Origin of the sequence: Novosphingobium sp., from assembly GCF_020852455.1 — a bacterium.
GTDB lineage: Bacteria > Pseudomonadota > Alphaproteobacteria > Sphingomonadales > Sphingomonadaceae > Novosphingobium.
Genome location: NZ_JADZAT010000015.1, coordinates 112,797 through 224,966, shown reverse-complemented (window position 1 = coordinate 224,966; position 112,170 = coordinate 112,797). Strand labels below are relative to the sequence as shown.

107 protein-coding genes and 2 tRNA genes (2 of these 109 running past the window's edge) are annotated in these 112,170 nt (G+C 64.7%); 51 read left to right on the top strand and 58 right to left on the bottom strand.

Translation table 11 applies throughout. From position 1 onward, the window contains the following. Positions 1–1,198 carry the 3' portion of a DNA primase gene (gene dnaG / locus IT549_RS08655; protein ID WP_292972024.1) on the top strand. The gene continues 668 nt to the left of window position 1, outside the view, so the window shows 1,198 of its 1,866 coding nt (coding positions 669–1,866); the start codon falls outside the window, past its left edge; it ends in the stop codon at positions 1,196–1,198. Continuing rightward, the gene (gene rpoD, locus IT549_RS08650) at positions 1,195–3,222 is read left to right on the top strand and encodes an RNA polymerase sigma factor RpoD (protein WP_292972021.1); all 2,028 of its coding nucleotides are present in this window, start codon (positions 1,195–1,197) and stop codon (positions 3,220–3,222) included. The genes dnaG and rpoD overlap by 4 nt, the downstream gene beginning before the upstream one ends. Positions 3,223–3,255: 33 nt before the next feature. Here rpoD and IT549_RS08645 read toward each other — a convergent pair whose 3' ends face one another. The 3 genes from IT549_RS08645 to IT549_RS08635 all read right to left on the bottom strand — a co-directional run bounded on the left by IT549_RS08645 (position 3,256) and on the right by IT549_RS08635 (position 6,363). Next, positions 3,256–4,572, bottom strand: coding sequence for a tetratricopeptide repeat protein (locus IT549_RS08645; RefSeq protein WP_292972019.1), 1,317 nt, complete (start codon positions 4,570–4,572; stop codon positions 3,256–3,258). A 93-nt stretch (positions 4,573–4,665) separates the two neighbouring features. Beyond that, positions 4,666–4,815 carry a hypothetical protein gene (locus tag IT549_RS08640; RefSeq protein WP_292972017.1) on the bottom strand — a complete coding sequence of 50 codons (150 nt, stop codon included), beginning with the start codon at positions 4,813–4,815 and terminating at the stop codon, positions 4,666–4,668. Between the two features lie 57 nt (positions 4,816–4,872). Next, a complete protein-coding gene (locus IT549_RS08635; protein WP_292972014.1) occupies positions 4,873–6,363 on the bottom strand; it encodes a M20/M25/M40 family metallo-hydrolase in 1,491 nt (496 codons plus the stop codon). Positions 6,364–6,552: 189 nt separating this feature from the next. On the opposite strand from IT549_RS08635, the gene rpiB reads away from it, so the two are divergent. From rpiB to IT549_RS08595, 8 genes are all read left to right on the top strand, one after another. Next, a complete protein-coding gene (rpiB, locus tag IT549_RS08630; RefSeq protein ID WP_292972012.1) occupies positions 6,553–6,990 on the top strand; it encodes a ribose 5-phosphate isomerase B in 438 nt (145 codons plus the stop codon). A 14-nt stretch (positions 6,991–7,004) separates the two neighbouring features. Continuing rightward, positions 7,005–8,300 (top strand): serine hydroxymethyltransferase, encoded by a 1,296-nt coding sequence (gene glyA / locus IT549_RS08625; RefSeq protein ID WP_292972009.1) that lies wholly within the window; start codon positions 7,005–7,007, stop codon positions 8,298–8,300. 1 nt (position 8,301) lies between these two features. Further along, on the top strand, positions 8,302–8,502 hold the full coding sequence (locus IT549_RS08620) for a hypothetical protein (RefSeq protein WP_292972007.1): 201 nt from the start codon (positions 8,302–8,304) through the stop codon (positions 8,500–8,502). Continuing rightward, positions 8,503–8,964, top strand: a complete 462-nt coding sequence (nrdR, locus tag IT549_RS08615; protein WP_292972005.1) for a transcriptional regulator NrdR — start codon at positions 8,503–8,505, stop codon at positions 8,962–8,964. Between the two features lie 105 nt (positions 8,965–9,069). Then, on the top strand, positions 9,070–10,167 hold the full coding sequence (locus IT549_RS08610) for a TrmJ/YjtD family RNA methyltransferase (RefSeq protein WP_292972118.1): 1,098 nt from the start codon (positions 9,070–9,072) through the stop codon (positions 10,165–10,167). Positions 10,168–10,321: 154 nt separating this feature from the next. Next, positions 10,322–10,936: a 30S ribosomal protein S4 gene (gene rpsD / locus IT549_RS08605; protein WP_292972002.1), complete on the top strand. Its 615-nt coding sequence runs from the start codon at positions 10,322–10,324 to the stop codon at positions 10,934–10,936. A gap of 123 nt (positions 10,937–11,059) precedes the next feature. Then, the gene (locus IT549_RS08600) at positions 11,060–11,218 is read left to right on the top strand and encodes a hypothetical protein (RefSeq protein ID WP_292972000.1); all 159 of its coding nucleotides are present in this window, start codon (positions 11,060–11,062) and stop codon (positions 11,216–11,218) included. Positions 11,219–11,289: 71 nt separating this feature from the next. Next, on the top strand, positions 11,290–11,961 hold the full coding sequence (locus IT549_RS08595; protein ID WP_292971996.1) for a nitroreductase: 672 nt from the start codon (positions 11,290–11,292) through the stop codon (positions 11,959–11,961). Here the strand turns inward: IT549_RS08595 and IT549_RS08590 are convergent. The 6 genes from IT549_RS08590 to IT549_RS08565 form a co-directional block, all read right to left on the bottom strand. After that, complete coding sequence (locus IT549_RS08590) at positions 11,958–13,823, bottom strand: ABC-F family ATP-binding cassette domain-containing protein (RefSeq protein ID WP_292971994.1); 1,866 nt, start codon at positions 13,821–13,823, stop codon at positions 11,958–11,960. The two genes, IT549_RS08595 and IT549_RS08590, sit on opposite strands and share 4 nt — an antisense overlap. A gap of 166 nt (positions 13,824–13,989) precedes the next feature. Continuing rightward, on the bottom strand, positions 13,990–15,987 hold the full coding sequence (locus IT549_RS08585) for a S9 family peptidase (protein ID WP_292971991.1): 1,998 nt from the start codon (positions 15,985–15,987) through the stop codon (positions 13,990–13,992). Between the two features lie 76 nt (positions 15,988–16,063). Next, a complete protein-coding gene (gene tgt, locus IT549_RS08580) occupies positions 16,064–17,194 on the bottom strand; it encodes a tRNA guanosine(34) transglycosylase Tgt (protein ID WP_292971989.1) in 1,131 nt (376 codons plus the stop codon). 10 nt (positions 17,195–17,204) lie between these two features. Further along, entirely contained in the window at positions 17,205–17,624 is a 420-nt protein-coding gene (locus tag IT549_RS08575) for a hypothetical protein (protein WP_292971986.1), read from the bottom strand. Between the two features lie 58 nt (positions 17,625–17,682). After that, positions 17,683–18,297 (bottom strand): NAD(P)H-dependent oxidoreductase, encoded by a 615-nt coding sequence (locus IT549_RS08570; protein ID WP_292971984.1) that lies wholly within the window; start codon positions 18,295–18,297, stop codon positions 17,683–17,685. A 4-nt stretch (positions 18,298–18,301) separates the two neighbouring features. Further along, entirely contained in the window at positions 18,302–19,735 is a 1,434-nt protein-coding gene (locus IT549_RS08565; protein WP_292971982.1) for a carotenoid oxygenase family protein, read from the bottom strand. 44 nt (positions 19,736–19,779) lie between these two features. On the opposite strand from IT549_RS08565, the gene IT549_RS08560 reads away from it, so the two are divergent. Both IT549_RS08560 and IT549_RS08555 read left to right on the top strand, forming a co-directional pair. Further along, positions 19,780–20,346 carry a TetR/AcrR family transcriptional regulator gene (locus IT549_RS08560; protein ID WP_292971979.1) on the top strand — a complete coding sequence of 189 codons (567 nt, stop codon included), beginning with the start codon at positions 19,780–19,782 and terminating at the stop codon, positions 20,344–20,346. Positions 20,347–20,349: 3 nt separating this feature from the next. Further along, positions 20,350–21,051 (top strand): endonuclease/exonuclease/phosphatase family protein, encoded by a 702-nt coding sequence (locus tag IT549_RS08555; RefSeq protein WP_292971976.1) that lies wholly within the window; start codon positions 20,350–20,352, stop codon positions 21,049–21,051. Here IT549_RS08555 and queA read toward each other — a convergent pair. The 5 genes from queA to IT549_RS08530 all read right to left on the bottom strand — a co-directional run bounded on the left by queA (position 21,048) and on the right by IT549_RS08530 (position 24,515). Beyond that, entirely contained in the window at positions 21,048–22,076 is a 1,029-nt protein-coding gene (gene queA / locus IT549_RS08550) for a tRNA preQ1(34) S-adenosylmethionine ribosyltransferase-isomerase QueA (RefSeq protein WP_292971974.1), read from the bottom strand. The two genes, IT549_RS08555 and queA, sit on opposite strands and share 4 nt — an antisense overlap. A 26-nt stretch (positions 22,077–22,102) precedes the next feature. Further along, positions 22,103–22,780, bottom strand: a complete 678-nt coding sequence (locus tag IT549_RS08545) for a peptidylprolyl isomerase (RefSeq protein WP_292971971.1) — start codon at positions 22,778–22,780, stop codon at positions 22,103–22,105. Positions 22,781–22,873: 93 nt separating this feature from the next. Continuing rightward, positions 22,874–23,368: a pantetheine-phosphate adenylyltransferase gene (gene coaD / locus IT549_RS08540; RefSeq protein ID WP_292971968.1), complete on the bottom strand. Its 495-nt coding sequence runs from the start codon at positions 23,366–23,368 to the stop codon at positions 22,874–22,876. Next, on the bottom strand, positions 23,368–24,267 hold the full coding sequence (locus IT549_RS08535) for a polyprenyl synthetase family protein (RefSeq protein WP_292971966.1): 900 nt from the start codon (positions 24,265–24,267) through the stop codon (positions 23,368–23,370). The genes coaD and IT549_RS08535 overlap by 1 nt, the downstream gene beginning before the upstream one ends. Before the next feature lie 2 nt (positions 24,268–24,269). Further along, positions 24,270–24,515, bottom strand: coding sequence for an exodeoxyribonuclease VII small subunit (locus IT549_RS08530; RefSeq protein WP_292971963.1), 246 nt, complete (start codon positions 24,513–24,515; stop codon positions 24,270–24,272). Between the two features lie 76 nt (positions 24,516–24,591). On the opposite strand from IT549_RS08530, the gene IT549_RS08525 reads away from it, so the two are divergent. The 4 genes from IT549_RS08525 to IT549_RS08510 all read left to right on the top strand — a co-directional run bounded on the left by IT549_RS08525 (position 24,592) and on the right by IT549_RS08510 (position 28,475). Beyond that, positions 24,592–25,035 (top strand): DUF2177 family protein, encoded by a 444-nt coding sequence (locus IT549_RS08525; RefSeq protein WP_292971961.1) that lies wholly within the window; start codon positions 24,592–24,594, stop codon positions 25,033–25,035. Then, positions 25,036–25,683 carry a hypothetical protein gene (locus IT549_RS08520; protein ID WP_292971959.1) on the top strand — a complete coding sequence of 216 codons (648 nt, stop codon included), beginning with the start codon at positions 25,036–25,038 and terminating at the stop codon, positions 25,681–25,683. A 41-nt stretch (positions 25,684–25,724) separates the two neighbouring features. Next, complete coding sequence (gene purL / locus IT549_RS08515) at positions 25,725–27,905, top strand: phosphoribosylformylglycinamidine synthase subunit PurL (protein ID WP_292971957.1); 2,181 nt, start codon at positions 25,725–25,727, stop codon at positions 27,903–27,905. Positions 27,906–28,067: 162 nt separating this feature from the next. After that, positions 28,068–28,475 (top strand): hypothetical protein, encoded by a 408-nt coding sequence (locus IT549_RS08510; protein ID WP_292971954.1) that lies wholly within the window; start codon positions 28,068–28,070, stop codon positions 28,473–28,475. A gap of 168 nt (positions 28,476–28,643) precedes the next feature. On the opposite strand, the gene IT549_RS08505 is transcribed toward IT549_RS08510, so the two are convergent. Further along, positions 28,644–29,492, bottom strand: coding sequence for a Coq4 family protein (locus IT549_RS08505; RefSeq protein ID WP_292971952.1), 849 nt, complete (start codon positions 29,490–29,492; stop codon positions 28,644–28,646). Positions 29,493–29,606: 114 nt separating this feature from the next. On the opposite strand from IT549_RS08505, the gene IT549_RS08500 reads away from it, so the two are divergent. Then, positions 29,607–30,185: a hypothetical protein gene (locus IT549_RS08500; RefSeq protein WP_292971950.1), complete on the top strand. Its 579-nt coding sequence runs from the start codon at positions 29,607–29,609 to the stop codon at positions 30,183–30,185. On the opposite strand, the gene serB is transcribed toward IT549_RS08500, so the two are convergent. Continuing rightward, a complete protein-coding gene (gene serB, locus IT549_RS08495) occupies positions 30,182–30,997 on the bottom strand; it encodes a phosphoserine phosphatase SerB (protein WP_292971947.1) in 816 nt (271 codons plus the stop codon). The genes IT549_RS08500 and serB overlap by 4 nt on opposite strands. A gap of 52 nt (positions 30,998–31,049) precedes the next feature. On the opposite strand from serB, the gene miaA reads away from it, so the two are divergent. The 4 genes from miaA (at position 31,050) to ilvC (ending at position 35,658) form a co-directional block, all read left to right on the top strand. Continuing rightward, positions 31,050–32,006, top strand: coding sequence for a tRNA (adenosine(37)-N6)-dimethylallyltransferase MiaA (gene miaA / locus IT549_RS08490; RefSeq protein ID WP_292971945.1), 957 nt, complete (start codon positions 31,050–31,052; stop codon positions 32,004–32,006). Between the two features lie 171 nt (positions 32,007–32,177). Further along, positions 32,178–33,920, top strand: coding sequence for a biosynthetic-type acetolactate synthase large subunit (gene ilvB, locus IT549_RS08485; RefSeq protein WP_292971942.1), 1,743 nt, complete (start codon positions 32,178–32,180; stop codon positions 33,918–33,920). A 9-nt stretch (positions 33,921–33,929) separates the two neighbouring features. Beyond that, positions 33,930–34,445, top strand: a complete 516-nt coding sequence (gene ilvN / locus IT549_RS08480; protein ID WP_292971940.1) for an acetolactate synthase small subunit — start codon at positions 33,930–33,932, stop codon at positions 34,443–34,445. A gap of 193 nt (positions 34,446–34,638) precedes the next feature. After that, positions 34,639–35,658, top strand: coding sequence for a ketol-acid reductoisomerase (gene ilvC / locus IT549_RS08475; RefSeq protein ID WP_292971938.1), 1,020 nt, complete (start codon positions 34,639–34,641; stop codon positions 35,656–35,658). A gap of 138 nt (positions 35,659–35,796) precedes the next feature. Here the strand turns inward: ilvC and IT549_RS08470 are convergent, their stop codons facing one another. Further along, entirely contained in the window at positions 35,797–37,179 is a 1,383-nt protein-coding gene (locus tag IT549_RS08470) for an amino acid permease (RefSeq protein ID WP_292971936.1), read from the bottom strand. A 129-nt stretch (positions 37,180–37,308) separates the two neighbouring features. Between IT549_RS08470 and IT549_RS08465 the strand changes: the two genes are divergently transcribed. Continuing rightward, positions 37,309–37,944 carry a YceI family protein gene (locus IT549_RS08465; protein ID WP_292971934.1) on the top strand — a complete coding sequence of 212 codons (636 nt, stop codon included), beginning with the start codon at positions 37,309–37,311 and terminating at the stop codon, positions 37,942–37,944. Between the two features lie 9 nt (positions 37,945–37,953). On the opposite strand, the gene IT549_RS08460 is transcribed toward IT549_RS08465, so the two are convergent. Next, positions 37,954–39,078, bottom strand: coding sequence for an epoxide hydrolase (locus IT549_RS08460; RefSeq protein ID WP_292971931.1), 1,125 nt, complete (start codon positions 39,076–39,078; stop codon positions 37,954–37,956). 86 nt (positions 39,079–39,164) lie between these two features. Between IT549_RS08460 and IT549_RS08455 the strand changes: the two genes are divergently transcribed. After that, positions 39,165–40,328, top strand: coding sequence for a CoA transferase (locus IT549_RS08455; RefSeq protein ID WP_292971928.1), 1,164 nt, complete (start codon positions 39,165–39,167; stop codon positions 40,326–40,328). Here IT549_RS08455 and IT549_RS08450 read toward each other — a convergent pair. From IT549_RS08450 to IT549_RS08440, 3 genes are all read right to left on the bottom strand, one after another. After that, complete coding sequence (locus tag IT549_RS08450; protein WP_292971926.1) at positions 40,315–40,737, bottom strand: PaaI family thioesterase; 423 nt, start codon at positions 40,735–40,737, stop codon at positions 40,315–40,317. The two genes, IT549_RS08455 and IT549_RS08450, sit on opposite strands and share 14 nt — an antisense overlap. Then, positions 40,737–41,948 (bottom strand): serine hydrolase domain-containing protein, encoded by a 1,212-nt coding sequence (locus IT549_RS08445; protein WP_292971924.1) that lies wholly within the window; start codon positions 41,946–41,948, stop codon positions 40,737–40,739. The genes IT549_RS08450 and IT549_RS08445 overlap by 1 nt, the downstream gene beginning before the upstream one ends. Positions 41,949–42,026: 78 nt before the next feature. Then, a complete protein-coding gene (locus IT549_RS08440; RefSeq protein ID WP_292971921.1) occupies positions 42,027–42,488 on the bottom strand; it encodes a hypothetical protein in 462 nt (153 codons plus the stop codon). A 97-nt stretch (positions 42,489–42,585) separates the two neighbouring features. Here IT549_RS08440 and IT549_RS08435 point away from each other — a divergent pair, with 97 nt between their 5' ends. From IT549_RS08435 to leuA, 4 genes are all read left to right on the top strand, one after another. After that, the gene (locus IT549_RS08435; protein WP_292971918.1) at positions 42,586–43,419 is read left to right on the top strand and encodes a TauD/TfdA family dioxygenase; all 834 of its coding nucleotides are present in this window, start codon (positions 42,586–42,588) and stop codon (positions 43,417–43,419) included. Between the two features lie 186 nt (positions 43,420–43,605). Next, positions 43,606–44,445, top strand: a complete 840-nt coding sequence (locus IT549_RS08430) for a rhodanese-related sulfurtransferase (protein ID WP_292971916.1) — start codon at positions 43,606–43,608, stop codon at positions 44,443–44,445. Further along, entirely contained in the window at positions 44,442–44,984 is a 543-nt protein-coding gene (locus IT549_RS08425) for a hypothetical protein (RefSeq protein WP_292971914.1), read from the top strand. The genes IT549_RS08430 and IT549_RS08425 overlap by 4 nt, the downstream gene beginning before the upstream one ends. A 366-nt stretch (positions 44,985–45,350) precedes the next feature. Beyond that, on the top strand, positions 45,351–47,027 hold the full coding sequence (leuA, locus tag IT549_RS08420; RefSeq protein ID WP_292971912.1) for a 2-isopropylmalate synthase: 1,677 nt from the start codon (positions 45,351–45,353) through the stop codon (positions 47,025–47,027). Here leuA and IT549_RS08415 read toward each other — a convergent pair. From IT549_RS08415 to IT549_RS08400, 4 genes are read right to left on the bottom strand one after another with little or no spacing between them, the layout of a single operon-like run. Next, positions 47,024–48,064, bottom strand: a complete 1,041-nt coding sequence (locus IT549_RS08415) for an alcohol dehydrogenase family protein (protein WP_292971910.1) — start codon at positions 48,062–48,064, stop codon at positions 47,024–47,026. The genes leuA and IT549_RS08415 overlap by 4 nt on opposite strands. A 13-nt stretch (positions 48,065–48,077) precedes the next feature. Then, the gene (locus tag IT549_RS08410) at positions 48,078–48,857 is read right to left on the bottom strand and encodes an SDR family oxidoreductase (protein WP_292971908.1); all 780 of its coding nucleotides are present in this window, start codon (positions 48,855–48,857) and stop codon (positions 48,078–48,080) included. A 4-nt stretch (positions 48,858–48,861) separates the two neighbouring features. Continuing rightward, positions 48,862–50,088: an acyl-CoA dehydrogenase family protein gene (locus IT549_RS08405; RefSeq protein ID WP_292971905.1), complete on the bottom strand. Its 1,227-nt coding sequence runs from the start codon at positions 50,086–50,088 to the stop codon at positions 48,862–48,864. Between the two features lie 15 nt (positions 50,089–50,103). Continuing rightward, the gene (locus IT549_RS08400) at positions 50,104–50,841 is read right to left on the bottom strand and encodes an SDR family oxidoreductase (protein WP_292971903.1); all 738 of its coding nucleotides are present in this window, start codon (positions 50,839–50,841) and stop codon (positions 50,104–50,106) included. Between the two features lie 101 nt (positions 50,842–50,942). On the opposite strand from IT549_RS08400, the gene IT549_RS08395 reads away from it, so the two are divergent. The 3 genes from IT549_RS08395 to IT549_RS08385 are packed head-to-tail and all read left to right on the top strand — an operon-like array spanning position 50,943 to position 55,043. Next, positions 50,943–51,983, top strand: coding sequence for an amidohydrolase family protein (locus tag IT549_RS08395; protein WP_292971900.1), 1,041 nt, complete (start codon positions 50,943–50,945; stop codon positions 51,981–51,983). Positions 51,984–51,995: 12 nt separating this feature from the next. Next, positions 51,996–53,888 (top strand): DUF3604 domain-containing protein, encoded by a 1,893-nt coding sequence (locus tag IT549_RS08390; RefSeq protein WP_292971897.1) that lies wholly within the window; start codon positions 51,996–51,998, stop codon positions 53,886–53,888. A 3-nt stretch (positions 53,889–53,891) separates the two neighbouring features. Beyond that, entirely contained in the window at positions 53,892–55,043 is a 1,152-nt protein-coding gene (locus tag IT549_RS08385; RefSeq protein WP_292971895.1) for an iron-containing alcohol dehydrogenase, read from the top strand. Here IT549_RS08385 and IT549_RS08380 read toward each other — a convergent pair. Next, positions 55,040–56,089 carry an AraC family transcriptional regulator gene (locus IT549_RS08380; protein ID WP_292972116.1) on the bottom strand — a complete coding sequence of 350 codons (1,050 nt, stop codon included), beginning with the start codon at positions 56,087–56,089 and terminating at the stop codon, positions 55,040–55,042. The genes IT549_RS08385 and IT549_RS08380 overlap by 4 nt on opposite strands. 83 nt (positions 56,090–56,172) lie before the next feature. Beyond that, complete coding sequence (locus IT549_RS08375) at positions 56,173–56,715, bottom strand: MOSC domain-containing protein (RefSeq protein WP_292971893.1); 543 nt, start codon at positions 56,713–56,715, stop codon at positions 56,173–56,175. Positions 56,716–56,821: 106 nt separating this feature from the next. Here IT549_RS08375 and IT549_RS08370 point away from each other — a divergent pair, with 106 nt between their 5' ends. Further along, on the top strand, positions 56,822–57,802 hold the full coding sequence (locus IT549_RS08370; RefSeq protein ID WP_292971891.1) for a nitronate monooxygenase family protein: 981 nt from the start codon (positions 56,822–56,824) through the stop codon (positions 57,800–57,802). A 9-nt stretch (positions 57,803–57,811) separates the two neighbouring features. Here the strand turns inward: IT549_RS08370 and IT549_RS08365 are convergent, their stop codons facing one another. The 4 genes from IT549_RS08365 to IT549_RS08350 form a co-directional block, all read right to left on the bottom strand. Continuing rightward, positions 57,812–58,363, bottom strand: coding sequence for an AHH domain-containing protein (locus tag IT549_RS08365; protein WP_292971889.1), 552 nt, complete (start codon positions 58,361–58,363; stop codon positions 57,812–57,814). Positions 58,364–58,407: 44 nt separating this feature from the next. Beyond that, positions 58,408–59,073, bottom strand: a complete 666-nt coding sequence (locus tag IT549_RS08360; protein ID WP_292971887.1) for a hypothetical protein — start codon at positions 59,071–59,073, stop codon at positions 58,408–58,410. Between the two features lie 211 nt (positions 59,074–59,284). Continuing rightward, positions 59,285–59,758, bottom strand: a complete 474-nt coding sequence (locus IT549_RS08355; RefSeq protein WP_365776537.1) for an NAD(P)H-dependent oxidoreductase — start codon at positions 59,756–59,758, stop codon at positions 59,285–59,287. 13 nt (positions 59,759–59,771) lie between these two features. Continuing rightward, a complete protein-coding gene (locus IT549_RS08350; RefSeq protein ID WP_292971885.1) occupies positions 59,772–60,971 on the bottom strand; it encodes a hypothetical protein in 1,200 nt (399 codons plus the stop codon). A 114-nt stretch (positions 60,972–61,085) separates the two neighbouring features. On the opposite strand from IT549_RS08350, the gene recJ reads away from it, so the two are divergent. From recJ to IT549_RS08335, 3 genes are all read left to right on the top strand, one after another. Next, positions 61,086–62,870 carry a single-stranded-DNA-specific exonuclease RecJ gene (gene recJ / locus IT549_RS08345; RefSeq protein WP_292971883.1) on the top strand — a complete coding sequence of 595 codons (1,785 nt, stop codon included), beginning with the start codon at positions 61,086–61,088 and terminating at the stop codon, positions 62,868–62,870. Between the two features lie 78 nt (positions 62,871–62,948). Beyond that, positions 62,949–63,023, top strand: a tRNA-Glu gene (locus IT549_RS08340). Positions 63,024–63,121: 98 nt separating this feature from the next. Continuing rightward, positions 63,122–64,303 carry an ATP-binding protein gene (locus tag IT549_RS08335; RefSeq protein ID WP_292971881.1) on the top strand — a complete coding sequence of 394 codons (1,182 nt, stop codon included), beginning with the start codon at positions 63,122–63,124 and terminating at the stop codon, positions 64,301–64,303. Here the strand turns inward: IT549_RS08335 and IT549_RS08330 are convergent, their stop codons facing one another. Continuing rightward, entirely contained in the window at positions 64,304–64,975 is a 672-nt protein-coding gene (locus IT549_RS08330; RefSeq protein WP_292971879.1) for a DUF2490 domain-containing protein, read from the bottom strand. A gap of 237 nt (positions 64,976–65,212) precedes the next feature. Between IT549_RS08330 and IT549_RS08325 the strand changes: the two genes are divergently transcribed. From IT549_RS08325 to phoB, 6 genes are all read left to right on the top strand, one after another. Further along, a complete protein-coding gene (locus IT549_RS08325) occupies positions 65,213–66,208 on the top strand; it encodes a substrate-binding domain-containing protein (protein WP_292972110.1) in 996 nt (331 codons plus the stop codon). A gap of 10 nt (positions 66,209–66,218) precedes the next feature. Continuing rightward, complete coding sequence (pstC, locus tag IT549_RS08320; protein ID WP_292971877.1) at positions 66,219–67,610, top strand: phosphate ABC transporter permease subunit PstC; 1,392 nt, start codon at positions 66,219–66,221, stop codon at positions 67,608–67,610. After that, entirely contained in the window at positions 67,603–68,853 is a 1,251-nt protein-coding gene (pstA, locus tag IT549_RS08315; protein ID WP_292971875.1) for a phosphate ABC transporter permease PstA, read from the top strand. The genes pstC and pstA overlap by 8 nt, the downstream gene beginning before the upstream one ends. Beyond that, the gene (gene pstB, locus IT549_RS08310; protein ID WP_292971873.1) at positions 68,853–69,638 is read left to right on the top strand and encodes a phosphate ABC transporter ATP-binding protein PstB; all 786 of its coding nucleotides are present in this window, start codon (positions 68,853–68,855) and stop codon (positions 69,636–69,638) included. The genes pstA and pstB overlap by 1 nt, the downstream gene beginning before the upstream one ends. 272 nt (positions 69,639–69,910) lie before the next feature. Continuing rightward, positions 69,911–70,588 carry a phosphate signaling complex protein PhoU gene (gene phoU / locus IT549_RS08305; RefSeq protein WP_292971871.1) on the top strand — a complete coding sequence of 226 codons (678 nt, stop codon included), beginning with the start codon at positions 69,911–69,913 and terminating at the stop codon, positions 70,586–70,588. Between the two features lie 2 nt (positions 70,589–70,590). Then, positions 70,591–71,280 carry a phosphate regulon transcriptional regulator PhoB gene (gene phoB / locus IT549_RS08300; protein WP_292971869.1) on the top strand — a complete coding sequence of 230 codons (690 nt, stop codon included), beginning with the start codon at positions 70,591–70,593 and terminating at the stop codon, positions 71,278–71,280. Here phoB and IT549_RS08295 read toward each other — a convergent pair. The 5 genes from IT549_RS08295 to IT549_RS08275 form a co-directional block, all read right to left on the bottom strand. Continuing rightward, positions 71,277–72,185 (bottom strand): alpha/beta fold hydrolase, encoded by a 909-nt coding sequence (locus IT549_RS08295; protein WP_292971867.1) that lies wholly within the window; start codon positions 72,183–72,185, stop codon positions 71,277–71,279. The genes phoB and IT549_RS08295 overlap by 4 nt on opposite strands. A gap of 38 nt (positions 72,186–72,223) precedes the next feature. Further along, positions 72,224–76,012 carry an error-prone DNA polymerase gene (locus IT549_RS08290; protein WP_292971865.1) on the bottom strand — a complete coding sequence of 1,263 codons (3,789 nt, stop codon included), beginning with the start codon at positions 76,010–76,012 and terminating at the stop codon, positions 72,224–72,226. Then, positions 76,005–77,558 (bottom strand): DUF6504 family protein, encoded by a 1,554-nt coding sequence (locus IT549_RS08285; RefSeq protein ID WP_292971863.1) that lies wholly within the window; start codon positions 77,556–77,558, stop codon positions 76,005–76,007. The genes IT549_RS08290 and IT549_RS08285 overlap by 8 nt, the downstream gene beginning before the upstream one ends. After that, the gene (locus IT549_RS08280) at positions 77,461–78,189 is read right to left on the bottom strand and encodes a hypothetical protein (protein ID WP_292971861.1); all 729 of its coding nucleotides are present in this window, start codon (positions 78,187–78,189) and stop codon (positions 77,461–77,463) included. Before IT549_RS08280 ends, IT549_RS08285 begins: the two co-directional genes overlap by 98 nt. Before the next feature lie 126 nt (positions 78,190–78,315). Then, complete coding sequence (locus IT549_RS08275; protein WP_292971860.1) at positions 78,316–79,857, bottom strand: amino acid permease; 1,542 nt, start codon at positions 79,855–79,857, stop codon at positions 78,316–78,318. 144 nt (positions 79,858–80,001) lie between these two features. Here IT549_RS08275 and panB point away from each other — a divergent pair, with 144 nt between their 5' ends. Continuing rightward, on the top strand, positions 80,002–80,871 hold the full coding sequence (panB, locus tag IT549_RS08270; protein WP_292971859.1) for a 3-methyl-2-oxobutanoate hydroxymethyltransferase: 870 nt from the start codon (positions 80,002–80,004) through the stop codon (positions 80,869–80,871). On the opposite strand, the gene IT549_RS08265 is transcribed toward panB, so the two are convergent. From IT549_RS08265 to IT549_RS08235, 7 genes are all read right to left on the bottom strand, one after another. After that, a complete protein-coding gene (locus tag IT549_RS08265; RefSeq protein ID WP_292971858.1) occupies positions 80,872–81,825 on the bottom strand; it encodes a bile acid:sodium symporter family protein in 954 nt (317 codons plus the stop codon). A gap of 118 nt (positions 81,826–81,943) precedes the next feature. Further along, the gene (locus IT549_RS08260; protein ID WP_292971856.1) at positions 81,944–83,005 is read right to left on the bottom strand and encodes a CaiB/BaiF CoA-transferase family protein; all 1,062 of its coding nucleotides are present in this window, start codon (positions 83,003–83,005) and stop codon (positions 81,944–81,946) included. A 69-nt stretch (positions 83,006–83,074) separates the two neighbouring features. Further along, positions 83,075–84,892, bottom strand: coding sequence for a tetratricopeptide repeat protein (locus IT549_RS08255; protein WP_292971854.1), 1,818 nt, complete (start codon positions 84,890–84,892; stop codon positions 83,075–83,077). Between the two features lie 7 nt (positions 84,893–84,899). Beyond that, positions 84,900–86,264: a PEP-CTERM-box response regulator transcription factor gene (gene prsR / locus IT549_RS08250; protein ID WP_292971852.1), complete on the bottom strand. Its 1,365-nt coding sequence runs from the start codon at positions 86,262–86,264 to the stop codon at positions 84,900–84,902. Further along, positions 86,264–88,381 carry an XrtA/PEP-CTERM system histidine kinase PrsK gene (gene prsK / locus IT549_RS08245; RefSeq protein WP_292971850.1) on the bottom strand — a complete coding sequence of 706 codons (2,118 nt, stop codon included), beginning with the start codon at positions 88,379–88,381 and terminating at the stop codon, positions 86,264–86,266. The genes prsR and prsK overlap by 1 nt, the downstream gene beginning before the upstream one ends. 1 nt (position 88,382) lies before the next feature. Beyond that, complete coding sequence (locus tag IT549_RS08240; protein ID WP_292971848.1) at positions 88,383–89,768, bottom strand: TIGR03013 family XrtA/PEP-CTERM system glycosyltransferase; 1,386 nt, start codon at positions 89,766–89,768, stop codon at positions 88,383–88,385. Between the two features lie 107 nt (positions 89,769–89,875). Beyond that, positions 89,876–91,273 carry a short-chain fatty acyl-CoA regulator family protein gene (locus tag IT549_RS08235; protein ID WP_292971846.1) on the bottom strand — a complete coding sequence of 466 codons (1,398 nt, stop codon included), beginning with the start codon at positions 91,271–91,273 and terminating at the stop codon, positions 89,876–89,878. Between the two features lie 145 nt (positions 91,274–91,418). On the opposite strand from IT549_RS08235, the gene IT549_RS08230 reads away from it, so the two are divergent. After that, on the top strand, positions 91,419–93,005 hold the full coding sequence (locus tag IT549_RS08230) for an isocitrate lyase (protein ID WP_292971844.1): 1,587 nt from the start codon (positions 91,419–91,421) through the stop codon (positions 93,003–93,005). Between the two features lie 165 nt (positions 93,006–93,170). Continuing rightward, the gene (locus tag IT549_RS08225) at positions 93,171–93,716 is read left to right on the top strand and encodes a hypothetical protein (protein WP_292971842.1); all 546 of its coding nucleotides are present in this window, start codon (positions 93,171–93,173) and stop codon (positions 93,714–93,716) included. Positions 93,717–93,719: 3 nt separating this feature from the next. On the opposite strand, the gene IT549_RS08220 is transcribed toward IT549_RS08225, so the two are convergent. The 7 genes from IT549_RS08220 to efp all read right to left on the bottom strand — a co-directional run bounded on the left by IT549_RS08220 (position 93,720) and on the right by efp (position 99,355). Next, complete coding sequence (locus IT549_RS08220; protein WP_292971840.1) at positions 93,720–94,316, bottom strand: DUF3501 family protein; 597 nt, start codon at positions 94,314–94,316, stop codon at positions 93,720–93,722. 5 nt (positions 94,317–94,321) lie between these two features. Next, a complete protein-coding gene (locus IT549_RS08215; RefSeq protein ID WP_292971838.1) occupies positions 94,322–95,647 on the bottom strand; it encodes a heterodisulfide reductase-related iron-sulfur binding cluster in 1,326 nt (441 codons plus the stop codon). Positions 95,648–95,762: 115 nt separating this feature from the next. Further along, positions 95,763–96,188: a rubrerythrin family protein gene (locus IT549_RS08210; RefSeq protein WP_292971836.1), complete on the bottom strand. Its 426-nt coding sequence runs from the start codon at positions 96,186–96,188 to the stop codon at positions 95,763–95,765. Positions 96,189–96,325: 137 nt separating this feature from the next. Beyond that, positions 96,326–97,645 carry an amidohydrolase gene (locus IT549_RS08205; RefSeq protein WP_292971834.1) on the bottom strand — a complete coding sequence of 440 codons (1,320 nt, stop codon included), beginning with the start codon at positions 97,643–97,645 and terminating at the stop codon, positions 96,326–96,328. A gap of 35 nt (positions 97,646–97,680) precedes the next feature. After that, a tRNA-Leu gene (locus tag IT549_RS08200) sits at positions 97,681–97,764 on the bottom strand. Positions 97,765–97,956: 192 nt separating this feature from the next. Then, positions 97,957–98,778: an inositol monophosphatase family protein gene (locus tag IT549_RS08195; protein ID WP_292971832.1), complete on the bottom strand. Its 822-nt coding sequence runs from the start codon at positions 98,776–98,778 to the stop codon at positions 97,957–97,959. A gap of 10 nt (positions 98,779–98,788) precedes the next feature. After that, on the bottom strand, positions 98,789–99,355 hold the full coding sequence (gene efp / locus IT549_RS08190; protein ID WP_292971830.1) for an elongation factor P: 567 nt from the start codon (positions 99,353–99,355) through the stop codon (positions 98,789–98,791). Between the two features lie 130 nt (positions 99,356–99,485). Here efp and IT549_RS08185 point away from each other — a divergent pair, with 130 nt between their 5' ends. Beyond that, a complete protein-coding gene (locus IT549_RS08185) occupies positions 99,486–99,845 on the top strand; it encodes an elongation factor P (RefSeq protein ID WP_292971828.1) in 360 nt (119 codons plus the stop codon). A 153-nt stretch (positions 99,846–99,998) separates the two neighbouring features. On the opposite strand, the gene IT549_RS08180 is transcribed toward IT549_RS08185, so the two are convergent. Both IT549_RS08180 and thiE read right to left on the bottom strand, forming a co-directional pair. Then, a complete protein-coding gene (locus tag IT549_RS08180; protein ID WP_292971826.1) occupies positions 99,999–101,954 on the bottom strand; it encodes an oligopeptide transporter, OPT family in 1,956 nt (651 codons plus the stop codon). A 145-nt stretch (positions 101,955–102,099) separates the two neighbouring features. Beyond that, positions 102,100–102,717 (bottom strand): thiamine phosphate synthase, encoded by a 618-nt coding sequence (gene thiE, locus IT549_RS08175; protein WP_292971824.1) that lies wholly within the window; start codon positions 102,715–102,717, stop codon positions 102,100–102,102. Positions 102,718–102,794: 77 nt separating this feature from the next. Here thiE and IT549_RS08170 point away from each other — a divergent pair, with 77 nt between their 5' ends. Beyond that, positions 102,795–103,178: a hypothetical protein gene (locus IT549_RS08170; protein WP_292971822.1), complete on the top strand. Its 384-nt coding sequence runs from the start codon at positions 102,795–102,797 to the stop codon at positions 103,176–103,178. Positions 103,179–103,876: 698 nt separating this feature from the next. Here the strand turns inward: IT549_RS08170 and IT549_RS08165 are convergent. Then, positions 103,877–104,773 carry a fructose bisphosphate aldolase gene (locus IT549_RS08165; RefSeq protein WP_292971820.1) on the bottom strand — a complete coding sequence of 299 codons (897 nt, stop codon included), beginning with the start codon at positions 104,771–104,773 and terminating at the stop codon, positions 103,877–103,879. Between the two features lie 145 nt (positions 104,774–104,918). Here IT549_RS08165 and IT549_RS08160 point away from each other — a divergent pair, with 145 nt between their 5' ends. Next, entirely contained in the window at positions 104,919–105,323 is a 405-nt protein-coding gene (locus IT549_RS08160) for a DoxX family protein (protein ID WP_292971818.1), read from the top strand. On the opposite strand, the gene IT549_RS08155 is transcribed toward IT549_RS08160, so the two are convergent. From IT549_RS08155 to tkt, 3 genes are all read right to left on the bottom strand, one after another. Then, entirely contained in the window at positions 105,320–106,519 is a 1,200-nt protein-coding gene (locus IT549_RS08155; protein WP_292971816.1) for a phosphoglycerate kinase, read from the bottom strand. The genes IT549_RS08160 and IT549_RS08155 overlap by 4 nt on opposite strands. A gap of 185 nt (positions 106,520–106,704) precedes the next feature. After that, entirely contained in the window at positions 106,705–107,712 is a 1,008-nt protein-coding gene (gap, locus tag IT549_RS08150) for a type I glyceraldehyde-3-phosphate dehydrogenase (protein ID WP_292971814.1), read from the bottom strand. Between the two features lie 18 nt (positions 107,713–107,730). After that, complete coding sequence (gene tkt, locus IT549_RS08145; RefSeq protein WP_292971812.1) at positions 107,731–109,701, bottom strand: transketolase; 1,971 nt, start codon at positions 109,699–109,701, stop codon at positions 107,731–107,733. A 169-nt stretch (positions 109,702–109,870) separates the two neighbouring features. Here tkt and IT549_RS08140 point away from each other — a divergent pair, with 169 nt between their 5' ends. From IT549_RS08140 to IT549_RS08125, 4 genes are all read left to right on the top strand, one after another. After that, a complete protein-coding gene (locus IT549_RS08140) occupies positions 109,871–110,071 on the top strand; it encodes a hypothetical protein (RefSeq protein WP_292971810.1) in 201 nt (66 codons plus the stop codon). After that, positions 110,068–110,358, top strand: a complete 291-nt coding sequence (locus tag IT549_RS08135; RefSeq protein WP_292971808.1) for a cell division protein ZapA — start codon at positions 110,068–110,070, stop codon at positions 110,356–110,358. Before IT549_RS08140 ends, IT549_RS08135 begins: the two co-directional genes overlap by 4 nt. Before the next feature lie 205 nt (positions 110,359–110,563). After that, a complete protein-coding gene (locus IT549_RS08130; RefSeq protein WP_292971806.1) occupies positions 110,564–111,139 on the top strand; it encodes a 5-formyltetrahydrofolate cyclo-ligase in 576 nt (191 codons plus the stop codon). After that, positions 111,136–111,351 carry a DUF2842 domain-containing protein gene (locus IT549_RS08125; protein ID WP_292971804.1) on the top strand — a complete coding sequence of 72 codons (216 nt, stop codon included), beginning with the start codon at positions 111,136–111,138 and terminating at the stop codon, positions 111,349–111,351. Before IT549_RS08130 ends, IT549_RS08125 begins: the two co-directional genes overlap by 4 nt. Here the strand turns inward: IT549_RS08125 and IT549_RS08120 are convergent. Then, positions 111,308–111,796: a hypothetical protein gene (locus IT549_RS08120; protein WP_292971802.1), complete on the bottom strand. Its 489-nt coding sequence runs from the start codon at positions 111,794–111,796 to the stop codon at positions 111,308–111,310. The two genes, IT549_RS08125 and IT549_RS08120, sit on opposite strands and share 44 nt — an antisense overlap. A 68-nt stretch (positions 111,797–111,864) precedes the next feature. Here IT549_RS08120 and IT549_RS08115 point away from each other — a divergent pair, with 68 nt between their 5' ends. Further along, on the top strand, positions 111,865–112,170 hold the start of the coding sequence (locus tag IT549_RS08115) for an MBL fold metallo-hydrolase (RefSeq protein WP_292971800.1). It continues 771 nt past the right edge of the window; 306 of the gene's 1,077 nt are visible here — the first part of the coding sequence; the start codon lies at positions 111,865–111,867; its stop codon lies beyond the right edge, outside the window.

The window sequence follows — 112,170 nt, the reverse complement described above, 5'->3', positions numbered from 1 at the left end:
CGCGCCCAAGTACCTCAATTCGCCCGATACGCCCTTGTTCGACAAGGGCCGCACGCTGTTCAACCTGCACCGCGCTGCCCCTGCGGCGCGGCACAGCGGGCGGATCGTGGTGGTCGAAGGGCAGATGGACGTGATCGCGCTGGCCGCCGCCGGGATCGCCGAAGCGGTCGCGCCGATGGGCACGGCCTTGACCGAACGCCAGCTCGAGATGCTGTGGCGGATGGTCGAAATGCCGATCCTGTGCTTCGATGGCGATGCCGCCGGGCAGCGCGCGGCAATGCGGGCGGCAGCGCGGGCCCTGCCGATGCTGCGCCCCGCGCACAGCCTGAAGATCGTGAAGCTGCCCGCCGGGATGGATCCCGACGACCTGATCAAGCGCGACGGGGTTGCGGCGCTGGAAGCCTTGCTGGCCCAGCCACTGTCGCTGCTCGACCTCTTGTGGGAGCACGAGCGTGACGCGCAGCCGCTGACCACGCCTGAGGACAAGGCCGGGCTCAAGGCGCGGCTGATGGCGCATGTCGAGGTGATTGCCGACCGCGACATCCAGGCGCTGTACCGCCGCGAGCTGTCGGAACGCTATTCTGCCTTCGCCTTTCCGCGCCGCGAAGAGCGCGAATGGCGCCCGGCCCAGCGCGGCCAGGGAGCGCCACCGATCCGGCGCAGCGATCCCATACAGGTTGCGCGGCTGCGCAAGCACGCCGGATCGCGCGACGCGCTGGCCGCCGCAGTGCTGGCCGGGCTGCTGCGCTTTCCGCGCGAACTGGCCCGGCATGCCGATGCCCTGGCCCAGGCCGATCTGGGCGATCCACGCTTTGCCGCGCTGGTCGATGCGGTTGATGAAGGCCAGGCGCTTGAAACTGCGCAACTTGCCACCATATTGGCGGCCCGGGGTCTGGCGGCTCCGGCTCCTGATGAATATGCCGCACTGCGTTTCGGCTTCCTGGTCGAAGACGCACCCACCGAACAGGCCCGGGCCGATCTGGCCCAAGCGGTGGCTCTGCTGGTCGAACGTCCCGCGCTGGAAACCGCGCTGGCCGAGGCGACCCGGCGGTTTGAGCGCGATCTTTCGGACGGAGCTTATGCCGAACAGCAGCGGCTGTTGAAGAGAAAGCTGGAATTCGATGCGCGCTTGCGGCAAATGGCCAGCGCGCGAGCGGGGGCGGCATTGGATGCTCCTGCCAAACCAATGGCGGAATGATGGACGAAGACGATATCTCGGGTGGCGAAAAGGAAGGCGGCGATGCGCCGCTGATCGACCTCAACGAAGCCTCGATCAAGAAGCTGATCGCGCGGGCCAAGCGGCGCGGCGTGATCACCATGGACGAGCTGAACGAGGCGCTGCCGCAGGATCAGATGACCACGGACCAGATCGAGGACATCATGTCCGCGATCTCGGAAATGGGCGTCAACATCGTGGAAAGCGATGAAGACGCGATCGACCCCGAGGAAAAGGACGTTGACGAGATCGACGAGCCGGATTCGATGGGCGGCGAACGCCCGGTGGTCGAAAAGAAGAAGGAAACGGTCGATCGCACCGATGATCCGGTGCGGATGTACCTGCGCGAAATGGGCGCGGTCGAACTGCTCAGCCGCGAAGGCGAAATCGCCATCGCCAAGCGGATCGAGGCCGGTCGCGACACCATGATTCTCGGGCTGTGCGAAAGCCCGATCACCTTCCACGCGATCATCCAGTGGTCCGAAGCGCTGAACGCCGGCGAAATGCAGCTGCGCGAAATCCTCGATCTCGACGCGATGCTGTCGAAGGAGCCCGCGCCCGAAAGCCTGTCCGAAGACGGCGAAGATGACGCCGACGGCGAAATCAGCGAAGCCACCGCCGGCCCTTCCTACAAGGAAGAGGAAGACGAGGAGGAAGAAGAATCCAAGGGCGACGAGGACGACGACGATCAGATCGAGCGCCGGATGCCGCGCCAGAGCGACGATGACGAGGAAGACAACACCCTCAGCCTCGCGCAGATGGAAGCCGCGCTGAAGCCGGAAGCGCTGGAAAAGTTCGCGACGATCACCGCGCTGTTCAAGAAGTTTGAGAAGATCCAGGCCGAACGGCTTGAAGTCATGGGTGCCGGCGGGGCTTTCACGCCGGCCAAGGAAAAGAACTATCAGCAGCTGCGCGAAGACCTGACCGCGCAGGTGGAATCGGTGCAGTTCCACGCGACCAAGATCGAATATCTGGTCGACAACCTCTATGCCTTCAACCGCCGCCTGACCGCGCTGGGCGGGCAGATGCTGCGTCTGGCCGAACGCCACAAGGTCAACCGCAAGGACTTTCTGGAAAGCTATGTCGGGCGCGAGCTCGACGATGGCTGGCTGCAGGCCCAGTCCTCGAAGGACAAGAAGTGGGCGGCCTTTGCCGAAAACGAAGTCGATGCGGTCGAACGGATCCGTTCGGAAGTGTCGGACATCGCCAGCCAGACCGGCATGGCGCTCACCGAATTCCGCCGGATCGTCAACATGGTCCAGAAGGGCGAACGCGAAGCGCGGATCGCCAAGAAGGAAATGGTCGAGGCGAACCTGCGCCTGGTGATCTCGATCGCCAAGAAGTACACCAACCGCGGCCTGCAGGTCCTTGACCTGATCCAGGAAGGCAACATTGGCCTGATGAAGGCGGTCGACAAGTTCGAATACCGCCGCGGCTACAAGTTCAGCACCTATGCCACCTGGTGGATCCGCCAGGCGATCACCCGCTCGATCGCCGATCAGGCACGCACGATCCGCATCCCGGTGCACATGATCGAAACGATCAACAAGCTGGTGCGCACCAGCCGCCAGTTCCTGCACGAACAGGGCCGCGAGCCGACGCCTGAGGAAATGGCCGAACGGCTTTCCATGCCGCTCGAAAAGGTTCGCAAGGTGATGAAGATCGCCAAGGAGCCGATCTCTCTCGAAACCCCGATCGGGGACGAGGAAGACAGCCACCTGGGCGATTTCATCGAGGACAAGAACGCCGTGATCCCGGTCGATGCCGCGATCCAGGCCAACCTCAAGGAAACCGTCACCCGCGTGCTGGCCAGCCTCACCCCGCGTGAAGAACGCGTGCTGCGCATGCGCTTTGGCATCGGGATGAACACCGATCACACGCTGGAAGAAGTCGGCCAGCAGTTCTCGGTCACCCGCGAACGCATCCGCCAGATCGAAGCCAAGGCGCTGAGGAAACTCAAGCACCCCAGCCGGTCACGCAAGATGCGCTCGTTCCTGGATCAGTAAATCCAAAGGCCCCGCTTCGGCGGGGCCTTTTCGTTAGCGCGTCGCTTTCAGCCCGGCCAGGTTGCGCCGGGCTTCGGCGTGCTTGGGGTCGATCGCCAGCGCCTTGGCGAACCAGCGGCGCGCCTCGGCCACATTGGCCGCCCCGCCCTGCCCCTTGGCCCGCATCACGCCCAGGTTGTTGCACCCCGAAGCTTCGCTCGCGTTGCACGCACGCTCAAAGAAACTGGCGGCCATCGGAAAATCACGGGTCACGCCGATCCCGTCGCGGTAGTAGATACCGACGTTGTAGCACGCCAGCGACAGGCCCTGATTGCAGGCTTGCAGATAAGAGCTGTACGACTTCGCCAGGTCCTTTGGATAACCGTGTGCGCCGCGATAGATCGTGCCCATGTTGAAACAGGCATCCGAAATCTTGCCCTCGCAGCCTTGCTGATAGAGCTGCATCGCCCGCACGATGTCGGCGTCGCGGCCTTTGCCCTCACGATAGGCACCCCCCAGATTGTAGCAGCTGAGCGCCAGGCCGCCTTCGCATGATTGTTCGAACAATGCGGCAGCGCGAACGAAATCTACCGTCACGCCTTTGCCGTCGCGGTACAGCACGCCAAGGTTGTTGCAGCCCGCGATGATGCCGCCCTTGCAGGAACGATCATAATAATCGAGCGCCTTGGCGAAATCCTGCTGCACTCCTGTGCCTTCGGCCGAGGCCAGGCCCAGTTCGTAACAGGATTCGGGCACGTCCTTGCCACAGGCCAGGGTAAACAGTTCGAGCGCACGCGGCACGGTCTTGGTCACCCCCTGGCCCTCAAAGAACTGCTCGCCAAGGTTGTGGCAACCCAGGGCCACCCCCTCGTCGCAGGCCAGGCCGAACAACTTGACCGCCAAGGCCTGATCCGCCGGTACGCCCCAACCTTCGCGATAGAGCAGGCCGATGTTGTTGCAGCCATTGTAGGCCTTGCCATCGCAGGCCAGGCGATAGAACTCCATCGCCTGGGCATAGTCCTTGGGCACGCCCACCCCGTCCATGTAGAGCAGGCCAAGGTTGTTGCAGGCATCGGCAACGCCGCCCGGACCGCCATTGGCACAGGCCCCGTCATAGAGCCGCGCGGCGCGCGCCGGATCGCGCGCGATGCCCCGTCCGTGGCGCAGGTTCGACGCCAGCGCATAGCAGCCTTCCTGAAAGCCGCTGTCGCAAACGATCTGGAACTTGCTGTTTGCCTCTTCGAACCGCCCGTCCTGGTGAGCTGCAGCCCCGGCATCATAGACTTCGCCCATTTCCTGAGCGCTGGGCGCTTTCTTGCCGCGGCCAGCTTCGGCTGGTGACACGACCAGTACGGCCGCAAGGACAAGCATGGCCATTGCTGGCAGGCGAGACATTTTCAACGGCATTCCCCGGGTGATTTACGCATCTGTCTGATTGGCTGAAACAGTCATGACTGCAAGGACTTATCGCGGCTTGAGACTGTAAACCGCGACCGTATCTGCGATCGGGTCCATGCGCACCCACATGGCCACGCCCAACGCCAAGACCAGCAAGGCAATCCCGAACTGGCGCGCCTGGCGATGGCTCACGCCCGGCCACAGCGGCACCAGCATGGCCGCGCCCAGCGCCAGCGGGAGCGCCGCAACCGATGGCAGGTCTGGCCCAACGCCCTACATCAACTGGTGCCCCAGCGCGATCAGATAGCCCAGCACCGGCGCAGCCAGTCCGATCGCCACGAGCATCCCGGCTAGTGGCGGCAGATAGGCCCGCGCGGCAATCGCCAGGGCTGCCAGCGTGACCGGCACCACCGCTACAAAGGCCGCGGTCGGCGCAAGCACCTGCATGGCGAGGCCAATCACCAGCAGCGGCAGCACTGCCCCGGCCTGCCGCGCCGGCCCGGCCAGGCCCTTGCCCAGCACCAGCAGGAAACTGGCGATCGCAACCAGCGCGGCCATCGCTTCAAGCATGGGAATGGCCGCCAGCCGATCATAGTAGTTGGCCCCCGCCCCGGCACCCGAAAGGCGGTTCAGCGCATAGAGCAGCAAGGCCCCCGCTGCCATCAGCGCCACTGTGCGCCCGGCCCCGCTGCCCAGCGCCCGCAAGTTCCGCTCGCGACTGACGGCGAGGCCCAGGGCAAGCGCGGCAATTGCCAGCATCGCCCAGCCCAGACTTGACGGATAGGTCACCAGCACCAGCCCGAACAGATCGAAGAAGGTCACGTCGGGTGCCTTTTGCGGCAGTTCGGGCGCGGCGATCAGTGCCTGGGTCAGTTCGGAAACCTGCCAGCCCATATCCATCAGCGCCCCCTGATCCAGATTGGCCGGAGTGGCCTTGGGCGAATGGTACAGTCCGGGCCGGCCAATGAAGGCAAAGTTGTAGCTGACCCAGGGGCCATGCAGCGCCTCGGACAGGTCGGTATCATTGGGCAGGACCGAATAGATGAAGGTCGCCAGCGAGCTTCCGGCTGGCCAGGTTGCTGCCTTGCGATAGAGCTCAACCGCCTGACCGTTGCCGGGTGAGGTTTCGAACAGGCTGGTCCGCCCGCCGCCGCCGCGCGCCTCCATATTGATCACCGCGCCGATCCGGGGAATCAGCGGATCATCGGAAAAGAACTCGGCCGCGCCCTGCAGCCCCAATTCCTCGCCATCGGTGATCAGCAGGATCAGGCTGCGCTGAGGCGTGCCGCGAGCGCCGATCTGACGCGCAACCTCAAGCGCGCTGGCCACCCCGGCGGTATCATCCGAGGCACCTGGCGAACCCCAGACGCTGTCATGATGCGCCATCAGCAGTACCGCCGGAGCAGCGGGATCCTTGCCGGGCAGCAGCCCAACCAGATTGACCAGCCGGGCTGGCGGATCATCACGCCCGCTCCATTTGTTGAGCCGCCGGGTCGCCTTCTCGTCAAGCCGGCCTTCGCGCGTGGCCACCTGCATTCCGATCGCCTTCATCTGGCTCAGGATATAGTCGCGCACCCTGGCATTCTCGGCCGATCCGGTCGGATGCGGGGCACTGGCGATCCGGTGCACATCGCCCATCGCCCGCGGCAGGTTGAACAGGCCTTCGCTGTGCTGCGGATCGCGGGGAGCTGGCGGGCTGGTGGCCGAAATCGCCAGTCCGATCGCCACCAGCACTGCCGTCAAGGTGCCCCACCATGCTCGCATCGCTTCCTCCCGCTTGTCCGGCGTGCAGGCTGCTTGCTCGCCTCGCCATTGTCAAATCGGCGCGGAAAGCGCGGTTGCACACAGGATTAGCAAAAATAACCCTGACCATTCCGGGCTTGGGCTGGTCTTGACCGGCCTGGCCCCTTAAAGGAGCGCATCGATTCACACCCTGGGGACAGGCCGCCAGCCATGCGCATCGCGATTGCTTCCGACCATGCCGCCGTCGATCTGAAGGCCGCACTGCGCGAATACCTGATCGAACTGGGGCACGAAGTGGCCGACCTTGGCCCGGAAACCGCCGACCGGGTGGACTATCCCGACTATGGCTACAAGCTGGCCGCAGTGGTCGCCGATGGTACGGCAGAGCGCGGCGTGGCGCTGTGCGGTTCCGGTATCGGCATTTCGATTGCGGTCAACCGCAACCCCGCCTGCCGCTGTGCGCTGGTGTCCGAACCGCTGTCGGCCGCACTGGCGCGTGAACACAACGATGCCAACGTGATCGCCATGGGCGCACGGCTGACCGGCGAGGACATGGCCAGAGCCTGCCTCGACGCCTTCCTTTCGACCGAATTCGGCGGCGGCCGCCATGGCCCCCGCGTCGACAAGCTTTCCCACCCTCCCTGCTGAAAGTATCGCCCCAGATGACCCAGGCCGTCCGTTCCGCCGGTTTCTTCACCGCGCACCTTCCCGAAGTCGATCCCGAGATCCACGCCGCGATCCGCAGCGAGTTGTCGCGCCAGCAGCGCAAGATCGAGCTGATCGCATCGGAAAACATCACCAGCCTGGCCGTGCTCGAAGCCACCGGCTCGGTCTTCACCAACAAGTACGCCGAAGGCTATCCGGGCAAGCGCTATTACGGCGGCTGCGAATATGCCGACGTGGTCGAAAACCTGGCGATCGAGCGTGCAAAGCAGCTGTTCGGCTGCCTGTTCGCCAACGTCCAGCCCAATTCGGGCAGCCAAATGAACCAGGCGGTGTTCCTGGCGCTGCTGCAGCCGGGTGACAGCTTCATGGGTCTCAACCTCAACGCCGGTGGGCACCTGACCCACGGCAGCCCCGTCAACATGAGCGGCAAGTGGTTCAATCCGATCCCCTATGGCGTGCGCCAGGACGACGAACTTCTCGACATGGACGAGGTTGCGCGCCTGGCCCATGAGCACAAGCCCAAGCTGATCATCGCCGGCGGCACCGCCTATTCGCGGGTCTGGGACTTCAAGCGGTTCCGCGAGATTGCCGATGAAGTGGGCGCCTGGCTGCTGGTCGATATGAGCCACTTCTCGGGCCTGGTTGCCGGCGGCGCGCACCCTTCGCCCTTCCCCCATGCCCATGTGGTCACCACCACCACCCACAAGAGCCTGCGCGGCCCCCGTTCTGGCGTGATCCTGACCAACGACGAGGATCTGGCCAAAAAGCTCAACATGGCGGTCTTTCCGGGCCTGCAGGGCGGCCCGCTGATGCACGTGGTTGCGGCCAAGGCGGTGGCCTTTGGTGAAGCGCTCAAGCCCGAATTCAAGGCCTATGCCGCGCAGGTCGTCGCCAATGCCCGCGCGCTGGCCGCGAGCCTGACCGAGAACGGCCTGCGGATTGTTTCGGGCGGAACCGACAACCACCTGATGCTGGTTGACCTGACCGCCAAGAACGTCACCGGCAAGGCCGCCGAAAAGGGCCTCGACCGGGCCTATCTCACCTGCAACAAGAACGGCATCCCCTATGATACCCGTTCGCCTTTCGTCACTTCGGGCGTGCGCCTGGGCACCCCGGCGGGCACCACCCGCGGCTTTGGCGAGGACGAGTTCCGCCAGGTTGGCGCTCTGATCGCGGAAGTGGTAGAAGGCCTGTCGCGCAATGGCGAAGAGGGCGATGGACAGGTTGAAGAACGCGTCCGCGCCCGTGTCGAGGAACTGTGCGCGCGGTTCCCGATCTATCCGGAGTTGTAAGATGAGCAATGACATCATGCAGGACGCCAAGGCCGAACTGAGCGGCATGGCCAAGCAGGGCATGCGCCACCCTTCGACCAAGCCGGTGCTGGTCGGGGCCGCAGCCGGGGCCGTGGCCGGAGTGCTGCTGCCGCTGCTTTCGCCGGTGGCCGGTTTGGTAATCGGGGCTGGTGCGATGTTCTACAAGAGGCTGCGCCCGTAAGTGCGTTGCCCCTTCTGTGCTCACGATGACAGCCAGGTAAAGGATTCGCGGCCGACCGAGGACAACACCGCGATCCGCCGCCGCCGCCAGTGCGACAGCTGCGGCGCGCGCTTCACCACCTTCGAACGCGTGCAATTGCGCGAGGTTACCGTGGTGAAAAGCGACGGCACCCGCGAGGCCTTCGACCGGACCAAGCTCGACCAGTCAGTCGCCCTCGCCTGCCGCAAGCGCGGGGTGGCGCAGGAACGGCTCGACCAGCTGGTTTCGGGCGTGCAGCGCCAGATCGAAACGCTGGGCGACAGCGAGGTGGCCGCGAAATCGATCGGAGAAATGGTGATGGAAGGCCTGCGCGGGCTGGATACCGTCGCCTATATCCGCTTCGCCAGCGTCTATCGCGATTTCACCGAGGCCCGGGACTTTGAGGAATTCGCCAGCACGGTGCGTGATGCGGGCAAGGGTTGATGCACTTGACCAGTCCATCCAATCCGGTTCGTCTGAGGAGCGAATTGGACTGAGCTTGTCGAAGGCCAATTCGCGTCTCGAAGGACCCCGCGCCACATCATGAGCTTGCCATTCTACACTTACATGCTGCGTTGCTCCGACGGGACCTATTATGTCGGCCATACCGACGATCTGGAAAACCGAATTCCGCAGCACCAATCCGGGTTGATCCCTGGCTACACGGCTACGCGCCTGCCGGTCGAGCTGGTATGGAGCGATACGTTTCCGTCGCGCTACGAAGCCTTGTCTGCTGAACGGCAGCTCAAAGGGTGGTCACGCAAGAAGAAAGAAGCGCTGATCGCCGGCGATTGGGATCGGGTCAGCGAGCTCGCGAGCCGCGCCAATGTCCTTCGAGACGGCGATGAGCCTTCGACAAGCTCAGTCTCATCGCCTCCTCAGGACGAACGGGGATTGATGGAAGACACGAAGCAACGGCTGATTGGATCCAGACGCAAACCCGTCATAGTCCTCGTTCGCCCGCAACTGGGCGAGAACATCGGCAAGGCGGCGCGGGCGATGCTCAATTTCGGGCTGACCGAATTGCGGCTGGTGACCCCGCGCGATGGCTGGCCCAATCCCAGCGCCGGGCCGGCGGCGGCCGGGGCTGACGTGGTGCTGGAGCACGCCCAGGTGTTCGAAACGCTGGCCGACGCGGTGGCCGATTGCGCGCATGTCTATGCCACCACGGTGCGCAAGCGCGGGGTGTCCAAGCCGGTGCTGACGCCCGAACAGGCCGCCCAGGCAGTGCACCGCGAAGTGGGCCGCTCAGCCTATGTCTTCGGGCCCGAACGATCCGGGCTGGAGACCGAGGATGTCGCCCTCGCCCGTGCGATCGTGACTGTGCCGATCAATCCGGAATTCGGCTCGCTGAACCTCGCCCAGGCGGTGATCCTGCTGGCCTATGAATGGTCCAAACATGCCGCGCTGGCGCAACCGACCGTCGAGGAACTGCTGCCCCCGGCCCCGCAGGAAGAACTGGAAGGGATGATCGCCCAGCTGGAAACCATGCTGGAGCCGACCGGCTATTACCGCCCCCAGGCCCGCGCCGCCGCGACCCGGCTGACGCTGCGCAACATGCTGACCAAGCCAGGCTGGAACCACCTGGAGGTACGGACCATGCGCGGGGTGCTCTCCGCGCTGCGCAAAGGACCGCGAAAGACTTGACATTTTGCCGCGCCGCAGCAATAGGCGCGCCTTCGCAATTGAGCGGGCACTCCGGTGAAGCCTGGCTCGCATTCCGTAACTGGCGGAATGGTGCGGTTCCGGACCAGAAGCTGCACACTGGGTGCGGCATGCAAATTGAAGGATCGAACGCGCCATGTCGAAGCGCAATTCGTCGAAGTACAAAATCGATCGCCGCATGGGCGAAAACATCTGGGGCCGTCCCAAGAGCTCGGTCAACCGCCGCTCGTATGGCCCCGGTCAGCACGGCCAGCGCCGCAAGGGCAAGCTGTCGGACTTCGGTATCCAGCTGCGCGCCAAGCAGAAGCTCAAGGGCTACTACGGCGACGTCACCGAAAAGCAGTTCAAGCGCACCTACCAGGAAGCGTCGAAGATGAAGGGCGATACCGGTCAGAACCTGATCGGCCTGCTCGAACAGCGTCTCGACATGGTGGTCTATCGCTGCAAGTTCGCGCCGACCATCTTCTCGGCCCGTCAGGTCGTATCGCACGGTCACATCTATGTGAACGGCGTGAAGTGCAACATCGCCAGCCGCCGCGTGCGTCCGGGCGACGTGATCAGCCTCGGCAAGAAGGCCAAGGAAATGGCCCTGATCGCCGAAGCGCAGAGCCTGCCTGAGCGTGAAATTCCCGACTACGTGTCGCCCGACGGCACCGACAAGGCGACCTTCGTCCGCGTGCCCACGCTGGATGAAGTGCCCTACCCGGTGAAGATGGAACCGAACCTGGTGGTCGAATTCTACTCGCGCTAAGCTTCGGCCAGGCGTTACACACGAATTAGGGCGGTTCCCGGATGGGGCCGCCCTTTTTCGTTGGTGCTGTTCCTTTGCCTTCGCTTCACCCGCGCCTGCGATCCTGCCGGCAGGAGGTGGCCGATGCCCCAGTTCCGGTTTGTAACCCCGCACCGCAGCGGCAAATGGTACCCCGAACTCAGCCAGGCCCAGCGCCAGGCCGCCGGGATCGGGGCCGGGTTCCTTGAACGGCGCACCGGCCTGTTCCAGGCCTATCTGGGCACCCGGCTGGAAACCCGCTGAGCGATCCAAGAAGGGGCTTTAATCGTCCGCTTAATTTGCTAGTCATTCTCGCAACCAAGCTGGGGGAATGCATGCAATTCGATGATGTGATCATGGGCCGCCGCTCAATCCGCGGCTACCTCGACAAGCCGGTGCCGCGCGAACTGATCGAGGATGTGCTGACCCTGGCGATGCGCGCGCCCAGCTCGATGAACACCCAGCCCTGGCATTTCCATGTCATCACCGGCGAGCCGCTCGACCGGATCCGCGCCGGCAACACCGAACGCAACCTGGCCGGCGTTCCCCACAGCCGCGAATTCCGCACCGGGCACGCCTTCGAAGGCGTCCACCGCGAGCGCCAGATCGGCGTTGCCAAGCAGCTGTTCTCTGCCATGGGCATCGCCCGCGACGACAAGGATGCCCGGCTCGACTGGGTGCTGCGCGGATTCCGCCAGTTCGACGCGCCGGTCTGCGTGATCATTACCTATGACAAGGAACTGGCCGACAGCGACGATACCGCCTTCGATTGCGGAGCGGTAACCACAGCCCTCGTCAACGCCGCATGGTCGCGCGGGCTTGGCTGTGTGATCAACAGCCAGGGGATCATGCAAAGCCCGGTGGTGCGCGAACACGCCGGGATTCCGGATGATCAGGTGATCATGAAGGCCGTGGCGCTTGGCTGGCCCGATGACAGCTTTCCCGCCAACGCCGTGGTCAGCGAGCGCAAGGGCGTGGATGAAGCGGCGCGGTTCGTCGGGTTCTAGGCCGCCTGGCTTTCCAGCCGCTCGCTCGCCTCCAGCCACTGCTGCTCGGCCGCTTCGAGCTCTTTCTCGATCGCGCCGCGACGGCGGGACAGTTCGCCCATCGTCAGGTCGCGCAGTTCCTTCGCGGCGCTGTCAGGCGCGAACATCGCCTGGTCGATCGCTGATATCTGCTTTTGCAGGCGAGCCATGACCGCCTCGGCATCGGCCACTTCCCTGGCGGTCTTGCGCGCCAGTTCACGGGCCTCGGCCGCAGCCTTGCGGTCCTGCTTTTCGGGCTTGGCCCTCGCATCGCCCTTCGGCTGGTTCCGTCCCAGCACGAAGTCGATGTAATCCTCCATCGACCCGGCATAGTCACTGGCAGTGCCGTTATCGACCAGCACCAGCCGGTCGGCAGTCAGTTCAACCATGTGGCGGTCATGGCTGATCAGGATCACCGCCCCGTCGAAGTCGTTGAGCGCCTGGACCAGCGCCTCACGCGCATCGACGTCGAGGTGGTTGGTCGGTTCGTCAAGGATCAGAAGGTTGGGCGCATCGCGGGTGATCAGCGCCAGTGCCAGCCGCGCGCGTTCACCGCCCGAAAGCGATCCGACCTTGGTGGTCGCCCGGTTCCCGGAAAAGCCGAACCGCCCCAGCTGCCCCCGCACCGCGCCCGGCGCGGCCCCTGGCATGGCCCGGGTCATGTGCTCAAGCGGAGTATCGCCGCCGGCCAGTTCCTCCACCTGGTACTGGGTGAAATAGCCAACCGTCATCTGGCCCGAGGCCCGCATCGAGCCATCCAGCGTCGGCAGCTGGGCCGCCAGCAGCCGGGCCAGCGTGGTCTTGCCATTGCCGTTGCGGCCCAGCAGCGCGATCCGGTCGTCCGGATCAATCCGCAGGTTGAGCCGCCGCAGGATCGGCGTTTCGTCATAGCCCACCGCGGCCAGATCCAGCGTGATCAGTGGCGGCCGCATTTCCTTCGGGCTGGGGAATTCGAAGCTGAGGCTGGGATCCTCCATCAGCGCGGCGATCGGCTGCATCTTGGCCAGCATCTTGGCGCGCGACTGGGCCTGTTTGGCGGTGGAGGCGCGGGCCGAATTGCGCGCGACATAGTCCTGCAGCCGGGCGCGCTGGGCATCCTGCGATGCCTTGGCCGCTGCCAGCTGGGCGGCGCGTTCGGCGCGCTGGGTTTCGAAGGAATCATAGTTGCCGGGATAGAGCGCCAGCTTGCCGCCCTGCAGGTGAAGGATCGAATCGACCACGTTGTTGAGCAGGTCGCGCTCGTGGCTGATCACCAGCAAGGTGCCGGGATAGGCCTTGAGGAAGTTCTCCAGCCACAGCGTCGATTCAAGATCGAGGTGGTTCGAAGGTTCGTCGAGCAGCAGCACGTCCGGCGCCGAGAACAGCAGCGCCGCCAGCGCCACCCGCATCTTCCACCCACCCGAGAAACTGTCGAGCGGGCGGGCCTGCATCTCCTCGTCAAAGCCCAGCCCGGTCAGGATGATCGCCGCGCGCGAGGGCGCGGAATAGGCATCGATCGCCAGCAGGCGTTCGTGCACATCGCCAAGCCGGTCGGGATCGACGCAATGCTCGGCCTCTTCAAGCAGCGCGGTCCGCTCTGCATCGGCAGCCAGCACGGCTTCGAACGGGGTAGTCTGTCCGCTTGGCGCTTCCTGCGCGATATAACCCAGCCGGGTGCGCCTGGGCATGTCAACCGATCCGTCATCGGGCTCAAGCTGGCCGACCAGCACTTTCATCAGTGTCGATTTTCCGGCGCCATTGCGCCCGATCAGCCCAACCCGGCCGCCGGGCGGGATGGTGGCCGAAGCGCCATCGATGATGGTCCGTCCGCCAAGCCGCACGGTGACTGAATTGATCGTAAACATCGCGCCGCGCCCCTAGCAGGGTTGCGGGACAAGACCAAATGTCGCTGTGGGGAATCCTGCCGAGCCTCATCCGGCCAGTAGCTTGAACAAACCTTTGCCTGATCGGGAAATCGGAAGGCAAAACGCCGCCTGGGTCACGCTGGCTGACTTGGGCCCTCACCACCTGTCAATCTGCAGGCAATCCAAAGGCCCGGCGCAGGAACTGGTCGGAGTCCGTCAGCAAGCGCTTGCGTGCAGCCGGACTGGGCAATTGGTGGTTGAGCTCGGGAAACTCGACATAGGTCACCGACTTGCCTTTGCCTTTGAGCTTTTCCACCATCAGGCGAGATTGCCCGACAGCGACGTTCTGGTCATAGTCACCATGGAAAATCAGCACCGGTGATTTGAAGCGTTCAACATTCTGAGCCGGCGAACCTTCACGAATATGCGGGCCGGTGCCGATAAACTTGCTCTCAAGGGTATAGTCAGCGAACTGAACAGCGTCCTGCCGCAGGCGTTCCAGATCGGTCACCGGAGCGATCGCGATCACCGCCTTAAACAATTCTGGATCAAGCACCTGGCTTTGCAACGCGGCATAACCACCATATGACCACCCTACGATACCCAGCTTTCCAGGCTGGGCGATGCCTTGCTGGACCAACCAGTGCCCGGCATCGTTGATGTCACCAATGGCTACCCGCCATGACTTGAAACCGTTGTCGCGATACCAGTCTGCGCCATAGCCTGCCGATCCGCGATAATTGGGTTGCAGCACCGCATAGCCGCGCGCGGCAAAATACTGCACGAGCCAGTCGAAGCCCCATTCGTCGCGGGCGCTGGGCCCTCCGTGCGGCATCACGATCGCCGGCAGATTCTTGCCCGAACTTCCCGGCGGGAGGGTCAGGTAGGCTGGAACCTGAGTCCCGTCGCCAGCGGTGAAGGTAACCGGTTTCATTGGCGCAAGCGCAACCCCGATCAATTCATTGCGCATCGGCAGGACCTCTTCAAGCGACTTGGTCGTCTTGTCATAGAGGTAGAACACCCCTGGATTGGTGTCGCTGGATGCCAGGATGAGCAGCTTGCTTTCACCTGCATTGGCATCAATGATATCGACCGCAGGCCGGCCTGGCAGCACCTTGCTTAACGCCGCGACAAGAGCTTTCAGCGTAGGATCGAAATACTCCGCCTGGCGTCTATCTGTCGCATAGCTCGCGCCGACGACGCGATTGTCGCGTCCGATCGTGATCAGGCTATCAATATCGACATCCGGTCGACCCAGCACGAGGCTGCGCTGGTTGGACCCATCCAGCGCAATCCCGAACAGTGCCTTGCGGCCATTGTTGTCGTCGAAACCGAACACGCGATTTGAAGCGAAATCGACTGCATAGGGGTCAAAGCCGCTTGCGGTCTGCGAATCCATTGTGACCGTGGAAAGTGGTAGCCACTCCCTCGAACCGGGCTTGCGATAGAAGTACTTTGCCTTGTCCCGCAGGTAGCCGTTTCCACTGGCCCCCTGGGTTCCGAACACCCGTACCGTACCGTGTCCATCCGAAATGTAAGCAACGGCGTCACGCCGCGGACTTTCCACCGGACTGCGGCGCATCGAGGCGGTATCGACCAGATCAACCCCAATGCCAAACTTGTCACTATGGATATTGGTTCCCATCGACTTGTCGGGGACATAGGCCTGAGTCATCAGGACGTGCCCCGGCTTTCCGGGAATGTCCCAATCGATCACACCGCCACCATAATAGATGCTGCCCATCGATTTGCTGGTGGTATCCTTGGTCAACTGGGCGATCTGCGTACCATCGGCGTTGATCGCCTGGAGCCGCGACCAGCTGGACAAGCCATCAGCATCCTTGCGAATGGCCCGCACGTTGCAAATCAGGCGGGTATCGCTGGCCCAGCCGCACCAGTTGAGATAGCCCTGCAGCCGGTCACCCTTCAGGATCGGCTTGGGCATCCCGCCCTTGGCCAGATCCGCGATCATCAGAACCTGCATTTCCGCAGCCGGCGCAATGAACGCCAGTTTCGTTCCGTCAGGTGAAAGGCTGATTTGCTGGATCGACTGCAATGCCCCAAACCGTTCGGCCAATTGGGTCGCCGGGATAGAAGGGCCCTGTGCCGAACCAGCAGAGGCACACAGCAGGGCAAGCAATGAAACAGCGGCAAGCATTCGCATCGGGCAACTCCTTGCGGCGATACTGGCTCATTGCCCAATGATTTCAAGAAATACTTGGCCCGAATTGAAGCTAAATCTAGCGCCCCAGATATTCGCGCCGGAATTCTGCCGCGAAGCTACTATACCGCTCATCGGCAATCGCCGCGCGAATAAAAGCCATCAACTGCTGATAAAAGGTCAGGTTATGCTCGGTCAGCAGCATCGCGCCCAGGATTTCGCCGCTCTTGATCAGGTGGTGAAGGTAGGCGCGGCTGTATTTGGTGCAGGCATCGCAGGGGCAGCGCGCGTCGAGCGGGGCCGGATCCTCGGCATGGCGGGCGTTGCGCAGGTTGACCGGGCCGTGCCAGGTGAAGCCCTGCCCGTTGCGGCCCGAGCGGCTGGGCAGCACGCAATCGAACATGTCGACCCCGCGCTCGACCGCGCCGACCAGGTCGTCGGGCTTGCCTACCCCCATCAGGTAGCGCGGACGGTCAGGCGGCAGCATGTCGGGCGCGAAGTCGAGCGTGGCGAACATCGCCTCCTGCCCCTCGCCCACCGCCAGGCCGCCGATCGCATAGCCATCGAAGCCGATCTCGCGCAGCGCCTCGGCGCTTTCGCGGCGCAGCGCTTCATCAAGCGCGCCCTGTTGTATCCCGAACAGCGCGGCGCGGCTGGCGTGCTCTTCGCCGCTATCGAACCCGGCGCGGCTGCGCGCGGCCCAGCGCATGCTCATCCGCATCGACTTCTCGATCACCTCGCGCGGGGCATCGGCGCGCGGGCATTCGTCAAACGCCATCACGATATCGCTGCCCAGCAGGCGCTGGATTTCCATCGAGCGTTCGGGGGTCAGCAAGTGGCGGCTGCCGTCGAGATGACTTTTGAAAGTCACCCCATCCTCGGTGATCTTGCGCAGATCAGACAGACTCATCACCTGATAACCGCCGCTGTCGGTCAGGATCGGGCGATCCCAGTTCATGAACCGGTGCAACCCGCCCAGCTTCGCCACCCGCTCTGCGCCGGGGCGCAGCATCAGGTGATAGGTGTTGCCCAGCAGGATATCGGCGCCGGTCGCGCGGACAGTTTCGGGCTTCATCGCCTTGACCGTGGCGGCGGTGCCGACCGGCATGAAGGCAGGCGTGCGAATCTCTCCGCGCTGCATGCGGATCAAGCCGGTGCGGGCCTTGCCATCGGTGGCGTGGACGGAAAATTCGAAGCGCGGGGCACTCATGCCCCTGCCGCTAGAGGAAACGGTTGCGTTCGACCAGCCCCACCAGCGCCTCGCGCAGTTCGGCCCAGGCCTGCGCCTCTTCACCGACCGGAGCGGCCGCCGGTTCGACCACGTCGAGGAACGTCTCGATAAAGCCGCGATACCAGTCTGGCGGCACGCCCAGCGCAACGCGGTGGTGCGGCACCGATGAGTCAAAGGCGATCCGCGCCTCGACTGGATTTTCGTACCAGCACATCACGTAGTAGAGCGCATTGCCGACCATTTCGGCTTCGAGGCTTTCGGGCTTGCCCGGCGAATGGTGGGCAAAGCTGGCCTTGGCATCGGGGAAGCGCTGATAGAACAGGTCGATCACCGGCTGGGTCACATCACCCAGTGCTTCCGCCGCACGTTCCAGCCCGGCCTCGATCGCCGCATGCTTCTGCCGGTCCATCGCATCCTCCGTGCTTATCTCAGCCTACATGACCGGGCGGGCGGAAGCGATCCTTGTTTCAGGTCAAAGGCGCGGGAAGCTTGGCGGCGCGATTAAGTGCGGCGGCGCTGCCGGCAGCTTTGTGCAGGCTGGCGGTCCAGCCCGGCAGGCCCTTCTCTGCCCCGCCCTTGCGGGTCGGGCCAAAGCGAAACACCCGCACCGGCTTGAAGCCGACGAAGCCCAGCACCTGGCGGGTCCAGCGTTTGATCACTGCATCGCCATAGGCCAGCCGCAGGTACCACGGCGGAGTATCCATGGTGACCACCAAGTCGGCCGAGCGTCCGGCCAGCAGCCGGTCCCACATCGGATCGTCGCGGTGGTACTGGAACGCCCAGCCGGGCAGCAGCACCCGGTCAATCAGGCCCTTGAGCATGCCCGGCTCTGCCCCCCACCACATCGGAAAGCCGATCACCAGATGGTCGCAGGCGTCAAGCGCAGTCATCAGGCGCTGGAGATCGGGCTCAAGCGGCTGGGCTTTGGCATAGCCGCGGCGCAGGTTGGGATCGAAGGCCAGGTCGCGTACCGCGATCCGCTCCACTTCGGTTCCGGCCGGCAGGGCCGCCGCATAGGCATCAAGCAGATGCGTCAGCAGGCGGCCCCCGTCCGGGTGCCCGTCCAGGATCAGGCAGCGCATCGCCTCAGGCGTCCGCCAGCCAGTTGCCGTGGAAGCCCGGCGGGATCCGGTGCGGAATATGTACGCTGGCGATCGGCGGCGCAGCCATGTCGCTGGCGTCAAGGATCACCAGATCGGTGGTATCGGCCTGGGTATCGATCACATAGCCCATCACCCAGCCATCGCCCTCAGGCGCATCCTTGCTGCGCGGCACGAAGACGAATTCGCCGGGGACCCGGCCCGGGCCAAAGTCGTGCGCCTGACGCTCACCAGTCTGCATGTCATAGCGATAGATCGGTGCATTGCCCACGAAGGCGCTGTCGGCACCGGGCAGTCCCAGCGACCAGGCATAGCGATAGGGCTGGCCGAAATAGCGTTCATCCGGGCGGTGGAATTCCTGCGGCGCGCTGTCCACGGTGATCCGCTTGACCTTGCGTGCGACCGGATCGACTTCCCAGCGCTCCATCCCCAGCGGCTTGCCATTGGGGCCGTCGGGCCCGCCGGCGAACATGGTTTCGTGGACCGAGCTGTCGATGATCACCACCCCGTCCTCGCGCTCAAAGCTGTTGGCGACGTGGAAGACATAGCAGGGATCGACATCGCACCAGATGATCTGCTCAGCCGTGCCGGTGCGCGGCATCAGCCCGATCCGGGCCTTGTGATCGGGGTTCCACGAATAGGGGAACTGCTGGCCCGAAATCAGCGCCTTCATCGAGAAGGTTACCGGCAGGTCGAACACTACGACATAGTTCTTCGTGATCGTGCATTCGTGGATCGACGGGCCATCCTGCACCGGAATCGGCTCTTCGCGGACAACCTTGCCATCCTTCGAAACGACCACGTGCCAGACGGTGTCCTGCGTCATCCCGTCATAGACGATCGCGTGAAGTTCCCCGGTCAGCGGGTCCTCGTGCGGGTGGGCGCTGAACGGTGCGGTCAGCGTGCCGCCGAAATCGGTGTAGGCGACAGTTTCCAGGTTCTCGTCCAGTTCGGCCGGGAAGGACCCCGCCTCGACGATCGCCAGGGTCTTGCCGTTGTGCTGGATGACATTGGTGTTGACCAGATCGCGGCGCCCACGGCGCGGGCCCGGCGCGGCCTTGGGCCCGCCCTTCTCTTCCAGGTCCATCGAACGGATATAGCGGTTGCGATACCACAGCGCCTTGCCGTCCTGCAGCCGCACGCCGTGGACCATGCCATCGCCGATGAACCAGTGGTGGCCGCGCGGATCGGGATTGAACGGGTTCGGCCCGTTGCGGACATAGCGGCCATTGAGTTCGGCCGGGATCGTGCCGGTCACCTTGAGGTCGGTGATCGTGCGTTCATCATGCAGCGGCGCGTGGATGCCGGTGAGGAACGGATGCGCGCGGTCCTGATCCTTGAGCGCGCGGTTGACCTTGGCAACGGTGGTCAGCCCCTTGGTGACCACGCCGCGGATCGCATTTTCGACTGCACTTGCCATCTTGCGAATCTCCCCTTAATGTTTCTGCTGTAAACATAAGCGCGATGGTAACAGTGTCAACATCGAAATCGTATCACCACGGCGATCTGCGCGCGGCCCTGCTGGCGGCGGGGCTCAAGGCGCTGGAGGAACAGGACATCGGCGAGCTTTCGCTGCGCCAGTTGGCGCGTGAGGTGGGTGTTTCGCCCACCGCCGTCTATCGCCACTTCCCCGACAAGGATGCCTTGCTGAGCGCGCTGGCCAATGCCGGGATCGAACAGATGGCCGCCTGGCAGCAGCAGGCCGCCCAGACCGCCGAATCGGGCGATGCCTTTGCCGCCACCGGGCGCGCCTATGTCCGCTGGGCGCTGGCCAACCCGGCGCTGTTCAAGCTGGTCTTCGGGCAATGCCGCGAAGTCGGCCAGACGGTGTTCGGCAACAACGACGCGGCCCGGCTGCTGCGCGGCTATGCCGAAGGCTTCGCCAGGGACGAAGCCGCGGTCCAGCGTTTCATGATCCAGGCCTGGGCCGTGGTTCACGGCCTTGCCATGCTGATGCTCGAAGGCCAGCTGCCGGCCGACGATGCCCTGATCGACCAGGTGATCGACGTCAGGACGCTGTTCAAGGGCTAGCTGGTGCGGATAGTCTCCTGGAACTGCAACGGCGGACTTCGGCGCAAGACCGAGCTTCTCGACGCGCTGAATGCAGACATCCTCGTCGTGCAAGAGTGCGAGGATCCATCCGCCTACGGGACGGAATATCGGGATTGGGCCGGCAACCACTTGTGGATCGGCGACTTGCGTTCAAAAGGGCTTGGAATCTTTGCCCGCAGCAACCTCAGTCTGGAGCCACTGGACTGGTGCGGCGAGGATTTCAGACTGTTCCTTCCGGCCCGAATCGGCGACAAGTTCGAATTGCTGGGCGTCTGGACCCAGTCAACCAGACCGGCCTCTGCAGCGTACATCGGCCAACTGTGGGGCTACCTGCTGGCCAATCACGCAAGGCTTGGCCCCAATGCTGTCATCTGCGGTGATTTCAACAGCAACCGGATCTGGGATAGGCCGCGCAGGACGGGAAACCACAGCCATGTCGTTGCCAAGTTGGCGCAGCTGGAACTGACCAGCCTCTATCATCAGGCTTTCGAGGAAGATCAGGGAGCAGAAAGCGTTCCGACTTTCTACCTCTATCGAAAGCCTGATCGTCCGTTTCACATTGACTACATTTTCGCGCACCAGAGCCTGGTTCAAGAGCCCGGTTTCGCATTTGCGGTCGGTCGATCCGAGCTTTGGTTGACAGCTAGCGACCATATGCCGCTGGTGGCTGACCTCAAATTTTAAGGCAGCAGCAGCGAAGAATCTCCGTAGCTGTAGAATCGATAGCCCTGCGCGATCGCATGGGCATAGGCCGCCTGCATTCGATCACGCCCCATCAGCGCGCTTACCAGCATGAACAGGGTCGATTTGGGCAAGTGAAAATTGGTCATCAGTCCGTCGATGCCCTTGAAGCGGTAACCGGGGGTGATGAAGATCGCGGTGTCGCCGCTGAATGGCTGAATCGTGCCGTCTTCGGCCGCCGCGCTTTCCAGCAGGCGCAGGCTGGTGGTGCCAACCGCGATCACCCTGCCCCCGGCCCGGCGCGCCTGATTGAGCCGCTCTGCCACCTCAGGCGCGATCGTGCCCCATTCGGCGTGCATCCGGTGATCGGCGGTATCGTCAACCTTGACCGGCAGGAAGGTGCCCGCACCGACATGCAGCGTCACCGCTTCGTGGCCGATCCCCGCCTCGGCCAATGCCGCAAGCAGTTCGGGCGTGAAGTGCAGCGCGGCGGTGGGCGCGGCAACCGCTCCGTCCTGCGCGGCAAACATCGTCTGGTAGTCGGACCGGTCGGCCTCATCGGTCGGGCGCTTGCCGGCGATGTAGGGTGGCAGCGGCATCTGCCCGGCGCGCTCCAGCAAGACCTCAACCGGCTCGTCACCGGCAAAGGCCAGCACCCAGCTGCCATCGTCGAGCCGCTGTTCGGCCAGGGCCGAAACCTGGTTCGCGAATTCGATCGTATCGCCTGCGTGCAGCCGCTTGGCGTTGCGGATGAAGGCCTGCCAGCGGCGCAGGTCGATCCGCTTGTGCAGGGTCGCCCCGATCCGCGCCGCGCCCCGGCGGCCTTCCAGCTGGGCGGGGATCACGCGGGTATCGTTGAACACCAGCACATCGCCCCGGCGCAGCAAGGTGGGCAGGTCGCGCACAGTCAGATCGGCAAAGTCACCGGCACCCGGCACCAGCAACAGCCGCGCTGCATCGCGCGGCCGCGCCGGGCGCAGGGCGATCAGGTCTGAAGGAAGCTCAAAATCGAACAGGTCAACGCGCATCGCGCCGCCCTAGCGGGGTTTGCCGATCAGTTCGACTTCGAATTGCTCAGCATGTCAGCCGTGATCGCCGGCTGGGTCGGAGCGACCGGAGCAGCCGGCGGGGCCTTGCCTTCGGACAGCAACGAAGCCTGCACGATCTTGGTCGGGTTGGCCGGCGGCTCACCACGGGTAATTGCATCGACCACGTCCATCCCGGCGATCACCCGTCCGAAATTGGTATAGCGGCGATCGAGCGCGAAGCGCGGATAGAAGACGATGAAGAACTGGCTGTTGGCGGTATCCGGCTGATCGGTGCGCGCCATCGAAACCGAGCCGCGGACATGCGGGATCGAATTGAATTCGGCCTTGAGATCGGGCAGCGACGAACCACTGGTGCCGGTCCCGGTCGGATCGCCACCCTGGGCCATGAAGCCTTCGATCACGCGGTGAAAAATCACGCCGTTATAGAAACCCTGCTTGGTCAGCGTCTTGATCCGCTCGACATGACCCGGCGCCCATTGCGGCATCAGCCGGATCAGCACCCGCCCGCCGTTCGACAGGTCCAGCGCCAGCACATTGTCGGGCTCGAACGCCGGATCGGGATTGACGTAGGTGTTCAATGCCACAGGTGCGGCGGTGACCGGCGCCGCAGGCTTGCCCCCGAACACACCGCACGCGGACAGCACCAGGGGAAGGATCAGGACGGCAAGGGTGCGGCGATTCATGGGCTGTGGGTACTCGCAGGTTACAATTGCAGCGCGGGATAGCGCCGCGCGCCTGTCATGGCAATGAACGGTTTCAGGCAATGAACAGCCGGATCAACCGCGCGCGGCGATCCGGGCCACTACATCGTCGCGCACCGCCGGGGTGACGAATTTGGAAATCTCGCCGCCATAGATCGCGATTTCCTTGACCAGCCGCGAGGCAATCGGCTGCAGCGAGACGTCGGCCATCAGGAACACCGTCTCAACCTCGTGGTTGAGCTGGCGGTTCATGCCGGTCAGCTGGTACTCGTATTCGAAGTCGGTCACGCCGCGGATCCCGCGGATTACCACCTGCGCGCCCATCGCATCGGCGAAATCCATCAGCAGCGAATTGAACCCGACCACCCGGATCTTGGCATTGCCGATCCCCGCCACTTCGCGTTCGACCATCGCGATCCGCTCGTCATCGCCGAACATCGGGTTCTTGGCGATATTGGTGGTGACGCCGATGATCAGCTCGTCCACCAGCTTGGCGCCGCGTTCGATGATATCCATGTGACCCAGCGTGATCGGGTCGAAGGTGCCGGGATAAACGCCGATACGCTTCATCAGTGATCCCTCTCGACAATATAGCGCGCCAGCGCGCGCAGAACATCGGCTTCCTGCCCGTGATGCCCCAGATGCGCAATGGCCTGATCGACCAGCATCTGCGCCTGTTCACGCGCGCGGTCTGCGCCCAGCACGGCCACGAAGGTCTGCTTGCCGGCCCCGGCATCCTTGCGCAGCGCCTTGCCGGCCTTGGCGGCATCGCCCTCGTGATCGAGCAGGTCGTCGGCAATCTGGAAGGCCAGCCCAAGGTCGCGGGCATAGCCGCGCAGGTGCGTGCGCCCTTCCGCCGGGACCTTGCCCAGCACCGCGCCCATTTCCACCGCCGCGCCCAGCAGCGCCCCGGTCTTGAGCTGTTGCAGCCGGGTAATCTCGGGCAGGCCCAGCGCCTGCCCTTCCCCTGCGATGTCGAGCATCTGCCCGCCGACCATGCCGCCCGCGCCCGCCGCCTGGGCCAGAACCTTGACCAGTTCGGCCCGCACGAACGGATCGCCGCTGGTGGCGGGATCGGCCAGCACTTCAAACGCGAAGGCCTGCAGCGCATCGCCGACCAGCACCGCCACCGCCTCGCCAAAGGCCTTGTGGACCGTGGGCTTGCCGTGGCGCAGCTCGTCATCATCCATGCACGGCAGGTCGTCGTGAACCAGCGAATAGGCATGGACCGCCTCGATCGCGATGCCGGCGCGCAGTGCCTGGGCGTGATCGACGCCGTACATCGCCGCAGTCGCGGTCAGCAGCAGCGGGCGCAGCCGCTTGCCGCCGCCGATCGCCGCATGGCGCATCGCCTGGTCCAGCACCGAACGGTTGTCGGTCGCGCTGGGCAGCAACGCATCGAACATCGAATCGACATCGCGCGCGATCCTGGCCAGCGATTCGGCCAGCAGCGGATCGGGAACACCCATGGTCAGGCGTCGAACGGCTGGGTGCCGGTGGCCGCGCCCCCGGCCCCGGTCACCACGCGTTCGATCCGCGCCTGGGCGGCATCAAGCCGGGCCTGGCAGTGCTTGCGCAGCTTTTCACCGCGTTCATAGAGGTCGATCGTCGCGTCGAGCGGCACTTCCCCGCTTTCCAGCTTGCGCACCACCTCTTCAAGCGCGCGCAGCGCCTCTTCAAACGACAGGGCGGCAATGTCTGGATCGGTCTCGCTCATGGCCAAGAGCATTGACCGCAGCCGCCGCACGGGTCAAGTTGCAAGGCACTGCGGCACCTGCCGCCTGGGGAGATTTATGCTCGTAAAGATTTTGATGGCCTATGCCGTAACCGCTCTGGCCTTTGCTGTTCTCGATGCAGTCTGGCTGCGCAATGCGGTGCCGATGCTCTATCGCCCTGCGCTGGGCGAACTGATGACCGACAAGTTCCGGATGGGCCCGGCGATCGCCTTCTATCTGCTGTTCACCGCCGCGCTGACCTATTTCGCGGTGCTGCCCGGCCTGCTCAGCGCCAACGCCACCGCCTCGACGATGTTCGCCGGGGTGCCGCTGTCGATCCTGCACGGCATGCTGATCGGGCTGGTCTGCTATGCCACCTATGATCTTACCAACCAGGCCACGCTGAAGGTCTGGCCGGTGCAGGTGACGCTGATCGACCTGGCCTGGGGCACCGTGGCCAGCGGGTTTGCCGCCGGTTTCGCCACTTTCGTGGTCTCGCGCCTCTCGCCCGGCCTCGGCTAAGTGTTCATCGGCCACTGGGCGCCCGCGCTGGCGGCATCGGCGGCCAGCCGCAAGGCACCGCCGATTGCCCTGCTGTTCGTGGGCGCACAGCTGATCGACTGGGCGTTTTTCGCGCTGCTGTTGACCGGGGCCGAACGCATGCGCGTCACCCCCGGGATCAGCGCGATGAACCCGATGGACCTCTATCACATGCCCTATACCCACAGCCTGCTGGGGGCGCTGGGCTTTGCCGGGGCGGTCTGGCTGGGCCGGTCACTGGTGCTGCGTGACGTCGCGGGCGGACTGATCGGCGGTGCGGTGGTGCTGAGCCACTGGTTCCTTGACTTGCTGGTCCACGTTCCTGACCTGACGCTGGCCGGATCGCCGCCCAAACTGGGCCTGGGCCTGTGGAACCATCCGGCCGCCGAAATGCCGCTGGAACTGGGGATCACCTTTGGTGCGCTGTGGTGGTACGCCCGGGTTCGCCGGCCTGCACTGGCGCGGGTCCTGATATTGGCCGGGGTGCTGCTGGCGCTGCAGGCGATCAACTGGTTCGGCCCGGTTGAGCCCCAGGTGACGCCCGGTACCAGCTATCTCGCCTTCTTCGCCTATGGCCTGGCCACGCTGGCGGCATGGTGGATGGGGAAAAGCGAGCGCCAACCCACCTGATCGGGCTAGCCCAATCGCGCGCGCGCGGCTAAGGGCCGCGCATGTCCGAAATCACTCCCGATGTCGTCGCCCAGCACGGGCTGTCCGAGGAAGAATACGCGCATGTGCTCCACGCACTGGGGCGCGAGCCGAACCTGGTCGAGCTGGGCATCTTCTCGGTCATGTGGTCCGAGCATTGCAGCTACAAGTCGAGCCGCCTGCACCTCAAGAAGCTGCCGACCGAGGCCCCCTGGGTGATCTGCGGCCCCGGCGAGAATGCCGGCGTGATCGACATCGGCGATGGCCAGGCGGCGATCTTCAAGATGGAGAGCCACAACCACCCCAGCTACATCGAGCCCTACCAGGGCGCGGCAACGGGTGTCGGCGGGATCCTGCGCGATGTCTTCACCATGGGCGCGCGCCCGGTCGCCAACATGAACGCGCTGCGCTTTGGCCGGCCCGACCATCCCAAGATGAAGTCGCTGGTCAAGGGCGTTGTCGCGGGCATCGGTGGCTACGGCAATTGCGTGGGCGTGCCGACCGTGGGCGGCGAAACCAACTTCCACCCGGCCTATGACGGCAACATCCTGGTCAACGCGATGACCGTGGGCGTCGCCGATACCGACAAGATCTTCTACTGCGCGGCCACCGGCCTGGGCAATCCGATCGTCTATGTCGGGTCCAAGACCGGCCGCGACGGGATCCACGGCGCAACCATGGCCAGCGCCGATTTTGGCGAGGATTCGGAGGAAAAACGCCCGACTGTGCAGGTTGGCGATCCCTTCACCGAAAAGCTGCTGATCGAGGCCTGCCTTGAACTGATGGCGACCGACGCGATCGTCGCGATCCAGGACATGGGCGCAGCCGGCCTCACCTCCAGCTCGGTCGAAATGGCCAGCAAGGGCGGCGCCGGCATCCGGCTCAACATGAACCAGGTGCCGTGCCGCGAAGAGGGCATGACGCCCTATGAAATGATGCTGAGCGAAAGCCAGGAGCGGATGCTGATGGTGCTGAAGCCCGGCAAGGAAGCCATGGCCGAAGCGATCTTCCGCAAGTGGGAGCTTGATTTCGCGGTGATCGGCGAAGTGACCGACACCGGGCACATGGTGCTCGAATGGAACGGCGAAGTGGTCTGCGACATTCCGCTGGGTCCGCTGGCGGATGAAGCCCCGCTCTATGACCGCCCGCACCTCAGCCTTGCGGAATACAAGGCCTGGGCCAAGGTTGCCCCGCTGGGCGATCTGCCCGAAAGCACCGATCTGGCCGCCGATCTGCTCAAGCTGATGGCCTGCCCCGATCTCGCCAGCCGGCGCTGGATCTGGGAACAGTACGACAGCCAGGTTGGCGCCGATACGCTGCAGAAAAGCGGCGGCGATGCGGCAGTGGTGCGCGTCCACGGGCACAAGAAGGCGCTGGCGATCAGCACCGATTGCACCCCGCGCTATTGCTATGCCGACCCCTACGAAGGCGGCAAGCAGGCGGTGGCCGAAACCTATCGCAATATCTCAGCTGTTGGTGCCAAGCCGCTGGCAATCACCAATTGCCTCAACTTCGCCAACCCGCAGCGGCCCGAAATCATGGCCCAGATCGTCGAGGCCCTGCGCGGCATGGGCGATGCCTGCCGCGCGCTCGACTATCCGATCGTTTCGGGCAATGTCAGCCTCTACAACGAAAGCAAGGCGACCGGCGGCGGCTCGGCGATCCTGCCCACCCCCGCGATCGGCGGCGTCGGGCTGATGGACGATCATGAGGCGATGGCGACGATCGCTTTCAAGGCGGCCGATCAGGACATCGTGGTCATCGGCTATAATTATGACCAGCTGGGCCAGTCGCTATATCTGCGCGAAATCCACGGGCGCGAGGATGGCGATCCGCCGGTGGTCGATCTTGAGCTGGAACGCACGCTGGGCGAGGCGATCCGCGGCCTGATCGATACCGGCACGGTCACCGCCGTCCATGACGTCAGCGATGGCGGCCTGCTGGTGGCGATCGCCGAAATGGCGTTGGCGGGGTCGATCGGGGCTGAGCTGGACGGGATGAACGCCGGACTGGCTTTTGGCGAAGCGCAATCGCGCTATGTCGTCACCCTGCCCGATGCCGGTGCGCTCGAAGGGCTTGACCTGCCGCTGATGCTGATCGGCCGGACCGGCGGTGATGCGCTGGAAGTCAACGGCAAGCCGATCGCGCTTTCCGCCCTGCGCGAGGCCAGCGAAAGCTTTTTCCGCGACTGGATGGAAGGCTGAGCCTTCCTTCCCTCACATCGTCACCCCGGGCTTGACCCGGGGTCCCGCTGCCTTCTCCAATCTTGCGTTTGGCAGATAGGTTTCAGAAGAAAAGCGGGCCCCCGGATCAAGTCCGGGGCGACGAATAAGGTTAGGTTCGGCTGATCTTGGGAGTTTGGTGAGATGACCACAGGCTATTCCGGCACCCCGCTCGCCAAGAAACTGTCGCTGCGCGACGGGCAGCGGGTATGGTTCGATGGCATGCCCGAGGACGTGTTCGATGAGATTGCCGAATATGCGCTGGAACTGACCTTTGTGGCCGACCCGGCCGAAGGGATCGATGCCGCGCATGTGTTCACCGCCGAACGCGCGGTGCTGGAGGCGCGGCTGAAGGCACTGCGCCAGCAGATTGCCGCGGATGGTCAGGTGTGGGTCAGCTGGCCCAAGCAGGCATCGAACGTGCCGACCGACATCACCGAGGCTACTATCCGCGAACTGTGTCTGCCGCTGGGCTTCGTCGATACCAAGGTCTGCGCGGTGGATGATGTCTGGTCAGGCCTGAAGCTGGTGATCAGGAAGGAGCTGCGCTGAGCAGTCCCTCTCCATTTTTGGTGAAAGCCACAAATGGGGAGGTGGCATTTGCGCCAGCAAATGACGGAGGGGTCTCTGCCCTCGCGTCTGTACCCCTCCGTCTCGGCCTGACGGCCGATCCACCTCCCCATTTGCCGCCTTCGCGGAAAATGGAGAGGAACTTGGGGGCTAGGCCGCCTGCTTGACCGGCGCCATCAGGTCGTACGGATCGATACCTGCGGCACGCCATGTGGCATGGGCTTCGTTGTAGAAGCGCGGCGGCTTGATGTTCAGCCTGGCGCGAACTTCCTCGATCGGCAGCGGCAACAGTTCGCTGATCGACATCTCGACCAGCCGCGGGCAGGCCTTGCCCATGTTCTGGGCTTCACGCACCGCGCGGAAGACCGGCACCTTGACCGGGTGCTTGCGAATTTCGAGCGCCCCGGCATAGCCCAGGAACAGGTGCGCCGGGCTGGGCTGCTGGCTGTAGGTGAAGGCCAGCACGCACTGTTCGCCCAGCGCATCGCGGCCGAACCCGCTGAGGATGTGGAGCAGGTCATGCGTGTCGCGCATGCGGTTGAAGTACCACGAAACCTGATCGTCCCAGTACATGTCGGCGGGGCGGTTCTTGTCGAGTTCATCGACCAGCCCCTGCGCCGAGAGCCCTTCACGCTCCATGAAGTCGCAATAGACCTGGGCCAGGCTGCCCTTGGGCAGCTTGCGCAGCGCATCATGATCGTCGAGCAGCGCCACCAGCGAAGGTTCCTTGCGGCGGATTTCCTGCGCACGCTCGGTCTTCAGGAAGCCAAGCGCCGCGTCATAGATCCCGCGCCAGGGCAGCGATTCAAAGATCGGCGCGACCTGCGAGGTATCTTCCTTGTCCTTCACCAGTTCCTTGAAGTGGTGCCAGGCCTTGGGCAGATTGTAGCGCGCAGGCGGACGGCCCGGCAGCATCATCGGCAGGTCGGGCGCAGCAAAATCCACATGGGCCTGCGGATGGGCCGGCTTGGCGTCGAGCGGGGCGGTCATCATGTTCATGGCGAGCCTGTTAATGCGACTTACTTACAGAAGTGTCAATACAGCCAATTGTGATGGCGATCAAGTTGCAATTGCGTTACCTAATCGGGAACAGACAGTTGGGAGAACGGGATGATGGCTCGGCGCTGGCCCCTGGCATTCGGATTGCTCGCCGGCCTTGCCGCGCTCTATCTTGGCCTGTCCGGCGGCGGCGATGCTGCCGCACAGTGGGGCCGCGCCGCACGCTGGACCGCACGGATTGGCCTGCCGATCTTCCTGCTGACCTATCTGGCCTCATCGCTCGGCAGGCTGTGGCCCGGCGCTTTCACGCGCAGCATCTGGCAGGCGCGGCGCTGGTGGGGCCTGGGTTTTGCCGCGTGCCACACGGTGCACCTTTATGCACTGGTCCAGGCGGTCCAGGCCAGCAGCGAGGTGCGGACGATCGGATCGCTGATCCCGGGCGGCACGGCCTATCTGGTCATGTACCTGATGGCACTTACGTCAAACGACGCGGCAATGCGGGCCATGGGCCGCAACTGGAAACGGCTCCACAGCTTCGGCATTCACTACATCTGGCTTATCTTCACGCTGGCTTATGCCAAACGCCTGGCCGATCCGTTGACCCGGCCAGAGGCGATCTATGGTGTAACGCTGTGCCTGCTGGCGCTGGGGCTGCGACTGGCCGCTTGGCGCAGCGGCAGGAAATCGGCCTAGGCCCAGTCCGCTTCGGCGATTCCCAGCAGGCGCAGCACGCTGGTCAGATCGCCCTGGTCGATCGCGCCATTGGCGGCCGCACGAGCCTTGGGCTTGGCGTGATAGGCCACGCCGTAACTGGCCGCGACCAGCATCGGAATGTCGTTGGCGCCATCGCCGGTCGCCAGGCTGTGCGCGCCATCGGCACCAGCGACGCATTCACGCAGCACCCGTTCCTTGACCGCGCTGTCAACGATATCGCCTAGCAGCCCGCCGGTCAGCTTGCCGTGGCTGACCGCCAGCCGGTTGCCCACCACACGTTCAAAGCCCAGCCGTTCAGCCACCGGATCGGCAAACTGGTGGAAGCCCCCGGTGACCAGCACCGTCTCGCAGCTATGGGCCCGCAGCGTTGCGACCAGCCGCCCGGCACCGGGCATGTCGCGGATCCGCTGGTCAAGGCATTGCTGGATCGCATCCTCGCCCAGCCCGCCCAGCAGCCGCACCCGCTCGGTCAATGCTTCGGCAAAGTCGAGCTCGCCCTGCATCGCGCGTTCGGTGATCGCGGCGATCTGGTCTTTCAGCCCGGCAAAATCGGCCAGCTCATCGATGCATTCCTGGCCGATCATGGTCGAATCCATGTCTGACACGAACACCCCCGGCAGATTGGGCAAGTGATCGGCAATCAGCAGGTCGCTGGGCTGGAAATGGCGATCGATCACCCCGCGCAGCACATCAGCATTGGCGCCATCGGTGATAAATTGCAGCACGCCTTCGTCATGCGGCAGCGGATCGGCGCCCAGCACTTTCGCGCCGGAGGCCTCGATTGCGTGCACAGCTCGCTCCAAGTGGGCGGACAGCGCCGTTCGATCTGCTATCACCCGCGCAATGAACACGTCGTCTTCCCCTGACTCGGCCAGTCGGCCGCCGCTCGCGCTCATTGCAGGGCCGACTGCCAGCGGCAAGAGCGATCTGGCGGTGCGCCTCGCTTTGGGACTGAAAGCGCGCGGACGCGAAGGCGTGGTGATCAATGCCGACAGCGCGCAGGTCTATGCCGACCTGGCAGTGCTCTCTGCCCGCCCCTCGCCCGCCGAGATGCAAGGGATCGAGCACCGCCTGTTCGGCACCTGGGACGGCGCGGATAGCTGTTCGGCAGCCGACTGGGCCGCAGCGGCGCGCACGGAGATTGCCGAAGTCCATGCCCGCGGCGCGGTGCCGATCCTGGTCGGCGGGACGGGGCTCTATATCCAGACGCTGCTGGACGGGATCGCCCCGGTGCCGCCGATCGATCCGCAGGTCCGTGCAGCGGTGCGGGCCATGCCGTTGGCCGAGGCCTATGCGGCATTGCGGGCCGAAGACCCCGAACGCGCGGCGCGGCTTGACCCCGGTGACACCACCCGGATCGCCCGGGCGCTGGAGGTGGTGCGATCGACCGGCCAGCCGCTGGCGCACTGGCAAGCCGAACGCAGCGGCGGGATTGCTGACATGGTCACGCTCCATCCGGTGATCCTGCTGCCGCCGCGCGACTGGCTCTATGCCCGCTGCGAACAGCGCTTTGCACGGATGCTGGAGCAAGGGGCGCTGGACGAGGTCGCGGCGCTGCTGGCGCGCCGGCTCGATCCCGACCTGCCGGTGATGCGCGCGATCGGCGTGCCCGAACTGGCCGGTCACCTGCGGGGCGAATTGCCCCTGTCCGAAGCGGAATCGCGGGCCAGCCAGGCAACCCGCAACTATGCCAAGCGCCAATTTACCTGGCTGCGCAACCAGCCGCCGGACACATGGCCCCGGATCGAGGCAAAAGATTTCGATCCAGAGGCTTTGTTTGTATCTTTATTGCGCGATTAGCGCTTGACATGACATTTTCCATCTCATAGAGGCCGCCACCAGATCCGCTCTTGCCAGAGCGCCGTGAGTTGGAGAGGAGACCCGGCACAGGCCCCTGTGCCGGGTCGGTCCTTTCAGGGGGCCCCTCCCCGCCAACGGCACCTGACCGGGCAGAAGTGAAAGGTGAATGACGTGAGCGAGGAGCGCAGCGGCGCAAGCATCCTGGTCGAAAGCCTGGTGCGGCAGGGAGTGGAGTTCGTCTTCGGCTACCCGGGCGGCGCGGTGCTGCCGATTTACGATGCCCTGTTCGGTGACGAGCGGATCCGCCACGTGCTGGTCCGTCACGAGGCCGGCGCGGCGCATGCCGCCGAAGGCTATGCCCGCTCGACCGGCAAGCCGGGCGTGGTGCTGGTCACCTCGGGCCCCGGCGCGACCAATGCGGTCACAGGGATTGCCGATGCCTTTCTCGATTCGATCCCGCTGGTGGTGATCACCGGACAGGTCGCCACCGGCCTGATCGGGTCCGACGCGTTCCAGGAAGCCGATACGATCGGCATCACCCGCCACTGCACCAAGCACAACTATCTGGTAAAAGACCCCGCCGATCTGGCCGCCGTGATCGACGAGGCGTTTCAGATCGCCACCACCGGCCGCCCCGGCCCGGTGGTGATCGACATTCCCAAGGACGTTCAGGTCGCCTCGGCCCGCTGGGACGAGGCCGGCCCGCAGCGCAAGCAGCGCTACAATCCGCCCCATGCCGCCAGCGAACGCGACATTGCCCGGGCGATCGAGCTCCTGGCCAATGCCAAGGCCCCGGTGTTTTACACCGGCGGCGGCGTGATCAATTCCGGCCCCCGCGCCAGCGAACTGCTGCGCCAGTTGCAGAGCCTGACCGGCGCGCCCGTCACCTCGACGCTGATGGGCCTGGGCGCCTTCCCGGCCGATCATGCCGACTGGCTGGGCATGCTGGGGATGCACGGCACCTTCGAAGCCAATATGGCGATGAACCGGGCCGATCTGATCCTCTGCGTCGGTGCGCGTTTCGATGACCGGGTGACCGGACGGCTCGACGCCTTCGCCCCCAATTCGACCAAGATCCACATCGATATCGATCGTGCCTCGATCAACAAGACCGTGCCGGTTGACCTGCCGATCCTGGGCGATTGCGCGGCTGTGCTCGATCAGCTGATTGCGGCCTGGGACAATCGCAAGCCGCAGGACCTGAGCGAATGGAAGGCCCGGATCGACGGCTGGCGTTCGCGCAAGAGCCTGGCCTATCCGCTGCGCAAGGAAGCGATCATGCCGCAGCTCGCGATCGAGCGGCTGTATGAACTGACCAAGGATCGCAATCCGGTGATCGCCACCGAAGTGGGCCAGCACCAGATGTGGGCGGCGCAGTATTTCCCGATGTTCCAGCCGGGCAAGTGGCTGACCTCGGGCGGGCTTGGCACCATGGGTTATGGCCTGCCCGCCGCGATCGGCGCGCAGCTGGGCAATCCCGATAATCTGGTGATCGACATCGCCGGCGACGCCTCGATCCAGATGAACATCCAGGAACTGGGCACCGCCACGCAGTACCGGCTGCCGGTCAAGGTCTTCGTGCTCAACAACGAATGGATGGGGATGGTCCGCCAATGGCAGGAACTGACCTATGAAAGCCGTTATTCAGAGAGTTACAGCGATTCCCTGCCAGACTTCGTGAAGCTGGCAGAAGCCTATGGCTGGAAGGGCATCCGGAGAGAAAGCGAGGCTGATCTCGACGCCGGGATCCAGGCGATGATCGATCATCCCGGCCCGGTGATCGTCGATTGCCTGGTCGCCAAGGAAGCCAATTGCTATCCGATGATCCCATCGGGCGCGGCGCATACCGAAATGATCCTCTACGGCGACCAGGTGGCCGGAACGATGGACGACGAAGCCAAGGCGCTGGTGTAAGAGGCGATGATGAAGATCCGCAAAGAGGCGTCGGAACGCCACGTCCTGACCATCACGGTCGATAACGAAGCCGGGATCCTGGCCAAGATCGCCGGGCTGTTCACCGCGCGCGGTTACAACATCGACAGCCTGACCGTGGCCGACATCACCGAAAACCACGCGGTCAGCCGGATCACCATCGTCACCCACGGTCCGCCGGCGGTGATCGACCAGATCCATGCCCAGCTTGACCGGCTGGTCCCGGTCCACAAGGTCACCGACCTGACCGAAGCGGGCGATCACGTTGAGCGCGAACTGGCGCTAGTCAAGGTGGCCGGCACCGGCGACGCGCGGGTCGAGGCACTGCGGCTGGCCGAAGTGTTCCGCGCCAATGTGATCGACACCACCACCAGCAGCTTTGTGTTTGAACTGACCGGCGCGCCGGACAAGATCGACCGCTTCGTCGGCCTGATGCGCGAACTGGGGCTGGTCGAAGTTGGCCGCACCGGCGTGGTCGGCATGATGCGCGGAGCCGGAGCGGCATGAACTGTCCCCTTAACCCCAAACCCGTTCGTCCTGAGGAGCCGCAGGACTGAGCTTGTCGAAGGCCGAAGGCGTCTCGAAGGACCCTGGCACCACGGTGCTTCGAGACGGGGCCTTCGACAAGCTCAGTCCCCTCCTCAGCACGAACGGGATCTCTTGAAATTGACGACACCAAGTTAGGAAGCAGGAACTCAACATGAAGGTTTACTACGACGCCGACGCCGACCTGAACCTGGTCACCGATCGCAAGATCGCCGTGCTTGGCTATGGCAGCCAGGGCCACGCCCATGCCCAGAACCTGCGCGACAGCGGGGTCAAGGACGTGGCGATCGCACTGCGCCCCGGCTCGGCCAGCGCCAAGAAGGCCGAGGCCGCCGGGTTCAAGGTGATGAGCAACAAGGATGCCGCGGCCTGGGCCGACGTGCTGATGATCCTGGCCCCCGACGAGCATCAGGCCGCGATCTGGGAAAACGACCTCAAGGGCAACATGAAGCCCGGCAGCGCGCTGGCCTTCGCCCACGGCCTCAACATCCATTTCGGCCTGATCGAGGCCCCGGCCGATATCGACGTGATCATGATCGCACCCAAGGGCCCCGGCCACACCGTGCGCGGCGAATATCTGAAGGGCGGCGGCGTGCCGTGCCTGATCGCGGTCCACCAGGACGCTTCGGGCAATGCCCATGACGTGGCCCTGGCCTATGCCTCGGGCGTGGGCGGCGGCCGTTCGGGCATCATCGAGACCAATTTCAAGGAAGAGTGCGAAACCGACCTGTTCGGCGAGCAGGCCGTGCTGTGCGGCGGGATCACCCACCTGATCCAGGCCGGGTTCGAAACCCTGGTCGAAGCCGGCTACGCCCCGGAAATGGCCTATTTCGAATGCCTCCACGAAACCAAGCTGATCGTCGACCTGCTCTATGAAGGCGGGATCGCCAACATGCGCTATTCGATCAGCAACACCGCCGAATACGGTGACATCACCACCGGCCCGCGGATCATCACCGCCGAAACCAAGGCTGAAATGAAGCGCGTGCTGGCCGACATCCAGTCGGGCCGGTTCGTGAAGAACTTCGTGCTCGACAACCGCGCCGGCCAGCCCGAGTTGAAGGCTGCCCGCAAGGCCGCCGAAGCCCACCCGATCGAACAGACCGGCAGCAAGCTGCGCGCGATGATGCCGTGGATCGGCAAGAACAAGCTGGTCGATCAGGAAAAGAACTGAGCCGATTCCTCCCCTTCAGGGGAGGGGGACCATCCGAAGGATGGTGGAGGGGCACGCGCGGGTGATCCTGAGACATCAGGAAAACTCGCCCGTGCCCCTCCGCCACTTCGTGGTCCCCCTCCCCGTACCGGAGAGGAACTACACTCTGGCCTTTTTCACTAATCCGAAACCCAGCAGGAACAGCCCGGCCACCAGCAAGCTGGTCCACAGCTCGATCTGGCGCGCGGGGTTCAGCGCCATGAACAGCAGCACTGCGCTCATCACCGCGATCGTGGCCAGGGTCAGCCAGGGGAACAGCCACATCCGGACCTGGATCTTGTCCGGCGCGGTCTGGTCAAGCCGGCTGCGGATCCTGAGCTGCGCCACCGCGCACAGGATGTAGAGCAGCAGCATGGTCGCGCCCGAGCTGTTGATCAGGAAGCTGAATACCGTGTTGGGCGAAAGCCGCTCGGCGGCATAGGCGGCATAGCTGAACAGGCTGGCGGCGATGATTGCGCGGGCCGGAACCTTGCGGCGGTTGACCTGCACCAGCCACTGCGGCGCATCGCCGTGCTTGGCCAGGCCAAACAGCGTGCGCGAGGTGATGTAGAGGCTCGAATTGAGGCACGACAGCACCGCCACCAGCACCAGACAGGTCATGATGAACTTGCCGCCCGGCACATGGATCGCCTCCAGCGTCGCGGCGAAGGGTGAATAGCCCGCCACCACCCCGTTCCACGGCAAAATCGCAACGATCAGCGCCAGGGTGATGACATAGAAGATCAGGATCCGGGCCGAGACCGACAGCGAAAGCCGTGCGATCACCTTGGCGCTTTCCTTGCTTTCGGCGGCCGCGATCGTGGCAATTTCGGCGCCGCACATGGTGAAGATGGTCGATGCCACCGCCGCCAGCACCAGCCCCCAGCCATTGGGGGCGAAACCGCCGTGCTGGGTCCAGTTGGCCACGCTGGCCCCGGCCGGATTGGTGATCCCCAGCACCCAGGCCCCGGCGATCGCAATGAAGGCCAGGATCGCGCCGACCTTGATCAGCGAGAACCAGAATTCGAACTCGCCATAGGCGCGGGTCGAGAGCAGATTGACCGCAGTCAGCGCCAGCATTAGCGCAACGCCGATCTGCCATTCGGCGAACATCGGATACCATTCGCGCAGGATCTTGGCCCCGGCGACCGCCTCAACCGCGACCACCACCGCCCAGAAATACCAGTAGAGCCAGCCCGACAGGTAGCCGGCCCAGTGGCCGATCCCTTCGCGGGCGAAATCGGGAAAGGCCTGCACGCCGTCGAGCGAGCTGGCCATTTCCGAGATCATCCGCATCACCAGCATCACCGCGAGGCCAGCGATCCCGAACGAGACCACCGCCGCCGGGCCGACCTGGCTGATCGTGGTGCTCGATCCGACAAACAGCCCCGCACCGATGATCCCGCCCAGCGTGATCATGGTGACATGGCGGTTTTCCAGGCTGCGGCCCAGCTGGACGTCGTCACCGGCCGCGGCGATGTCGATTTCGGCATAGTCGGTCATGCGATGTGGTCTCCCCTTGGCAAAGACTTAGCCGATGCCCGCCGCAGGGCAAGAGTGAGCGGGCGCAAAGCGCTTGACCGGCGGGGTGCTTGCGCCAGACTGCACGGCAAATCCTGTGGGAGAATACCGATGCGTCCGATTGCCATTGCCGCCCTGCCGCTCGCCCTGGTGCTGGCCGGCACTGTCTGGGCAGAGCCGAAGCAGGCGCCTGGCAAGCCGGATGTGACGCGGGTCGCCGCCGGAACCTATACCGCCGATCCGCTGCACACGCTGGTCGAATGGCGGATCAACCATATGGGGTTCAACGACTATTTCGGTCTGTTCGGATCGATCACCGGCACTCTGGTGATCGATCCCGCGCAGCTTGATCAGGCGCGGGTCGCGGTGCGGATCCCGGTGCGCAAGGTGACCACTGCCAGCGAAGGGCTGACCGGCCACCTGCTGCGCCCGTCCGGCGACGGCGGCAAACCGGACTTCTTCGGCCCAAAGCCCGCCGACGCCCTGTTCGTCTCAACCGCGGTCAAGCCGGGCGCCGATGGCACCAGCGCCAAGATCGAAGGGCGGTTGACCCTGAACGGCGTGACCCGTCCGGTCACACTCGACGCGCGCTTTGCCGGGGCGGGCAAGAACCCGATGAACGGCAAGCAGACGCTGGGCTTTCATGCCACGGCGCGGATCATGCGATCGGAGTTCGGGATGGCGACCAGCATTCCGCTGGTGGGCGATGCGGTGGACCTGCAGATCAGCGCCGGGTTCCAGCGCTAGGGCCAGGACCTAGGCCATCTTGCTGAACGCGGTGCGCAGTTCGCGGACGAAGGCTTCGGGCTGTTCCCAGGCGGCGAAGTGGCCGCCCTTGTCCATCTCGCCCCAGTGGACCAGGTTCCTGACGCTGCGTTCAACCCATTTGCGCGGTGCGGGCAGGATCTCTTTCGGATAGGCGCTGATCGCCATCGGCAGGGTGAATTCCATCGGCGCGAAAGCATTGAAACTTTCCCAATAGAGCCGTGCCGACGAGGCACCGGTGCCGGGCAGCCAATAGAGCATCAGGTTGTCGAGGATCTGATCGCGGCTCAGTGCATCGTAGGGTGATCCCGAATTGTCGGTCCAGGCCCACATCTTTTCCAGGATCCACCCGGCCAGCCCGACCGGGCTGTCCACCAGCCCGTAACCCACCGATTGCGGGCGGGTGCTCTGCTGCTTGGAATAGCCCGAATCCCACTCCTGATAATGCTGCAGGGCCTTGAGCGCGCGGGCTTCGGCCGGGCTGGGGTTTTCAAGATCCTGCGGTTCGGGCCGCGCGATCGGCATGTTGATGTGGATGCCCAGGCAGCCCTCGGGCTTGATCAGGCCAATCGCGGAGGTCACCGCACTGCCCCAGTCGCCGCCCTGGGCGACCCAGCGCTCATAACCCAGCCGCTGCATCAGCTCGATCCAGCACAGCGCAATCTTGGGCACGCCCCAGCCGGTCTCGCGCGGCTTGTCCGAAAAGCCGAAGCCCGGCAGCGAAGGCGCGACGACGTGGAAGGCCAGTTCGCCCGCCGGCGGGTTGGCCAGGGCATCGATCACGCCCATGAATTCGATCACCGAGCCTGGCCAGCCGTGGGTGATCAGCAGCGGCACGGCATCGGCACGCGGGCTGCGGACATGCAGGAAATGCACATCGAGGCCCTGAAGCTCGGTCTTGTACTGGCCCAGCGCGTTGAGCCGCGCCTCGCACCGCCGCCAGTCATAGCCCTTGCGCCAATAGCCGACGAGGTCCTGCAGCTCCGCCAGCGGCGTACCTTGCGACCAGTCGCTGACGGTTTCCTTGTCGGGCCAGCGAGTCAGGTCGATCCGCTGGTGGAGGTCGTCCAGCTGGCTTTGCGGAATGGCGAGTGTGAATGGGCGAATCTGGGTCATGCCGCGCAGGCTAGTCCAAGTTCGCGATTGTGTTAACCGTCCGATTAAAGCTATCCCGGTGGGGAATTGCAGGGAGAGGCATCGGGATGGTCCAGCCGCAGCTTGACGGGATCAGGGTGATCGATCTGACCACGGTGGTGTTCGGGCCCTATTGCACGCAGATCCTGGCCGATCTGGGCGCCGACGTGATCAAGATCGAGCAGCCGGGTGTGGGCGATGCTTTCCGCTGGTCGGCCGAGGCGGCAAAGACCCCGGGCATGGCTCCGGGCTTCATGGCGGTGAACCGGGGCAAACGCTCGATCGCGCTCGACCTCAAGCAGGAGGCTGACCGCGCGGTGGTGCTGGACCTGCTGCGCGATGCCGACCTGTTCGTGGTCAACGTGCGCGGCAAGGCGCTGGAACGGCTGGGGCTGGATTATGACAGCCTGCACGCGATCAATCCGCGGCTGATCTATGTCCACTGCGTCGGCTTTGGCCAGCAGGGCCCCTATGCCGATCTGCAGGCCTATGACGATGTGATCCAGGCCGCGACCGGCACCACCACGCTGCTGCCGCGCGTCGATGGCGATCCGCGCCCGCGCTATCTGCCCTCGCTGATTGCCGACAAGGTATCCGGGCTGCACGCCGCCTATGGCGCGCTGGCCGCGCTGTTCCGGCGCGAGCGCAGCGGCGAAGGGCAGTTCCTTGAAGTGCCGATGTTCGAAAGTTTCGCCAGCTTCATGATGCTGGAGCATCTGGGCGGGCAGACCTTTGATCCCCCCAACGCGCCGGTTGGCTATCCGCGCCAGATCCACCCGCTGCGCCAGCCCTTCCCGACCAGCGACGGCGCAATCGCGATCGTGATCTATTCGCACGAAGCCTGGGACAAGCTGTTCGACCTGTTGGGCGATCCCGCCTTTATCGCGCAGGAGCGCTTCAATGTGAAAGGCGGGCGGGCCGCGCACCAGGACGAACTGTTCATTCACCTGACCGAACTGACTCGCAATTTCACCACCGCGGAACTCCAGCAGCGCTGCGAGGACGCCGATATTCCGGCGCAGCCGGTCCGCGATCTGGGCGAAGTTATCGCCGACCCGCACCTGAACGCAGTCGGCTTTTTCGCGCGCCGCGAGCATCCCAGCGAGGGTGCCTATTTCGAACAGGCGCAGCCGGTGCGGTTTGGCGGCGTCGCAGAACGGCCCGCCCGGATGCCGCCGCTGCTGGGCGAACATTCGGACGAAATCCGCGCCGAACTGGCTAGGCGGACGTAGCTGCCTTCGAGGCCGCCTCCACCCTGGCCCGGTCGGCCAGCATCAGGGTTGAACTGGCGGTGGCGAGCAGATCGCCTGTCGCATCCTTCAGGCAGCCTTCGACAAAGGCGGTCTTGCGTCCGGCCTTGACGATCCAGCCTTCGGCAAAGACCGGTCCGGGCCGCGCCGGGGCCAGGAAGCTGACCTTAAGTTCCAGCGTCATCGGCACGATCCCCTCACCCAGCCGGGCGATCAGGGCATGGGCCATCGCCGCATCGATCCAGCCGGTAACGAACCCGCCCTGCACCACTCCGCCCGAATGGCACTGCTCGGCCCTGGCCAGGTATTCGAGGCACGAACGGCCCGCATCGGCATCCATGGTGACGATCCGGGTCAGGCCCATGACTTCATACAGCGAATTCTCGGCCATCAGTTCATCGCCGCATAGATCAGGGTCTTGAGCTCGCGCCGGATCGGATAGGCGCTGCTGGGCGAAAGCTGGGTCATGAAGACCATGGTCACCTCCTCTACCGGATCGACGAAGAAGTAGGTCGAGAACATCCCGCCCCAGTTGAATTCGCCGACCGAGCCCGGCAGCATCGAGCGCGCCGGATTGAGGTTGACCGCAAAGCCCAGCCCGAAGCCGACCCCGCCATAGCTTTCCTCGCTGAACAGGCTTTTCGACATGCTGGCGATGTCGGCCCCGCCCGGCAGGTGGTTCATGGTCATCAGGTCCAGCGTCTTGCGGCCGATCACCCGTTCCCCTTCGAACACCCCGCCGTTCAGCAGCATGGTGGTGAAACGGTGATAGTCGAGCGCGGACGAGACCAGCCCGCCCCCGCCCGAAAGCTGGCGCGGCATCCGACTCCACGCGCTTTCGCCGCCCTTGTCATACATCACCCGGCCCTTGCCAGGCACGAAGGTATAGCAATCGGTCAGCCGGTCGATCTGGTCGGCCGGGACCATGAAGCCGGTATCCTTCATCCCCAGCGGGGCAAAGATATGCTCGGCGAAATAGGCATCGAGGCTTTGCCCCGAAAGCCGCTGCACCACCGCCCCCAGCACATCGGTGGACACCGAATAGTTCCACGCAGTGCCCGGCGAGAATTCCAGCGGCAGCTTGCCCAGCGCGCCGACCAGTTCGTCCAGCGTCAGGTTGCCGTGCCAGTTCTCCAGCTTGCCCTCACGGTGGGCCAGATCGATGTTCGAACGGTTCTGGAACGAATAGGTCAGGCCCGAGGTATGGCGCAGCAGGTCCTGCATGGTCATCACCCGATCGCACGGTTTGGTCAGGAACGGCACCCCGCCCCCGCCGCCGGCATAGACCCCCTGCCCCTTGAATTCGGGCAGCACGTGATGAACCGGCGTTTCCAGCGCGACCTTGCCCTGTTCAAGCAATTGCATGAAGGCGATCGAGGTGACCGGCTTGGTCATGCTGGCGATGCGGAACAGCGAAGTCTCGTCGATTGCGCCGCCGCCCTCACGCGCCGCGCCCTGCGAGGAGAAGTGCGCAATATCGCCGCGATGCGCGACCAGCACCTGGGCATGCGGCAGCAGGCCGGTATCAAGGTATTGCTGCTTCACGAAGCTGTCGATCCGGGCAAGCCGGGCCTTGTCGAACTTGGCAGTAGTGGTGGTCACGTATCTGGCGCTCCGGATGCGATAGGTTGCAGTTTCGCACCGGTTATTGCCGCTGGAATGCGGCGGGGCAAGCCCGGATCAGGGGGTAAGTACGCCTTCCCTGATCAGCACCCGGCAAGTACCCGCGAAACTTTCCAGCAATTCATGGATCGCGGCGCGCACTTCGGCGGCCAGCACCAGCCGCCGCGCGCTGCGCAGGCCGCCTTCCCATTCAAGCAGCAGGCCGCGATCGAGCAGCGCGGCCACGCGCCGCCGCACCGTTTCGCGCGGCAGGTCAGCCGCGCGCGCCACCGCCCGGCGCGAGACAGCGACGATCCGGTCCTGCTCGACCAGCGCGGTTGACAGCGCCAGCCCGTCCGGATCGGGATTGCGCAGCATCCGCTGGACCGATCCCAGCGCCACCGTGAGCACGATCAGCAGGTCTTCCGGATCGAGCGCAAAGGTGCGGCGCAGCACATCGCTGGCCGCCAGGAAGTGATTGACCGCCAGAAAGCCTGAAAGCCGCAGCTTGGCATCGGCCATGTCATGATCGACCTGCATCGCGCTTCCTCTATGCGACCTGAAATGGGTCAGCGTTCGCTAGCATGATTGGCGCCCGCTTGCCATCATCGCGCCAAGCCAAAAGGGGAGAACGATGATGAGCGCTACTGGCTGGCACGAAGTGCAACTGGGCCCGGTGATCGGCAGCGAAGTGACCGGGGTGGACCTCAACCAGCTGGACGAGGCCCTGATCGCCCGGCTGCGCGACCGGCTGGCCGAACGGCAGGTGCTGGTGATCCGCGATCAGCAGCTGAGCCGCGAAGCGCACAAGGCGGTCGCGCGGATCTTTGGCACCGGGCAACTGCACCGCCACGCGCTCAACAAGGCGCGCGGCGGCGATGTTGAGGAAGTCTATCCGGTTCGCACCACCGCCGAATCGAAGATGACCGCCGGGGAAGCCTGGCATACCGATGTGTCGTGCGATCCCGATCCGATTGCCGCCAGCCTGCTCTACATGCACCAGGCCCCGGCTGGCGGCGGCGGTGATACGATCTATTCGAGCATGTACGAATGCTATGAGCGGTTGTCGGCGCCGATCAAGCAGCTGGCCGAGCAGCTTTCAGCCACGCATGACGGGGCATTTCCCTATCGCCAGATCTACGGGTTCGAACCCGAAGCCGGGCAGTTCAACCGCACGGTCCATCCGGTGGTGATCCGCCACCCGGTGACCGGGCGCAAGGTGCTGTGGGTCAACCGCGGCTTCACCACCGGGATCAAGGGGCTGAACCATGTCGAGAACCGGCACCTGCTCGAAATGTTCTTCCAGCACATCGAAAGCACGCTGACCGCGCAGTGCCGGGTGCGCTGGGAAGATCGCACGCTGGTGATTTGGGATAATGTCGCGACCCAGCATCATGCGGTGTGGGATTACTTCCCCAACGCCCGCTATGCCGAACGGGTTTCGGTGGTGGGGCCGATATTGGCGGAATAGCCGCGCCGCATACCTGGCCTCGTCACCCCGGGCTTGACCCGGGGTCCCGCTGCCCTTCCTATCCTGGCAATCAAGGACGCGGCCAAACGAAAAAGCGGGACCCCGGGTCAAGCCCGGGGTGACGGTCGGATTCGATGGTTTGGGTTTGGGTTCAGCTTTTGGTGCTCTTACGCTATGGGCCCGCGCATGACCGACCTGCCGCTCCCCATCAAAGTCGCCGCGCTTTACCGCTTTACCCCGTTCGAGGATTTGCCGGCCCTGCGCGGGCGCTTGCTCGAGCTGTGCCGGGGCCAGCAAATCAGAGGGACACTGCTGATCGCCAGCGAGGGCATCAACGGCACGATAGCCGGCAGCGATGTGGCGATCGACGCGGTGATTGCCGCACTGCGCGAGCTGCCCGGCTGCGCAGAGCTTGACGTGAAATATTCACGCGCGCCGAAGCTGCCGTTCCAGCGGATGAAGGTGCGGATCAAGCGCGAGATCGTGACCATGGGCCAGCCGCAGGTTGATCCGCTCGATCCCGGCCATTACCTCTCACCCGAACAGTGGAACGCGGTGATCGCCGATCCCGAAACCGTGGTGATCGACACCCGCAACGATTATGAAGTGGCGATCGGCACCTTCCAGCGCGCGATCGATCCCGGCACCCGCAGCTTTCGCCAGTTCCCGGACTGGTTCCGCGCTCACCGCAAAGACCTGCTTTCACCGGGGACCAAGGTTGCGATGTTCTGCACCGGCGGGATCCGCTGCGAGAAATCGACCGCCTTTCTCAAGGCCGAGGGGATCGACGAGGTCTATCACCTCAAGGGCGGGATCCTGAAGTATCTGGAAGACATGCCCCCGGAGCAGAGCCTGTGGCAGGGGCAGTGCTATGTCTTCGATGAACGCGTCAGCGTGGGGCATGGATTGGTGCCGGGTGAATACACCAGTTGCAAGGCCTGCGGACGGCCGGTGAATGAGGCGGATCTGGAGCGATGTGGCATTGGTCCGGGTGCAGGTTGCCCTCAATGCCAAGCTGCAGCATGAACGGCGGAGCCACAGACCGAAAGGGTGATTGCATGTTCGTTCAGTTCATCAGGCAGAACTATGAGAAGATCCTGACTGCCGCCCTGCTGATCCACATATCGCTTGAAGGCGTACTGGCGATCCTGCGTTTCGGATTCGGATTCACTTTCGCCGCGGTCGGACCAATCGTCATCGTGCTGACGCCCCCATATTTCATGGCGCTTGTCACCCTCTATGTCCTGATCTTCACCCGAAGCTTGCGCGACGAATATGTCGACAAGCTTTGGCAACGCGCGGCGCGCAGCTTTTCGATCGTGGTGCTGACTTTACCCTGGCTGTGGATCATCACCTGGACGCTAAAGGGCCTGATGCTACCAAACGCCAAATGGCTGCCAAGCGATCCGGCGACCCCACTGTTCGAGTTGAACGGGGTTGATACGACCAGCGTCGCACAGAACCAGGTGGCTGGCATGGACTTCGTGCTGGGCGCTATCTGGACTTTTGGGCCACCCGTGTTTGCCTTGCTCTACAAATGGCACGCCTGGCGGGATCGGATTTGACTCCCGGTTTTCCTACATCGCGGCGATCTGATAGTTTCACCGAATGCCACCCGGTTCCGGAAATCGTCGCATCCCAAGGCCGCGCCCAGTGCGCGGCCTTCGTGCATCTGGCGTACTCCTTTATGGCTTTCAAAAAGGTGCTCCCAGGATGCATTTCATCAACTTGCATTCCGCGCAAGCGCCCGCAAACCCCTTTACAGCGCGGATTCCTGCGGCCATAGGCTATGCCCATGATCTCGCCACTTGGCCTTACCCTGCGACTTATCCGCCCTTGGGCGTGAGCTGGCGTGCGCATGGGCGGCACGCAGCGCCGCTCAAGGGGACAGAAATCGCCACAAAGTCGCAAAGCCAAGCAGAGATACCGCAATGACCATGCTGAACAACCCGGGCGTCAAGTACCGCCCCTTCCCGCCGATCAACCTGCCTGACCGGACCTGGCCGTCCAAGGTCATCGAAAAGGCCCCGCGCTGGCTTTCGACTGACCTGCGCGATGGCAACCAGGCGCTGATCGATCCGATGGGCTCGGAAAAGAAGAGCCGCTTTTTCGACCTGCTGCTGAAGGTCGGGGTCAAGGAGATCGAGGTTGGCTTCCCGGCTTCGGGTGCAACCGATTTCGATTTCATCTCGGGGCTGGTCAAATCGAACCGCATTCCTGATGACGTGATCGTCCAGGTGCTGACCCAGTCGCGCCGCGACCTGATCGAAACCTCTTTCGCCAGCCTTGAAGGCGCGAAGCAGGCGATCGTCCACCTCTACAACGCGGTCTCGCCGGTCTGGCGCAAGGTCGTGTTCGGGATGAGCAAGGACCAGATCAGGCAGATCGCGATCGACGGGGCCATGGTGCTGCGCGATCAGGCGGCCAAGTATCACGATACCGAATGGACTTTCCAGTACAGCCCGGAAACCTTTTCGACCGCCGAAGTCGAATATTCGGTCGAGGTCTGCGCGGCGGTGATGGACGTGCTGCAACCGACCGCCGAACGGCCGATCATCTTCAACCTGCCCGCCACGGTCGAATGCGCGACGCCCAACGTCTATGCCGACCAGATCGAGCTGTTCGGCCGGATGATCCCCAACCGCGAGGCGGTGGTGATCTGCCTGCACACCCACAACGATCGCGGCACCGGTGTTGCCGCAGCGGAACTGGGGCTGATGGCGGGCGCGGACCGCGTCGAAGGCTGCCTGTTCGGTAACGGCGAGCGCACCGGCAACTGCGATCTGGTGAACGTCGCGCTCAACATGTACACGCAGGGGATCAACCCCGGGCTCGATTTCTCGAACATCGACGAGATCGCGCAGACGGTGGAATACTGCAATCAGCTGCCGATCCACCCGCGCCATCCCTATGTCGGCGAACTGGTCTACACCTCGTTCTCGGGCAGCCACCAGGACGCGATCAAGAAGGGCTTTGCCGCGCGCGAAGTCCAGAACGACGAGATCTGGGCCATGCCCTATCTGCCGATCGATCCGGCCGATCTGGGCCGCGATTACGAGGCGGTGATCCGCGTCAATTCGCAAAGCGGCAAGGGTGGCTTCGCCTGGGTGCTTGAGCAGGACCAGGGCCTCAAGCTGCCCAAGAAGATGCAGGCGCACTTTTCCAAGCATGTCCAGGAACTGGCCGATGAAGTGGGCCGCGAGCTGTTTGCCGAAGACATCTGGGACGTGTTCCAGCGGGTCTATCACGTCAACACGCCGCAGCATTTCCAGCTGCTCGACTACGAGGAATCGAAGGCACCAGACGGAACCCGGATCTTTGCCGGCAAGATTGCGGTCGATGACAAGGAACAGTCGGTCTCGGGCCGCGGCAACGGCCTGATCAGTTCGGTCGTAGCGACTATCACCGAAACCTTTGGCGTCTCGCTTGAGGTCAAGGACTATGCCGAACACGCGATGACTGCCGGGTCGGACGCGCGCGCGGCGGCCTATGTCGAATGCGTCACCCCGGGCGGCAAGACCATCTGGGGCGTCGGGATTGACGAGGACGTGGCCACTGCCAGCGTCCGCGCGGTGCTATCGGCGGCGAATGAGGCGGCGGCCGGTTAATCCGGTCGCAGCACCATTTTCAGCGCCCCGGCCTCGCGCGCCTCGAACAGGCGATAGGCCTCGGCCCCTTCGCTCAGCGGCAGGCGGTGGCTGATGTAGCGTTCGGGCTGAAGCCGGCCGGACTGGACCAGCGGGAACAGCGCCGGCAGCTCCTCGGGCACCGAGCAGGTCCCGGCGCGGAAGGTCAGCCCGGCGGCAAAGGCGCGTTCAAGCGGGAACGGATAGCGGCGGCTCTGCTGGACGCCGATCACCGAAACCGTCCCGCGCCGCGCCACCAGCCGCAGCGCCAGATCGACCGTAACATCGCTGCCGACCACTTCGACCACGCATTCAAGCTTGGCTCCCTTGGTGTCTTCCTTGACCCGGTCGAGCACTCCGTCGGGATGCAGCGCGATTGCCCCGGTGTGCGCAGTCATCGCCCGGCGCTCGGCAATCGGATCGATCGCATAGACCACGTGCGCGCCCATCACAAAGGCCGCCTCGACCGCCATCAGCCCGATCGGCCCCAGCCCGATCACCGCAACCGAGGAACCCGGCCGGATGTCGGCCCGCCGCGCACCGTACCAGGCCGTGGCCAAGGCATCGGTCATCATCAGCGCCTGGTCCATGCTGACGCCATCGGGCACCTTGACCGCGTTCATGTCCGCCGCCGGGACCCGCACCGCCTCGGCCTGGGAGCCCTGCAGCCGGGCCGACAGGCCATAGCAGGACCCAAGGTTGAACTCGCAGTTGGCGACATTGCCCGCCAGGCAGGACCGGCACGCCCCGCAGCCGACCGCGGCCGGCAACATGACCTTGTCCCCCACCTTGACCCGGCTGACCGCGCGCCCGACCTCGACCACCTCGCCCACGGCCTCGTGCCCGACGCAGAAGCCGACATCTTCGGAAAAGCCGTGGCCGTGGTAAATGTGCAGGTCTGACCCGCAGATCGAGCAGGCGGTTACCTTGACCACGGCATCGCGGTCACTCTCAGGGGTCGGATCGTCCATCCCCTCATACCGCACGTCACGCGCACCGTAATATCGAAGAGCCTTCATCGCCTGTCCTCTGTCAGTAGATCGTATAGCCACCATCGATCACGATGGTATCGCCAGTGTGATGCAGCGAACCCCGGCTGGCGAGGTAGACCGCGATGGCGGCGAAGTCCGATCCGTCGAGCCAGTCACCGGTAGGCACGCGTCCGATCACCGCGTCGGTGAACTTGTCCCACTGCTGCAGCCCTTCGGTCATGCCCGAGCGGGTCCAGCCTGGCAGGATCGAGTTGGCGGTGATGCCATAGCGTGCCAGTTCGACCGCCATGGCCCGGATCATCGTCACCACCGCGCCCTTGGTGGCGGCGTAGTGTTCGTTCCGCGCCGCACCGTGTATCGCCGAGGTCGAGGATATCCCGACCAGCGAGCCGCCGCTGTCGCCAGCCTTGTGCCGTTCGATCATGTGCCGTGCAGCCTCGCGCAGGGTGAACAGCACGCCGTGGACGTTGACCGCCTCGATCCGCCGGAAATCCTCTTCGCTGATCTCGAACACGCTCTTGCGCGAGATCGAGATGCCGGCGTTGGCGATAGCCTGGTCGATCCGGCCGAACTCGCCGACGATTGCCGCGACCCCAGCCGCGACTGCCGTCTCGTCTGAGACATCGACCAATGCCGATCGGACCTCGCCGCCGTGCTTGCGCAAAACCTCGGCTGCGGCGGCATTGCGTTCGGCGTTGGTGCCCCAGATCACCACGGTTGCGCCGTGCTGGGCCAGCCCTTCGGCCATGCCCAGCCCAATGCCGTTGTTGCCGCCGGTAACCAGCGCAACCTTGCCGGTCAGATCGAACAGCGAGGCCATTGGCCTAACGCTCGTTCATCGCGACGTATTCCTTGATCTTCGACTTGCCGAGCTGGCTCATATGGACTTCGTCCGGGCCGTCGGCGATACGCACGAAGCGGTTCAGGGTGAAGAACCGGGCAATCGGCGTATCGTCCGAAACACCCATCCCGCCGTGGACCTGGATCGCCCGGTCGCACACGGTCTGCGCCATTTGCGGAGCAACAACCTTGATCGCGGCGATCAGGTCCTTGGCCACCTTGTTGCCATAGCGGTCCATTGCATCGGCTGCCTTCAGCGTCAGCAGCCGCGCCATTTCGACCTCGCAGAAGCTGCGCGCGATATCCTGACGGATGCTCGACTGGTCGGCCAGCTTCTTGCCGAAGGCGGTGCGGCTGTCGGCACGGCGGGCCATGATCTCCATCGCCCGCTGGGCCTGACCGATCGAACGCATGCAGTGATGGATCCGGCCCGGTCCAAGGCGGCCTTGCGCGATCTCGAACCCGCGCCCCTCACCCAGGATCAGGTTTTCCTTGGGCACCCGGACGTTGTCAAAGCGCAGTTCGCATTCGCCGCCCGGCGAATTGTGCGAACCGAAGACGGTGAGGTGGCGCACGATGGTGATGCCCGGTGTGTTCGGTTCAACCAGAATCTGCGAATGCTGGGCATGGCGCGGGGCGTTGAAATCGGTCTTGCCCATCACGATCCAGATATCGCAGCGCGGGTGCATCGCGTTTGAGATCCACCACTTGCGACCGTTGAGAACGTATTCGTCACCATCGGGGGTGATCGACAGCTCAAGATTGGTCGCATCGGACGAAGCGACCTGCGGCTCGGTCATCACATAGGCCGAGCGGATCGTGCCTTCGAGCAGCGGCTTGAGCCACTTTTCCTGCTGCTGCGGTGAGCCGTATTTGGCCAACACTTCCATGTTGCCGGTATCGGGGGCCGAACAGTTGAGCACCTGACTTGCCCAGGGCACGCGCCCCAGTAGTTCGGCGACCGGCGCATATTCAAGATTGGTCAGCCCGGGCGAGAACTCGCCATACTCGTGCGGCAGGAACAGGTTCCACAGCCCCTGCGCCCGCGCCTTGGCCTTGAGGTCTTCCATCCCCGGCCATTCCTGCCACAGCTTCGCAGGATCATTGACCCAATCGTGATAGGATTCCTCGTTGGGATAGATGTGCTCGTCCATAAACGCGCCGACCTTGGCCAGCAGGTCCTTCACCTTGTCGCTGTGTTCGAAATCCATTGTGATGCTATCCTTTCAGAGCGAGAGCCCGCCATCGACGATCACCGTGTGTCCGGTGACGTAGGATGCGAGCGGGGAGGCGAGGAAAATTGCGGTGCCGGCCATGTCTGCGGGTGTGCCCATGCGACCATCAGGGATGCGCGCCAGTGCGCCGGCCAGACGATCAGGATGCTGGGTGGTGACCTTGGTCAGTTTGGTATCAACCAGCCCAGGGGCCAGCCCGTTGACCCGGATCCCCATCGGCGCCCAGGCCTGGCCCAGCGTCTTGGTCAGGCTGATCGCCCCAGCCTTCGACGCGGCATAGGCCGGATTGCCGATATTGGCCTTCAGGCCCGAGATCGAGCTGACAATGATCACGCTGCCCCTGGCTGCGGCGAGCTGCTCACAGAACTTGCTTGCGCAGTGCATCAGGCTGTCGAGGTTGACCGCCATCACCCGGTCCCACCCGGCGCGTTCAAACTCGCCGCGCTTGTAAACCACAGTGCCCTGGCACAGTACCAGCACATCCAGGCCATCGAAGGGCATGGGCGCCGCCGCAATCGCATCGGGATCGCCGACATCGACGCAAGTATAGCCCAGCCCGGTCAGGTCAGACCCGTCCGCCGGATCGTAATCGCTGACGTTCGCGCGGGTTCCCCAAACATGCACAGCTGCGCCGCGCTCGCGAAAACCGTGGGCAATCCCGTTGCCGATCCCGCTCGATCCGCCCACCACCAGCACCCGCTTGCCGGAAAAATCGGTATCGCCCGCCATTGCCCTCTCCACATTTTTAATCGAGCGATTAATGTGCCTGCGAAGCCTGCTTGTCAAACGCCAAGGCGAGCATAAGCTGCGTGACAAAAGGAGAGGCGAAAATGAGCGAAGCGATCCTCGAACCCGATCTGCCCATCATCGATCCGCACCATCACCTGTGGGACCTGCGCCCGCTGCTCAGCGCATTCCCGGAACCGCGGCACCACTTCCTCGCGGCAATCGCGCTTTCGCCCTACTACACCTTCAACGAACTGCACGCCGACGTCACCAGCGGCCATAACGTGATCGGGACGGTGTTCATGGAATGCGGCGCATTCTATCGCGCCGGGGCCAGCGACGACATGAAGGTTGTGGGTGAAGTCGAATACGTCAACGGCGTCGCTGCGCAGAGCGCCTGCGGGCTCTATGGCGATGTCAGGATGTGCGATGCGATCATCGGCCATGCCGACCTGACCCTGGGCGGCAAGGCCGGCGATGTGCTTGATGCGCTCTCGGCCGCCAGCCCGCGCTTCAAGGGCATTCGCCATGCCGCAGCCTGGGATGCCGATCCCGATGTGCTTGGCCCCCCGTTCCATCACCCCGGCGGTCTCTACCTCGACGCCCGGTTCCGCGAAGGTTTCGCCGAACTGGGCAAGCGCGGACTGACTTTCGATGCCTGGCTGCTTGAACCGCAGCTTGACGATGTGTTGAGCCTGGCCCGGGCTTTCCCCGACCAGCCAATCTGCCTTGACCATTGCGGTACGCCGCTGGGCATGGGGCCTTATCACGGCAAGCTGCACGAACGCTTCGATCTGTGGCGTGAGAAGATCAAGGCGATCGGCCAGTGCCAGAACGTCTCGGTCAAGCTGGGCGGGCTGGCGATGTCGTTCGCCGGGATGCCCGATCATGGCCCCGCCGCCGGGCTTACGTCCGAAGTGCTGGCAGCGATGTGGAGGCCCTATATCGAAACCTGCATCGAGGCCTTCGGGCCCGAACGGGCAATGTTCGAAAGCAACTATCCGGTCGACAAGTGGGGCGCGAGCTATAGCGTGCTGTGGAATGCGTTCAAACGACTGACGCTGGGCGCTTCGGCGGATGAGAAGCGAGCGCTCTATGCCGGAACAGCCGCGCGGTTTTATGGGATGGAACATCTGCTCGGATAATTGGGGGTAAGGATGCGACTAGTTCATTCGGTTGCTTTAGGCGCCCTGGCGCTGGGCGTTGGTCTGACTCTGGCTGGCCAGCCTGACGCTCCGGTGCAGGCCGCTGCGGCGGTCCCTGCGGTGAAGCAGGATCCCTATCCCCAGAAGGTGCTGTGGGGTGACACCCACCTTCACACCGCCAATTCGTTCGACGCGTTTACCGCCGGGCTACGGCTGGGCCCCGAAGACGCCTTGCGCTTTGCCCGCGGCGAAGAGGTGACGACCGCCGGCGGGAAGGCCAAGCTGCATCGCCCGCTCGACTTCCTGACGATTGCGGATCACAGCGACGCGATCGGAGTTACGGCTGACCTCTACAACACGCCGGAAGACCAGATCGCCGATCCGACGCTCAAACGCTGGCGAGCGATGATGCACCAGGGCGGCGATGCCGCCTATGGCGCCTTTCGCGAGATGGTTACCGCAGCATCCAAAGGCACCCTTCCGCCCGATTTCGCCGATCCCAAGCGGATGCGTGAAACCGCCCGGCGGGTGTGGGATGGCCAGCTGGATGCGGTTGAGCGCTACAACGAACCGGGCAAGTTCACCGCGCTGATCGGCTTCGAATACTCGCTCCAGCCCAAGGGCAACACCCTGCACCGCAACGTCATTTTCCGCGATGGTGCAGACAAGGCCCGCAAGGTTCTGCCCTTCCCGTCTGACGGCAAGAAGGGCCCCGAGCCGCTGTGGGATTACATGGATGCCTATGCCAGGGCGACGGGCGGGCAGACCCTGGCGATCCCGCACAATTCCAATCTGTCGAACGGCATGGCCTTCTTGATGAGCGACTGGGACGGCGGGCAACTGACTGCGGAAATGAACCGCCGCCGTGCCGCGCATGAACCGCTGGCCGAAGTAACCCAGTACAAGGGCGATAGCGAAAGCCACCCGGCGCTGTCGCGCAACGATGAATTCGCCGATTTCGGCGACGCCGGCTGGGAAAATGGCAATGCCCCGCTGACCACGCTGAAGCAGCCCGGAATGTTCGGGGGCGAGTATCTTCGCGAAGTGCTGAAACGCGGGCTATTGCTTGAAGCGGAAACCGGGATCAATCCCTACATGCTGGGGCTGATCGGGTCTTCCGATAGCCACACCGCACTCGCTTCGACCGAAGAAGACAATTTCCACGGCAAGTTCAGCAACGAAGCCCCTGGGGCAGACCGGGGCAATGCGGTGGTCAATCCCGGGATCAAGGAAGGCCGGATCGGTTGGCAATACCAGTCGGGCGGGCTGGCCGCGGTCTGGGCCACGGCCAACACGCGCGAAGCAATCTTCGACGCGATGCAGCGGCGCGAGGTCTATGCGACAACCGGCCCGCGCATGACGGTGCGGGTCTTCGCCGGGTGGGATTTCTCGCCCCGCGATCTCAAGGGTGACTGGGTCCGCACCGGCTATGCCCGCGGTGTACCGATGGGCGGCGCAATGAAGCCCGGCAAGGGCGCCCCCAGCCTGCTGATCTCGGCGCTCAAGGATCCGATCGGCGCAAACCTGGATCGGGTGCAAGTGATCAAGGGCTGGGTCGATGCCCAGGGCGAACCGCACGAGCAGATCTATGACGTCGCCTGGTCCGCACCGGGCAGACGCAAGATCGTCGGTGGCAAACTGGCTCCGGTTGGCGATACCGTCAACCTTGCCACCGCCACCTATCGCAATTCGATCGGCGCTGCGGCGCTCAGCACCGTCTGGCGCGATCCTGATTTTCACGCCGATCAGCGCGCCTTCTATTATGTCCGGGTGCTCGAAATCCCGACCCCGCGCTGGGTGGCCTATGACATGGTCCGCTTTGGCACCAAACCACCAAAGGGTGCGCGGCTCAAGGATCAGGAGCGTGCCTATACCTCGCCGATCTGGTACCGGCCGCAAAGCTGAGCGATGGCCGCGATCAATCTGCCACGGGTGATCCGCATCGGCGGCGGGGTGCTGGCAGAGCTCCCGCAGGTTCTCGCGCAGGCCGGCCTGGCACGTCCGCTGGTGGTGACCGATAGCTGGATCGAAGGTTCCGGCCTGCTTCAGAGAGTGCTTGACCTGCTGGCCGGTGCCGGGATCGCCGCGCGGGCCTTTACCGGTGTGGTGCCTGATCCTACCGTGACTTCGATCGAAGCAGGCTGTGCGGTTCTGGCCGAAGGCGATCACGATTGCGTGATCGGGCTTGGCGGCGGCAGCCCGATCGACAGCGCCAAGATTATCGCCGTGAAGCGCGACCGCGCGGTGCGCGATCTCAAGGCCCCGCATCAGGAGAATGCACCAGGCTTGCCGATCCTGGCCATTCCCACCACCGCCGGGACTGGCAGCGAAGCGACGCGCTTTACCGTGATCACCGATGCCGAAACCGACGAGAAGATGCTCTGCGCCGGGCTGGCCTATCTGCCCCAAATCGCGCTGGTCGATTACGAGCTGACCCTGACCAAACCGGCGCGGCTTACCGCCGATACCGGGATCGACAGTCTGGTCCATGCGATCGAGGCCTATGTTTCGAAGCAGGCCAATCCCTTTGCGGATGCCATGGCGCTTTCGGCGATGCGGCTGATCTGGCCCAATCTGCCGCGCGCCTGCACCGATCCGGGTGACCGCCCGGCGCGTGAAGCCCTGATGCTGGGAGCCTTGCAGGGCGGGATCGCCTTTTCGAACAGCTCGGTCGCGCTGGTTCACGGGATGAGCCGGCCGATCGGCGCGCATTTTCACGTCAGCCACGGCCTGTCGAACGCGATGCTGATGCCGGTGGTCACCCAGTGGAGCGCACCCGCTGCATTGGGCCGGTATGCGGATTGCGCGCGGGCCATGGCCCTGGCCGATGAGGTGGAAAGCGATCAGTCAGCGGTTGGCCGGCTGGTTGAAGCGCTGCACCGGATCAACGCCGACCTGGCAGTGCCCAGCCCGCGCGATTACGGGATCGACCCGGCCCGGTGGGACAGCCTGCTGCCGCTGATGGCCGAACAGGCCCTTGCATCCGGTTCGCCCGCCAACAACCCGCGCGTGCCCGATACGGATGAGATTGTCGCGCTCTATCGGCAGGCCTGGGCCTAGCGCTTACGGCGATAGCTGCCCGGCGCCATCCCCTCCCGACGCTTGAACGCCCGGGAAAAGGCCGAGACATCTGAATAGCCCAGCAGATAGGCAATCTCCTTGAGCGAGGCCCGGCCCTGTTCAAGATACCCCTGCGCAAAGCGGTGTCGCAGCGCGGCGTGCAGCGCCTCAAACGTCTGCCCTTCGGCCCGTAGCGCTCGGTAAAGCCCCTGCCCGCTGTAGCCGAGCCCACGGGCTACGCTTTCAGCCGAGACGGTGCCGGTATGCAGCAATGGCACCAGCGCGCGTTCGACCTGGCCGCTGACCGTGCGGCTGGCGTCGAGCTGCGCCAGCAGGCGATCCGCGTCCGCGCAGAACAGGCCGAAGGCATAGCGCGGGTAAAGCGCGATCCGGTATTCCTGCCATTCCTGACTGACCCGCAGTGCGTTGCGGGCAGCACCGAAGCGAACCGGCACGCGCAGCGCCCGTTCAAGTTCAACCCCGGTGCCGCGATCCTGATGGGTGACTTCGGCCAGGCTGGCATAGGGCGTTTCGCCGAATTGGCGGGTACCCACGACCATTCGCACCAGCGTCGATTCGGTCAGTTCGGGGAATGGCGGCTCGTCGATCCGGCAATCGGTCAGCCACAGACCATCGGGTTCATGGCTCAGGATAAATCGATTGCCGCCGCGCACCGCCAGGTCAGTCACCAGCCGCCCGAAGCGGTTGAGCTGGTCAAGCGCATCGCGCATCGTTTCCGAAGCATAGCCGATCAGACCGACGATCGATAGGTCGGCGAAATTGGTCTGTTCAGCGAAATAGATTGCCAGCGCGGGATCCCCGCATTGCCGCGCCGCTTCGCGCAGCATTGCGGCATAACGATCGAGCGCAATCCGGCGGTTGGGATCGGGGTCGTTGATTCCTGCCATTCCGACCATGGCGAACAGACTCTCCCGATCGGCGCCGTGCGCAGCGGCGAATTCGATCAGTCCCAGAACCATCCCGGCCGCCACCGACTGGCGGATTGGTGCTGCCTCAGAGATAAAGGAATTGTCGGCCAAGGTCATTTTCACCAACTGTGTTATCGAGATAACACGCGCTCGGCAAGCGTCACTAAAGCTCGTTTCAAATTTCCCGGTAACGCCTTTGCCTAGACCGGCTCAAGCGGCTCATGCGCCAGCGGCATCGATTCCAGCTCGATCGCATCGCCCACCTGCACTTCCCCGCCGGTGATGACCACGGCCATGACCCCGGCCTTGCGGATCAGGCTGCCATCGGAGGCGGTGTCGAGCGTTGCCGCCATCAAGCCCCTAGCCAGCCCGTCGATCTGCTTGCACGGATTGCGCAGGCCGGTGATCTCGATCAGCGCGTCCGCTCCCAACCGCAGCCGCGTACCGCACGACAGGCCAAGCAGGTCGATCCCGCGCGTGGTCACGTTTTCACCCAACTGGGCTGGTGCAACTACAAAGCCTTTGCTGGCCAGTTCATCGAACAGTTCGGCCTGAATCAAGTGAACCTGCCGCAAGTTGGCCGCATTGGGGTTCTTGGCCACGCGCGAGCGGTGCTGAACAAGCTGGCCGGCGTGGGCATCGCCCTGCACGCCCCGCCCCGCGATCAGCACGATGCTATCGCACGGCAGCTTTGAAAAGCGATGTTCGCCATCGCAAGCGAGGCCGATGATCATGGGGTGCATGGGTTGCAGGCTATGGATCGCGCGCCGATACCGCAAGCCCCTCGACAGCGGTCAATCAGTCTCATAGGAAAACCTGTCACGTCATAAACAGGGATACCCAAGAGAGATGCCGCTGCCCGCCCCGTTCGATCGCCTGCGCCTGCCTGTCATCGCTTCGCCGCTGTTCATCATTTCTGTGCCCGACCTGGTCATCGCCCAGTGCAAGGCCGGGATCATCGGCAGCTTCCCGGCGCTCAACGCCCGGCCCTCGGGCGTGCTCGACGAATGGCTGCACCGGATTACCGAGGAACTGGCCGCGCACAACCGCGACAATCCCGATCGTCCCGCGGCGCCCTATGCCGTGAACCAGATCGTTCACAAATCGAACAACCGGCTGGAAGAAGACATGGAGGTCTGCGCCAAATGGCAGGTGCCGATGACCATCACCTCGCTGGGCGCGCGTGAGGATATCAACCAGGCGGTTCATGCCTGGGGCGGGATCGTGATGCACGATGTCATCAACGATCGCTTCGCCCGCAAGGCGATCGAAAAGGGGGCTGACGGCCTGATTCCCGTGGCGGCCGGTGCCGGCGGCCATGCAGGCGTGCTTTCACCCTTCGCTCTGATGCAGGAAATCCGCCAATGGTTTGACGGGCTGGTGGCGCTCTCGGGCTCGATCGCCTGCGGCCGCTCGATCCTGGCGGCACAGGCGATGGGGGCCGATTTCGCCTATATCGGCAGCCCCTGGATCGCAACCAAGGAAGCCAATGCCCAGCAGGGCTACAAGGACGCCATCGTGGCCGGCAAGGCCGACGATATCGTCTATTCGAACCTGTTCACCGGGGTCCACGGCAACTACCTGCGGCCCTCGATCGTGGCGGCCGGGCTTGATCCCGACAACCTGCCCCAAAGCGATCCCAGCAAGATGAATTTCGGTTCGGGCGGCAACACCGAAGCCAAGGCTTGGAAGGACATCTGGGGCTCGGGCCAGGGCATCGGCGCGGTTGACGCGGTTGACAGCGTGGCCGACCGGGTCAGCAAGCTGGAAGCCGAATATGACCAGGCCCGCACCGAACTGGCCGCCAAGGCCCGGATGGCGCTGGACTAGCGTCAGGACCTAAGGTTGTTGCTGATCGGTGGCCTGCCACAATGTGGCGGCCATCGCGTCAAGCTCGCTGAAGTCCAGCCCCTGCCCCAGAGGGTCGCGGCGGTTCAGCCGCAGCCGGCGTTGCTGGTCAAGCAACCGGCGGCGCAGTGCGCGCTGCAACAGCTCGAGCCGCTGGTAAGCCTCAACCAGGGCCACTTCGGGTGCGCGCAGGCGCATGGTTGACCAGCTTGCCTCGATCTGGCCGACGCGTTCGATCACCATCGTGTTGTAATCGCGGTGCGGGCCGCGATGCAGCGGAAGGCCGATCCTGACCGCCGCCGCGTCGTTGGCGGGCAGCAGCAGGCCGTTGCGGCGGAAGTCATCGAAATCGACCTGTTCGCGCCCCAGGGCACGCAGCAGCGGACCAAAGCAGGCGCGGGTCAGAACTTGGCGCGGCAGGATGTGATGACGCTGCAAGCCAGGCTCATACCCCGGGGTATCGCGCCGGTTGACCGAGCGGAAAGAAAGGCGGGTGCGGTGCGGGGCCAGCAGGTTGAACCCTGCACTGGTCAATCCGGCCAAACCGCACCCCCAAGGCTCACGCCACCAATCTCACAATCCCGCCTTCATCGCCGCAAGGTTACCCGCAATTGCCGCCCGCCGCCGATCGGCACGACGTCGATCGCTTCTCCTTCAGGACCGGTGAATTCGTGTGGACCGGCAAGCGGTTCAACCTCAATCAAGGCATGGATCAATCGAACCGCAATCCGCGCGGCGTCGGCCGGGGCCAGCTTGCGATCGGGGGCGAACAGCAGCTCCTGCCCGGTGATCAGATCCATCCCCACCGTTTCGATCGAGCCATCAGGGTTGCGCTGAAGCGAGGTCAGGCCCAGCGCCGGAAAGGGTCCGCCCGCCAGCCAGCCGGAAACGACCTTGCGAAAATAGCCTGCCGGCATCCAGCAGCGTGCCGGGTTCCAGGCGACCGCCACCACATCGGGCAGACCGGCCAAGGTTGCGCCGATCCCCGATAGCACCTTGAGCACCGGAATCATCCCGGCAGCTTCGGCTAGGTGCGGCCCGGGAGTCAGCGAAATCGCCTCCCCCTGCGGCTTGGCCTCAAGCCCCAGCAAAGCGTCATGGGCCGGCATCGGCTCGCCCGGGGCCGGGGCAAGTCCGCGGCAATCGAATGTCAGCCCGGCCGCCAGCAATTCCAGCCAACCGGCTTCAGGATCGGGCAAGTGGCTGGCAATGAATCGCGTCCCGATCGGTTCACCGTCTGCCAGCAACAGCATGGTCCCGCGATCCGGCCGCTTGCCTGCTGAAAATGCGAGCGTGAGGATCGCATCGCCTGCCGGCACGTTCAGGGCATCTGGTGATGCGATGACCGATCCCCCCGATCAATGGAATTTGCTTGCGGCGCTTTCTCTGGCACCTTTTCTGGGGAATAGTCGAGTCCTGCTCAAGCAAATAGTTCCAAATCGGACACGATTTGGCGCGCCACATTCAGAAGATACCCTGTTCAATCCCTTCGCCAAGTGCCGCCCCCAGATCACGGCATTGCTCCACTATTTGCGATGGCAGTGCCTTTTCTGCGGCGATCTGTGCGGGTGTCTGCGCGCCCAGCATGGCAATCAACGGATCGGCCACGCGGCGCAGGCGCCAGCCGGTGACGATCCGGTCCAACTGCGCCTGCGCGCCGCGACCGTCGCTGCCTGCGGCGATCATGCTGGCATAGGGCCGCCCTTCGATCAGGCCCAGCAGCGGGTAATAGCAGCGCTCGAACAGGTCCTTCATCGTCCCGCTCATGCTGCCAAGGTTTTCCGGGCAGGCGAACAGGTAACCGCCCGCCGCCAGCAGGTCGTCCGGTCCAGCTTTGATTGCCGGCAGGATCCGGGCCTTGCCCGCAGCGCCGACAAAGGCAGCTTCGGCCATCGCCCGGCTGGCGCCGGTGCGGCTGTGCCACAGGATCAGCAGCACCGGTCAGCGCGGTTCAGCAACCGCCCTTGATCACCCCGCCCAGAATCCCGCCAATGCCCTTCTTGCACTTCTTTTCCTGCTGCTGTTCGCCCGGCTGGCCCTGCATGCCGGCCATTCCGGGCATGTCCATCCAGCTGGTCATCGAACGATGCCGCACTCGCGCGGTCCAGACAAGGTTCCACGCGGCCTTGGGATCGGCGGGGCGCGGCGGATAGGAGAAATTCTCTTCCGGCCCGAACGCAGTCAGCATGCCCATTCGGAAGTCGGGCCCGGCCTTTCGCACTTCAACCGGGATCGTGCAGCTGGTGGTGGCCGGCGCCATCACCGTGCGATCCTTGACCAGCGCCGCGACCTGCCCGGGGCTGAGCCAGTCCGACAGGCCGCCGCCGAACTGCCGGCTGGCGCTGCTGGTCCACATCACCATATCACCCATCTGCCCGCCCGGCCCCTGCTTGCCGCCGAACATGAAGGCGAGATAGCCAGTGGCACCGGGAACCGAATTCCAGCTCAGCAAAGCCGAGCCGCTGGCGTTTTCAGCGTTGGTCGCGCGCAGCGGAGCCATGAAATCCTGCGTCAGGTTGAAGGCGATTTCGGGGGAGTAATTGCCCGCCACGCGGTGCGCGCCGATCAGCGAACTGTCCGGCTTGACGAATTTGTGGTCTTCGGCCGGCCAGCGCCCGAAGGTCTTGCTGTTGGTCAGGCTGGGGCCCCAGTCGCGGATGATCGTGCTGGTCCATAGCCCCGGCGGCATCTGGCCGGCTGCGATCTTGGACAGGTCGATTACAACCGGCTGCCCCTTGGGTGCACGTTCACCGCAGCCCCAGAAGATCAGGATTCGCCCGGTCGGCTTCTGCGGCAATTCGTCAGCCCCGCCCTTTTCCTGGACCGGGGTGGCCAGCGCGACTGATTTGCCCAGCTTGGCAACCGGAGGCATGAAGTGGTCGGCCTTGGGTCCGCCCTTGGCCGGAGCCTGGCTGGAACCCAGACGCAGATAGAGTTCCTTCTGCACGCGGTCTCCGCCGCCGCCGCCCAGCATGCCCAGCGCACCGCCCATGCCGCCGCCCATCGCCATCATCCCCGAGACCGTACCCGCACGCATATCATAGCGCGCTACCGGTCCACTGGTGGGTGCCCGCTGCGCCAGCAAGGGCCAGGCCGCCAGGGTCACCACCCCGGCCCCGGCAAGCACCGCCATTTTGCGATTGATAGCCATGATCGATCCCCTCTTTCCTGTTGCAACGCAGCCTAGTGGATTCGATCGGCAGATCATTGTCATTTATCGACATCAAATTTGCCGCAAAGTTCCTGGCGGGCTAACAGGCAGGCGATGAGCACCGCCCCGCAATCGATCCTTGGCCTTGACCGTTCGCTTTCGGGCCGCACCTGGCGCTGGCGGGGCGGCAACATGGACCTGGGCAACGGATCGAGCCTGGATCACGATGTCGTCACCCAACTGCTGCTTTCGCGCGGGGTGGCGCCCGATGATGTGGAGCGCCACCGCAACCCCACGCTGCGCAGCTTCCTGCCCGATCCGTCCGAATTCCGCGATATGGACGCCGCAGCCGAACGGCTGGCCCAGGCTGTGCTGACCAATGAGACGGTGACCGTCTATGGCGATTACGATGTCGATGGCGCGACCAGCGCCGCGCTGCTGATCCGCCTGCTGCGCGATCTGGGACACCAGGCGCGCTATTACATCCCCGACCGGCTGCTCGAGGGCTATGGCCCGTCGGGAGAGGCGCTGGTGCGGATCGCGGGCGAAGGGTCGAGCCTGATCGTCACCGTCGATTGCGGGGCCATGGCCCACCAGGCACTGGAGATGGCGCACGCAGCCGGGGTCGATGTGGTGGTAGTCGATCACCACAAATGCTCGGCCGAGCTCCCCCGCGCCACCGCTCTCGTCAACCCCAACCGGCTTGACGAGAGCGACCTTGCCGCCGCCCATGGTCATCTCGCCGCAGTCGGCGTGGCCTTTCTGCTGGGCATCGCCACGGTGCGCGTACTGCGCCAACGCGGCTTTTTCGAAACCCGGCGTGAGCCTGACCTGTTCGCGCTGCTTGATCTGGTGGCACTGGGCACGGTGGCCGATGTCGCTGCCTTGCACGGCCTCAACCGCGCCTTCGTGGCGCAGGGGCTGAAAGTCATGGCCAGGCGCGAGGGCGTGGGCATGTCGGCACTGATCGATGCCAGCCGCCTCAACCGTGCGCCCAGCTGCAGCGACCTGGGCTTTGCCCTGGGCCCGCGGATCAATGCCGGCGGGCGTGTGGGCGAAGCGACGCTGGGGGTGCGGCTGCTGACCACCGAAGATCCGGACGAGGCCCGCGCGATCGCCGCGCAGCTTTCGCAGCTCAACGAGGAACGCCGCGCGATCGAGGCGGCGGTCCAGGAAATGGCCGAGGCGCAGATCGACGCGCAGCACAACCGCGCGGTGCTGACCCTGGCCGGACCGGGCTGGCATCCCGGCGTGATCGGGATCGTCGCCGGACGGATCAAGGAAAAGACCGGCAAGCCGACGCTGGTCGTCGCGCTCGATGCCGATGAACAGGGCAACGGCAAAGGCTCAGGCCGCTCGATCGCCGGGGTTGACCTGGGCGCCGCGATCATCGCCGCGCGCGAGGCCGGGCTGCTGCTGGCCGGCGGCGGCCACGCCATGGCGGCCGGGCTGACCGTGGCGCCGGGCGGGATCGACCGGCTGGGTGATTGGCTTGACGAGAAGCTGAGCCGCACCGTCGGCGAGGCTATGACCGGGCAATCGCTGGCGCTCGACCTCGCGCTGGCCCCGGGCGGGCTGGTTCCCTCGCTGGTCGAAACGCTGGAAAGCGCCGGTCCCTATGGCATGGGCTGGCCGGGTCCGCGCCTGGCCGTAGGACCGGTGCGGATGGTCAAGGCCGATCTGGTCGGCACCGATCACGTCCGGCTGATCGTGCGCGGCGATGATGGCGCCAGTTTCAAGGCGATCGCTTTTCGGGCTGCCAGCACCGAAATGGGTCAGGCACTGCTGCGCGCCACCCACCACCGCCGGCTGTGGCTGGCGGGCCGCGCCAAGATCGACGATTGGGCCAGCCGCCCCCAGGCCGAACTGCATGTCGAAGACGCCGCTTTCGCCGATTGAAACATTCTTTCCCTAGCCCCTTGACCGTTCTGACGCGCGCCCTTAAAGGCGCACCCCTGCCCACCGCGCAGCCGGTGTGGCCCGTTCGTCCAGTGGTTAGGACGCGGCCCTTTCACGGCTGAAACACGGGTTCGAATCCCGTACGGGTCACCATCCAGCGCACGGTGGGCATTTTGATTCCTCCCGCAACGGTAACTCCACGCTGAAACATTTGGCAGGCAGCCTGCCGCCATCTATTGAGCGCCAGACCGATGCCCGCCAAACGCACCCTGCCCCTGTCCGGAATCCTGCTGGCGCTGATCGCCGGAGCCGGCATGCTGCTGGCCGGTGCCAGCCTGTGGCTGTCTGCAGCCGTGGTGGTGCTGTGGCTGGGCTCGCTGTGGCTGGTAACGCCCGAACCCGAAATTCAGCCCGAGAAAGTCGATGTGGCGGCGGCGCGCAGCGATGCGATCCACGATGCGATCGAACCGATCGGTCAGCCCTTGCTGTTGCTTGATGGCAACCGGATCGTCGAGGCGAACCAGGCCGCGCGCGCCGCGCTGGGCGAACATGTGCTGGGCCAGGATGCGCGAATCGCGCTGCGCCATCCCGATGCGATGAAGCTGCTGGACCTGGGAGATGGCGATAGCGTTTCGATCCCCGGCTTCACCGGCGGGCGCAGCCTGTGGCAACTAACCCGCCGCAACGTGGCCGACGGGCGCTGGATGATCGAACTGGTCGATCGCACGGCAGAAGCCGACATGAGCAAGGCGCATACCGATTTCGTCGCCAATGCCAGCCACGAACTGCGCACACCGCTCGCCGCGATCATCGGCTATGCCGAAACGCTGGGCGATCCCGATGCGCCGACCGATGCCGAAACCACGCAGCGCTTCAATGGCATCATACAGCGCGAAGCCGCGCGGATGCTGAGCCTGGTCGAAGACCTGATGACGCTGAGCCATGTCGAGGCTGAAAAGCACGACCGGCCGAGCGAACCGCTTGATCTGGGCCAGCTCGCAGCGCGCGTGGTGGGTGAGGTTTCAAGCCTCAAGGGCAAGGAACGGGTTGAGCTGGCGGTAGCCGAACCGGGCCTGATCGTGCTGGGTGATGCCGGCCAGCTTGAGCAATTGCTGCGCAACCTGATCGACAACGCCTTGAAATACGGCGGCGCCGACACCCCGGTCAGCGTTGCAGTCAGCCACCAGGGTGATGCGTCGGCACGGCTGGCGGTGGCCGATCAGGGCCCGGGCATCGCGCCCGAACACCTGCCGCACCTGACTCGCCGGTTCTATCGTACCGATCCTGGCCGCAGCCGTGCCTCTGGCGGGACCGGACTGGGGCTGGCAATCGTCAAGCACATCGTCGAGCGTCACCAGGGCGAGATCGAGTTCGCCAGCACCCTTGGGGAAGGCACGACCGTAACGGTCACCCTCCCCCTGCCCAAGTCCTGATCAGAACGACAGCGACAGACCGCTGGTCAGCACATGGTCGCCATTGTCGGTACCATGCGCTGCAAAGGTGTGCTGGTTCAGATAGCCCACTTCGACCGTGATCTGCTTGGTGATGGGCATAGAAACCGAGATCGAATTGCGCATCCGGTCCAGTCCGTCATTGCCCTGGAACGCGGTGTTGTTGAAATTGATGAAAGTCTCGTTGGCGATCGACAGGTTGACCTTGCCGGCCAGCGGCATGCTGGCCTTGACCTGCGGACGCAGCCGCCAGGCGGTGCCCGGCAGGCCTTCGCGCCAACGCTCTTCCAGCCGCAGCCGGCCGCTCAGCTTGACCTTGCCCAGCTTGGCGAAGTTATCGAAGCTGACCTGCTGGCGCGCCCGGTGTTCGCGGCGGGTGAAATTGCCGTGGCTGTATTGCGGATCAAAGGTGTAACCCAGCCACAGCGTGACCACCTTGTTGACCTTCTTGCCAACGCTGAGCGTGTTTTCAAGTTCATAGAAGCCCTTGGCCTCGCCTGAGCGGAACACGGTCTCGTTCTGGATCTTGAAGCCATCGGGCAAGGCCACGTTGAGCGTGGCGGTCTGCCAGTACTGGGTATCTTCGCTGGCCATTGCCGGGTTGGCGGCACCGCACAAGGCGGCAAGGGCAATCGCTTTGGTCAGGGTGCGCATTACTATAGGTTCCTCGGCAGGCGCTTGAGTCGCGGTCCTGCTATGACGGTTGTGTGACACATTCGTGACGCTTCATGTCAGGTCCCGGACACGGTCCTGTCACAGCCGCTTGCCAGCAATGTGTCATGCAACTGTCACACAAGGTCGCCACTTGGCCATGCAGATAACGCCAACGGAGCGATTCGCATGACCAGGAAATCCATTCTCGCCTTTACCTCGGCTATTGCCGCCAGCGCCATGCTCGCGGCCTGCGGCGGAGGCCAGGGTGCCTCGCGCGATCAGGTTCGCGCGGTCGGCTCGTCCACCGTCTATCCCTTTGCCAAGGCGATCGCGGATTCGCTCGCCAAGTCGAACGCGGCGATCAAATCGCCGATCGTCGAATCGACCGGCACCGGTGCGGGCATGAAGCTGTTCTGCGCCGGCGTGGGCGCGCAGCATCCCGACATCGAAAACGCCTCGCGCCGGATGAAGAAGAGCGAGTTTGACGACTGCGTGAAGAACGGCGTCGACAAGATTGTCGAAGTCCAGGTCGGCCTTGACGGCGTGGCCTTCGCCGAGGCCAAGGGCGGCCTTGGCCTCAAGCTGACGCCTGAAGACGTTTACAAGGCGCTGGCCGCCAACCCCTATGGCAAGCCCAACACCGCGAAGACCTGGAAGGACGTCAACCCGGCGTTCCCGGCCGAACCGATCCTGGTCTATGGTCCGCCCAGCACCTCGGGCACGCGCGACGCGCTGAAGGAGCTGATCCTGACCAAGGGCTGCGACGCCAATCCGGCGATGAAGGCGCTGAAGGACAGCGACAAGGAAGCCCACGAAAAGACCTGCGGCGAAGTGCGCAATGACGGCGCCTATGTCGATTCGGGTGAGAACGACAACCTGATCGTCCAGAAGCTGGAAGCCAATCCCAAGGCGGTCGGCGTGTTCGGCTTCTCCTACCTTGAAGAAAACTCGGACAAGCTGATGGGCCTGACCATGAACGGGGTCGAACCGACCTATGCCAGCATCTCGGATTTCAGCTATCCGGGCGCCCGTCCGCTCTACATCTATGTCAAGGCCGCGCACCTCGATGCGATCAAGGGTCTGCGCGAATTCGTGGCCGAATGGGCCAAGAACTGGGGCAAGGGCGGCCTGCTCGCCAAGCAGGGCATGGTCGTCGCTCCTGACGATGTGCAGGCCAGGAATGCTAAGGTTGCCGGCGAATTCTCACTGCTCAATGGCACCGAACTGAAGTAAGACCTCCCCGATGTCGCCAGTCATTCCGATATTGCTAGCGCTTGCGCTCGGCCTGATCGGCTGGCTGGCGGCGCGTGGGCGGGCCTGGACCTTGCGCCGCGAGGCGCGCGGTCAGGGCCGCGATCTGCATTCGCTGCCCACCTATCATGCCTGGTACGTCGCGCTGTGGATCCTGGTTCCGGCGCTGCTGTTCGCGCTTACCTGGGCCTCGCTCAGCCCGGCGCTGGTGCTGCAACAGGTGCTGGCCGATCCGGCGGCGGCCAGCCTGCCGGCCTTCGGATTCCAGCGCGAGACGATCCTGGCCGAAGCCCAGGCGCTGGCTGGCGGCTCAAGCGACGCGGTGTTCAATCAGCAGGCCCGCGGCCTGATCGAACCCTTCCGCACGGCGATGCAGCACTATGCGGTGATTGGCACGCTGATCACCCTGCTGCTTGGCTTTGCTGGCGGCGCTTTCGCGTTCCTGCGGGTCCGTCCGGATTTTACTGCGCGGACCAGCGTGGAGCGCGCGGTGATGGGCGGGCTGCTGCTCGCCTCATTGGCGGCGATCTTCACCACCGCCGGGATCGTCGGTTCGCTGGTGTTCGAAACCTGGCGCTTCTTCCAGTTCGTCAGCCCGGCTGACTTCCTGCTGGGCACCCACTGGGGACCGGACTCGATGGCTGCGCCCACCCAGGGTGTCGAAACCAACTATGGCGCTCTGCCGCTGTTCTGGGGCACGGCTTTCGTCGGCGCGGTGATTGCCATGCTGGTGGCGATCCCGCTGGGCATGATGAGCGCGATTTTCCTGACCCAGTATGCCAGCCCCACATTGCGCCGCTGGATGAAGCCGATCCTTGAGATCCTGGCCGGGGTACCGACCGTGGTTTATGGCTACTTTGCCGCGCTGACGGTTGCCCCGCTGATCCGCGATTTCGGCCACGCCATCGGCATTTCCAGTGCTTCGAGCGAAAGCGTGCTCGCCGCTGGTCTGGTGATGGGGATCATGATCATTCCCTTCGTCTCCTCGATGGCGGATGACAGCATTGCCGCCGTCCCCCAGGCGATGCGCGATGGCAGCCTGGCGATGGGCGCGACCAAAAGCGAGACGATCCGCAAGGTCCTGCTCCCCGCCGCCCTGCCCGGGATCGTCGCCGGGATCATGCTGGCGGTCAGCCGCGCGATCGGCGAGACGATGATCGTGGTCATGGCCGCCGGTGCCACCGCGCGGCTTACCGCCAACCCGTTCGAATCGATGACCACCGTCACCTACCAGATCGTCGCCATGCTGACCGGCGAAGGCAGCTTTGACCATCCGGCAACGCTGTCCGCCTTCGCGCTGGGCATGGTGCTGTTCGTGGTCACCCTCACCCTCAATTTCATCGCGCTGCGCGTGGTGAAGCGGTTCCGCGAAGCTTATGAGTGATTTGACCCCCCAAGCCCGCAGCCAGCGGATTGCCGCGCGGCTGGCCAAACGCCACGCGTCCGAACGCCGGTTCCGCGCGCTGGGTTTCCTTGCCGTGGCTCTCTCCGCGCTGGTGCTGGCCTTTCTGCTGGTGACCATGACCGCCAATGCGATCGGCGGGTTCAAACGCGCCGAGCTGAGCTTCCCGGTCGATCTGGCCGGCGGCATGCTGCAGGTCGATCCCGCACAGCTTGAGAGCGAAGATCCGGTTCGCGCACTCGAAGGCGCAGGCCTGCGCGATGTGGTCCAGTTCGCCGCCTCGAAGGCGCTGGGCGACAAGGCCGCGGCCGAGCTGGACAGCGAAGCCTGGCGCGAAGTTGCCCGCCAGATCGCCTCCGACCCGGCCTTGCTCAACACCAGCTTCGAGGTCTCGCTGGCCGCCAGTGACGACCTTGCCGCCGGGCTGCGCGGCGAAGGCAACCCACAGTCAATCGCACTGGCCAGCCAATTGGCCGCAAAGGGCCAGCTGGCCACCCGGTTCGACCCCGGTTTCCTGTCGCGCTCTGACGCTACCAGCCCGCAGGCGGTGGGGATCTGGGGTGCGCTCAAGGGATCGATGCTGACCATGCTGGTCACGCTCGCACTGGCCTTCCCGATCGGCGTCTTCGCAGCGGTCTATCTCGAGGAATTCGCCCCCCGCAACCGCTGGACCGACCTGATCGAGGTTTCGATCAACAACCTGGCGGCGGTCCCCTCGATCATCTTCGGGCTGCTTGGCCTGGCGCTGTTCCTCAGCATCTTCCCCTACTGGCGTTCGGCTCCGTTGATCGGGGGTATGACCCTGGCGCTGATGACCATGCCAGTGATCGTCATTTCCGGGCGCAACGCAATCAAGGCGGTTCCGCCCTCGATCCGCGATGCCGCGCTGGCGGTCGGCGCCAGCAGGGTCCAGACCGTGTTCCACCACGTCCTGCCATTGGCGCTGCCCGGGATCCTGACCGGCACGATCATCGGCATGGCCCGCGCGCTGGGTGAAACCGCGCCGCTGCTGATGATCGGGATGAAGGCCTTCGTCGCCACGCCGCCCGACGGCTTTACCTCACCCAGCTCGGTGCTGCCGGTGCAGATCTTCCTGTGGTCGGACGAAATCGACCGCGGCTTTGTTGAACGCACTTCGGCCGCAATCATCGTGCTGCTGCTGTTCCTGCTGGCGATGAATTCGATCGCCATCTACCTTCGCAACCGTTTCGAGAACCGCTGGTAATGACCACCTTTCATGATCTTGACCCGATCGAAGCGCGGATTTCCGCGCAGGACGTATCGGTATTCTATGGCGACAAGCGCGCGATCGATCAGGTGTCGATCGATATCGGCGCCGATTACGTCACCGCCTTCATCGGCCCCTCGGGCTGCGGCAAATCGACCTTCCTGCGCACGCTCAACCGGATGAATGACACCATTCCCGGCGCCCGCGTCGAAGGCGAAATCAAGCTTGATGGCGAAGACATCTACAAGAGCGGGATGGACGTGGTGCAGTTGCGCGCGCGCGTTGGCATGGTGTTCCAGAAACCCAACCCCTTCCCCAAGTCGATCTTCGAAAACGTCGCCTATGGCCCCCGGATCCACGGGCTGACCACCAGCAAGGCCGAGCTTGACGAAGTGGTCGAGCGCAGCCTGAAGCGCGCCGGCCTGTGGGACGAAGTCAAGGACCGCCTGGCCGACAGCGGCACCGCCTTGTCCGGAGGTCAGCAGCAGCGTCTGTGTATCGCTCGGGCGATTGCGGTCGAACCCGAAGTGATCCTGATGGACGAGCCGTGCTCGGCGCTGGACCCGATCGCAACCGCCAAGATCGAGGAACTGATCGCCGAACTGCGCGGGCGCTATGCGATCGTCATCGTCACCCATTCGATGCAGCAGGCCGCGCGCGTCTCACAGCGCACCGCCTTCTTCCACCTCGGCAAGGTGGTCGAATACGGCAAGACTTCGGATATCTTCACCAACCCGCGTGAAGAACGGACAAAAGACTACATCACCGGACGTTACGGTTGAGGGGTCTGTCCTATGGGATATCATACACCATGATTGCTTTGGAAAGCTTGCTGGGTAGGAGCGACGCGCAGCGCGGGCTTTATGCCCCGTGCAAGCGGAGGGACGCCCTCCAGCGAGCTTTCCAAAGCAACCCCTTCGGGGCGGGCCGAAATTGGCCCATCGCTACGTTGCTCGTCGGGCACGATGTCCCGCATCGCGCCTCTCCTCACGCCTTGCGCTGGGCCAATTTCGGCTCCGTCATGGCGTATGATATCCCATAGGACAGACCCCACATGGCACATGAACACACCGTCAAGGCCTTTGACGAAGACATCACCAAGCTGCGCGGGCTGATCGCCGAAATGGGCGGGCTGGCCGAAGTTTCGATGAGCGAAGCGATGGAAGCGCTGGTCAAGGGCAACCTCGACCTGGCCAGGCAAGTGATCGACCGGGACAAGAAGATCGACGCACTGGAAGCCGAAGTCGATCGGCTGGCGGTGCGGATCATTGCCCTGCGTGCGCCGATGGCGGACGACCTGCGCGAGGTTATCGCGGCGCTCAAGATCGCCGGGGTGGTTGAGCGGATCGGCGACTATTCGAAGAACATCGCCAAGAGCGCCGACAAGATCGAACAGCGCAAAAAGTTCGAGCCGCTGACCCTGGTTCCCGCCATGGCTGATGTGGCCCGCGGCATGGTCCACGACGTGCTGACAGCCTATGCCGCCCGCGATCCGGTGCTGGCCCGGGCGGTCGTCGAACGCGACGAGATGGTCGATGCGTTTTACGAATCGCTGTTCCGCAACCTTGTCAGCCACATGATGGAGAACCCGGCAACCATCTCCAGCGCCGCGCAGCTCTTGTTCGTCGCCCGCAATATCGAACGGATCGGCGATCACGCCACCAACGTCGCCGAAATGGTCTATTACGCCGCCACCGGCGAGTACCTGACCGACAAGGAAGACAAGGGCTAGCCATGACCGCCCCCAGCCTGCTGCTGGTCGAAGATGACCCGGCACTCGCCGAATTGCTCGAATTCCGCTTCAAGGGCGAAGGCTACAAGGTCACCGTCACTGCCGATGGCGACGAGGCGCTGCTGCTCGCGCAAGAGCAGGTGCCTGACCTGGTCGTGCTCGACTGGATGATCGAAGGGACCAGCGGGATCGAGGTCTGCCGCCGTCTGCGCAAGGACAAGGCCACCGCGCATGTCCCGATCCTGATGCTGACTGCGCGCGGGGCTGAGGAAGACAAGGTGCGCGGGCTCGACATCGGCGCCGACGATTACATGACCAAGCCCTTCTCCCCGCGCGAGCTGCTGGCCCGGGTCAAGGCGATCCTGCGCCGGATCCGTCCGGCACTGGCCGGCGAGATGCTGACCGTGGGTGATCTGTCGCTCGATCCGGTGGCACACCGGGTCACCCGGCGCGGCCAGGTGCTCTCGCTGGGGCCAACCGAATTCCGCCTGCTGCGCCACTTCATGGAGCATCCGGGCCGGGTGTTCAGCCGCGGCCAGCTGCTCGACGCGGTCTGGGGCAACGAGAGCGAGATCGAATTGCGCACCGTCGATGTTCACATCCGCCGTCTGCGCAAGGGCATCGAAGTGGAAGGCGCGCCCGATCCGGTGCGGACGGTGCGGTCAGCAGGGTATTCGCTCGAAGGCGTCTAGCGCGGCTTGCCCGCCAGCAGCCCCTGCAGCCAGCGGATCACCTGCGCCTGCAGCATCACCCGCTTGTCCGACCATGAGTGATCGGTGGCGACATGGATCATGGTAACCCGCTTGCCGCCAGCCGCGCGCACGGCGGCGCCCAGCTTGTCGGTGCCGGGGGCCAGGCCATCATCGCTGCTGAGGATCAGCAGACTTTTCTTCGCCAGCCCCGGCGCCATCGGCATGAAGTTGTTGGCATCGCTGTTCGCGATCAGTTCGTCGGCCATGCGTTCGGGCGAGGTATCGGCCAGCGTTTCGGAATTGCCGGCCGAGCGTTTGATCACTTCGGCGCGGTCCATCTTGCCCAGCATGCCCATGTTGGCGGCCGAGATCAGCCCGGCACCCAGCAGGCCATCGTCCTGCCCGGCAACCATCGCGGTCACCCAGCCGCCCATCGAATGGCCCATGATCGCCATGCGCCGGGTATCGACGCCCAGCCGCGCGGCATTGGCAGGATCGCGCAGGAAGGTCAGCACCGCGCGGGCATCCTCGGGGTTCTGGGCGAAGCGGAATGAACCCGGGCTGCCCCACGATCCGCGATAGTTGAAGGTCACCACATTCCACCCGGCGCGGCGCACCGCCTGGGCCAGATCGAGGTTCTTCTCGTTCCCCGGCCAGCCGTGGCACAGCACCAGCGTGGGATGCGGCCCGGCCCCGCTGGCAAGATAGGCCACGCCGTTGATCTCCACCCCGCCGCTGGGAATGTGCAGCACCTCCATCCGCGCCGGATGCGCCTTGTCGGGCGCGGGATCGGTATAGACCGCAGCGGGGACCGTCATCGGCTTGACGGGCTTTACGGGCCTGGCCGCCTGGGCCGGCAAGGCCAGCATGGCGGCGGCGGACAGGATCAGGATGGTTGCGCGCATCGGTTCTCTCCCCTTTGCGCGGCAGGCTAACGCACAGTTCAATGAAAGTCTCGCGACTTCGGGATCACCCGCGCATCGCGGGGATGCCCGCCCCGGCTGCCCTGATTGGGCCGCAAGACATGGTCCGCGCGGTCAACGTGGTGTGGCAACAGGTCGTCCGACAGCGCGTGGAGCGCCGCCGTCGCATCGGTCAGCTGCTGGGCGATCACATGGATCACCCCGTCGTCCTGCTCGACCCGGCCGCGTACCTCGAGCAGGCGGGCGCCCATGATCACCTTGCGCTGCTTTTCCATCACATCGGGCCAGACGACCACGTTGGCCACCCCGCTCTCGTCCTCGATGGTGATGAAGCAGACCCCCTTGGCGCTGCCGGGGCGCTGGCGGATCAGCACCACGCCGGCGACCTGCACCGGGCGCGATGAGCTGTGGCGGGCCAGTTCCTCCGCGCGGATGAACCCGCGATCGCCCAGCGAAGCACGCAGGAAGGCAAGCGGGTGGGCCTTCAGGCTGAGCCGCTGGGTCTGGTAATCGGCCACCACTTCCTCGGATAGCGGCATGGCTGGCAGCCGCGTGGCGGTGCGCTCCGTCCCCTCGTCACGCGCCTGTGCGGCGGCGAACAGCGGCAGGTCGGGCGCGGCAATCACGCTGCGCGCATCCCACAGCGCCTGACGCCGGGTCAGCCCCAGCGAGTTGAAGCAATCGGCGCTGGCCAGCCGCTCGATCACCGCCGGGGACAGCCCGGCGCGGTCCTTCAGCTCGGTAACATCGCGATAAGGCCCTGTCTCCCGCCCGGCGATCAGCCGCGCGGCGGCAGCTTCGGCCAAGCCATCGACCTGCCTCAGGCCGAGGCGAAGTGCCAATTCGGGTGCACGCGGAGACGCGGAGACGCGGAGGGAAGAAGGCTGCTCTCGCAAAGGCGCAAAGGCGCGAAGAGGCTGTTCTGCGCTGCAGGCATTATCTACTGCTTGCACCTGGCCGCTGCACAAAGCGCCGAATTTTGAAAGGGCTTCGCCCCCAGAGCCATCTCTTCGCGCCTTTGCGCCTTTGCGACAGGAATCCCTTTCTTCTTCCCTCCGCGTCTCCGCGTTTCCGCGTGAATCACTTGGCTCCAGCGTGTTGTCCCACATCGAACAGTTCACATCCGGCGGCAGCACCAGCACGCCATGCGCCCGCGCGTCCCGCACAATCTGCGCCGGGGCATAGAACCCCATCGGCTGCGAATTGAGCAAGGCCGCCGCGAAGGCCGCCGGGTAGTGGCATTTGAGCCATGACGAGACATAGACCAGCAGCGCGAAGCTGGCCGCGTGGCTTTCGGGAAAGCCGTATTCGCCAAAGCCCTTGATCTGGTTGAAGCAGCGCATGGCAAAGTCGGGATCGTAGCCGCGCGCCACCATCCGGCCGACCATCAGCTCTTCCAGCTCCTCAAGGTTGCCGCGGCTGCGGAAAGTGGCCATCGCCTTTCTCAGCCGGTTGGCTTCCCTCGAACTGAACTGCGCGGCATCGAGCGCGATCTTCATCGCCTGCTCCTGAAAGATCGGCACCCCCAGCGTGCGCCCCAGGATCGAGGTCAGCTCGTCCGGGGGCCCGTGCGCCGGGCCCGGTGCGGGGATCTCGACCTTTTCGGCCCCGCGCCGCCGCTTGAGGAAGGGGTGGACCATGTCGCCCTGGATCGGTCCGGGCCGCACGATCGCCACTTCGATCACCAGATCATAGAAGCAGCGCGGGCGCAGGCGCGGCAGCATGTTCATCTGGGCCCGGCTTTCGACCTGGAACACGCCGAGCGAATCCCCCCGGCACAGCATGTCGTAAACCGCCGGATCCTCACGCGGGACCGTGGCCAGCGTCAGGTCGCGGCCATGGTGCTGGCGCAGCAGGTCGAGGCACTTGCGGATGCAGGTCAGCATGCCCAGCGCCAGGACATCGACCTTGAGGATGCCCAGCGCGTCGATATCGTCCTTGTCCCATTCGATGAAGCTGCGATCGGGCATGGCGCCGTTGCCGATCGGCACGGTCTCGCTCAGCGGTCCTTCAGTGAGGATGAAGCCGCCGACATGCTGGCTGAGGTGGCGGGGCATGCCGATCAGCTGCTCGGTCAGCTTGAGTACCCGTTGAAGGTGCGGTTGGGTACTGTCGAGGCCCGTTTCAGTGTCGATGTGGTGCTCCTTGATCGAGCGTCCGTGACCGCCCCAGACCGTCTTGGCCAGCGCCGCGGTAACGTCCTCGGAAAGCCCCATCGCCTTGCCGACCTCGCGGATCGCCATGCGCGGGCGATAGTGGATCACCGTTGCGCAAAGCCCGGCATGATGGCGGCCATAGCGCTGATATATATGCTGAATCACCTCCTCGCGGCGCTCATGCTCGAAATCGACATCGATATCGGGCGGCTCATCGCGGTCCTCGGAAATGAACCGTTCGAACAGCAGGGCATGCTCGACCGGATTGACCGAGGTGATCCCCAGGCAGAAACAGACCGCCGAATTGGCCGCCGAACCCCGCCCCTGACACAGGATCGGGGGTTGACGACTGCGTGCAAAATCAACCACTTCCTTGATGGTCAGAAAGTATTGCGCGAGGTTTTTCTTGGCGATCATCGCCAGTTCCTTGCGCAAGGTTTCGGCCACCTCGTGCGGGGTTCCCTGCGGATAGTGCCCGGTCGCGCCCTGCCAGGTCAGCCGTTCAAGATAGGCCTGCGCATCCAGCCCATCGGGATAGGTCTGGCGGGGGTATTCGTAACGCAGTTCCTCAAGGCTGAACTGGCACGAATCCGCCAGTTTTCGTGCATTTCCCAGAGCGTGCGGCCAGTCCGCAAACAACCGCGCCATCTCCTCCGGGCCCTTGAGGTGACGCTCGGCATTGGCCTCCAGCAGATGCCCGGCCGCGGCCACCGTGGTCTTGCGCCGGATCGCGGTCATCACATCGTGCAGCGGCCGCCGGTGCGGGGCGTGGTAGAGCGGCAGATTTGTCGCAAGCAATTCAAGCCCATGCTCGCCCGCCAGCACATCAAGCCGCGCGATCCGGGCGAGGTCATCTCCCCGGTAGAGGTAGCTTGCGGCCAGGCAACGGAGCGTCGGAAACTGGCGAACGATATGCGGGAGCAGCGTGGGGAACGGTGCGTTTAAAATGGTCTCACGCGGAGGCGCGGAGGCGCGGAGAGGATCAGGATCAGGTACACACGAAGACACAAAGACATGAAGAGGTGGTGCCGCGCCGCAGGCTATCTCTTCTGCATTAACGTTGCCGGAAGCGGCAACCGATGAATCGAAAGCGGCTTCGCCGCAAGCAGAACACCTCCGTGCCTCCGCGCCTTCGCGTAAAAAATCCACCACATTGCTTTCCACCGCGATCGTCAGCTGTGCATCAAGATCGTCGGGCGGGACCAGCACCAGGTGGACGCCCTCGCTGTGCGCGGCCAGCATGGCGAGCGAGACATCGCAGGCGCCCTTGTCCTGCCATTCGCCGTCAAGCTTGCCCATCCGCCCGGCCGAAATCAGGCGGCACAGGCGGCCATAGGCCTGGCGGTCGGCCGGATAGGCCAGAAAGGCCAGTCCCTCGACCGTTTCGATCCGGCAGCCGATCACCGGGCGCAGTTTCAGCGCCGTAGCCTCGCTATGCAGCCGCACCACCCCGGCCATGGTGTTGGCATCGGCGATCCCGACCGCGTCATAGCCCAGCGCGCGGGCCTGGGTGGCAAAGTCCACCGCATCGGAAGCGCCGCGCAGGAACGAGAAGCAGCTGGTCCAGCCAAGCTCGACGAAAGCGGCGCGCGGCGGCGGTGCAGCGGCTTCGCCCGCGCGGCGGCGTTCGGGGGTCAGCGGGCTTTCAGGCATGGAGCCCCTGCAGGAACCATTCGGGCACCCCGCCCCGGCCATCGCCGGCATGGCCGTGACGGTAGATCCAGTAGCGCCGCCCCTCCCCGTCCTCGACCCGATAGTAATCGCGCAGCCGCGCCCCGCCCCGTTCGCGCCACCATTCGGGCGCGATCCGCTCAGGCCCTTCGGCGCGCAGCACCTCGTGCAGGGTCCCGCGCCAGCGGAACCGGCGCGGCAGGCCATCGGGGCTGGCATGGATCACCGCGATCGGCTCGGGCCGGTCGAGCAGCTTCAGGGGGCGGGCATGGAAGGCAAGCTCCTCTTGCCGCGGCCTGTCCGGATCGAGCGGTCCGATCCAGCGCTGGGCACGTTCGGGCCAGTGGCTGGCAAAGGGTTCGGGGCGGCGTACCGCAGCCGGGCCCAGCCGCACGCTCAACCGGTCGATAAAGGCGGCCAGGCTGGTGCCATGGGCTTCGGCCGCAGCCTCCAGCTGTTGCTGGCTGAGCGCCAGCGGTTCACACCACGGAGCGGTAAGCCGGGCGAGCTCGATCCCGAACCCGGCGTCGAGATCGTCAAGCCGCGCGGCGAACAGGCGGACGATATGCGCGGCCTCGCGGCTGGCCTGGGCCAGTTCGAGCCGGCGCTGCAGCATGTCGCCATCGACCTTCCACAGCACCAGTTCCAGCCGCCGCGCGCCCTTGCCCGCACCTTCGAGCACCCGCACCAAATCGGCGGCAAGGTCTTCGACCACCCGGTCGAGCAGACTGCGGTGACGGATCGGTTCGAGCAGGCGGCGCTGGACCATCGGCGGCGGCGCGGCCAGCACCGGCAGCAGCGGTTCGGGCACCCGGCCCAAGAGCTGGTCGAGCCGCACCAGCGGGTTGGCGGCTGGCGCGCGGATCGTGCGAAACCGGCGCGCCAGCGCATCGCGCGCCACCCCGGCCAGTTCGCCCACCCGCTTGAGCCCCAGCCGGCGCAGCACCAGCTGGACCGCGGGATCGAGCCGCAGCGCAGCCACGGGAAGCGCATCAAGGCTGTCGCCCGGGTGGTGGATCGCCTGCTCCGGCCCATAGTGCGACAGCGCCCAGGCCGAGCCGGCGGTAGGGGCCAGGGCCAGCCGGACGCTCAGCCCGCACGCCGCCAGCCGCGCGGCGGCATCGGCCAGCAGGGCCGGTTCGCCGCCGTAAAGGTGTGCCACCCCGGTGACATCGACCAGCAGACCATCGGGCGGATCGAGCGCCGACCACGGCCCCCAGCGCTGCGCCCACAGTGCCAGCCGTTCAAGGAAGGCCAGATCGCCCGCCGGATCGGCCGGTGCCACCGCCAGCTGCGGGCACAGCGCCCGCGCATCGGTCAGCCGCATGCCGGGCCGCGCGCCCTGTTCGCGCGCTGCGGCATTGGGGGCGGTGACCCGCAGACCGTGCGCGGTCTCGTCAACCAGCGCGAAAGGGGCGGGATCGACGCCTTCAGCCAGCTGCCAGCGATCGATCGCCAGCGCCCGGCACCAGATCGACAGGATGCGCCTGCTGGTGACCGGGGTTGGCGATGAGGCTTTGTCCGTCATCGCACAGGGTCCATTGTCCGGGAGGATAGGCACGGGCGCGGAACAGCTCGGCCTGCCAGACCGGGTGCCCGGGGGCCGCCGGGTTCCAGCGCGACGGAGCCGACGGCGCCGAGGACACCTGCCAGCGCATCCGCGCCGAGGAGAGATCGCGCGCGGCATCAAGCCGCACCAGCCACAGCGGCACTCCATGCTTTTCCGCCACCAGGCTGAGCCGGCGCGAGGCGGTGAATGACAGCGCCCGCGGATTGCCGGCCAGTTCCCCCAGCACGAAGGCCAGATCGCGGCAGCGCAGCCCCTCTTCCAGCGCAAACAGCGCGTCTTCGGGTTTCTCAGCGGCGACATGGATCAACCGGGAGCGCAGCGCAGGCGGCAGGCCGGGGCGATAGGGCCGCCCGGAAAGCCGCAGCGCAGCCTGATCCTGCACCCACAGGAACGGACGATCATCCTGCCCGGCCTGGTCGAGTGCCAGGGCCAGCGCCAGCCCGGCCCCGCTGCCTTCGTTGCCGGCGGCGAACAATTCGGAATGCAGCGCCGAGGCGCCCAGCCCCGGACGCCAGGCCGCGCTCTGCCGCAGCCCGGAAACGGGCAGGCGGCGGCGCGCAAAGGCGGCAAGCGGGGTTGGGTCGGTCATCGTAAATCGCCTCTATGTTCTATTTATGTTCTCATTTATGGCGATTCGCAATTCCCTTCTTGTGGGCAAACGAAAAGGCCGCCCGCACGCAGCGGACGGCCCCTTCATGCCAGCAATCGCCAAGCGTCAGTCGTTGATGTCAATGTCACCCGGCAGCGGTGCAACCGGCTGCGGCGGGATACCCTCATCGCCTTCATGCACTTCAACCAGACCCCGGCCAACATGGCTGCGGCTGCGGCTGTAGGTGTAATACACGACCAACCCTACCACGGCCCAACCAGCGAACAGTGCCAGAGTCGGACCGGACAGGCTGAAGAACAGATAGATACAGCCCGCGATCGAGATCGGCGCGGTCAGCATGACCGCCGGAGTACGGAACGGACGGTGCCGGGTCGGATCGGTACGCCGCAGCACCAGCACCGCGATTGACACCGCAGCAAAGGCAAACAGCGTACCCGAGTTCGAAACGTCAGCCAGCAAGCCAACCGGGAAGAACGCAGCGAACAGCGACACGAACACGCCGGTCAGGATGGTGATCACGTGCGGCGTGCGAAACTTCGGGTGAATCTTCGAGAAGAAGTCCGGCAGCAGGCCATCGCGGCTCATCACGAAGAACACACGGGTCTGGCCAAACATCATCATCAGGATTACAGAAGGCAGCGCGATAATCGCCGCCGCACCCACCAGCCAGCCAATGAACGGATGTCCGACCGAGCGCAGCACCCAGGCCAGGGCCTCCTTCGAGCAAACCACAGCAGTGTCGCCAGCCGCCGCACAGGCCTGCGACAAGGCCGGCGTACCAGGCGACAGCACTTCATGATTGGGACCGAACATCGGCTGTGCGCCAACGGTTCCGATCACCCCTGCCGCGACCAGCATGTAGAAAATCGTACAGATCGCGAGGCTGCCGATCAGCCCGATCGGCATGTTGCGTTGCGGATTCTTGGTTTCCTCAGCCGCGGTCGAGACCGCGTCAAAGCCGACATAGGCAAAGAAGATCGAAGCCGCCGCGCCCGAAATGCCAGCAAAACCAAGCGGTGCGAACGGAGTGAACTGGCCGGTCTGAATCACCGGAATAGTCACCGCAACAAACAAGGTCAGTGCGGTAATCTTGATCGCCACCAGCACCGAATTGACCGTGGCGCTTTCCTTGGTCCCGATGACCAGCAGCGCAGTTACAATCATCGCGATAGCCATGGCCGGAAGGTTGATCAAACCGCCATCAAACGGCCCGCGAACCAGTTCCAGCGGCACGGATATGTGCAGGTTACTCTCGACAAACCCTACCATATAGCCGGACCAGCCGACCGACACCGCCCCGGCGGCGATTGCATATTCAAGGATCAGGGCCCAGCCGACCATCCAGGCAACCAATTCACCCATCACCGCATAACTGTAGGTATAGGCCGATCCTGAAACCGGCACCATCGCGGCCATTTCTGCGTAACACAACGCCGCAACCGCGCACACGAAGCCGGCAATCACGAAGCTGACCATCATCCCGGGGCCGGCCTTTTGCGCGGCCTCAGCGGTCAGAACGAAGATCCCGGTGCCGATCACCGCACCGATCCCCAGCATGGTGAGCTGGAAGGCCCCCAGCGAGCGATGGAGCGATTTCTTTTCGGCAGTTGCCAGAATGGCGTCGAGTGATTTCACGCGACCAAACATGCAGTTCCCCTAAATGGGCGGCCCTGGCGCAAGTGCGCGGGCCGCTTGTCTTTCCCTGGGCGCGGAAGCTAGCGCCGCCACCTTCAATGGCAAGAGCTAACTGCCACCCTTCCCCAGATTGCGCCAAGCGGCTAAAGGGCGCGCATGTCGACCACCTTCCAACTCGATACGGCCACCAGCCGTGCCCACCCCACCCCGGCCCCGCTGCGGCGGCTGTCGATCCCGGCGATCCGCCAGCGCAAGGTGGACGGCCAGACCGCCGAACCGATCGTTATGCTGACCGCCTATACCGCGCGCCAGGCCCAGCTGCTCGATGCGCATTGCGACCTGATCCTGTGCGGGGATTCGCTGGGCCAGGTGATCTATGGCCTGCCCACCAGCCTGCAGGTGACGGTGGACATGATGGTCGCCCACGGCGCGGCGGTGGTGCGCGGATCGTACCATGCCGCGGTGGTGGTCGATCTGCCGTTCGGATCCTACGAAGCCTCGCCCGAACAGGCCTTTGCCACGGCCTCGCGGATCATGGTCGAAACCGGGGCCAGCGCGGTCAAGCTGGAAGGCGGCGCGGTGATGGCCGAAACGGTGGCCTTCCTGTCCAGCCGGGGCATTCCGGTGATGGGACACGTCGGGCTGACCCCGCAGGCGGTCAACACGCTGGGCGGCTACAACGCGCGCGGCCGCAGCGATGCCGAAGCGCAGAAGATCGTGTCCGATGCCCAGGCGATCGATCAGGCCGGAGCCTTTGCGATCGTGATCGAAGGCGTGGTCGAACCGATCGCGATTGCCGCCACCAGGGCGGTATCCTGCCCCACCATCGGCATCGGTGCCTCGGCCCAGTGCGACGGCCAGGTGCTGGTGACCGAAGACATGATGGGCATGTTCGAACGCGTGCCGCGCTTCGTGAAACGCTATGGCGAGATTGCCGGGCTGATCTCCAGCGCGGCCGGCCAGTATGCCGAAGAGGTGCGCAACCGCAGCTTCCCCGGGACCGAGCAGACCTACCAGCCGAAGTAGCTAGCCCCGGCCCAGCCGGGCGGCGATCGGCGCGGCCAGCACCAGCTGGACCAGGTGATAGAGCAGGATCGGCAGCAGGATCACGCCCGCCACCGCCGGGGTGAACAGCACCGCGGCCAGCGGTGCGCCCATCGCGATACTCTTTTGCGCACCGGCATAGAGCATGGTGATGCGATTGGGCCGGTCGAGCCCAAGAATGCCCCCCAACAGCCAGGCCCCCAGGTGGCCAAACAGCAGGAACAGCGCGGTTCCACCCGCCAGCCACAGCCAGCCGGCATTATCGACCTTCACCCAGAAGCGCTGCTCGACCGCACCGGAGAAGGCGACGTAGACCGCAATCGCGATCGACGTGCGGTCCATCCAGGTGACCAGCGGACGGTGATCCTTCACCCAGCCGCCCAGCCGGCCCTGCGCGGTCTGGCCCAGGATGAAGGGCACCAGCAACACACCCACCACCTTGAGCAGGCCGTCGGCATGAAAGCTCGCTTCCTGCCCGCCCGCCAGCAGCGAGAACAGCGGCGCGGTGATGAACACGCCCAGCAGGTTGAGCAAGGCGGCTGCCACCACCGAACTGGCGACATTGCCGCCCGCCAGCGAGCTGTAGGCGGTGGCCGATTGCACGGTTGAGGGCAGGCAGCCCAAATAGAGGAAACCCAGCGCCAGCAGCGGCGGCATCCAGCCCTGCCCGCCCTGCCACAGCGCCCAGCCGGCCAGCGCCATGGCGCCATAGCACCAGGCCACCAGTGGCCACAGCAGTCGGTGGTTGGTGATCCCGGCCATCACCTCGTGCCGGGGCAGCCGCACGCCGTTGAGGAAGAACAGCAGAAATACCGCCGCATTGGACACGAATTGCGCCGCGCCGCGCCACTCGGCACCGACCGGCAGCACCAGCGCCAGCGCAATCGCGGCCGCCAGCAGCCGCACCATCGGATCAATCCGCGACAACAATGCCATCACGCGCGCCTTGCCCCGGTTGGAAGTTCACAAAGTTGACAGGGTTCAGGAAATGAAAAAGCACCCCGTTTCCCGCCTTGAGCGCGACTATGGCAGCAAGGCGGGCTGTAGGAAAATCCTAGCTGCGCCCGGCGAGCGAAACCGGCGGTGCGGGCGTGGCCGAAAAGCGCGGAGCCGGCGCTGGCTGAACCATTCCGCCATCTTCCACAAAGGTGCTGCGCGCCAAATTGTGCGGATGCTGCGGCGCTTCCTTGAGGCTGAGCACCGGGGCAAAGCAGATGTCGGTGCCGTCCATGATCGCACACCATTCATCGCGGGTCCTGGTCAGGATCAGCGCGGTCATCCGCTCTTTCAGGTCATCCCACTTCATCGGGTTCATCTGCTGGGCGAAATCCGGATCATCCTTGAGCCCGGTCTTTTCCATCAGGATCGCATAGAACTGCGGCTCGATCGAACCGAGCGAGATCCATTTGCCATCGCTGGTTTCATAGGTGTCATAGAAATGCGTGCCGCTGTCGAGCAGGTTGACCCCGCGTTCATCGCGCCACTGGCCATTGCCCAGGAAGGTATAGGTCATCGCCGAAAGGATCGCCGCACCATCGACCATTGCGCAATCAACCACCTGCCCGGCCCCGCCCGAGCGGGCATGCAGCACCGCAGCGACCACTCCGAAGGCCAGCATCATCCCGCCGCCGCCGAAATCGCCCACGGCGTTGACCGGGAAGGTCGGCTTTTCGCCCTTGCGGCCATAGGAATGCAGCGCACCCGACAGCGCGATATAGTTGATATCGTGCCCGGCCAGTGGCGCCATCGGGCCGTCCTGGCCCCAGCCGGTCATCCGTCCGATCACCAGCTTGGGATTGATCCCCAGCAGCACATCGGGGCCGATCCCCATACGTTCGATCACGCCCGGACGATAACCTTCGATCAGCGCATCGGCGCCTTTCACCAGTTCCTTGAGCTGTTCGATCGCCGCCGGGTCCTTGAGGTCCAGCTCGATCCGTTCGCGGTTGCGGTTGAGGATGTCGCGGTTGCCGCCATCGCCGAACCGGCCGCTGGTTCCGGGGCGTTCAACCCGGATCACCCGTGCGCCGTGATCGGCCAGCATCATTCCGCAAAACGGCCCCGGCCCGATCCCGGCCAGTTCGATAACGGTCACACCCTGAAGAACGCCTGCCATCCCAAGCTCCCGAAATTTAATCGCGCGATGAAATTGCCTTTGGGCAAGCCCCGCGCGCTTGTCGAGAGGCTAGTTGAGCTTTTTGAGCGCTTCGGCCAGCAAGGGGTTGTCGCCGCCGATCCGGCGCGCTGCGTTCAGCAATTCGCGGGCACGCGGTTTATCGTCTCCACTATCCGCCAGTGCCATGCCCCAGGCCTGGTTGGTCAGCGCGCTGGCTGGTTGCAGGCGCCAGGCGCGTTGGGCGGTGGCCTGGGCCACCTTGGCATCACCATCGCGCAGCTGCGCCAGGCTGAGATCGCAGAGCAATCGCCAGTCCCGGTCTCCGCCGCGCTTGAGCAGATTTTCCAGCAGGGCCCGCGCCGTGCGCCAATCGCCAGCGATCGCGGCCTGGCTTGCCGCCATTCGCTGGGCGATCCGGCTGCGGGGGAATGCTGCAAGGTACTGGGCCAGCAGCGGCTGCACCGCACCCGCGCGGCCCTGGGCAGCAAAGGCACCGGCAATCCGGGGCAGCAACTGGGCCGGAAAACGGACCTTGCTTGACAAGGTGTAGTGTTCCAGCGCCCTGGCGCCATCGCCGCGCGCCAGTTCGGCATCACCGATCAGGCCCAGCGCTTCGGCCGAACCGGGCCGCAATTCATAAATCCGGCGGGTGACACGATCGGCACCGCCAAGATCATTGGCAGAAAGCAGCGCCCGCACATAGGGCACCGCCGTTCCTGGCGAGGCTGGATTGGCGGACCACCGTGCGGCCAGTTCACCCGGGCTGGCCAGTTCGGCAATCGGTTGCAAGGCCTGACCACTGGCCTGCGCGGCCCGGTCAAGCAGGCCAGCCGCTGCCAGGCGATCACCGCGTTCTTCCAACGCTCTTGCCAGAACATTCAACAGATAAGGGGACGCATCGCCGCGCTCGGCCAGCCCCCAAAAGCGCGCGAACAGCTGGTTGTAATCGCCGGATTCGTACAGCGCGCGCGCCAGCAGCAGCTGCGCCGCCCGGTTGGCCGGCTGCCGGTTGGCCAGCACGGTCAGGCGGGTGACTGCAACATTGGCATTTCCGGCATCCAGCTCAAGCGATCCTGACAGCAGCAGCCCGGCCGGCATGGAATCCAGCCGATCCTCGATCCGGTTGAGCATGGCCCGGGCCAGATCGACCTTGCCGGCGCGCGCCGCCAGCACTGCTTGCAGGAAGAAGGCCTGCGGACTGGTAGCGTCCTGGGCCAGCATCCGCCGGGTCACCTCCAGCATTTCGCGGGCACGGCCAGCTTCGCCCAGCGCGGCAGCATAGCCGCCCAGCACCGCCATATCCCTGGGGTCAACCGCCAGCGCGCGTTCGAACAGCGGCAGCGCGGCGATCGGTCCGGCGGAGTCGCGGACCAGCTGGGCGCCCAGCTCGATCGCGCGGACATTGTCCGGATCGGCTGCCAGCGCGCGTTCGGACGCTTCGATCGCCTGGAGATGCTCACCCCCGACATAGCGCAAGCGCCCGATCTCGACCCACAGCATCGCGTCCTTGGGATTGGCGGAAAGGCCGCGATCCAGCGCGCGTCCGGCGGCCGGCAGATTGCCGGAAACGCGTTCAAGCAGCGCCAGCATGCGCCAGCCATAAGCTTCCTCGCCCTTGGCGAACTGTCCCGGTGCCAGCCATTCACGGGCCTTGGCCAGTTCGCCCTGCGCGATCATCGCCTCGCCCATGGTCGCCGCCAGTTCGATCCGGCTGGCACCCGCCGCACCAGCGCGGCGCAGATCGGCTTCGGCCGCGATGCCATCGCCGCGCGCCAGCGCCGAACGCGCCGAGGCAAAGCTTTGCTGCGCGGCTTCGGGCATGGCGGCCAGCGGCCCCGCAATCGCCAGCAGCAGGCCGGCAGCAATCAGGCCGGTTGTGCGCCGCACGGCCACGTCAGGCCTGCAGGTCGTATTGCTTGAGCAGATCGTACAGCGTCGGGCGGCTGATCCCCAGCAGTTTAGCAGTGCTGGAAATGTTGCCCTCGCTGCGGGCCAGGGCATGGCGGATCACCTTGCGATCGGCCGCCTCGCGCGCAGATTTGAGGTTGAGCACCTGGCAATCACCCTCGGCCGGGGCGGCAAGATCAAGGTCGGCCGCGCCGACCAACTTGGCTTCGGTCATGATCACCGCGCGTTTCACCCGGTTTTCCAATTCGCGGACATTGCCCGGCCAGGGCCAGGCATCGATCGCCGCCAGCGCATCAGGGGCGAAGCCCTTGACCGCCGGGTTCATTTCCTTGGCAAAGCGGGCCAGGAACGACTTGGCCAGCAGGGCCGCATCGCCGGGACGCTCGGCCAGGCTGGGGATCTTCACCACGATTTCGGCCAGGCGGTAGAACAGGTCTTCGCGGAACCGGCCATCGGCGATCATCGCTTCAAGATCCTGGTGGGTTGCGCAAACAATCCGGGTATCGACCGGAATCGACTTGCGCGAGCCGATCCGCTCGATCACGCGTTCCTGCAGAAAGCGCAGCAGCTTGACCTGCAAGGGCAGCGGAATGTCGCCCACTTCGTCCAGGAACAGCGTGCCGCCGTTGGCCTGTTCGATCTTGCCCTCGGTGGTCTTGACCGCGCCGGTGAAGGCGCCCTTTTCATGCCCGAACAGCTCGCTTTCCAGCAGGTTTTCGGGGATCGCGGCGCAGTTGATCGCTACGAAGGTGCCGCCTGCGCGGTCACTCGCGTCGTGCAGACCGCGCGCCAGCAGTTCCTTGCCGGTGCCGCTTGCGCCCAGCAGCATGACCGAGACATTGGTGTTGGCCACCCGCTCGATCGTGCGCGCGACCTTGAGCATTTCCGGTGCGGCGGTGATCATCCGGCCCAGCACCCGGTTATCCTCGCTGCCGCGCGCGGCCAGCTTGCGGTTCTCGGCCTCGATCGTCTGCAATTGCAGCGCGCGCCGCACGATCAGCCCCAGCGCCTCGATATCGACCGGCTTCTGGTAAAAGTCATAGGCGCCCTTGGCGATCGCCTGCAGGGCGCTTTCGCGGGCACCGTGGCCCGAAGCCACAATCACCTTGGTATCGGGCTTGATCGCCATGATCTCGTCCAGCACGGCAAAGCCCTCGCTGGTCCCATCGGGATCGGGCGGCAGTCCCAGGTCAAGCGTCACCACCGGCGGCTCTTCGGCGCGCAGCGCAGCCAGGGCGCTGGCGCGATCTCCGGCCACGATCACCTCGAAGTCGGGCCAGGCCCATTTGAGCTGGGCCTGCAGCCCGGCATCGTCCTCGACGATCAACAGCTTGGGTTTGTCCGAAGACATTACGCGACCTTTCTGGGTTCTCCGCCCTTGGCGGACATGGTTTTGATGATTTCGGCGGTTTCGGCCATCGGCAGGCGGATGATGAAGCGGGTGCCCAGCCCTTCGCGGCTTTCCACCTCGATCCGGCCCTGCATTGCCCGGACCAGCTCGCGCGCTTCATAGGCGCCGATCCCGAAGCCGCCCTGCTTGGTCGAATCGAACGGCTTGAACAGCCGGGTGCGGACGAATTCGGCGCTCATCCCGGTGCCGGAATCGACCACCTCGATCGCACCGTTGAGGCCTTCCTGCGCCACCCGAACGAAGACCGGTGCCTCTGCTGCGCTGGCGTCAATCGCGTTCTGCACCAGGTGGAGCAGCACCTGCTCAAGCAGTTCAGGATCGGCCGAAACCTCAACCGCTTCGCATTCGACCAGCGAAACCGGATGGGCGACCTGCAATTGTTCAACCACCGATCGCGCGATTCCATCGGCACGTACCGGCACAAGTCCGACATTGGTGGCCGGCCCATAGCGCGACAGGCGGGCCAGCAGCGCGTTGAGCTTGTCGGCCGAATTGCGCAGGGTGACCAGCATGTCAGCCCGGAAATCGGGATTGTCGGCATGCTGTTCGGCATTGCGCGCCAGTAGGCCAAGCTGGCTGGCCAGGTTCTTGATATCGTGCATCACGAAGGCGATGCGGCGATGGAAATCGTCAAACCGGGCCGCTTCGGCCAGTGCGGACTGACCGGCATGCTCGGCCAGATAGCTCGCCAGCTGCTGCCCGGCGACCCGCAACAGGTCGAAATCCTCCCAGTCCAGGCTGCGGGTATGTGCTGGCCGGGCCAGCACCACCACGCCCACCAACCGCTCGAAATGCAGCAGCGGCACCAGCGCCCAGGCGCGCGGCTCGGCAATCAGCCAGGCCGGCATTTCGAAATCGATCTTGCGATCGCGATTGCCGGCGCGCAGCGCATCGAGGTCGGCCACATAGCCGCTGCGCTCGATCCCCCGGATCGTCGCCAGATCAACGGCCTCTCCCGGCACTTCGGCGGTGGGCCACTGCCAGCGCGCCGCCAGTTCCATGGCGCCGCTTTCTGACAGCGTCAGCAGCAATCCGGCCGGACTGTCAGTGATATCGGCAACAGCGCGGATCACACGCTCTTCCAGGGTTGCGTCCCGCTGTCCGGCTTGGCCGATCGTCCGGGTAAACCGCAGCCATTCGGCGCGATAGTCATAGCGGTGCTGGAACAGGTGCTTGGCCGCAGTCACCCGCAGCCAGCCGCGCAGCTTCTGCGATGGCAGCACCAGCAGCGCAAGCAGCGAGGCCAGGGCCACGAAGGCGATCTGCATCGTCGCGGCGTAATCGCTGCCCGCAAAGGCCAGCCACTGCGCCACCGCCACCATCGCGGCCAGATAACCACCGATCAGCAGCAGCGAGATCGACTGGAATGTGACCGCCCGCGAAGGCCGCAGCCGGGGGCTTTCGCTGTCCTTTGCGCTGCCGAAGGCCAGCAGCAGCGCAACCGGCACCGCAGCCAGCCCGCGCACCAGCCCCAGCACCTGCGGAGTGTCTTCGGAAAGATAGGCGATCGCATAGTAATTGAGATCGACGATCCATACCATGGCCAGCGCCGTGGCCGGCCAGCGCAGGATCGTCCGGGCCTGGTTCGACGCGCCGCCATACAGGTTGTGCAGCAGCACCAGCCCGCCGATAACCACCAGCAGGTGGAACGTGATGATCGTCTGGAAGCCCGCTTCGCTGACCCCGCTGCGGGTCGCCAGCATCAGCTGGACGGCCACCTGCAACAGTTCGACAAAGGCCAGCGCGGCCAGCATCGGACGCACCGGCTTGACCAGCGCGTGACGCCCATCGACCTCGAACAAGCGGTAAAGCGCAAAGACCAGCGCCAGATCGCGCGCGCATTCGGCCAGGCCGGCCTTGATCGAATCGATCCCGGTGATCGCGCCCACCAGTGCCCAGGTTCCGGTCAGCGCCAGCGCCAGCACCAGCGAAGGCCGGGCCGAGCCAAAACGCATGCGGCAGCGTTGCAACCAGGCCGCCGCCAGCAAGCAGGCCAACGCGCCCAGGCTCCACCCGGCCGCGTCGAACCCTGCCCAGATGCCGGGGCCGAAGCTCATCCTACCGCGCTCCCTCGTGCCACAGCACCACCCGCAGCGTCTGCAACAGGATCAGCAGGTCCAGGAACGGGGTATAGTTCTTGGCGTAATAGAGGTCGTATTCCAGCTTGTGGCGGGAATCCTCCAGATTGGCGCCATAGGGATAGTTGATCTGCGCCCAGCCGGTGATGCCGGGCTTGACCATGTGGCGTTCGGCATAGAACGGCAGCTGCTGTTCCAGCTCAGCCACGAATTCGGGGCGTTCGGGACGCGGGCCGACAAAGCTCATCTCACCCTTCAGCACCGACCAGGTCTGCGGCAATTCGTCGATCCGGGTCTTGCGGATGAACTTGCCCAGGCGGGTTACGCGCGGATCGTCCTTCTGCGCGAACTGCGCGCCGTTCACTTCGGCATCGGTGCGCATCGAACGCAGCTTGATCACGTCGAAAACCTGACCATAGAGGCCCACGCGGCTCTGGCGGAAAAAGGCCGGCCCCTTGCTGTCCAGCTTCACCAGCAGCGCAAACAGCACGATGAACGGCGCAGCCAGCAGCAGCAGCAGCGAACTGGCGGCAATGTCGAACAGCCGCTTGGCGGCGCTCGAAATGGCCCGGCCAGACGAAAAGCCGTCGGAAAAGATCAGCCAGCTGGGATTGACCGAATCCAGATCGACCCGGCCGGTCTCACGCTCGATGAAGCTGGAGAAATCGTTGACGTGAACCCCGGTGGTCTTGATCCGCAGCAGATCGGCCAGCGGCAGCGAATTGCGGCGCTCTTCCAGCGCCAGCACCACTTCGCTGACCCCCAGGTTCTCGACATAGCGGGTCAGGTTGTGGATCGCGGCGCGGTCGATCGCCTCTTCGACCACCGGTTCGCTTTCGGTCATCCGGACATAGCCGACAATCACGAACCCACTTTCAGGCCGTTCGGAGAGCTTGCGCAGCCGATCGGCGCGCAGTCCCGCACCCAGCACCAGCACGCGCCGGCGGAACGCCGCCGCGCCCAGGATGCCGCCCACCACCAGCCGGTTCATCACCAGCGCGAAGACTGCCCCCAGCATCGCGTAGGCCAGGATCGAACGCCAGAAATTGTGCCCGCCGCTGAGAAAATCGAGGAAGGCCAGGGCAATCACCCCCAGCGAGATCGCAACCAGGATCCGCGCGGTGGCATAGCGCATCGAGCGCAGGGCATCGGCGCCATAGACCCCGACCGAGATCATCGCGGTCAGCACCACGGCGGCAAAGCCGGTCAGCTGCCAAGCGCGATCGGCGACCGGCCCGGGATCGATCCCGATCTGGCTGGCGCGCAAACGCCAGGCGAAATCGCCCACCGCCAGCAGCAGCGCTACGTCGATCAACCCCAACAAGACCACGGCATGGGGAACGTAATGTTTGAACAGGCGGATCATGTTCCGCTTCGGCCCTTCCAGCAATTGCGAAGGACCTGCCTAAGGCAGAGAAATGAAATGTCGGTAAACTTTACAGGACTTGGTTAAGGCCCTGCAATTTCAGACGACTAACCGGCGAAGGCGAACGGGGTCAGACCGCGGGTTCGTTCATCGAATTCAAGCGCCGCGCCGCGCGGCGGAAGCGAGCGTTGCAGGCAGTCGGCGCGGTGACACAAGGCACACCCTGCCCCCACCTCTACCGCCTGATTGCCCGCCAGTGAAATGCCGCGCGACTGCGCCAGTTGTCCGGCCAGTGCAGATTCAAGCCCCAGCACCACTACAAATTGCGCACCATCACCGCCCAGCGCGCCATTGCCCTCAACCGTCCGCGCCAGGGTAAACCACTGCGAGGCCTGCCCGGTCGGATCCGTAAAATCGAGGCTTTGCAGGCAAAAGCGTCCGGCCTGTTCGAACGCACGGTGGGCGTTCCACAGCGGGCAACTGGCGCCGCTTTCCAGCAGGGTGGTTCCGCTGGCCCCGGCATAGCGTTTGGAAAACTGCCCGGCCCGGTCGATCCGGGCCATGAAGAACGGCAGCCCGCGCTGGCCGACCCGCTGCAGCGTGGTCAGGCGGTGGGCAAGTTGCTCGAAGCCCACGTTGAACCGGCGCTGGAGCAGCGGCAGGTCATAACCGGTGCCCTCACAGGCGCGCAGGAAGCGGCCATAGGGCATCAGCAGCGCGGCGGCGAAGTAGCCGGCCAGATGGCGGCGGAACAGCCGCCAGGCGGCGCGATCGGCAAAGCCGGCACCATCGGCCAGCGCGGCAATCGCCTCACGCTGTTCCAGCATGGCCAGCTGCACCGCGACCTGGAAATTGCGCGATGACTGGTCAAGTTGTTCGGACAGTTGCAGCTGCCGGGCATGCAGGTCCAGCCGGCGCAGCGCATCGGGCATGACGTCGACCGGCAGGATCCGCACCGACAGCTGGTGCCGCTGACGCAGCCGTTCGGCCAGCGCCGCGCCGATCTCGGCATTGGACAGGCGCAGTTCGTCGGCCAGTTCCTCAGCCGCGTGGTCAAGGTCGGCAAAATGGTTGCGCCAGCGTTCGATCTCGCGCCGGGCAAGGTCCATCGGATCGCTGGCCGGTGCCGGGCCTTCACCCCGGCCTCCGCCGCCGGCATCGTAGAGCCGGGCAAAGGCCAGCGCGGCATGGGGCGCTGCCGCCAGCCATTCAGCCACTTCGTCGCGATCGATCACCAGATCGGCAAAGCGTTCATCGGCCAGGCGGCGGCGCAGGCCGTCGATCCCGCCGACCGCCTCATCCTGACGCAGGCTGCGTGGATCGAAATCGAACTGTTCGGCCAGTTGCACCAGCAGCCGCGCGGAAAGCGGGCGCTGGTTGCGTTCGAGCAGGTTCAGATAGCTGGGCGAGATCGCCAGCCGCGCCGCCATCGCAGCCTGGGTCAGCCCTTCCCGGCGCCGCAAGCGACGGATCGAAGGACCGGCAAGGAGTGCAGCTTCAGCCATTTCGTCCTGTTTGTAATTTTATTTACAACATTGCAAGCCTTAACCAGCCCACATGCGCACTGTGACAAGAAATTCTGTAACTTCCGTTACTCGAAGGCATCGCACTGCGTTATCAGGACACCAACAACTCCCCAGGAGACTTCAAGTGACCTATTCGAACGAAATCACCCAGGCCAATTCCACCATCGCGGGCCAGCCGGCCTGGGACGGGATCAACGCGGAATCGGTTGCCCGTATGCGGCTGCAGAACCGGTTCAAGACCGGTCTGGATATCGCCAAGTACACCGCCGGGATCATGCGCCGCGATATGGCCGCCTATGATGCCGATCCGGCCGCCTACACCCAGTCGCTGGGTTGCTGGCACGGGTTCATCGGTCAGCAGAAGCTCATCTCGATCAAGAAGCACTTCGGCACCACCAAGGGCCGTTACCTGTACCTCTCGGGCTGGATGGTCGCCGCGCTGCGCAGCGAATTCGGCCCCCTGCCCGATCAGTCGATGCACGAGAAGACTTCGGTTTCGGCACTGATCGAGGAACTCTACACCTTCCTGCGCCAGGCCGATGCCCGCGAACTGGGCATGATGTTCCGCGATCTCGACGCGGCGCAGGCGGCCGGCGATGAAGTCAAGACCAAGCAGCTGCAGAGCGCGATCGACAACTATGAAACCCACGTGGTTCCGATCGTTGCCGATATCGACGCCGGCTTCGGCAATGCCGAGGCGACCTACCTGCTGGCCAAGAAGTTCATCGAGGCCGGTGCCTGCTGCATCCAGATCGAAAACCAGGTTTCGGACGAAAAGCAGTGCGGCCACCAGGACGGCAAGGTTACCGTTCCGCACGAAGACTTCATCGCCAAGATCCGCGCAGTCCGCTATGCCTTCATGGAACTGGGCGTTGACGATGGCGTGATCGTCGCCCGCACCGACTCGCTGGGTGCTGGTCTGACCAAACAGATCGCCTTCACCCGCGAAGCCGGTGACATCGGCGATCAGTACAACAGCTTCCTCGATTGCGAGGAAGTGACCGAAATCGGCCACGGTGACGTGCTGATCAGCCGCGACGGCAAGCTGATGAAGCCCAAGCGGCTGCCCAGCAACCTCTATCAGTTCCGTTCGGGCACCGGCGAAGACCGCTGCGTGCTGGACTGCATCACCAGCCTGCAGAACGGCGCCGACCTGCTGTGGATCGAAACCGAAAAGCCGCACATAGGCCAGATCGGCGGGATGGTTTCGCGGATCCGCGAAGTGATCCCCAACGCCAAGCTGGTTTACAACAATTCGCCCAGCTTCAACTGGACGCTGAACTTCCGCCAGCAGGTGTTCGACGCCTGGTCGGCAGAAGGCAAGGATGTGTCAGCCTATGACCGCGCCAAGCTGATGAGCGTCGATTACGACGACACCGCCCTGGCCGCCGAAGCCGACGAACGGATCCGCACCTTCCAGCGCGATGCGGCGCGCGAAGCCGGCATCTTCCACCACTTGATCACGCTGCCGACCTATCACACCGCCGCGCTCAGCACCGACAATCTGGCGAAGGAATACTTCGGTGATGCCGGCATGCTGGGCTACGTCAAGAACGTCCAGCGTCAGGAAATCCGCCAGGGTATCGCCTGCGTGAAGCACCAGAACATGTCGGGCAGCGACATCGGTGACGATCACAAGGAATACTTCGCTGGCGAAGCGGCCCTCAAGGCCGGCGGCGCCGCCAATACGATGAACCAGTTTGCGGCATAAAGCCGCAGGCAGGAATCAGTTCGCGGCGTAATCACGCTGCCACAATCTCCTGGGGAGGAGAAACGACGGCCGTCGGGGTGCCCCTTTCATCCCGGCGGCCGTCAATGTTTTCATAACCATAAGCTAAAACGGGGCGGTTAACCTTCGCGCGCTAGGAAGCACCCCATGCGCCGCGCTGCCCCCACCCTTGCGATTTCACCAAAGCTGCTGAAGCACTTCGCTGCTGTGACAGTGGTGCTGACCATTCTGCTGGCGATCTTTGCCAGCGACGAAGACTGGGGTGCCGAGGCTCAGCTTGAAGCGGCCCAGGCCAAGAACCAGCTGATCGCCAAGGAAGCCGAGAAGTTCGGGGCCAAGAAGCTGGCCTCGTCGCTGAAGGTTCGCGAAGCCGATCGCGGCACCGGCTTCGGATCAGACGAAGGCGGAGAAGGCGGCGGCGGGGGCGGCTGGAAACGCAGTGCCAGGCCTGCGCCCGAAGTTTCGGGCCCGCGCCAGGGGCCGCGCGGGGTTCCGCAACTGGAGCAGCGCGCCGGCGCCACGCTGACCGTGCGCGGCATGGACATCGAAGATGTGGTGCCCGAACAGCGCGGCAAGAGCAAAAAGAAGAAGGCCTATTCCGACGAAGTCTTCATGCCCGATGCGACCCAGATCGAAGCGATCAAGCAGCGCTCGCGCCAGCGCACGGGCGGCAGCTCAAGCGCTGTCGAATGATGCTCAGAAGCACTCGCGGCCCAGGAACTCGCGCGCATCCGCGCCAATCAGTGCGGCGTGGCCATAATTGGGATGGTCGATCACCAGCATCACCGTGCCGGCACCGGACTTCCATTCGGCGATCGCAGCTGCCGAGAAGTCGAAATGCAGGAAATGCACGGCACTTGCCTTGTTGTCGCTAGCCCGGGTCCGCTCGGTATCGCCCTCTGGCCGCGCCGGGACCACATGATTGCCCAGCCGGATCGAGACATGCTGCTCGATCCCGCCGATCGTCCGCAGGAACAGGTCGCGGCGCACCGGATCCTCAACCTCGAACAATAGCGTGCAGGTCAGCTCGCTGCCCTTGGGCACCATCGGATCATAGGCCGCCAGCTCATCGACCAGCTGCTCGGCCCCGCCCTTCTCGATCCGCAGCATCTCGTGGATCTGCAACCACATCGAATCCCAGTTCTCGAACAGCACCGTGGCGTGGGGGCCAACCGCCAGCCGGGTGAACTTCTTGCGCGCCAGCGCCTCGGCCTTCTTGTCGGAGCGGATCAATTCGTACTGGTCGAGCGGCAGGATGTCGTCAGGAGTGATGGTGTGCGTGCTGCGGGGCATCGGTGTTACAGTCCATAGGCCTTGGCCAGCACTTCGATCGGGTGTCCGATCCGCGCCGGCGGGGTCGCGCCATTGGCGGCGATCACTTGCTTGAGGTGCGGCCCGGCGAGCGGGCATTCGGACACCACCAGATCGGGCTGGTCCTTCATCAGGTTGCGCGCGGCCGGCTTGCCGACCTTGACCGCGCGATCAAAATTGTCCTTGAAAATACCCCACTTGCCGCCGTGTCCGCTACACCGTTCGGTCAGCGCAGGCCTGGCTTCAGGGATCAGGCGGAGCATTTCCATCGCCTTGGGCCCCATGTTCTGGGCCCGGGCATGGCAGGCGAAATGGACTGCGATCGATTGCGCCATCGGTTCGATCGGGGCCAGCCCGGTCTCTTTTGCCAGGCCGACAACATATTCCGACACGTCAAAAGTGTGGTGGCTGAGCTGCTTGACCAGTTCATTGCCCGGCTCGATCAGTGGCCATTCGAACTTGAGCATCAGCGCGCAGCTGGTGGTCAGCGGAACAATGTCCCAGCCCTGCTCGATCAGCGGCACGAAATGCGCCGAAATCCGCTGCGCGGCGCTGGCCACGGCAGGCAGGTCGCCATTTTCGAACTTGGGCATGCCGCAGCAGTCAGGATGCTCGATCCGAACCTGCACGCCGTTGTGCGCCAGCACCTTGATCAGGGCAATGCCGGGTCCGCCATCGTTGAATTCGTCATGGCAACCGGCATAAATCGCGACCTTCCGGCCAAAGGCTGGGCCATCGGGATTGGGACCGGGGATCAGCCCGGGTGCCTGGCGGGTCAGCGAAACGTCCATGAACGGCGGCAGATGCGCGCGCCGGTCGATCCCGGTGACCTTTTCGATCACCGGACGGGTCAGGCCATTGCCTTCACCCGTGGCCCAGTTGGCGAGCCCGGCGGCCATGGTGCCAAGCCGCCCGTTGCGGTCCATTTCGGCCAGCTGCTTGTCCATGAACGGGGTTTCGCCCTTGCGGTGCTTCACCGCGCGGGCCCGCAGCATCAGGTGCGGGAAATCCAGATCGAAGCTGTGCGGCGGCACATAGGGGCACTTCGTCATGAAGCACATGTCGCACAGCGTGCAGGCATCGACGACCTTGGCCAACTGGACCGGCGTCAGGTCATCGACTTCCTCATTGGGGGCCTCGTCGATCGAATCGAACAGGATCGGAAAGCTGTCGCACAGGTTGAAGCAGCGGCGGCAGCCGTGGCAGATGTCATAGACGCGGCGCAGCTCTGCATCGAGCGCGGCTTCGTCATACCAGGCTTCGTCCTGCCACGGAATCGCGTGGCGCACGGGCGCTTCGAGGCTGCCTTCCATGCGTGCCCCCTGAAATTGGCTTGAAGGATGGGATACGAAGCAATCCAGGGCGGTTGCATCACCACTGGATTGCTTCGCGGGTACCCCTCGCCGGGTGGACGAGGGGGCGGGGGGCTCAGGCTTCGGCCAGCAGGCCGTCGAGGGTCTTCTGGAACTTGCCGGCGTGGCTCTTTTCAGCCTTGGCCAGGGTTTCGAACCAGTCGGCAATCTCGTCAAAACCTTCGTCGCGCGCGGTCTTGGCCATGCCGGGGTACATATCGGTGTATTCGTGGGTTTCACCCGCGATCGAAGCTTTCAGGTTGGCAACGGTATCGCCGATCGGTTCACCGGTGGCCGGATCACCGCATTCTTCGAGGTATTCGAGGTGCCCGTGGGCGTGGCCGGTTTCGCCTTCCGCGGTCGAGCGGAACACGGCGGCAACGTCGTTGTGACCTTCGATATCGGCCTTCTGGGCGAAGTAGAGGTAACGGCGGTTGGCCTGGCTTTCACCGGCAAAGGCGGCCTTGAGGTTTTCTTCGGTCTTCGAACCCTTGAGTCCCATGATCTCTCTCCATGAATGGGTGGAAACTGACCATGCTTTCTTGCGCCCGGACCGCCGCCAAGGCCACCCGGAATTTCCCCATTCAGTAATCGGCAAAAGCGATCAAATTGTTGCGAATGGATCGCAACTCCGTTCGATCAGCGCCGCGCCATCAGATCCATCGCCAGAACGCTCAGCGCTTCGGACCCGGCAGCGATCACCTTGTCGGCTTCGGGCGCCCAGAACGGGCTGTGCAGACCCGGCAACTGCTTGCCATCGCGCGCGGCGGCGTCGAGCTGCTCCTTGGGCCGTCCGCCAACCCACATGATCAGCGACTGCGTGCCCGGCCCGGCCCCGCGGGCCAGATCGCCAAAATCTTCCGAAGCCATCGAGGGCGGCGGGTCGAGCACGCGCCCTGCCCCCAGCCGCGCGCCCAGAACCTTGCGTGCGCGTTCGGCCAGTTCGGGCGTGTTCCAGGTCGCGCGGCCGCCCGGCTCCTCAACCTTGATCACCGGCATGCGGTCGGCCGGCAGCCCCGAAGCTTCGGCTTCGGCCTGGGCAATGCGCTTGATCCCATCGAGCAGCAGCTTGCGCGAACCGTCGGAATAGGACCGCACGGTCAGCTGCAGCTTTACCTCATCGGGGATGATGTTGTGCTTCGATCCGCCATGAATGCTGCCAACGGTGATGACTGCGGGATTGAGCGGATTGTTCTCACGGCTGACGATGGTCTGAAGGCGCATCACGATCGCGCTGGCCAGCACGATCGGGTCCTTGGTGGTATAGGGATAGGCCCCGTGCCCGCCCAGCCCCTTCACGGTGATATCGACGCTATCAACATTGGCCAGGACGAAGCCCGACTTCACCCCGATCGCGCCCGAGGGCAGATCGGCCGAATCGTGGATCGCCAGCACATAGTCGGGCTTGGGAAAGCGGGTCATCAGCCCTTCGCGAACCATGCCCGATGCGCCGCCGATGGTTTCTTCGGCCGGCTGCCCGATCATCACCAGCGTGCCCGACCAGCTGCCGCGATTGGCCGCCATCAGCCGGGCCGTGGCGATCCAGGTGGTCATGTGGGTATCGTGCCCGCAGGCGTGCATGATCCCGCTGTCGGTTCCGGCCTGCGACTTGCCGCGCGCCTTCGACGCGAAGGCCAGCCCGGTCTGCTCTTCCACCGGCAGCGCGTCCATATCGGCGCGGATCATCACCACCGGCCCCGGCCCGTTCTTCAGGACCGCGACCACGCCGGTGCCAAAGACGCCTTCGGTCACTTCGAACCCGGCCTTGCGCGCTTCGGCAGCCAGGATCTTGGCCGAGCGGAATTCCTGCTGCGACAGTTCAGGGTTCTGGTGCAGATCGCGATAGATCGTCATCAGTCCGGGCAGGTCGGCGGCGATCTTGTCGTTCACCGGATCGGCCTGGGCGGGCGAGGAAGCAAGCGCGAGCAGCGCGGCGGCGGCGATGAGGGTTCTGGTCATGCGACCAGCCTAATCCGCCATTTCAAATCCGGCAATGGTGCCCCTGGTCCGACTCGAACGGACACTTCTTGCGAAACTCGATTTTGAGTCGAGCGCGTCTACCATTCCGCCACAGGGGCATCTTTGTCAGTTCGCCTTCGACATCCGTCGATGGCTTGCATCACCGGCCCGCTCCCGTGCACCGAGCGCGCAAAACGTCCGGGGGACGTTTTGTCGGGGCACCCCGTCCACCCGCTTATGGTACCCTATGGGTGGTCGGGCTGGGGGAGCGGGCCGGTGATGCCTTCGCCGTCAGGCGATCACCAAAGCGCTCACGCCTTGAGCGTGTTCGCCAATATCTTGTGCAGCTTCGAATGCAAGGCATCGTTTCCGGCCAGCACCTGCTTGTCGCAGATCGGCTGCGAGACGCCGCGCCAGTCGGACACGAAGCCGCCGGCTTCGCGCACCAGCAGGCAACCCGCTGCAGTGTCCCACGGCGCCAGGCCGCTTTCCCAGAAGCCTTCGTAACGGCCCGCCGCCACCCAGGCGAGATCGAGGCTGGCTGCGCCAAAGCGGCGGATGCCGGCCACCTGCGGCGCCAGCGCGGCATAGATCTTCATCCATTCCACGCTGTCACCACGCCCGGCAAAGGGAATGCCGGTGGCGATCAGGCTTTCATCGAGGTGCCGCCGCGCCGAAACCCGCAGCCGCCCGTCATGCAGCCAGGCGCCGCGGCTCTTTTCGGCCCAGTAGGTTTCATCGAGGATCGGCTGATAGATCACCGCTGCGGTCACATCGCCCCAGCCCGAACCGTCGAGCCTGGGTTCCTGCACCGCGATCGAGACCGCGAAGTGCGGGATACCGTGCAGGAAGTTGCTGGTCCCGTCGAGCGGATCGACGATGAAGCGCGGCTTGCCTTCGGCCCCGGCAATCTCGCCGCCCTCTTCCATCAGGAAGCCCCAGTCGGGCCGGGCCGCGCGCAGCTCGTCCCAGATGATCCGTTCGGCGCGCTGGTCGGCCTTCGAAACGAAGTCGGCCGGCCCCTTGCGGCTGACCTGGAGGTGCTCGACCTCGCCGAAATCGCGCCGCAGGCGGCCACCCGCCTTGCGGGCGGCCTTTTCCATCACGCGGATGAGGCCGGAAATCACTGCCATGGTCTGGTCCTCAGTCCGCCTTGCGGACGTAAGTGCGTTCGTACACGTCAACCACGATCCGGGTGCCGCTTTCGATGTGCGGCGGCACCATCACGCGCACGCCGTTGTCGAGGATCGCCGGCTTGTAGCTTGACGAAGCGGTCTGGCCCTTCACCACGGCGTCGGCTTCGACGATCGTGGCTTCGACCTGTTCAGGCAGCTGGACCGAGATCGGACGCTCGTCATACATTTCAAGCAGCACGGTCATCCCGTCCTGCAGGAAGGCGTCGGCCCCGCCCAGCAGGTCGGTCGGCAGCTGGATCTGTTCGTAGGTTTCGACATCCATGAAGATCAGGTTGTCACCATCGACATAGAGGAACTGGAAGTCCTTGGTGTCGAGCCGGACCTTTTCGACCGTATCCTGGCTGCGGAAGCGCACGTTGGTCTTGCGGCCGTCGATCAGGTTCTTCATCTCGACCTGCATGAAGGCCCCGCCCTTGCCGGGCTGGGTATGCTGGGTCTTGGCGACCTTCCAGATGCCCTTTTCGTATTCGATGATGTTGCCGGGACGGATGTCCACGCCGCTGATCTTGGCCATGATGCCTGCCTTCAAGAATGAGAAAGATCCCGGGAGCGCAGCCCCGGAAGGTTCGCGCCCTTAGCCTGTGATGCGCTTTCGGGCAAGCCGTTCACTTGCCGCTAAGCCGCGCTGCGCTTAGGAGGCAGGCATGACCAAGCACGCCGCCATCCTGCTTCTGGCCCTTGCCGCCCCCGCTGCTGCCGTGCCCGGCGGCCCGATCGGGCAGATCCCGCCCGGCAATTTCCTGTGCGAAATGCCAGGTGACGCGACCGGCGCGGTCGGCCTGAGGGTGCAGGCCGAGGATTTCGCAGTGGTCAACGCCAACACCTATCGCACTGCGTCGGGCCGCGGGTCCTACCTGCTGACCGGTGACCGGCTGACTTTCACCAGCGGGCCGAAGAACGGCCAGAAGTTCCACCTGATCAGCGGCAACTTTCTGCGCAAGCTGGGCAGCGATGGTCAGGACAGCCAGCTGCGCTGCGTGCGCCGGGTGGTCAACAACAGCTAAAGTCCGTGTTGGGTGCGCTGATCGCATCCGCGATCAGCTTGCAACACCGGCCCGCTCCCCCGGCCCGACCACCCGTGACATGGTACCCTTGGGGTGGTCGGGCCGGGGGAGCGGGCCGGTGTTGCAAGGACAGGCCGGATGGCCTGGCCGCACTTACCGAACGCGTGACGCGTCGTTACGCATCCGGGCATAGGCCCAGGCGGTCAGGCCGCCGAACAGCGCCACACCCACCGGCACCGCCCAGGGATTGGCCCCGAACACGGCCAGCGCATCGGGATTGTCGGTGGCGCTGACCACCACCGAATAGGCCACGTTGAACAGCCCGTCGCCCACAATCAGCCCGGTGGCGGTCAGCACGCCCATCCGTTCGGCAAAGGCCGGATCGGCCTGGCGCACAGCCCAGCGATTGTAGAGCCAGCCCAGCACCGCGCCGATCACCACGAAACCGGTCGAATCGGTTGGCAGGTACATGCCCATGCCCACCGCCAGCGGCGGCAGCGAACCCTTGCCCGTGCGCTTGAGCGTTTCGTCGATCACGATCGCCGCCACCCCGACCAGCGCGCCAAGCCCGATCAGGTTCCAGTTGAGGTCCCCGCCCAGCACGCCCTTGGCAATCGTGCTGATCAGCGCGGCCTGCGGCGCGCCCAGCGCATTGGGCCCGGCCCCCGGCGCACCCTGGAACCCGAAAGTGTCGTTGAGCATAGTCAGGATTGGCGGGATCACCAGCCCGCCAAAGATGACCCCCAACACCAGGGCAACCTGCTGACGCCAGGGCGTCGCGCCCACCAGCTGGCCGGTTTTGAGATCCTGCAGGTTGTCATTGGCAATCGTGGCCACGCCAAAGATGATCGCGGTGACGAACAGTGCGAAGGCCACCAGCGCCTGGGTATCCTGCGGCGAAAGCCCGCGTCCGAACAGACCCACCAGCAACAGCGAGATCCCCAGCACCGACAGGATCCCCACCCCCGAAACCGGGCTGTTCGACGCCCCGATCAGTCCGGCCATGTAACCGGTGACCGAAGCGATCACCACGCCGGCGATCAGGATGTAGATGGTCGATGCGAACAGCGACAGGCCCAGCGCCTTTTCGACCGGCCCGCCCGCTGCCAGATTGGCGAGCAGCAGCACCACCGGCACCAGCAGGGCCACGATCGAGCCACCGACAACCCCGATCGGCAAGTCGCGCTCGGTCAGTTCCAGCGCCGCCATGTTCCCGGCGGCCTTGCGGGCCTTATCGGCCTTGAGCGCGCCGGCGATGCCCTTGATGATCGGGCCGATCACCTTGAGCAGCGTATAGATCGCGGCAACGCCGATCGCCCCGGCGCCGATCAGGCGCACTTCATTGCGAAACACGCCGCGCAGGAAATCCATCATCCCCTCACCCGCCGGCATGCCGCTGGCGGTGAGTTGCGGCAGGATCACCAGGTAGGACAGGACCACGCCCACCAGCATCGCCAGGCCAACCGCTATCCCAACCAGGTGCCCCACCCCCAGCAGCGCGAACGAGAAGGTCAGCGACAGGAAACTGCCGCCGCCGCCCAGCCGGAAGGCGGTTTCCCAGCCTTCGACCACCAGCTTGGCCTTGGCCAGAAGCGAATAGATCGCCGAGGTTAGCGTACCGAACACCACGGCCTTCAGACCGCGCGCATTCTCTTCCGCGCCGCCCACGCCGGCGCCAACCTTGAGCACTTCGGCCGCCGCGACGCCTTCCGGATAGGGCAGGTCCGATCCGGTCACCAAGGCGCGGCGCAGCGGCACCGAATACATCACCCCCAGGATCCCGCCGATCACGATCACCGCAACCGACTGCCAATAGGGGAAACCCTGCCACCAGCCGATCATCACCAGCCCGGGCAGCACGAAGACGATCGCCGAGAGGGTCCCCGCCGAAGAGGCGACCGTCTGGACGATGTTGTTTTCCTGGATGGTCGAATCCGCGAAGGCCTTGAGCACCGCCATCGAGATCACCGCCGCCGGGATCGAGGTGGCGAAGGTCAGCCCGACCTTGAGGCCCAGATAGACATTGGCCGCAGTGAAAATCACGGTCAGCAGCGCACCCAGCACCACGCCGCGCAGGGTCATTTCCTTGGGTGAGGTCGGTGTAGTCATGTCCGCGTTCTCGATCATTCTGCATGGCCACCCGATGAACGAATGGACACAATGGACACTGTGCAATGTCCGGAAAATTCTCCCCTTCCGGACACTGGCTTGCGGAGCTGGTTGTGGCAGGTTTTCAGGCCGTAGGAAATGGGTGCTAGGCGGCGGCGATCACCTGCTGGAAGGCCTTGACCGCCGCCGCCTCGTCCCCGTTCCACACCGCACCCGATACCGCCAGGAAATCTGCCCCGGCGGTTACCAGCGGCGCGCAGTTTTCCGGCGTGATCCCGCCGATCGCCACGCAGGGAATCTCGAACAGCGCCTGCCACCATTCAAGCAGGTCGGGCGTGGCGACATGCTCGGTCTGCTTGGTCGTGGTCGGGAAGAAAGCGCCGAAGGCGACATAGTCCGCCCCGGCCTCGCCCGCTTCCATCGCCAGGTGGCGGCTGTCGTGGCAGGTCACCCCGATCTGGGCATCGCGGCCCAGCCGGGCGCGGGCATCGGCCACTTCGCCATCGCCCTGCCCCAGATGGACGCCATCGGCACCGATCCGCTTGGCCAGGCTAATCGAATCGTTGACGATGAAGGCCACCTCGCGCGCCGCACAAATTGCCTGCAGCGGTTCGGCCAGCCGCGCGGCCTGATGTTCGTCCACATCCTTTACGCGGAACTGGAACGCCGCGACCGGGCCGGCGTCAAGCGCAAGGGCCAGTCGGTCAGGAAAAGCACCCGTTACGTCGAGCGGTGAAATCAGGTAGAGCTGGCAATCAGACATGGCCGCGCTCTAGCCTGCCGGGCAGCCCGCGCCAAGCGTTCGGAATCCGTTCATGTAGCCAGTCCCACAGATACACGATGCTCAAGCCTCTTTTCCCCCTCGCCCTGATTGCCGCACTGGGCGGCTGTGTCACCACCTCCCGGGCCCAGGATGACGGTTCGATCGCGGCCCGGCTGGGCCAGCAGGTTGACCTGGGCGGACCGAAGGTCACCCCGATAAAGGTGCTGGAAGACAGCCGCTGTCCGCAGGAAGTCGATTGTGTCTGGGCTGGCCGCGTGCGGCTGGAAGTGCGGATCGAAACCGGAGCCGGCGCAAGTGTCCGCGAACTGGCCAGCGACAGCCCGCTGCCGGTGGCTGACGGTACGCTTGAACTTGTCAGAACCGATCCCCCGCGCAGCAATCAAGGCACGATCGCGCAGCAGGATTATCGCTTTGCGTTGAGGTTCCGCGGCGGGCTCTAAGCCGCAGCCCCATTTACCGGCACGGCCACGTCCGACCTTTCATGAACCGGTACATGATCAGTTGTTGAACGCACCCGGCCAATACCGCACCCTTGCACCGGCTCAGACTGTTCGGGCCGCCCCGCTGGACGGCGCGAATGGCGTGCGCAGCGGGCTTGCCAGGAGGTGGCAATGGCGCTGTGATCGGGATCAAGGCAGCGGTGCGGCTCATGCTCCAGGCTCTGGCCTTCGCTGGTCTGACCGGCGTGTCGGCCTCCAGTCTTGCGGCGCAGCCAGCGGTGCAGACTGCGCCGCCAGTGCCAAGCCCAGCCGCGATCACCCCCCGGCCCTGGCCAAGCGCAGTGACCGTGCTGGGCCAGACGGTCGAGCTTGAAGGCGTCCGGATCACCCCGATCCGCGTGGTGCGGGATGAACGGAAGGGCTGCGTAGCGCGGCCTGGTGATCAGGCGCTGCGGCTGTGCACGGTGCACGGCTGGCTGGATCTGAAGGTGCGGCTGGTCATTGCGGGCCGGACCCGGACGGTCACGCTTCGCGAGATGGCCGCGCTGAAGCTGCGATCGGGGACAAGGCTGGGCTATATCGCCCGCCCCGACCGCGCGCCGGCGAACCCGGCGGACTACAATTTCGAATTCTATATCTGGCCCAGGGGCGTGAGCGGACCGTTCCAGGCTCACGCCCCCACGGGCAAAACCCGCCCCCTAGGCGGTCTTGACGGTCGATCCGGTGTAGATCGCGTCGATCGCCTCGGCCAGCGCGGCATCGAATTCGACGTCGCTCATCTGGAAGCGCAGGTCTTCCAGCAGCGCACGGCTGAAGCTGGCGATGATCCCGTTGTTCTTCGCCAGTTCGACGCAGGCTTCGGGGCGCTTGTAACCGCCCGACAGCGCAACCACACGCAGCACCCTGGGGTGGTTGACCAGAGGATCGAAAGTGCCCGGCACCACCGGCAGCGACAGCTTGAGCATGACCTGCTGGCCTTCGGGCAGCGCTTCGAGCTGCTTCAGGATCTCAGCCAGCAGGATCGTGTCGCATTCGGCGCGGGTTTCGCTCTTGATGTTCACTTCGGGTTCGATGATCGGCATCATCCCGTGGCCGAGCACCTGCTGGCCGACTTCGAACTGCTGCGCGACCACCGCGGCGATCCCTTCGGCATTGGCCGAATTGATCACCGAGCGTTCCTTGGTGCCATAGACGCCCAGCGCCTTGGACTTGGTCAGCAGCGCGTCGAGTTCGGGCATCGGCTTCATCAGCTGGACGCCATTCGCTTCGTCTTCCAGGCCCTTGTCGATCTTGATGAAGGGCACCACGCCCTTGTCGATCAGCGCCTGCGGCACCGGCTTGCCGTCAACCGAACCGTCCATGGTACGTTCGAACAGGATCGCGCCGATCACCTTGCTGCCATCGAACGCGGCCGAGCGGATGATCCGGCTGCGCATGTCGTGGATCAGGCCAAACATTTCCTCGTCGCTGGACCAGGCCCCGGCTTCGATACCGTAACCGGCGAGCGCCTTGGGGGTCGAACCGCCCGACTGGTCAAGCGCGGCGATAAAGCCCTTTCCGGCGGCCATCTTGGCGGTCATTTCGGCGGTGTTCATGGGTTCGATCCTCGTTCTACATACGTATGTGGTGCGTCGTGGCGTGCGCCTAGCCGCGCCCGGCGTTGCGCGCAACTCCTCAATTCACCGCCCCGGAATTTATCCAGCGGCCTGTTCCAATCAGCAACAGCACCGGAGCCAAACCTTGTCAGACTATCCCTACGTCAGCCGTAACCTTGCGCTGAAGCTGCTGCGCATTGTCACGCCGCTTTTGTTCATGGCCCATGCCGTGGTGCGCATTGGTCCCCCCGGCACGATCGACCAGTTCGCCCTGTTCATGGGCAACCTGGGCTTTCCCGCTCCGGTGGCGGTGGTCTGGGCCATTACCTTGGTCGAACTGGTGGCCGGGACCATGCTGATCGCCGGGATCAAGGTCCGCTGGGCGGCCAGCGCGCTGGCGGCGATTGCGGCCGGCGGAATCGTGCTGATCCATGCCCACCTAGGCTGGTTCGTTGGCGAGCATGGCACCGGCGGCAGCGAATATTCGGTGGCGCTGCTGGTCATGCTGCTGGTGATCGCCGCGCACGATCCCCAGCGCACCGACAGTTAGCCCAAAAGCGCAACCACGCCGGGCAGTTCCTTGCCTTCCATCCATTCGAGGAAAGCCCCGCCAGCCGTTGAAATATAAGTGAAATCATCCGCTGCCCCGGCGTGGTTGAGCGCGGCGACAGTGTCGCCCCCGCCCGCAACCGAGATCAGCGCGCCTTCCTTGGTCAGCGCCGCCGCACTGCGCGCCAGCGCCACGGTGGCCGCGTCAAACGGGGCCAATTCGAAGGCGCCAAGCGGGCCGTTCCAGACCAGCGTGCGGCAGGTCTTGAGCACATCGGCCAGTGCCTCGGCCGCTTGCGGGCCGACGTCGAGAATCATTTCGTTTTCAGCAACTTCGTGGACGTTGCAGGTGCGCAGACTGGCCGGGTTGGCGGCGAATTCCTGGGCCACCACGACGTCATAGGGCAGATGCACCGTGCAGCCGGCTCCGTCAGCAATCTCAAGGATTTTCTCGGCAGTGCCGGTCAAGTCATGCTCGCACAGCGATTTTCCGACATTGACGCCGCGAGCCGCCAGGAACGTATTGGCCATGCCCCCGCCGATGATCAGGTGATCGACCTGGGTCACCAGGTGGTTCAGAACGTCGAGCTTCGAGGATACCTTCGCACCGCCCACAACGGCACAGACCGGGCGTTCAGGCGTACCCAAAGCGGCATCAAGCGCCTTGAGCTCGGCCTCCATCGAGCGTCCGGCATAGGCCGGCAGCAGATGCGCCAGCCCTTCGGTGCTGGCATGCGCGCGGTGCGCGGCGGAGAAAGCATCGTTGACGTAAAGGTCACCGTTGGCGGCGATCGCCTTGGCCAGTTCGGGGTCGTTCTGTTCCTCGCCCTTCCAGAAGCGGGTGTTCTCCAGCATGGCAATGTCGCCAGGCTGCAGGATGCCGACCGCCTGCTTGACCACGTCGCCGGCGATTTCGGGCACGAACATCACTTCCTTGCCCAGCACCGCCTGGACCGCATCAAGCGTCATCGAGACCGACATGGTCGAGACCCGTTCGCCCTTGGGCCGCCCGAAATGCGCCAGCAGCAGCACCTTGGCGCCCTTGGCCGCCAGTTCGAGGATGGTCGGCGCAGAGGCGCGGACGCGGGTATCGTCGGTCACCTGCGCGTCCTGCATCGGCAGGTTGAGATCAACGCGCACCAGCGCGACCTTGCCGGTCAGGTCGCCGAGATCATCGAGGGTTTTGAAGGTTGCCATCTTGCACTCCCTCCTCCCCCTTGATGGGGGAGGGATATCGCAGCTTGGCGACTTGTCGCCTAGCGAAGGTTGGGTGGGGGTGATGTCGCGTCCGAACGCTAGCTCACCCCCATCCAGCTGCGACTAGGCGACAAGTCACCAAGTCTCCGCATCCTTCCCCCATCAAGGGGGAAGGACTGGGGTCGTTACAGCAGCTTGCCCATCGCCCCGGCGGTGTCGATCATCCGGTTCGAGAAGCCCCATTCGTTGTCGTACCAGCTCAGCACGCGCACCAGCTTGCCGTCGATCACCCCGGTTTCCAGGCTGTCGATGGTGCTGCTGTTGGCGCAGCCGTTGTAGTCGATCGAGACCAGCGGCTCGTCCGAATAGCCCAGCACGCCCTTGAGCGGGCCTTCGGCCGCGGCCTTGAGCAGCGCGTTGACTTCATCCTTGGTGGTGTCGCGCTTGGGCGTGAAGGTCAGGTCAACCACCGAGACGTTCGGGGTCGGCACGCGGATCGCGCTGCCATCCAGCTTGCCCTTCAGTTCGGGCAGCACTTCACCCACCGCGCGGGCGGCACCGGTGGTGGTCGGGATCATCGACATCGCGGCCGCGCGGGCGCGGCGCGGATCTTCGTGGATCTGATCAAGGATCTTCTGATCGTTGGTATAGGCGTGAACCGTGGTCATCAGCCCGCGTTCGATCCCGATCGCATCGTTCAGCACCTTGGCGAAGGGCGCCAGGCAGTTGGTGGTGCACGAAGCGTTCGAAACGATCGTGTGCCCGGCTTCCAGCTTGTCGTGGTTGACGCCGTAGACGACGGTCAGATCGACATTCTTGCCCGGGGCCGAAATCAGCACCTTCTTGGCACCGGCGGCCAGGTGCTTTTCGCACGAGGCGCGATCGGTGAAGAAACCGGTGCATTCCAGCACGATGTCCACGCCATTGGCGCCGTGCGGCAGATTGGCGGGATCGCGTTCGGCGGTCACATGGATGCGCTTGCCGTTGATCACCAGATCGTTGCCATCGGCTTCGACGGTGCCATTGAACGCGCCGTGCACGGAATCACGCTGGAACAGCAGCGCGTTGGCCTTGGCCGAAGCCAGATCGTTGATCGAAACCAGTTCGAGGTCGTGGTCGGTCCGCTGCAGCAGCGCGCGCGCGACATTGCGCCCGATGCGCCCGAAACCGTTGATCGCAACCTTGATCGCCATGGTGAAACTCCTGCTTGCTTAGCCCAGTCGGGCCTTGATCTGTGGGACAATTGCCTCGGCAGTGAGGCCAAAATATGAATAAAGTTGATCAGCCGGAGCCGAAGAACCGAACCGGTCGATCCCGATCGTCAGCCCATCACCGACATGCTTCTGCCAGCCCAACGTGATTCCGGCCTCGACCGAAACCTTGAGCACACCGGCGGGCAGCACATCGGCGCGATAGGCCGCATCCTGCGCTTCGAACAGTTCCCAGCACGGCATCGAGACGACATCGGCCCCGATCCCTTCGGCTTCAAGCGCCGCCGCGCTGGCCAGCGCGATTTCGACTTCCGATCCGGTGGCAACCAGCACCACCTGGCGCGCGGCCTCTGCCGCCTTGAGCCGGTAGGCGCCCTTCGCGCTGAGCATGCCGGCCGAGCTGCGCAGCTGCGGCAGGTTCTGGCGCGACAGCGCGAGGACCGAAGGCGTGCCCTGCGCTTCGAGCGCGAGCGCCCAGCATTCGGCGGTTTCGACCACGTCGGCCGGGCGGAACACCAGCAGGCCGGGGATCGCGCGCAGGCTCATCACATGTTCGATCGGCTGGTGGGTCGGGCCGTCTTCGCCCAGCCCGATCGAATCGTGGGTCAGCACATAGACGACCTGCGCGTGCTGCAGCGCCGACATCCGGATCGCGTTGCGGCAATAGTCGGCAAAGACCAGGAAGGTCCCGCCATAGGGCACCAGCCCGCCGTGCAGCGCCATGCCGTTCATCGCCGCGGCCATGCCGAATTCGCGGATGCCATAGTGGACATGACGCCCGGCATAGTCCGCCGCGCTGAACGTGGTGGTCGCCTTGGTCTTGGTCAGGTTCGAACCGGTCAGGTCGGCGCTGCCGCCGATCAGCTGCGGCAGCTGCTCGGTCAGCGGGCCCAGCGCCATTTCGCTGGCCTTGCGGGTGGCCACCTTCTGCGGACTGGCGATCAGGCCGTCGATATAATCCTTGATTGCGGCATTGGCCTGGCCCGAAAGGCCCTGCTGCCCGGCTTCGAAGGCGGCGCGGCCGGGTGCGGCGGCCAGGCGGGCCTGCCAATCGGCGCGGGCAGCGGCCCCCTTGCCGCCCAGCGAGCGCCAGTCCGCCAGAATTTCGGCCGGAATTTCGAAGGCCGGGGCATTCCAGCCCAGCGCCTCGCGGGTGGCGGCCACTTCATCGGCGCCCAGCGGGCTGCCGTGAACGGAGTGCGAACCGGCCTTGTTGGGCGCACCCTGGCCGATCACGGTGCGGCAGGCGACCAGCGACGGGCGCGGATCGGCGGCAGCTTCGGCCAGAGCGCGGCTGATATCGGCAAAATCGTGCCCGTCGCAGCTCGTCACGTGCCAGCCGGTGGCGGCATAGCGCGCCTTGACGTCTTCGCTGGTCGAAAGATCGGTATCGCCATCGATGGTGATGTGGTTGTCATCCCACAGCACGTTGAGCCGGCCCAGCTTGAGCACTGCGGCCAGCCCGATCGCCTCGTGGTTGATCCCTTCCATCAGGCAGCCGTCACCGGCGATCACCCAGGTCTTGTGATCGACCAGCGCATCGCCGTGCACGGCATTGAGATGGCGTTCGGCCATGGCCATGCCCACGGCGGTGGCCAGCCCCTGTCCCAGCGGACCGGTGGTGCATTCGACGCCCGCCAGCTCGGTGTTTTCAGGGTGCCCGGCACAGGGGCTGTGCAACTGGCGGAAATTGCGGATATTATCGATCGTCGGCGCTTCATACCCGGTCAGGTAGAGCAGCGAATAGATCAGCATCGAACCATGCCCGGCCGACAACACGAACCGGTCACGATCGGGCCATTTGGGCGCCTTGGGATCGAACTTCAGCTGTTCGGCATAGAGCACGGTCGCGACATCGGCCATGCCCATCGGCATGCCGGGATGCCCCGAATTCGCCGCCTGCACCGCATCCATGGAAAGCGCGCGAATGGCATTGGCCATGGGCGCAAGGCGGGCGGGATCGAGGCTCATGCAGCAAGGCTCCTGAAACAGGGCAGAATTGCGCGCGATTCGGCGCGAGGTCTCCTTTGCCAAGGCGCAAGGCCGCGTCAAGGCGCGGCTCGGCCCCGGGCTTTGCAAACGGTGGGAAATCCGCGCTCCAATGCTTTGCCTTGATGTGTTTTTGGGTTAGATAGCGCCCATGGACGCCGATCGCAGCAAGGCCGCCATGGCCCGGATCGAAGCAGCCTTGGCCCGGATAGAGGCTGCGGCGGCGGCGCCGCGCGTGGCCCCTGCCAGTGCCGATATGGCCAATCTGCAGTCCCGGCATGACCGGTTGCGCGCAGCAGTGCAGGATTCGCTCGAACAGCTCGACCAGCTAATCGAAGGGGCCCAGGGGTGAGCAACGTCACACTCCAGATCGGTGGCCGCAACTACATGGTCTCCTGCTCGGAGGGCGAAGAGGCGCACGTTCAGCAGCTTGGCCAGATGATCGAAGGCAAGGTGCGCGATCTGGGCGCGGCCGGTCACAACGAGGTGCGGTTGCTGCTGTTCGCGGCACTGCTGCTGGCCGACGAATTGCACGATGCCCGCGCCAAGGCAGCCAGCGCTGGCGGCGCCACCGATCCCGCGCTGCTCGAAACGATCGCTGCCCGGCTTGAAAAATGTGCCACTGCCCTTGAGGGTTGAGGCGCACTGCCCTATCTAGCGCGGCGACGGGTACTGCCCGGTGCGAGCCTTTGAAAATCCCTGAGGCTATAAGCAAATCCATGGGGGCTGTCCCTGGTTGGACCCTGGTCCGGCACACACGGTTCCCACCTGACGTGAACGCGTCAGAGGATTTCCTGGCAACGGCCCATGGTGGTCCCGTCACCCCACCAACGAGGCGCAGCGCGTGATCGAAAAGAAAGCCCTTCGCGCCGAATTGAAGCGCCGCCGCGCCGAGCATGTCGCGGCGATTCCCGAATGGCAGCGCGCGCTGCTGTTCAACCGCCCGCCCGGTGTGGTGGCCGAGATGGTTGGCGAAGGCGCGGTGATCTCGGTGTTTCACGAAATGACGGACGAGGTACCGGCCAGCAATTATGCCCGCTGGTTCGCCGAACGCGGCCACCGGGTGGCCCTGCCCTGGCTGGCTGCGCGCAAGGCGGCGATGCAGTTTCGCGAATGGACCAACCCGTTCGACGACAGTCTGCTGGTCAGCGATCCCTACAGCGCGCTGCAACCGGCTGAGGATGCACCACTGCTGGTGCCCGAGGTGATGTTCTGCCCCTTGCTGGGCTTCACCTCCAGCGGGGGCCGGATCGGCTATGGCGCGGGTTTCTATGATACCTGGCTGGAAAACAACCGCCCGCGGCTGGCGATCGGCCTGGCCTGGGATTGCCAGCTGGACGAAACAATCCCGCTTGAGCCGCACGACCAGCCGCTTGACTATGTGATCACCCCCACCCGCGTGCATGGACCTTTCCGATGAGAACCGAACCCACCCTGCGCATCCCGTTCGGGGTCCTTGGCCTGCTGGTGGCGCTGCTGGTCTATGGCGGGCTGATCGCGCGCTATATTGCGCCGCTGATGGACGGCTGGCCCGCGCTGGGGCAGCTGCCGATCTATGTGCTGCTGGGCGTGGTCTGGCTGCTGCCGCTCAAGCGTTTCCTGATCTGGATGGAGACCGGTCGCTGGGGCTGAGCAGTTCGGCCCGGGCCAGGTCCTTGTCCCGCCCGAACCTGCGCAGTATCGCGGCCAGTTCATCGGCCTCGGGTACATAGGCCTCACCCCGCCCCCAGCGCAGCAATCTGCGGCTTTGCGGGACGATGGCCTGCCATTGCCCGTCGCGGCACAGCTCGAATTCCGCAAACAGTTCGACCGGCAGCGGCGCCCCGGCATAGCGCGCAAACACGGCGGAGCGGAACAGTCCGTCCGATCCCCCTGGCGTTACCGCCAGGCCGAGCGCGGCAAAGACCGCCTCCACATCCGCGCGCGCCAGCAGCAGATCAAGATCGCCGATCGGCATGTCCGACCCGGTGTGCAGTTTCACCGCTCCGCTGGCGATCACCCACCAGGGTTGCCGGGCCCGGGCCAGCGCCGGGGCCAGGTGCAACAAGGTCTGCTCAAGCGGATCGCCGGATGCCATTTTGTCCGCTTGCCGGATCGGCGGCTTGCAGGCAAGCTGCCGGCAAAAGCTGATCAGGAAGACAGGCCATGAAGCGCAAGGTTGCAGTCATCGGGTCATTGCTGGCGATTCTGGTCGGGCTGGCACTGGTCCTGGGCCGCGGCGCGATTGCCGAACGCGCGTTCCAGTCCGCGCTCGACAAGAATGTCGGGGTCGATCAGTCGGCCAAGCTGGGCGATGGCCTGCACGCCTATGTCTGCGGCAGCGGATCGCCGATGCCCGATACCGATCGCGCGGGGCCGTGCATCGCGGTGCTGGCCGGCAACCAGGGCTTTATCTTCGATTCCGGATCGGGTTCGGTGCGCAAGCTGGGGCGGATGGGCTTTCCAATGGGC

Excerpts from the sequence above, each read along its gene's own strand:
- rpoD (WP_292972021.1), top strand. The coding sequence starts at position 1,195 with ATGATGGACGAAGACGATATCTCGGGTGGCGAAAAGGAAGGCGGCGAT.
- IT549_RS08645 (WP_292972019.1), bottom strand. The coding sequence starts at position 4,572 with ATGCTTGTCCTTGCGGCCGTACTGGTCGTGTCACCAGCCGAAGCTGGC.
- IT549_RS08640 (WP_292972017.1), bottom strand. The coding sequence starts at position 4,815 with ATGCTGGTGCCGCTGTGGCCGGGCGTGAGCCATCGCCAGGCGCGCCAG.
- IT549_RS08635 (WP_292972014.1), bottom strand. The coding sequence starts at position 6,363 with ATGCGAGCATGGTGGGGCACCTTGACGGCAGTGCTGGTGGCGATCGGA.
- rpiB (WP_292972012.1), top strand. The coding sequence starts at position 6,553 with ATGCGCATCGCGATTGCTTCCGACCATGCCGCCGTCGATCTGAAGGCC.
- glyA (WP_292972009.1), top strand. The coding sequence starts at position 7,005 with ATGACCCAGGCCGTCCGTTCCGCCGGTTTCTTCACCGCGCACCTTCCC.
- IT549_RS08620 (WP_292972007.1), top strand. The coding sequence starts at position 8,302 with ATGAGCAATGACATCATGCAGGACGCCAAGGCCGAACTGAGCGGCATG.
- rpsD (WP_292972002.1), top strand. The coding sequence starts at position 10,322 with ATGTCGAAGCGCAATTCGTCGAAGTACAAAATCGATCGCCGCATGGGC.
- IT549_RS08600 (WP_292972000.1), top strand. The coding sequence starts at position 11,060 with ATGCCCCAGTTCCGGTTTGTAACCCCGCACCGCAGCGGCAAATGGTAC.
- IT549_RS08595 (WP_292971996.1), top strand. The coding sequence starts at position 11,290 with ATGCAATTCGATGATGTGATCATGGGCCGCCGCTCAATCCGCGGCTAC.
- IT549_RS08590 (WP_292971994.1), bottom strand. The coding sequence starts at position 13,823 with ATGTTTACGATCAATTCAGTCACCGTGCGGCTTGGCGGACGGACCATC.
- IT549_RS08585 (WP_292971991.1), bottom strand. The coding sequence starts at position 15,987 with ATGCGAATGCTTGCCGCTGTTTCATTGCTTGCCCTGCTGTGTGCCTCT.
- tgt (WP_292971989.1), bottom strand. The coding sequence starts at position 17,194 with ATGAGTGCCCCGCGCTTCGAATTTTCCGTCCACGCCACCGATGGCAAG.
- IT549_RS08575 (WP_292971986.1), bottom strand. The coding sequence starts at position 17,624 with ATGGACCGGCAGAAGCATGCGGCGATCGAGGCCGGGCTGGAACGTGCG.
- IT549_RS08570 (WP_292971984.1), bottom strand. The coding sequence starts at position 18,297 with ATGCGCTGCCTGATCCTGGACGGGCACCCGGACGGGGGCCGCCTGCTG.
- IT549_RS08565 (WP_292971982.1), bottom strand. The coding sequence starts at position 19,735 with ATGGCAAGTGCAGTCGAAAATGCGATCCGCGGCGTGGTCACCAAGGGG.
- IT549_RS08560 (WP_292971979.1), top strand. The coding sequence starts at position 19,780 with ATGGTAACAGTGTCAACATCGAAATCGTATCACCACGGCGATCTGCGC.
- queA (WP_292971974.1), bottom strand. The coding sequence starts at position 22,076 with ATGCGCGTTGACCTGTTCGATTTTGAGCTTCCTTCAGACCTGATCGCC.
- IT549_RS08545 (WP_292971971.1), bottom strand. The coding sequence starts at position 22,780 with ATGAATCGCCGCACCCTTGCCGTCCTGATCCTTCCCCTGGTGCTGTCC.
- coaD (WP_292971968.1), bottom strand. The coding sequence starts at position 23,368 with ATGAAGCGTATCGGCGTTTATCCCGGCACCTTCGACCCGATCACGCTG.
- IT549_RS08535 (WP_292971966.1), bottom strand. The coding sequence starts at position 24,267 with ATGGGTGTTCCCGATCCGCTGCTGGCCGAATCGCTGGCCAGGATCGCG.
- IT549_RS08530 (WP_292971963.1), bottom strand. The coding sequence starts at position 24,515 with ATGAGCGAGACCGATCCAGACATTGCCGCCCTGTCGTTTGAAGAGGCG.
- IT549_RS08525 (WP_292971961.1), top strand. The coding sequence starts at position 24,592 with ATGCTCGTAAAGATTTTGATGGCCTATGCCGTAACCGCTCTGGCCTTT.
- purL (WP_292971957.1), top strand. The coding sequence starts at position 25,725 with ATGTCCGAAATCACTCCCGATGTCGTCGCCCAGCACGGGCTGTCCGAG.
- IT549_RS08510 (WP_292971954.1), top strand. The coding sequence starts at position 28,068 with ATGACCACAGGCTATTCCGGCACCCCGCTCGCCAAGAAACTGTCGCTG.
- IT549_RS08505 (WP_292971952.1), bottom strand. The coding sequence starts at position 29,492 with ATGAACATGATGACCGCCCCGCTCGACGCCAAGCCGGCCCATCCGCAG.
- IT549_RS08500 (WP_292971950.1), top strand. The coding sequence starts at position 29,607 with ATGGCTCGGCGCTGGCCCCTGGCATTCGGATTGCTCGCCGGCCTTGCC.
- miaA (WP_292971945.1), top strand. The coding sequence starts at position 31,050 with ATGAACACGTCGTCTTCCCCTGACTCGGCCAGTCGGCCGCCGCTCGCG.
- ilvN (WP_292971940.1), top strand. The coding sequence starts at position 33,930 with ATGAAGATCCGCAAAGAGGCGTCGGAACGCCACGTCCTGACCATCACG.
- ilvC (WP_292971938.1), top strand. The coding sequence starts at position 34,639 with ATGAAGGTTTACTACGACGCCGACGCCGACCTGAACCTGGTCACCGAT.
- IT549_RS08470 (WP_292971936.1), bottom strand. The coding sequence starts at position 37,179 with ATGACCGACTATGCCGAAATCGACATCGCCGCGGCCGGTGACGACGTC.
- IT549_RS08465 (WP_292971934.1), top strand. The coding sequence starts at position 37,309 with ATGCGTCCGATTGCCATTGCCGCCCTGCCGCTCGCCCTGGTGCTGGCC.
- IT549_RS08460 (WP_292971931.1), bottom strand. The coding sequence starts at position 39,078 with ATGACCCAGATTCGCCCATTCACACTCGCCATTCCGCAAAGCCAGCTG.
- IT549_RS08455 (WP_292971928.1), top strand. The coding sequence starts at position 39,165 with ATGGTCCAGCCGCAGCTTGACGGGATCAGGGTGATCGATCTGACCACG.
- IT549_RS08450 (WP_292971926.1), bottom strand. The coding sequence starts at position 40,737 with ATGGCCGAGAATTCGCTGTATGAAGTCATGGGCCTGACCCGGATCGTC.
- IT549_RS08440 (WP_292971921.1), bottom strand. The coding sequence starts at position 42,488 with ATGCAGGTCGATCATGACATGGCCGATGCCAAGCTGCGGCTTTCAGGC.
- IT549_RS08435 (WP_292971918.1), top strand. The coding sequence starts at position 42,586 with ATGAGCGCTACTGGCTGGCACGAAGTGCAACTGGGCCCGGTGATCGGC.
- IT549_RS08430 (WP_292971916.1), top strand. The coding sequence starts at position 43,606 with ATGACCGACCTGCCGCTCCCCATCAAAGTCGCCGCGCTTTACCGCTTT.
- IT549_RS08425 (WP_292971914.1), top strand. The coding sequence starts at position 44,442 with ATGAACGGCGGAGCCACAGACCGAAAGGGTGATTGCATGTTCGTTCAG.
- leuA (WP_292971912.1), top strand. The coding sequence starts at position 45,351 with ATGACCATGCTGAACAACCCGGGCGTCAAGTACCGCCCCTTCCCGCCG.
- IT549_RS08415 (WP_292971910.1), bottom strand. The coding sequence starts at position 48,064 with ATGAAGGCTCTTCGATATTACGGTGCGCGTGACGTGCGGTATGAGGGG.
- IT549_RS08410 (WP_292971908.1), bottom strand. The coding sequence starts at position 48,857 with ATGGCCTCGCTGTTCGATCTGACCGGCAAGGTTGCGCTGGTTACCGGC.
- IT549_RS08405 (WP_292971905.1), bottom strand. The coding sequence starts at position 50,088 with ATGGATTTCGAACACAGCGACAAGGTGAAGGACCTGCTGGCCAAGGTC.
- IT549_RS08400 (WP_292971903.1), bottom strand. The coding sequence starts at position 50,841 with ATGGCGGGCGATACCGATTTTTCCGGCAAGCGGGTGCTGGTGGTGGGC.
- IT549_RS08395 (WP_292971900.1), top strand. The coding sequence starts at position 50,943 with ATGAGCGAAGCGATCCTCGAACCCGATCTGCCCATCATCGATCCGCAC.
- IT549_RS08390 (WP_292971897.1), top strand. The coding sequence starts at position 51,996 with ATGCGACTAGTTCATTCGGTTGCTTTAGGCGCCCTGGCGCTGGGCGTT.
- IT549_RS08385 (WP_292971895.1), top strand. The coding sequence starts at position 53,892 with ATGGCCGCGATCAATCTGCCACGGGTGATCCGCATCGGCGGCGGGGTG.
- IT549_RS08380 (WP_292972116.1), bottom strand. The coding sequence starts at position 56,089 with ATGACCTTGGCCGACAATTCCTTTATCTCTGAGGCAGCACCAATCCGC.
- IT549_RS08375 (WP_292971893.1), bottom strand. The coding sequence starts at position 56,715 with ATGCACCCCATGATCATCGGCCTCGCTTGCGATGGCGAACATCGCTTT.
- IT549_RS08370 (WP_292971891.1), top strand. The coding sequence starts at position 56,822 with ATGCCGCTGCCCGCCCCGTTCGATCGCCTGCGCCTGCCTGTCATCGCT.
- IT549_RS08360 (WP_292971887.1), bottom strand. The coding sequence starts at position 59,073 with ATGCTGTTGCTGGCAGACGGTGAACCGATCGGGACGCGATTCATTGCC.
- IT549_RS08350 (WP_292971885.1), bottom strand. The coding sequence starts at position 60,971 with ATGGCTATCAATCGCAAAATGGCGGTGCTTGCCGGGGCCGGGGTGGTG.
- recJ (WP_292971883.1), top strand. The coding sequence starts at position 61,086 with ATGAGCACCGCCCCGCAATCGATCCTTGGCCTTGACCGTTCGCTTTCG.
- IT549_RS08335 (WP_292971881.1), top strand. The coding sequence starts at position 63,122 with ATGCCCGCCAAACGCACCCTGCCCCTGTCCGGAATCCTGCTGGCGCTG.
- IT549_RS08330 (WP_292971879.1), bottom strand. The coding sequence starts at position 64,975 with ATGCGCACCCTGACCAAAGCGATTGCCCTTGCCGCCTTGTGCGGTGCC.
- IT549_RS08325 (WP_292972110.1), top strand. The coding sequence starts at position 65,213 with ATGCTCGCGGCCTGCGGCGGAGGCCAGGGTGCCTCGCGCGATCAGGTT.
- pstC (WP_292971877.1), top strand. The coding sequence starts at position 66,219 with ATGTCGCCAGTCATTCCGATATTGCTAGCGCTTGCGCTCGGCCTGATC.
- pstA (WP_292971875.1), top strand. The coding sequence starts at position 67,603 with ATGAGTGATTTGACCCCCCAAGCCCGCAGCCAGCGGATTGCCGCGCGG.
- pstB (WP_292971873.1), top strand. The coding sequence starts at position 68,853 with ATGACCACCTTTCATGATCTTGACCCGATCGAAGCGCGGATTTCCGCG.
- phoU (WP_292971871.1), top strand. The coding sequence starts at position 69,911 with ATGGCACATGAACACACCGTCAAGGCCTTTGACGAAGACATCACCAAG.
- phoB (WP_292971869.1), top strand. The coding sequence starts at position 70,591 with ATGACCGCCCCCAGCCTGCTGCTGGTCGAAGATGACCCGGCACTCGCC.
- IT549_RS08295 (WP_292971867.1), bottom strand. The coding sequence starts at position 72,185 with ATGCGCGCAACCATCCTGATCCTGTCCGCCGCCGCCATGCTGGCCTTG.
- IT549_RS08290 (WP_292971865.1), bottom strand. The coding sequence starts at position 76,012 with ATGCCTGAAAGCCCGCTGACCCCCGAACGCCGCCGCGCGGGCGAAGCC.
- IT549_RS08285 (WP_292971863.1), bottom strand. The coding sequence starts at position 77,558 with ATGACGGACAAAGCCTCATCGCCAACCCCGGTCACCAGCAGGCGCATC.
- IT549_RS08280 (WP_292971861.1), bottom strand. The coding sequence starts at position 78,189 with ATGACCGACCCAACCCCGCTTGCCGCCTTTGCGCGCCGCCGCCTGCCC.
- IT549_RS08275 (WP_292971860.1), bottom strand. The coding sequence starts at position 79,857 with ATGTTTGGTCGCGTGAAATCACTCGACGCCATTCTGGCAACTGCCGAA.
- panB (WP_292971859.1), top strand. The coding sequence starts at position 80,002 with ATGTCGACCACCTTCCAACTCGATACGGCCACCAGCCGTGCCCACCCC.
- IT549_RS08265 (WP_292971858.1), bottom strand. The coding sequence starts at position 81,825 with ATGGCATTGTTGTCGCGGATTGATCCGATGGTGCGGCTGCTGGCGGCC.
- IT549_RS08260 (WP_292971856.1), bottom strand. The coding sequence starts at position 83,005 with ATGGCAGGCGTTCTTCAGGGTGTGACCGTTATCGAACTGGCCGGGATC.
- prsR (WP_292971852.1), bottom strand. The coding sequence starts at position 86,264 with ATGTCTTCGGACAAACCCAAGCTGTTGATCGTCGAGGACGATGCCGGG.
- prsK (WP_292971850.1), bottom strand. The coding sequence starts at position 88,381 with ATGAGCTTCGGCCCCGGCATCTGGGCAGGGTTCGACGCGGCCGGGTGG.
- IT549_RS08240 (WP_292971848.1), bottom strand. The coding sequence starts at position 89,768 with ATGATCCGCCTGTTCAAACATTACGTTCCCCATGCCGTGGTCTTGTTG.
- IT549_RS08235 (WP_292971846.1), bottom strand. The coding sequence starts at position 91,273 with ATGGCTGAAGCTGCACTCCTTGCCGGTCCTTCGATCCGTCGCTTGCGG.
- IT549_RS08225 (WP_292971842.1), top strand. The coding sequence starts at position 93,171 with ATGCGCCGCGCTGCCCCCACCCTTGCGATTTCACCAAAGCTGCTGAAG.
- IT549_RS08220 (WP_292971840.1), bottom strand. The coding sequence starts at position 94,316 with ATGCCCCGCAGCACGCACACCATCACTCCTGACGACATCCTGCCGCTC.
- IT549_RS08215 (WP_292971838.1), bottom strand. The coding sequence starts at position 95,647 with ATGGAAGGCAGCCTCGAAGCGCCCGTGCGCCACGCGATTCCGTGGCAG.
- IT549_RS08210 (WP_292971836.1), bottom strand. The coding sequence starts at position 96,188 with ATGGGACTCAAGGGTTCGAAGACCGAAGAAAACCTCAAGGCCGCCTTT.
- IT549_RS08205 (WP_292971834.1), bottom strand. The coding sequence starts at position 97,645 with ATGACCAGAACCCTCATCGCCGCCGCCGCGCTGCTCGCGCTTGCTTCC.
- IT549_RS08195 (WP_292971832.1), bottom strand. The coding sequence starts at position 98,778 with ATGGCAGTGATTTCCGGCCTCATCCGCGTGATGGAAAAGGCCGCCCGC.
- efp (WP_292971830.1), bottom strand. The coding sequence starts at position 99,355 with ATGGCCAAGATCAGCGGCGTGGACATCCGTCCCGGCAACATCATCGAA.
- IT549_RS08185 (WP_292971828.1), top strand. The coding sequence starts at position 99,486 with ATGACCAAGCACGCCGCCATCCTGCTTCTGGCCCTTGCCGCCCCCGCT.
- IT549_RS08180 (WP_292971826.1), bottom strand. The coding sequence starts at position 101,954 with ATGACTACACCGACCTCACCCAAGGAAATGACCCTGCGCGGCGTGGTG.
- thiE (WP_292971824.1), bottom strand. The coding sequence starts at position 102,717 with ATGTCTGATTGCCAGCTCTACCTGATTTCACCGCTCGACGTAACGGGT.
- IT549_RS08170 (WP_292971822.1), top strand. The coding sequence starts at position 102,795 with ATGCTCAAGCCTCTTTTCCCCCTCGCCCTGATTGCCGCACTGGGCGGC.
- IT549_RS08165 (WP_292971820.1), bottom strand. The coding sequence starts at position 104,773 with ATGAACACCGCCGAAATGACCGCCAAGATGGCCGCCGGAAAGGGCTTT.
- IT549_RS08155 (WP_292971816.1), bottom strand. The coding sequence starts at position 106,519 with ATGGCAACCTTCAAAACCCTCGATGATCTCGGCGACCTGACCGGCAAG.
- gap (WP_292971814.1), bottom strand. The coding sequence starts at position 107,712 with ATGGCGATCAAGGTTGCGATCAACGGTTTCGGGCGCATCGGGCGCAAT.
- tkt (WP_292971812.1), bottom strand. The coding sequence starts at position 109,701 with ATGAGCCTCGATCCCGCCCGCCTTGCGCCCATGGCCAATGCCATTCGC.
- IT549_RS08140 (WP_292971810.1), top strand. The coding sequence starts at position 109,871 with ATGGACGCCGATCGCAGCAAGGCCGCCATGGCCCGGATCGAAGCAGCC.
- IT549_RS08125 (WP_292971804.1), top strand. The coding sequence starts at position 111,136 with ATGAGAACCGAACCCACCCTGCGCATCCCGTTCGGGGTCCTTGGCCTG.
- IT549_RS08120 (WP_292971802.1), bottom strand. The coding sequence starts at position 111,796 with ATGGCATCCGGCGATCCGCTTGAGCAGACCTTGTTGCACCTGGCCCCG.